Origin of the sequence: Burkholderia sp. AU45274 (assembly GCF_030482505.1) — a bacterium.
Lineage (GTDB): Bacteria > Pseudomonadota > Gammaproteobacteria > Burkholderiales > Burkholderiaceae > Burkholderia.
Map to the genome: position 1 here is coordinate 851,370 of NZ_JAUJQE010000001.1, position 114,429 is coordinate 965,798.

The 114,429-nt window shown below is 67.9% G+C and carries 100 protein-coding genes (2 of these 100 running past the window's edge); 62 read left to right on the top strand and 38 right to left on the bottom strand.

Annotated features, from left to right (window positions below; genetic code table 11):
* Positions 1-280 carry the 5' portion of a sulfatase-like hydrolase/transferase gene (locus tag QZM35_RS03895; protein ID WP_301775424.1) on the bottom strand. Its footprint begins 1,598 nt before the window's first position, so 280 of the gene's 1,878 nt are visible here — the first part of the coding sequence; its start codon is at positions 278-280; its stop codon lies beyond the left edge, outside the window.
* Between the two features lie 134 nt (positions 281-414).
* Between QZM35_RS03895 and QZM35_RS03900 the strand changes: the two genes are divergently transcribed.
* Complete coding sequence (locus tag QZM35_RS03900) at positions 415-1,431, top strand: LysR substrate-binding domain-containing protein (protein ID WP_301775425.1); 1,017 nt, start codon at positions 415-417, stop codon at positions 1,429-1,431.
* A gap of 336 nt (positions 1,432-1,767) precedes the next feature.
* Positions 1,768-4,017, top strand: a complete 2,250-nt coding sequence (locus tag QZM35_RS03905; protein WP_089432459.1) for a bifunctional diguanylate cyclase/phosphodiesterase — start codon at positions 1,768-1,770, stop codon at positions 4,015-4,017.
* Between the two features lie 27 nt (positions 4,018-4,044).
* On the opposite strand, the gene QZM35_RS03910 is transcribed toward QZM35_RS03905, so the two are convergent.
* Together QZM35_RS03910 and QZM35_RS03915 are read right to left on the bottom strand one after the other, a co-directional pair.
* Complete coding sequence (locus tag QZM35_RS03910) at positions 4,045-5,112, bottom strand: diguanylate cyclase (RefSeq protein WP_089427844.1); 1,068 nt, start codon at positions 5,110-5,112, stop codon at positions 4,045-4,047.
* 67 nt (positions 5,113-5,179) lie between these two features.
* Entirely contained in the window at positions 5,180-6,184 is a 1,005-nt protein-coding gene (locus QZM35_RS03915; RefSeq protein ID WP_089427843.1) for a chemotaxis response regulator protein-glutamate methylesterase, read from the bottom strand.
* 48 nt (positions 6,185-6,232) lie between these two features.
* Here QZM35_RS03915 and QZM35_RS03920 point away from each other — a divergent pair, with 48 nt between their 5' ends.
* A complete protein-coding gene (locus QZM35_RS03920) occupies positions 6,233-6,529 on the top strand; it encodes a hypothetical protein (RefSeq protein WP_301775426.1) in 297 nt (98 codons plus the stop codon).
* Positions 6,526-6,954: a hypothetical protein gene (locus QZM35_RS03925; RefSeq protein WP_089427842.1), complete on the top strand. Its 429-nt coding sequence runs from the start codon at positions 6,526-6,528 to the stop codon at positions 6,952-6,954. The genes QZM35_RS03920 and QZM35_RS03925 overlap by 4 nt, the downstream gene beginning before the upstream one ends.
* 48 nt (positions 6,955-7,002) lie before the next feature.
* Here the strand turns inward: QZM35_RS03925 and QZM35_RS03930 are convergent, their stop codons facing one another.
* Positions 7,003-7,227: a hypothetical protein gene (locus QZM35_RS03930; RefSeq protein WP_039357299.1), complete on the bottom strand. Its 225-nt coding sequence runs from the start codon at positions 7,225-7,227 to the stop codon at positions 7,003-7,005.
* Between the two features lie 327 nt (positions 7,228-7,554).
* Between QZM35_RS03930 and QZM35_RS03935 the strand changes: the two genes are divergently transcribed.
* The 4 genes from QZM35_RS03935 (at position 7,555) to QZM35_RS03950 (ending at position 10,663) form a co-directional block, all read left to right on the top strand.
* On the top strand, positions 7,555-8,244 hold the full coding sequence (locus QZM35_RS03935; protein WP_174971847.1) for a DUF969 domain-containing protein: 690 nt from the start codon (positions 7,555-7,557) through the stop codon (positions 8,242-8,244).
* Positions 8,241-9,191 carry a DUF979 domain-containing protein gene (locus QZM35_RS03940; protein WP_089432462.1) on the top strand — a complete coding sequence of 317 codons (951 nt, stop codon included), beginning with the start codon at positions 8,241-8,243 and terminating at the stop codon, positions 9,189-9,191. The genes QZM35_RS03935 and QZM35_RS03940 overlap by 4 nt, the downstream gene beginning before the upstream one ends.
* Before the next feature lie 10 nt (positions 9,192-9,201).
* Positions 9,202-10,224: a DUF2891 domain-containing protein gene (locus QZM35_RS03945; RefSeq protein WP_089427839.1), complete on the top strand. Its 1,023-nt coding sequence runs from the start codon at positions 9,202-9,204 to the stop codon at positions 10,222-10,224.
* A 115-nt stretch (positions 10,225-10,339) separates the two neighbouring features.
* A complete protein-coding gene (locus tag QZM35_RS03950) occupies positions 10,340-10,663 on the top strand; it encodes a hypothetical protein (RefSeq protein WP_301775427.1) in 324 nt (107 codons plus the stop codon).
* A 39-nt stretch (positions 10,664-10,702) separates the two neighbouring features.
* Here QZM35_RS03950 and QZM35_RS03955 read toward each other — a convergent pair whose 3' ends face one another.
* Complete coding sequence (locus QZM35_RS03955; RefSeq protein WP_089432464.1) at positions 10,703-11,527, bottom strand: IclR family transcriptional regulator; 825 nt, start codon at positions 11,525-11,527, stop codon at positions 10,703-10,705.
* A gap of 186 nt (positions 11,528-11,713) precedes the next feature.
* Between QZM35_RS03955 and QZM35_RS03960 the strand changes: the two genes are divergently transcribed.
* The 7 genes from QZM35_RS03960 (at position 11,714) to QZM35_RS03990 (ending at position 23,298) form a co-directional block, all read left to right on the top strand.
* The gene (locus QZM35_RS03960; protein WP_301775428.1) at positions 11,714-13,369 is read left to right on the top strand and encodes a GMC family oxidoreductase; all 1,656 of its coding nucleotides are present in this window, start codon (positions 11,714-11,716) and stop codon (positions 13,367-13,369) included.
* 127 nt (positions 13,370-13,496) lie between these two features.
* The gene (locus tag QZM35_RS03965; protein ID WP_301775429.1) at positions 13,497-14,801 is read left to right on the top strand and encodes an MFS transporter; all 1,305 of its coding nucleotides are present in this window, start codon (positions 13,497-13,499) and stop codon (positions 14,799-14,801) included.
* Positions 14,802-15,339: 538 nt separating this feature from the next.
* Positions 15,340-16,755 (top strand): FAD-binding oxidoreductase, encoded by a 1,416-nt coding sequence (locus QZM35_RS03970; protein ID WP_089427833.1) that lies wholly within the window; start codon positions 15,340-15,342, stop codon positions 16,753-16,755.
* Between the two features lie 180 nt (positions 16,756-16,935).
* Positions 16,936-18,357: an amino acid permease gene (locus QZM35_RS03975; RefSeq protein ID WP_089427832.1), complete on the top strand. Its 1,422-nt coding sequence runs from the start codon at positions 16,936-16,938 to the stop codon at positions 18,355-18,357.
* Positions 18,358-18,609: 252 nt separating this feature from the next.
* Complete coding sequence (locus tag QZM35_RS03980) at positions 18,610-21,546, top strand: molybdopterin oxidoreductase family protein (RefSeq protein WP_301775430.1); 2,937 nt, start codon at positions 18,610-18,612, stop codon at positions 21,544-21,546.
* Between the two features lie 16 nt (positions 21,547-21,562).
* Complete coding sequence (locus QZM35_RS03985; RefSeq protein WP_089432470.1) at positions 21,563-22,309, top strand: 4Fe-4S dicluster domain-containing protein; 747 nt, start codon at positions 21,563-21,565, stop codon at positions 22,307-22,309.
* Between the two features lie 41 nt (positions 22,310-22,350).
* Positions 22,351-23,298: a DmsC/YnfH family molybdoenzyme membrane anchor subunit gene (locus QZM35_RS03990; protein ID WP_301775431.1), complete on the top strand. Its 948-nt coding sequence runs from the start codon at positions 22,351-22,353 to the stop codon at positions 23,296-23,298.
* A gap of 32 nt (positions 23,299-23,330) precedes the next feature.
* Here QZM35_RS03990 and QZM35_RS03995 read toward each other — a convergent pair whose 3' ends face one another.
* The gene (locus QZM35_RS03995) at positions 23,331-24,083 is read right to left on the bottom strand and encodes an IclR family transcriptional regulator (protein WP_301775432.1); all 753 of its coding nucleotides are present in this window, start codon (positions 24,081-24,083) and stop codon (positions 23,331-23,333) included.
* Between the two features lie 196 nt (positions 24,084-24,279).
* On the opposite strand from QZM35_RS03995, the gene QZM35_RS04000 reads away from it, so the two are divergent.
* Together QZM35_RS04000 and QZM35_RS04005 are read left to right on the top strand one after the other, a co-directional pair.
* Positions 24,280-25,269: an AAA family ATPase gene (locus QZM35_RS04000; RefSeq protein WP_301775433.1), complete on the top strand. Its 990-nt coding sequence runs from the start codon at positions 24,280-24,282 to the stop codon at positions 25,267-25,269.
* Positions 25,266-26,987, top strand: a complete 1,722-nt coding sequence (locus QZM35_RS04005) for a cobalt chelatase (protein WP_174971838.1) — start codon at positions 25,266-25,268, stop codon at positions 26,985-26,987. Before QZM35_RS04000 ends, QZM35_RS04005 begins: the two co-directional genes overlap by 4 nt.
* Positions 26,988-27,075: 88 nt before the next feature.
* On the opposite strand, the gene QZM35_RS04010 is transcribed toward QZM35_RS04005, so the two are convergent.
* The 6 genes from QZM35_RS04010 to QZM35_RS04035 all read right to left on the bottom strand — a co-directional run bounded on the left by QZM35_RS04010 (position 27,076) and on the right by QZM35_RS04035 (position 36,649).
* Entirely contained in the window at positions 27,076-27,843 is a 768-nt protein-coding gene (locus tag QZM35_RS04010; RefSeq protein ID WP_089427825.1) for a sulfite exporter TauE/SafE family protein, read from the bottom strand.
* Positions 27,840-28,874 (bottom strand): phosphate acetyltransferase, encoded by a 1,035-nt coding sequence (gene pta / locus QZM35_RS04015; protein ID WP_301775434.1) that lies wholly within the window; start codon positions 28,872-28,874, stop codon positions 27,840-27,842. The genes QZM35_RS04010 and pta overlap by 4 nt, the downstream gene beginning before the upstream one ends.
* A gap of 129 nt (positions 28,875-29,003) precedes the next feature.
* Positions 29,004-30,821: a sulfoacetaldehyde acetyltransferase gene (gene xsc / locus QZM35_RS04020; protein ID WP_089427823.1), complete on the bottom strand. Its 1,818-nt coding sequence runs from the start codon at positions 30,819-30,821 to the stop codon at positions 29,004-29,006.
* A 160-nt stretch (positions 30,822-30,981) separates the two neighbouring features.
* The gene (locus QZM35_RS04025) at positions 30,982-31,380 is read right to left on the bottom strand and encodes a nuclear transport factor 2 family protein (protein WP_047850193.1); all 399 of its coding nucleotides are present in this window, start codon (positions 31,378-31,380) and stop codon (positions 30,982-30,984) included.
* 375 nt (positions 31,381-31,755) lie between these two features.
* The gene (locus tag QZM35_RS04030; RefSeq protein WP_301775435.1) at positions 31,756-34,641 is read right to left on the bottom strand and encodes a GH92 family glycosyl hydrolase; all 2,886 of its coding nucleotides are present in this window, start codon (positions 34,639-34,641) and stop codon (positions 31,756-31,758) included.
* 481 nt (positions 34,642-35,122) lie between these two features.
* A complete protein-coding gene (locus QZM35_RS04035; protein WP_301775436.1) occupies positions 35,123-36,649 on the bottom strand; it encodes a PLP-dependent aminotransferase family protein in 1,527 nt (508 codons plus the stop codon).
* Between the two features lie 271 nt (positions 36,650-36,920).
* On the opposite strand from QZM35_RS04035, the gene QZM35_RS04040 reads away from it, so the two are divergent.
* Together QZM35_RS04040 and phnY are read left to right on the top strand one after the other, a co-directional pair.
* Positions 36,921-37,262, top strand: coding sequence for a GNAT family N-acetyltransferase (locus tag QZM35_RS04040; protein ID WP_089427820.1), 342 nt, complete (start codon positions 36,921-36,923; stop codon positions 37,260-37,262).
* 44 nt (positions 37,263-37,306) lie between these two features.
* Positions 37,307-38,761 carry a phosphonoacetaldehyde dehydrogenase gene (gene phnY, locus QZM35_RS04045; protein ID WP_301775437.1) on the top strand — a complete coding sequence of 485 codons (1,455 nt, stop codon included), beginning with the start codon at positions 37,307-37,309 and terminating at the stop codon, positions 38,759-38,761.
* Between the two features lie 45 nt (positions 38,762-38,806).
* Here the strand turns inward: phnY and QZM35_RS04050 are convergent, their stop codons facing one another.
* Positions 38,807-41,050 (bottom strand): TonB-dependent siderophore receptor, encoded by a 2,244-nt coding sequence (locus QZM35_RS04050; RefSeq protein ID WP_089432479.1) that lies wholly within the window; start codon positions 41,048-41,050, stop codon positions 38,807-38,809.
* A gap of 322 nt (positions 41,051-41,372) precedes the next feature.
* Between QZM35_RS04050 and QZM35_RS04055 the strand changes: the two genes are divergently transcribed.
* Complete coding sequence (locus QZM35_RS04055) at positions 41,373-42,437, top strand: asparaginase (RefSeq protein WP_089427817.1); 1,065 nt, start codon at positions 41,373-41,375, stop codon at positions 42,435-42,437.
* 88 nt (positions 42,438-42,525) lie between these two features.
* On the opposite strand, the gene QZM35_RS04060 is transcribed toward QZM35_RS04055, so the two are convergent.
* Entirely contained in the window at positions 42,526-43,500 is a 975-nt protein-coding gene (locus QZM35_RS04060; protein ID WP_089474592.1) for a LysR family transcriptional regulator, read from the bottom strand.
* Positions 43,501-43,642: 142 nt separating this feature from the next.
* Here QZM35_RS04060 and QZM35_RS04065 point away from each other — a divergent pair, with 142 nt between their 5' ends.
* Entirely contained in the window at positions 43,643-45,049 is a 1,407-nt protein-coding gene (locus tag QZM35_RS04065; RefSeq protein ID WP_089432481.1) for an aspartate ammonia-lyase, read from the top strand.
* Between the two features lie 108 nt (positions 45,050-45,157).
* Complete coding sequence (locus tag QZM35_RS04070; RefSeq protein ID WP_089432482.1) at positions 45,158-46,669, top strand: amino acid permease; 1,512 nt, start codon at positions 45,158-45,160, stop codon at positions 46,667-46,669.
* A 61-nt stretch (positions 46,670-46,730) separates the two neighbouring features.
* On the opposite strand, the gene QZM35_RS04075 is transcribed toward QZM35_RS04070, so the two are convergent.
* Entirely contained in the window at positions 46,731-47,414 is a 684-nt protein-coding gene (locus QZM35_RS04075; RefSeq protein ID WP_301775438.1) for an alpha/beta hydrolase, read from the bottom strand.
* Between the two features lie 214 nt (positions 47,415-47,628).
* Between QZM35_RS04075 and QZM35_RS04080 the strand changes: the two genes are divergently transcribed.
* A complete protein-coding gene (locus tag QZM35_RS04080; protein ID WP_174971821.1) occupies positions 47,629-47,871 on the top strand; it encodes an antitoxin in 243 nt (80 codons plus the stop codon).
* Positions 47,868-48,275, top strand: a complete 408-nt coding sequence (locus QZM35_RS04085; RefSeq protein WP_301775439.1) for a type II toxin-antitoxin system VapC family toxin — start codon at positions 47,868-47,870, stop codon at positions 48,273-48,275. The genes QZM35_RS04080 and QZM35_RS04085 overlap by 4 nt, the downstream gene beginning before the upstream one ends.
* Before the next feature lie 62 nt (positions 48,276-48,337).
* Here the strand turns inward: QZM35_RS04085 and QZM35_RS04090 are convergent, their stop codons facing one another.
* Both QZM35_RS04090 and QZM35_RS04095 read right to left on the bottom strand, forming a co-directional pair.
* Positions 48,338-49,825 carry an aldehyde dehydrogenase gene (locus QZM35_RS04090; RefSeq protein ID WP_301775440.1) on the bottom strand — a complete coding sequence of 496 codons (1,488 nt, stop codon included), beginning with the start codon at positions 49,823-49,825 and terminating at the stop codon, positions 48,338-48,340.
* Positions 49,826-49,853: 28 nt separating this feature from the next.
* Positions 49,854-50,432 (bottom strand): thioesterase family protein, encoded by a 579-nt coding sequence (locus tag QZM35_RS04095; RefSeq protein ID WP_174971814.1) that lies wholly within the window; start codon positions 50,430-50,432, stop codon positions 49,854-49,856.
* 273 nt (positions 50,433-50,705) lie between these two features.
* On the opposite strand from QZM35_RS04095, the gene QZM35_RS04100 reads away from it, so the two are divergent.
* A complete protein-coding gene (locus QZM35_RS04100) occupies positions 50,706-51,836 on the top strand; it encodes a porin (RefSeq protein WP_089427809.1) in 1,131 nt (376 codons plus the stop codon).
* A gap of 200 nt (positions 51,837-52,036) precedes the next feature.
* On the opposite strand, the gene QZM35_RS04105 is transcribed toward QZM35_RS04100, so the two are convergent.
* From QZM35_RS04105 to QZM35_RS04115, 3 genes are read right to left on the bottom strand one after another with little or no spacing between them, the layout of a single operon-like run.
* Positions 52,037-54,172: an acetate--CoA ligase family protein gene (locus QZM35_RS04105; protein ID WP_301775441.1), complete on the bottom strand. Its 2,136-nt coding sequence runs from the start codon at positions 54,170-54,172 to the stop codon at positions 52,037-52,039.
* A gap of 52 nt (positions 54,173-54,224) precedes the next feature.
* Positions 54,225-55,382, bottom strand: a complete 1,158-nt coding sequence (locus tag QZM35_RS04110; protein ID WP_089427807.1) for an acyl-CoA dehydrogenase family protein — start codon at positions 55,380-55,382, stop codon at positions 54,225-54,227.
* Between the two features lie 3 nt (positions 55,383-55,385).
* On the bottom strand, positions 55,386-56,174 hold the full coding sequence (locus tag QZM35_RS04115) for an enoyl-CoA hydratase/isomerase family protein (RefSeq protein ID WP_301775442.1): 789 nt from the start codon (positions 56,172-56,174) through the stop codon (positions 55,386-55,388).
* 145 nt (positions 56,175-56,319) lie between these two features.
* On the opposite strand from QZM35_RS04115, the gene QZM35_RS04120 reads away from it, so the two are divergent.
* The 7 genes from QZM35_RS04120 to QZM35_RS04150 all read left to right on the top strand — a co-directional run bounded on the left by QZM35_RS04120 (position 56,320) and on the right by QZM35_RS04150 (position 63,556).
* Positions 56,320-57,486, top strand: a complete 1,167-nt coding sequence (locus QZM35_RS04120; RefSeq protein WP_301775443.1) for an ABC transporter ATP-binding protein — start codon at positions 56,320-56,322, stop codon at positions 57,484-57,486.
* Positions 57,487-57,600: 114 nt separating this feature from the next.
* A complete protein-coding gene (locus QZM35_RS04125) occupies positions 57,601-58,710 on the top strand; it encodes an ABC transporter substrate-binding protein (protein WP_089427804.1) in 1,110 nt (369 codons plus the stop codon).
* A 25-nt stretch (positions 58,711-58,735) separates the two neighbouring features.
* On the top strand, positions 58,736-59,611 hold the full coding sequence (locus QZM35_RS04130; protein ID WP_301775444.1) for an ABC transporter permease: 876 nt from the start codon (positions 58,736-58,738) through the stop codon (positions 59,609-59,611).
* Positions 59,612-59,631: 20 nt separating this feature from the next.
* Positions 59,632-60,426 (top strand): ABC transporter permease, encoded by a 795-nt coding sequence (locus tag QZM35_RS04135; RefSeq protein WP_089427802.1) that lies wholly within the window; start codon positions 59,632-59,634, stop codon positions 60,424-60,426.
* A 41-nt stretch (positions 60,427-60,467) separates the two neighbouring features.
* A complete protein-coding gene (locus QZM35_RS04140; protein ID WP_089427801.1) occupies positions 60,468-61,196 on the top strand; it encodes an NAD(P)H-dependent oxidoreductase in 729 nt (242 codons plus the stop codon).
* Positions 61,197-61,260: 64 nt separating this feature from the next.
* Positions 61,261-61,899, top strand: a complete 639-nt coding sequence (locus tag QZM35_RS04145; RefSeq protein WP_089427800.1) for a MarC family protein — start codon at positions 61,261-61,263, stop codon at positions 61,897-61,899.
* A 55-nt stretch (positions 61,900-61,954) separates the two neighbouring features.
* Positions 61,955-63,556: a 5-guanidino-2-oxopentanoate decarboxylase gene (locus QZM35_RS04150; protein WP_301775445.1), complete on the top strand. Its 1,602-nt coding sequence runs from the start codon at positions 61,955-61,957 to the stop codon at positions 63,554-63,556.
* An 88-nt stretch (positions 63,557-63,644) separates the two neighbouring features.
* Here the strand turns inward: QZM35_RS04150 and QZM35_RS04155 are convergent, their stop codons facing one another.
* Positions 63,645-64,301 carry a TetR family transcriptional regulator C-terminal domain-containing protein gene (locus QZM35_RS04155; protein WP_244115244.1) on the bottom strand — a complete coding sequence of 219 codons (657 nt, stop codon included), beginning with the start codon at positions 64,299-64,301 and terminating at the stop codon, positions 63,645-63,647.
* 238 nt (positions 64,302-64,539) lie between these two features.
* Here QZM35_RS04155 and QZM35_RS04160 point away from each other — a divergent pair, with 238 nt between their 5' ends.
* The 13 genes from QZM35_RS04160 (at position 64,540) to QZM35_RS04220 (ending at position 77,882) form a co-directional block, all read left to right on the top strand.
* Positions 64,540-65,346 (top strand): ABC transporter ATP-binding protein, encoded by an 807-nt coding sequence (locus QZM35_RS04160; RefSeq protein WP_089427798.1) that lies wholly within the window; start codon positions 64,540-64,542, stop codon positions 65,344-65,346.
* 74 nt (positions 65,347-65,420) lie between these two features.
* Positions 65,421-66,218, top strand: a complete 798-nt coding sequence (locus QZM35_RS04165; protein ID WP_089432492.1) for a transporter substrate-binding domain-containing protein — start codon at positions 65,421-65,423, stop codon at positions 66,216-66,218.
* Positions 66,219-66,258: 40 nt separating this feature from the next.
* Positions 66,259-66,975 carry an ABC transporter permease gene (locus tag QZM35_RS04170; RefSeq protein WP_089427796.1) on the top strand — a complete coding sequence of 239 codons (717 nt, stop codon included), beginning with the start codon at positions 66,259-66,261 and terminating at the stop codon, positions 66,973-66,975.
* Between the two features lie 49 nt (positions 66,976-67,024).
* On the top strand, positions 67,025-67,720 hold the full coding sequence (locus tag QZM35_RS04175; RefSeq protein WP_174930414.1) for an ABC transporter permease: 696 nt from the start codon (positions 67,025-67,027) through the stop codon (positions 67,718-67,720).
* Positions 67,721-67,772: 52 nt separating this feature from the next.
* Positions 67,773-68,966 (top strand): pyridoxal phosphate-dependent aminotransferase, encoded by a 1,194-nt coding sequence (locus tag QZM35_RS04180; protein WP_174971800.1) that lies wholly within the window; start codon positions 67,773-67,775, stop codon positions 68,964-68,966.
* 31 nt (positions 68,967-68,997) lie between these two features.
* Positions 68,998-70,008 (top strand): succinylglutamate desuccinylase/aspartoacylase family protein, encoded by a 1,011-nt coding sequence (locus QZM35_RS04185; RefSeq protein ID WP_301775446.1) that lies wholly within the window; start codon positions 68,998-69,000, stop codon positions 70,006-70,008.
* 272 nt (positions 70,009-70,280) lie between these two features.
* Positions 70,281-70,589, top strand: a complete 309-nt coding sequence (locus QZM35_RS04190) for a DUF485 domain-containing protein (RefSeq protein ID WP_043179330.1) — start codon at positions 70,281-70,283, stop codon at positions 70,587-70,589.
* A complete protein-coding gene (locus QZM35_RS04195; protein ID WP_301775447.1) occupies positions 70,586-72,316 on the top strand; it encodes a cation acetate symporter in 1,731 nt (576 codons plus the stop codon). Before QZM35_RS04190 ends, QZM35_RS04195 begins: the two co-directional genes overlap by 4 nt.
* Before the next feature lie 457 nt (positions 72,317-72,773).
* A complete protein-coding gene (locus tag QZM35_RS04200; protein WP_301775448.1) occupies positions 72,774-75,155 on the top strand; it encodes an MCP four helix bundle domain-containing protein in 2,382 nt (793 codons plus the stop codon).
* A 22-nt stretch (positions 75,156-75,177) separates the two neighbouring features.
* Complete coding sequence (locus QZM35_RS04205) at positions 75,178-75,906, top strand: methyl-accepting chemotaxis protein (RefSeq protein ID WP_301775813.1); 729 nt, start codon at positions 75,178-75,180, stop codon at positions 75,904-75,906.
* Positions 75,903-76,484 carry a hypothetical protein gene (locus QZM35_RS04210; RefSeq protein ID WP_301775449.1) on the top strand — a complete coding sequence of 194 codons (582 nt, stop codon included), beginning with the start codon at positions 75,903-75,905 and terminating at the stop codon, positions 76,482-76,484. The genes QZM35_RS04205 and QZM35_RS04210 overlap by 4 nt, the downstream gene beginning before the upstream one ends.
* Before the next feature lie 32 nt (positions 76,485-76,516).
* Positions 76,517-77,476: a chemotaxis protein CheX gene (locus QZM35_RS04215; protein WP_301775450.1), complete on the top strand. Its 960-nt coding sequence runs from the start codon at positions 76,517-76,519 to the stop codon at positions 77,474-77,476.
* Between the two features lie 40 nt (positions 77,477-77,516).
* Positions 77,517-77,882, top strand: a complete 366-nt coding sequence (locus QZM35_RS04220) for a response regulator (protein ID WP_011355572.1) — start codon at positions 77,517-77,519, stop codon at positions 77,880-77,882.
* A 40-nt stretch (positions 77,883-77,922) separates the two neighbouring features.
* Here QZM35_RS04220 and QZM35_RS04225 read toward each other — a convergent pair whose 3' ends face one another.
* The gene (locus QZM35_RS04225) at positions 77,923-78,453 is read right to left on the bottom strand and encodes a DMT family transporter (RefSeq protein ID WP_089429130.1); all 531 of its coding nucleotides are present in this window, start codon (positions 78,451-78,453) and stop codon (positions 77,923-77,925) included.
* Between the two features lie 90 nt (positions 78,454-78,543).
* Between QZM35_RS04225 and QZM35_RS04230 the strand changes: the two genes are divergently transcribed.
* From QZM35_RS04230 to QZM35_RS04245, 4 genes are all read left to right on the top strand, one after another.
* Positions 78,544-79,449 carry a LysR family transcriptional regulator gene (locus QZM35_RS04230; protein ID WP_174971788.1) on the top strand — a complete coding sequence of 302 codons (906 nt, stop codon included), beginning with the start codon at positions 78,544-78,546 and terminating at the stop codon, positions 79,447-79,449.
* A gap of 144 nt (positions 79,450-79,593) precedes the next feature.
* Positions 79,594-80,181, top strand: a complete 588-nt coding sequence (locus QZM35_RS04235; protein WP_301775451.1) for a hypothetical protein — start codon at positions 79,594-79,596, stop codon at positions 80,179-80,181.
* Between the two features lie 10 nt (positions 80,182-80,191).
* Positions 80,192-80,644: a DUF3592 domain-containing protein gene (locus QZM35_RS04240; protein ID WP_089429129.1), complete on the top strand. Its 453-nt coding sequence runs from the start codon at positions 80,192-80,194 to the stop codon at positions 80,642-80,644.
* A gap of 144 nt (positions 80,645-80,788) precedes the next feature.
* A complete protein-coding gene (locus tag QZM35_RS04245; RefSeq protein ID WP_174971785.1) occupies positions 80,789-81,583 on the top strand; it encodes an enoyl-CoA hydratase in 795 nt (264 codons plus the stop codon).
* Between the two features lie 153 nt (positions 81,584-81,736).
* Here QZM35_RS04245 and alr read toward each other — a convergent pair whose 3' ends face one another.
* Positions 81,737-82,858, bottom strand: a complete 1,122-nt coding sequence (alr, locus tag QZM35_RS04250) for an alanine racemase (protein WP_301775452.1) — start codon at positions 82,856-82,858, stop codon at positions 81,737-81,739.
* 302 nt (positions 82,859-83,160) lie between these two features.
* On the opposite strand from alr, the gene QZM35_RS04255 reads away from it, so the two are divergent.
* A complete protein-coding gene (locus tag QZM35_RS04255; protein ID WP_089427782.1) occupies positions 83,161-83,532 on the top strand; it encodes an MAPEG family protein in 372 nt (123 codons plus the stop codon).
* 27 nt (positions 83,533-83,559) lie between these two features.
* On the opposite strand, the gene QZM35_RS04260 is transcribed toward QZM35_RS04255, so the two are convergent.
* The gene (locus tag QZM35_RS04260; protein ID WP_089427781.1) at positions 83,560-84,528 is read right to left on the bottom strand and encodes a LysR family transcriptional regulator; all 969 of its coding nucleotides are present in this window, start codon (positions 84,526-84,528) and stop codon (positions 83,560-83,562) included.
* A gap of 119 nt (positions 84,529-84,647) precedes the next feature.
* Between QZM35_RS04260 and QZM35_RS04265 the strand changes: the two genes are divergently transcribed.
* The 8 genes from QZM35_RS04265 to QZM35_RS04300 all read left to right on the top strand — a co-directional run bounded on the left by QZM35_RS04265 (position 84,648) and on the right by QZM35_RS04300 (position 94,888).
* Complete coding sequence (locus QZM35_RS04265; protein WP_301775453.1) at positions 84,648-88,187, top strand: ABC transporter ATP-binding protein; 3,540 nt, start codon at positions 84,648-84,650, stop codon at positions 88,185-88,187.
* A gap of 554 nt (positions 88,188-88,741) precedes the next feature.
* On the top strand, positions 88,742-89,494 hold the full coding sequence (glnH, locus tag QZM35_RS04270) for a glutamine ABC transporter substrate-binding protein GlnH (RefSeq protein WP_089427779.1): 753 nt from the start codon (positions 88,742-88,744) through the stop codon (positions 89,492-89,494).
* Between the two features lie 66 nt (positions 89,495-89,560).
* Positions 89,561-90,217: a glutamine ABC transporter permease GlnP gene (gene glnP / locus QZM35_RS04275; RefSeq protein WP_089427778.1), complete on the top strand. Its 657-nt coding sequence runs from the start codon at positions 89,561-89,563 to the stop codon at positions 90,215-90,217.
* On the top strand, positions 90,214-90,942 hold the full coding sequence (gene glnQ, locus QZM35_RS04280; RefSeq protein ID WP_011547980.1) for a glutamine ABC transporter ATP-binding protein GlnQ: 729 nt from the start codon (positions 90,214-90,216) through the stop codon (positions 90,940-90,942). The genes glnP and glnQ overlap by 4 nt, the downstream gene beginning before the upstream one ends.
* Positions 90,943-90,961: 19 nt before the next feature.
* Positions 90,962-92,011, top strand: a complete 1,050-nt coding sequence (locus QZM35_RS04285; RefSeq protein WP_089432507.1) for a C45 family peptidase — start codon at positions 90,962-90,964, stop codon at positions 92,009-92,011.
* Positions 92,012-92,026: 15 nt separating this feature from the next.
* Positions 92,027-93,361: an aspartate aminotransferase family protein gene (locus QZM35_RS04290; protein ID WP_301775454.1), complete on the top strand. Its 1,335-nt coding sequence runs from the start codon at positions 92,027-92,029 to the stop codon at positions 93,359-93,361.
* A 32-nt stretch (positions 93,362-93,393) separates the two neighbouring features.
* Positions 93,394-93,948, top strand: a complete 555-nt coding sequence (locus tag QZM35_RS04295; RefSeq protein WP_089427774.1) for a carboxymuconolactone decarboxylase family protein — start codon at positions 93,394-93,396, stop codon at positions 93,946-93,948.
* A 160-nt stretch (positions 93,949-94,108) separates the two neighbouring features.
* Positions 94,109-94,888: an extensin gene (locus QZM35_RS04300; protein WP_301775455.1), complete on the top strand. Its 780-nt coding sequence runs from the start codon at positions 94,109-94,111 to the stop codon at positions 94,886-94,888.
* 95 nt (positions 94,889-94,983) lie between these two features.
* Here the strand turns inward: QZM35_RS04300 and ahpF are convergent, their stop codons facing one another.
* The 5 genes from ahpF to QZM35_RS04325 form a co-directional block, all read right to left on the bottom strand.
* Positions 94,984-96,582, bottom strand: coding sequence for an alkyl hydroperoxide reductase subunit F (ahpF, locus tag QZM35_RS04305; protein ID WP_301775456.1), 1,599 nt, complete (start codon positions 96,580-96,582; stop codon positions 94,984-94,986).
* A gap of 128 nt (positions 96,583-96,710) precedes the next feature.
* Positions 96,711-97,274: an alkyl hydroperoxide reductase subunit C gene (ahpC, locus tag QZM35_RS04310; RefSeq protein WP_006488685.1), complete on the bottom strand. Its 564-nt coding sequence runs from the start codon at positions 97,272-97,274 to the stop codon at positions 96,711-96,713.
* A gap of 312 nt (positions 97,275-97,586) precedes the next feature.
* Complete coding sequence (locus QZM35_RS04315) at positions 97,587-97,952, bottom strand: type II toxin-antitoxin system VapC family toxin (RefSeq protein WP_174971768.1); 366 nt, start codon at positions 97,950-97,952, stop codon at positions 97,587-97,589.
* Positions 97,946-98,164, bottom strand: coding sequence for a CopG family transcriptional regulator (locus tag QZM35_RS04320; RefSeq protein WP_089427770.1), 219 nt, complete (start codon positions 98,162-98,164; stop codon positions 97,946-97,948). The genes QZM35_RS04315 and QZM35_RS04320 overlap by 7 nt, the downstream gene beginning before the upstream one ends.
* Before the next feature lie 89 nt (positions 98,165-98,253).
* Positions 98,254-99,150 (bottom strand): LysR substrate-binding domain-containing protein, encoded by an 897-nt coding sequence (locus tag QZM35_RS04325; RefSeq protein ID WP_011355549.1) that lies wholly within the window; start codon positions 99,148-99,150, stop codon positions 98,254-98,256.
* 178 nt (positions 99,151-99,328) lie between these two features.
* Between QZM35_RS04325 and QZM35_RS04330 the strand changes: the two genes are divergently transcribed.
* The 3 genes from QZM35_RS04330 to QZM35_RS04340 are packed head-to-tail and all read left to right on the top strand — an operon-like array spanning position 99,329 to position 102,332.
* Positions 99,329-100,495 (top strand): branched-chain amino acid ABC transporter substrate-binding protein, encoded by a 1,167-nt coding sequence (locus tag QZM35_RS04330; protein ID WP_301775457.1) that lies wholly within the window; start codon positions 99,329-99,331, stop codon positions 100,493-100,495.
* Positions 100,496-100,549: 54 nt separating this feature from the next.
* Positions 100,550-101,074: an L-2-amino-thiazoline-4-carboxylic acid hydrolase gene (locus QZM35_RS04335; RefSeq protein ID WP_089474620.1), complete on the top strand. Its 525-nt coding sequence runs from the start codon at positions 100,550-100,552 to the stop codon at positions 101,072-101,074.
* Positions 101,067-102,332: a Zn-dependent hydrolase gene (locus QZM35_RS04340; protein WP_301775458.1), complete on the top strand. Its 1,266-nt coding sequence runs from the start codon at positions 101,067-101,069 to the stop codon at positions 102,330-102,332. Before QZM35_RS04335 ends, QZM35_RS04340 begins: the two co-directional genes overlap by 8 nt.
* 92 nt (positions 102,333-102,424) lie before the next feature.
* Here the strand turns inward: QZM35_RS04340 and QZM35_RS04345 are convergent, their stop codons facing one another.
* The 8 genes from QZM35_RS04345 to pgaA form a co-directional block, all read right to left on the bottom strand.
* Positions 102,425-102,904: a GNAT family N-acetyltransferase gene (locus QZM35_RS04345; RefSeq protein ID WP_301775459.1), complete on the bottom strand. Its 480-nt coding sequence runs from the start codon at positions 102,902-102,904 to the stop codon at positions 102,425-102,427.
* A gap of 34 nt (positions 102,905-102,938) precedes the next feature.
* Positions 102,939-103,772 (bottom strand): cytochrome c, encoded by an 834-nt coding sequence (locus tag QZM35_RS04350; RefSeq protein ID WP_301775460.1) that lies wholly within the window; start codon positions 103,770-103,772, stop codon positions 102,939-102,941.
* 313 nt (positions 103,773-104,085) lie between these two features.
* A complete protein-coding gene (locus QZM35_RS04355; protein WP_301775461.1) occupies positions 104,086-105,354 on the bottom strand; it encodes a hypothetical protein in 1,269 nt (422 codons plus the stop codon).
* Positions 105,351-107,174: a glutamine--fructose-6-phosphate transaminase (isomerizing) gene (glmS, locus tag QZM35_RS04360; RefSeq protein ID WP_089427764.1), complete on the bottom strand. Its 1,824-nt coding sequence runs from the start codon at positions 107,172-107,174 to the stop codon at positions 105,351-105,353. The genes QZM35_RS04355 and glmS overlap by 4 nt, the downstream gene beginning before the upstream one ends.
* Positions 107,175-107,292: 118 nt before the next feature.
* The gene (locus tag QZM35_RS04365) at positions 107,293-107,781 is read right to left on the bottom strand and encodes a Biofilm PGA synthesis auxiliary protein PgaD (RefSeq protein WP_089427763.1); all 489 of its coding nucleotides are present in this window, start codon (positions 107,779-107,781) and stop codon (positions 107,293-107,295) included.
* The gene (gene pgaC, locus QZM35_RS04370; protein WP_089427762.1) at positions 107,759-109,030 is read right to left on the bottom strand and encodes a poly-beta-1,6-N-acetyl-D-glucosamine synthase; all 1,272 of its coding nucleotides are present in this window, start codon (positions 109,028-109,030) and stop codon (positions 107,759-107,761) included. Before pgaC ends, QZM35_RS04365 begins: the two co-directional genes overlap by 23 nt.
* Positions 109,027-111,117: a poly-beta-1,6-N-acetyl-D-glucosamine N-deacetylase PgaB gene (gene pgaB, locus QZM35_RS04375; protein ID WP_089429127.1), complete on the bottom strand. Its 2,091-nt coding sequence runs from the start codon at positions 111,115-111,117 to the stop codon at positions 109,027-109,029. The genes pgaC and pgaB overlap by 4 nt, the downstream gene beginning before the upstream one ends.
* Before the next feature lie 18 nt (positions 111,118-111,135).
* Positions 111,136-113,010: a poly-beta-1,6 N-acetyl-D-glucosamine export porin PgaA gene (pgaA, locus tag QZM35_RS04380; protein ID WP_301775462.1), complete on the bottom strand. Its 1,875-nt coding sequence runs from the start codon at positions 113,008-113,010 to the stop codon at positions 111,136-111,138.
* Between pgaA and QZM35_RS04385 the strand changes: the two genes are divergently transcribed.
* Positions 113,003-113,590: a hypothetical protein gene (locus tag QZM35_RS04385; protein ID WP_301775463.1), complete on the top strand. Its 588-nt coding sequence runs from the start codon at positions 113,003-113,005 to the stop codon at positions 113,588-113,590. The two genes, pgaA and QZM35_RS04385, sit on opposite strands and share 8 nt — an antisense overlap.
* Positions 113,591-113,940: 350 nt before the next feature.
* Here the strand turns inward: QZM35_RS04385 and QZM35_RS04390 are convergent, their stop codons facing one another.
* Positions 113,941-114,429, bottom strand: partial view of a hypothetical protein gene (locus QZM35_RS04390; RefSeq protein ID WP_301775464.1) — the 3' portion only. 315 nt of this gene lie beyond the right edge of the window; only the last 489 of its 804 coding nucleotides appear in the window; its start codon lies beyond the right edge, outside the window; the stop codon is at positions 113,941-113,943.

Sequence of the window (114,429 nt, forward strand, 5' to 3'; positions counted from 1 at the left end):
AGTGGCGCTCCTGGTCGGTCAGGATGAACAGGATGTTGTAGCCGGCGGGCGGCGCGGCGGGCGCGGTCGTCGCGCCGTGGAACGCGGGCGCGGGATCGACGCCCGCGCCGGCGGCGACCGGGGCGACCGGGGCGACCGGGGCGACCTGGGCGGCCGGCGGCGCGCTCGCGGCCAGCGCGTCGGCGCCGAAGCCGGCCGCCGCGACGGCCGCGCCGGCCCGCTTGAGGAACTGGCGCCGCGGGGTGGGTTCGGCGGCGGGGGTGTCCTGATCGTCTTTCACGTCGGCTGTCTCCTGGTCATGCCGGCTCGTGCCGGGGGTTTTCATGCGGACGACTATGCGGCAGGATCATGTATCGATCGATGAAAGATCAGGGTCGATTGATAACCTGACGAATATGAATGACGGAGGCGCCCGTGACCTACGATCCACGCGGCCCGGCCCGCCGCACGCGGCCGGAACCGCTCGCGCCGCCCGGCGCGCCGGCCCACGAGCAGCGCATCGCGCAGGCGCTGCGCCGGCTGCGCGTGCGCGACATGGAAACGCTCGACTCGCTCGGGCGCACACGCAGCTTCGCGCGCACGGCCGAGGCCGCGTCGATCACGCAGCCCGCGTTGTCGAAATGGCTGCGCGAGCTCGAGGACGCGCTCGGCCTGCCGCTGTTCGAACGCACGTCGCGGCGCGTCGCGCCGACCGTCTACGGCGATGCGCTGCTCGAATGCATCGGCCGCGTGCTGACCGACATGCGCGGCGTCGCGCCCGCGTTCGACGCGTTGCGTACCGGCACCGGCCGCCCGGTGTCGATCGGCCTGCTGCCGAACATGGCGCCGCAACTGATTCCGGGCGCGCTGGCGTGGCTGCGGGAAGCCGGCCGCGCGGTGCAGCTCAACGTGCGCGAGGACACGCTCGACCGGATGCTCGCGCAGGCGCAGCGCCACGAGCTCGACCTGCTCGTGTGCCGGCTCGACGCATCGGCGCTGAGCGCGGGGCTCGACGTCGCGCCGCTGTATCGCGACGACATGATCGTCGTGTGCGGGCCGCGCCATCCGCTGCTCAGGCGCGCGCGGATCGGCTGGCGCGACGCGGCCGCGTTCCCGTGGATCGCGCCGCCGCTCGGGTCGCCCGCGCGCACGGCGCTGGACGCCGAGTTCGCGAATGCGGGCTTGCCGCCACCGCCCGTGCTGATGGAATCGGTGTCATGGCAGACCAACCGCATGGTGGCCGGGCAGTCGCCTTGCCTGTTCGTGCAGTCGGCCCGCGCGTTCGAGCTGGCCGTGCGCGCAGGGGAGCGGGTCGGCCGGTTGCCGCTGAAGCTGTCGACGATGCCGGACACGGTCGGCGCGCTGTATTCGGCACCCGCGGGCGTGTCGGTCGCGGCCGCGATCGATGTATTGAAGGCCGTGACTCGCATGGAACCCGGCGCGGTGGCATGAAGGCGAACGGAGCCGGGCGCCGCCACAATCTGACGAACGGTTTGCATGCTCGCCGCGCACCACGCGCGGCGTTGCCCCGGGTTGTCGCGCCGTGCGCAAGTCTTTCGGCGAGCTGACTGCCGGCGGCAACCGCCGTGCCGACCACGCGTAACCCCTGATGCACGTGGATGCGCCGCTTGTCACGGATTGGTGTTAAATGTATTTCGGCGCGTGTTGGCACCGCGCGCAATACGGGGCGCACCGGGCATCGGCGTAAACCCGGAGCGAAATACGGCACGAAGGATCGAAAACGAATCGGGCGCATCAGACCCGATCGGACAGACGGCAGGATTCAATTTGAATACCGAACCGCAAAGTTCTCGTTACAGTCTCGGGCTCGCGGCGGAAGTGCTCGCATCCGAGCAAAGCGTGCTGAGGCTGATCACGCGCAACACACCGCTGCCGGAGCTGCTCGTCGAGGTCTGCCGGCGCGCCGAGGCGTTGCTCGGCGACGGCGCGTCGTGCACGATCCTGCTGCTCGACACCGACGGCGTGCACGTGCACGTCGGTGCCGCGCCATCGCTGCCCGTGCGGTACAGCGCGGCGATCGAAGGCGCGTCGATCGGGCCTGCGGCCGGCTCGTGCGGCACGGCGATGTACCTGCGCCGGATGGTCGTCGTCGAAGACATCGAAACCGATCCCCTGTGGGCCGACTACCGGGCCGTCGCATTGCCGCTGGGCTTGCGCGCGTGCTGGTCGGTGCCGTTCCTCGACGAAGCGGGCGTCGTGCTCGGCGCGTTCGCCGTCTATTACCGCACGCCGCGCCGGCCGGGCGACGAGGAAACCGAACTGTTGCGCGACATCGGCAACAGCGTCGGCCTCGCGGTGCACCAGGACCGGATCGCGCGACAGCTCGCGCGCAGCGAGGAACATCACCGGCTCGTGGTCAACAGCCTGAACGAAGGGATCCTCGTGGTGTCGCGCGACGGCATCGTCATCGCGAGCAACCCGAGTGCGAACCGGATGATGCGCGTGAGGGGCGACCTCGTCGGCCGCCGGCTGTCGACGGTGATCCTGCGCAAGCTGCACGAGGACGGCACGCCGATCGCGCCCGACGACTGGCCGAGCCGGCGCGCGCTCGAAACGGCCACGCCGATGCTCGGCTACACGGTCGGCTTCGGCCTGGCGGACGGCGACATCATCTGGGTGCGCGGCAACGCGGTGCCGATCGTGAGGCCGGGCGAGACGCAGGCCGATTCGGTGCTCGTGTCGTTCAACGACATCGGCCCCGTGCGCGAAGCGCAGCAGCAGTTGCGCTACCTGGCGACGCGCGATGCGCTGACGGGCCTCTACAACCGCCGCTGGCTCGGCGACCGCATGCGCGAGCTGTTCGGCGGACACGATGCGGCGGGCGGGCCCGCACGCGTCGCGATCCTGTTCATCGATCTCGTCGGTTTCAAGAAGGTCAACGACACGGCCGGCCACGACGCCGGCGACGCGCTGCTGCGCAGCGTGGCCGCGCGGCTCGCGGCGTGCGGCGGCGGCCAGTACGCGCTGACGCGGGTCGGCGGCGACGAGTTCGTGATCCTCGTCGACGACTGCGACGATCCCGACCGGCTCGCGGTGCTCGCGCGCGAGGTGATCGACGCGATCGCGAAGCCGTTCGCGATCGCGAACAACGAATACTGGCTCGGCGTGTCGATCGGGATCAGCGTCGCGCCGCGCGACGGCGACGATGCCGTCACGCTGATGCGCAATGCCGATTCGGCGATGTATGACGCGAAGCAGCGCGGCCGCAACCACTTCACGTTCTTCACCGCGCAGCTCAACCTGCGGCTGCAGCGCCGCTTCGCGATCGAGCAGTCGCTGCGGCGTGCGCTGTCGTCGGACATGCTGCGGCTCGCGTATCAGCCCGTCGTCGACGCGCGCAGCGGCCGTACGGTCGGCGCCGAGGCGCTGTTGCGCTGGACGAGCCCCGAGCTCGGGCCGATGTCGCCGGCGGAGTTCATTCCGGTCGCGGAAGATACGGGGCTGATCGTCGCGATCGGCCAGTGGGTGCTCGAAACCGCGTGCCGGCAGGCGGCCGAATGGCGCCGCACGATCGCGCCCGACCTGATGCTGGCCGTCAACCTGTCGCCGCGGCAGTTTCACGAAGGGCTCGTCGAATCGGTCGGTCGCTGCCTCGCGCAGACCCGGCTCGATCCGTCCGCGCTCGAACTCGAGATTACCGAAGGACTGCTGATGAACGACACGGAAACCGTGCTGCCGATGCTCGAGGCGCTCACGGACATGAACGTGCGAATCTCGGTCGACGATTTCGGCACCGGCTATTCATCGCTCGCGTACCTGAAGCGCTTTCCGCTGCACAACCTGAAGGTCGACCGCTCGTTCGTGTCGGGCGTGCCCGATCATCACGACTCGGTGGCGATCACGCAGGCCGTGGTCGCGATGGCGCATTCGCTCGGGATGAAGGTCACGGCCGAAGGGGTCGAGACGCAGGCGCAATCGTGGTTCCTGCAGCAGATCGGCTGCGACATGCAGCAGGGCTATCTGTTCAGCCGGCCGCTGGACCCGAGCGACTACGCGCGCCGGCTCGGCGCCGTGTGAGCGCGACGCGCGTTCGGCGTTCGGCGCTCAGTCGACGGGCGGCCCGCCGAACCCGCCGGGGACCGGCGCCGTCGGCGTCGCATCGATCTCGACGCGGTTCTTGCCTGCGTGCTTCGCGCGATAGAGCGCACGGTCGGCCGCTTCGATCAGCAGCGTCGTCGGCAGGCCGGGCATCGGCACGATGCTCGCGCCGCCGATGCTGATCGTCACGGTGTTGCCCGTCGACGAATGCGCGTGCCGCAGCCGCAGCGCCTCGACCGCGAGGCGGATCTTCTCGCCGAGCAGCCGCGCGGCGCCCGGCGACGTGGCCGGCATCACGACCGCGAATTCCTCGCCGCCGAAACGCGCGGCGAGATCGCCCGACTGGCCGAGGCAGCGCTCGATGGTCGACGCGATCTGCTTGAGCACGCTGTCGCCCGACACGTGGCCGTACGTGTCGTTGTACAGCTTGAAGTTGTCGACGTCGATCATCAGCAGCGACAGTTCGCTGCGCTCGCGCGTGCCGCGCCGCCATTCCGCGGCGAGGTATTCGTCGAGATAGCGCCGGTTCGACAGCCCGGTCAGGCCGTCGGAATGCGTGAGGCGCCGCAGCTCGAGATTGGCTTCGAGCAACTGCTGCTGCGATTGCCGCAGCGCGCGGTAGGCCTCGTCGCGCTGCAGCAGGTTCATGTACGAGCGCGAGTGGTAGCGCACCCGCGCGACGAGCTCGATGCGGTCGGGCAGCTTCACGAGGTAGTCGTTCGCGCCGGCCGCGAACGCGGCGCTCTTGATCACGGGCTCTTCCTGCGTCGACAGCACGATGATCGGCACGTCGCGCGTCGCCGGATTCGCGCGGTACGCCTTCACGAGGCTCAGCCCGTCGGTGCCGGGCATCACGAGGTCCTGCAGGATCACGGTCGGCCGCGTCTCGATCGCGGTGGCCATCGCGTCGTCCGAACGCGGGCAGTAGTGGAAATCGATGCCTTCCTCGTCGACGAGCGCACGCCGCACGGCTTCCGCGACGATCGTCTGGTCATCGACCAGCAGCACCATCGCCGGCACGTCGACGGGCGGCGTATAGGGGCCGCCTGGCGGGCGAGTCAGGTCAATGGTCATGATCGACGCGGGTTGTTGCGGTTGTTGCAGGAGCAGGCATGGGTGTTGCGCGTGTTCATCGTCGGGCTCAGATTTTCGCGAGCGCCGCCAGCTCGCCCGCGATGCGCCCGAGCGGCAGGATCGCGCGCGCCGCGCCGAGTGTCGCGGCCGCTTTCGGCATGCCGTACACGGCGCTCGTCGCCTCGTCCTGCGCGATCGTATGGTAGCCCTTCATCCGCAGCGCCTTCAGGCCGATCGCGCCGTCGCGGCCCATGCCGGTGAGCAGCACGCCGATCACGCGGCCGGGCCAGTGCTCGGTCAGGCTGTTGAAGAACACGTCGACCGACGGGCGATACGGCGTGGCGGCCGGCTCGCGCGTGTATTCGAGCGTGCCGGCACGGGTGATGCGCAGGTGGTCGTCGGTCGCGGCGAGCAGCGCGACGCCCGGCTGCGGGCGGTCGCCTTCGCGCGCGACGCGCACGGCGAGCGGTGTCTGGCCGTCGAGCCATTGCGCCATGCCTTCGGCGAACGCGCGGTCGACGTGCTGGACGATCACGATCGGGGCGCTGAAATCGGCCGGCAGGCCGCCGAGCACCGACGCGAGCGCGCCGGGGCCGCCGGCCGATGCGCCGATCGCGACCAGCGGGCCGCCGCCGGCGCGGGAGGCCGTGCCGGCGACGCGCGTGCCGCCGGGCGCGTCGAGCAGGCGGCCGATCTGGTCGATCTTCGCGAGCAGCAGGCGGGTCGTGTCGCCGGCCGCGCCGTCGCCGAGCCGCGGCGTATCGACCGCGTCGAGCGCGCCGGCGCCCATTGCCTCGAACACGCGCCAGGCATTCGCGCCGATGCAGCTCGTCACGATCAGGATCGCGCACGGTCGTTCGGATCGCATGATCCGCCGCGTCGCTTCGATCCCGTCGAATTTCGGCATGATCAGGTCCATCAGCACGACGTCGGGCGGCTGCGCGGCGCACAGCTCGACGGCTTGTGCGCCGTCGGTCGCGACCCACAGCACGCGGTGCTCGGGCCGGCGCGCGATCGCGCGGCGCATCGCCTCGACGGCAAGCGGGAGGTCGTTGACGATGCCGATGTTCACAAGCGGAATTCTCCGGTCGGTTCGTAGTGTTGGAGGTGGGCCGGGTTCATGGAAGGGGCTGCCTGTTCGGCGCCGCCGGACGGCATCGGCGGCCGGACGGCACGGCATTCTTTTGGGTTGGCGACGCCCGCATGCTGTCATGCGGCGCGGGCGGCGGCAATCGAAAAATTCGCGCATGGTGCCGTTTCAGTGCGTTTCCTCTATGACGACGCGGTGTTTGCCGACAGCAGGGGAGCCGGGTCGGCCCGCGCATGCCGGTCCGGCGGTTTCGGCACGACCGGCCGCGCAAGCCGGCATGTTACCGTGGCGGCTTCGATAAAAATGACGGGGGAGAATGCCGGATGACCGTGCCCGATACCCTGCTGGTCAGCCGCGATCCGTACGCGCCGGTCGTGACCGAGCACGACGGCCGCTTGCTGTACCGGATCCCCATCGAGAGCGGGCATGCGTCGTTCCACCGCGATTTTCCGGTCGATCCGGACGCGGTGCGCGTGCTGCGCGACGACGCCGAGCGCTTTTACTTCCTGTTCGCGGCGCTTCACCATCCGTACCAGCTGCGCGCAACGAACCTGTCCGACGCGGAACGCGAACGCTACTTTCGCACGATCCTGTTTGCCGGCCGCGACGAGGTCGAAGCGTTCATGACGGAACTTGACCGCGCCAGCAACGGCGCGGTCGCGAACCTGCTGAGGATCTTCACGCAGGCCGACTACCGGCAACTGCGCGCGGGCCGGTGGTTCGACATGGGCGCCGGTACGCCGGCCGCGTAGCGCCCGGGGGCTGCCCGTCATCCGTTCCGACGGGCGAGGGCCGCACCGTCAATGGCTGCGCGCGTACCCCTGGATCAGCGCGCGCATCATGCCTTCGACGGTCGCGTCGAGCAGGTCGGCTTCCTGCTCGGACTCCTCGACGAGCGCGGCATACGCGGTCGCGAGCGTCACGCGATCGACCTCATGGCGTTGCTCCATCAGCGTCACCATCCCGTCCTTCGCCAGATGAGCGGAGAACGCGCGGCTGCCGATGGTCTGGAATACGTCAATCATGGCGGCTCTCCCGTCCGTTGCCGATGCTTTCCAGTGTAGTCGGCGCACCGGGGCTCCGCCACGCGCGGCGGGCCGCTGCATGCCGCCGGCCGGGGCGCTGACGCGCGTGCCGCAACCGGCGCGTTCGCGTCCCCCGTTTCCTCCGATGAAACTCCACCGACACCTGGCCCGGGCACGGCGTTCGCACACTTCAACGTTTACCCGGAGCAGTAAATTGTCGACTTTTTGTCGATAAAGTCTCGTGTTAGATTGCGCCGTCAGAGCCCGGTCCAAACCGGGCAGGCGGCGCGTTGCCAAGGCGCCGTGCATTCGACACAAGGAGGAGCAATGCTGGTGCTGATTGGGGTGCCGATCGTCGTGATCGGTTTTGCGCTGCGCTTCAATGCGCTGCTGGTGGTCACGATCGCGGGGCTCGCGACGGGGCTGGCGGGCGGGCTGAATCTCGTCGACATCGTCAGCGCGTTCGGCAAGGCGTTCACCGAAAACCGCTACATGGGGCTCATCTGGCTGACGCTGCCGGTGATCGCGCTGCTCGAGCGCAACGGGCTCAAGGAGCAGGCGAAGCGGATGATCTCGCGCGTGCAGGCGGCCACCACGGGCCGCGTGCTGATGCTGTACTTCGTGCTGCGCCAGGCGACGGCCGCGCTCGGTCTCACGTCGCTCGGCGGCCATGCGCAGATGGTGCGGCCGCTGATCGCGCCGATGGCCGAGGCCGCCGCGGTCAACCGGCATGGCGAGCTGCCCGAATCGGTGCGCCAGCAGATCCGCGCGCATGCATCGGGCGCCGACAACGTCGCCGTGTTCTTCGGCGAGGACATCTTCATCGCGATCCAGTCGATCCTGCTGATCAAGGGCTTTCTCGAACAGAACGGCATCTCCATCGAGCCGCTGCACCTGTCAGTGTGGGCGATCCCGACCGCGATCGCCGCACTCGTGATCCATTGCACGCGCCTTGCGTTGCTCGACCGCCGGCTTACGCGCGGCTTCGGCCTGGTGGGGCAGGAGGGCACGCGATGATCGGCCTCGAATCGCTGTACACGCTCGCGGGGCTGATGTTCGCCGCGTTCGCCTTCTTCAACCTGACCGATCGCACGAACCCGCGCCGCATCGTCAATTTCGCGTTCTGGGCGATCTACGCGCTCACGTTCCTGTTCGGCGCGCTGCTGCCGCATTTCGTGACGGGCTGCCTCGCGATCGCGCTCGCGGTGATCGCCGGTTCGGGCAAGCTCGGGCGCGGCACGTCCGACGAAGCCGGGGAAGCGGCGGCCGTGCGGCGCGAGACGCTCGCGCAGCGTTTCGGCAACAAATTGTTCCTGCCCGCGCTGCTGATTCCGGTCGTCACGCTGATCGGCACGTTCGCGTTGAAGCTCGTGCCGTTCGTCGAGCAGAAGAGCGTGACGCTGATCTCGCTCGTGCTCGGCACGCTCGTCGCGTTCGCCGTCGCGCTCGCGATGCTGCGCGACTCGCCCGTGCATGCGGTGAAGGAGGCACGCCACACGATGGACGCGGTCGGCTGGGCCGCGATCCTGCCGCAGATGCTCGCGGCGCTCGGCGCGCTGTTCGCGGTGGCCGGTGTCGGCGGCGTGGTGTCGGGGCTCGTGAAGGCGTGGGTGCCGATCGATTCGCCGTTCGCGGTGGTCGCGGCCTACACGGTCGGCATGGCGCTGTTCACGATGATCATGGGCAACGGCTTCGCCGCGTTCCCCGTGATGACGGCCGGCATCGGCCTGCCGCTGATCGTCCACCAGTTCCACGGCAACCCGGCGATCGTCGGCGCGATCGGGATGCTGAGCGGCTTCTGCGGTACGCTGATGACGCCGATGGCCGCGAACTTCAACATCGTGCCGGCGGCGCTGCTCGAACTGAAGGACAAGAATGGCGTGATCAAGGTGCAGTGGCCGACGGCCTTGCTGCTGCTCGCCGTGAACACGCTGCTGATGTACGCGTTCGCATTCCGCTTCTGACGAGATCCCCATGACCGACCGACTGACCCCCGAACTCGCCTCGAAATTCGCGTCGCTCGCGCTCGCGCACCTGACCCGCGAATATCCGAACAAGCTCACGCATTCGCTCGAAGGTCCGCACGACGTGCAGGGGCCGCGCGCGCTGCACCCGATCTTCTACGGCAGCTACGACTGGCACTCGTGCGTGCACGGCTACTGGCTCGTGCTGCGCGTGCTCGAACGCTATCCGGCATTGCCGGAGGCCGAACGCATCGTCGCGATCGTCGACGCGCACTTCACCGACGCGAACGTTGCCGGCGAGCGCGCGTATCTCGCGCGGCCGCACAACGCCGGTTTCGAGCGGCCGTACGGCTGGGCGTGGCTGCTCGCGCTGTCCGCGCAACTGGAGCGGCTCGCGCTGAAGGGGGCGATGCCGCAGGCCGCGCGCTGGGCGAAGACGATGGCGCCGCTGACCGACCTGTTCGTGTCGCGCTTCGAGACCTTCCTGCCGAAAGCGACCTATCCGCTGCGCGTCGGCACGCACTTCAACACCGCGTTCGCGCTGGCGCTCACGCTCGACTTCGCGCGCGACACGCAGCGCGACGGGCTCGCGGCGCTGATCGTCGATACCGCGAAGCGCTGGCACCTGAACGATGTCGCATGCCAGGCGTGGGAGCCGTCGGGCGACGAATTCCTGTCGCCCGCGCTGATGGAGGCGGAGCTGATGCGGCGCGTGCTGCCGGCTGCCGAATTCGACGGCTGGTTCGCGCGCTTCCTGCCCGATCTCGCGCGCGGCGAGCCGGCGACGCTGTTCGAGCCGGCGACGGTCAGTGATCGCAGCGACGGCAAGATCGCGCACCTCGACGGGCTGAACCTGAGCCGCGCGTGGTGCCAGCGTGCGCTGGCCGGCGCGCTGCCGGAAGGCGATGCGCGGCGCGCGAAGCTGCTCGACGCGGCCGACCGGCATCTCGCGAGCGCACTCGCGCACGTGGCCGGCGACTACATGGGCGAGCACTGGCTCGCGACGTTCGCGTTGCTGGCGCTGGAGGCGTAGCGCGCGAAACCCCGCCGGCGGCAAGGTCTTCGGCGCGCGGCTATACTCGCCGCTCGGGCCGTATCGCGCAGCATGCGTTGCGTGGTGCGGCCATCTGTTTCCCTGCCGCCTCGCCATGGACAAGCTCATTTCCTACGTTGCCGCGATCCACGGACTCCCGGGCCCGGTGTCGGTCGTGTCGCACACGATGTCGCACGACCGCTGGACCGACGACGATGTCGAAGTCACGCGCGACGAAACCGAATACCGCTTCGACAACGGCGCGATCGTGCGTCGCTCGGTCGAGCAGGACCGCGCGCCGTCCGACCTGCTGTGCGCGGAATGCTGGATCGACTATGACGTGCTCCGCCATCCCGATGCGCAAGCGATCGGCCCGACGCGGATGACGTTCGACAACGCCTGCCGCGAGACTTTCTGGCTGCGCTACCACCTCGCGTGAACGTGTGACGGCATAGCGGTGCGACCGCGCGCGGCCGCATCAACCCGGCGGCGCACCCTCAGCCGCATGCAGCAGCGGCGCGAGCCGCGTAGCCGCCTCCCGCATCTTCGGCACGTTCTCCAGCAGGTCGTTGAGCGTCGCGCGCGCGGTCGGCGCATGCACGGCGAGCGCCGCGAGCACACGGCCGCTTGCTGCCTCCTTCACCGGCACCGCAACCGCCACCATCCCGCGCACGAACTCCTCGTTGTCGATCCCGACGCCGCGCGCGGCGAGCCGGTCGAGCTCGGCCGCAAGCAACTGCGCATCGGTCAGCGTCCGGTAGGTCATCTTCTTCAGCGTGAGCCGCGCGAGCATCGCATTGCGCTCCAGCGCATTCAGCTGCGACAGGAACAGCTTGCCGCTCGCCGTGCAATGCAGCGGCACGCGCATGCCGGGCCGCATCTCGAGCCGTAGCGGCTCGGTCGTCTCGACGCGTTCGACGTACAGCACCGTGTCGCCGTCGAGCGCGGTGAGGTTGCAGGTCTCGCCAAGCACGTCGACGAGCGAGCGCAGCACCGAGCGGCAGCCGCGCGTGAAGGTGTTGTTCGACAGTGCCGCGAGCGCGAACTGCGCGGCGCGCGGGCCGAGCGCGATGCCGCGATCGTGGCCGCGCGAGTCGGGCATGTGGATCACGTAGCCGCGCGTTTCGAGCGATTCGATCAGGCGCAGCAGCGTCGCCTTCGGGATATGCAGCCGCGCGGCGAGTTGCGACAGCGTGTAGGGCTGACCGGCCGACGCGAGCGCTTCGAGCACCGCGAGCGCGCGCAGGACGCGCGCGTCGTCGGCGGGCGCGCCATCGGGCGGCGCGGGGGCGGTTTCGCGCATGTGTCTCCTCCGTCGGGATCGGCGTGCGTCCCGGGATGGTGTGTGCGAGGGAAATGAAACGAATTGAACGGTTTTTGTACCACATTCGCGACGTGGACAATAAATCGGCTTGTATGCGTTCCGTGGGCTCAATAAATTTGGACGAAACATACCGGATTTTTCCAAAACCCCGGAACGGAGACACGAATGACACGCAGCTTCGACTATGTCGTGGTCGGCGCGGGATCGGCCGGTTGCGTCCTCGCCAACCGGCTGTCCGACGGCGGCCGCCATACGGTGTGCCTGCTGGAAGCGGGCCCCGTCGACCGCTACATGTGGATCCACGTGCCGATCGGCTATGGCAAGACGATGTTCCACCCCGTGTACAACTGGGGCTTCCACACCGATCCCGATCCGAACATGCACAACCGCCGCCTGTACTGGCCGCGCGGCCGCACGCTCGGCGGCTGCAGCTCGATCAACGGGCTGATCTACGTGCGCGGGCAGCAGCAGGACTACGACCATTGGGCCGCACTCGGCAATCGCGGCTGGAGCTGGCGCGAGTGCCTGCCGTATTTCCGCAAGCTCGAACACAACACGCTCGGCGAAGGGCCCACGCGCGGCACCGGCGGCCCGCTGTGGGCGTCCGCGATCCGGCAGCGGCACGAACTCGTCGATGCGTTCGTGGCCGCGTCGAACCGGCTCGGCGTGCGCACGGTCGACGATTTCAACACGGGTGACCAGGAAGGCGTCGGCTATTACCAGCTCACCACGCGCAACGGGCTGCGCTGCTCGACGGCGGTGGCGTACCTGAAGCCCGCGCGCGGGCGGCCGAACCTGCATGTCGAAACCGATGCGCAGGCGCTGAAGGTGCTGTTCGACGGCGCGCAGGCGTCCGGCGTGCGGTACGTCCAGCATGGCAAGGTGCATGAGGTGCGCGCGCTGCGCGAGGTGATTCTCGCGGCCGGCGCGCTGCAATCGCCGCAACTGCTGCAGGTGTCGGGCGTCGGGCCGGCCGCGCTCTTGAACCGGCACGGGATTCCGGTCGTCGCCGATCGCGCGGGCGTCGGCGAGAACCTGCAGGATCACCTGCAGATTCGTCTGATCTATGAAGTGACGAAGCCGATCACGACCAATGACGAACTGCACTCGTGGATCGGTCGCGCGAAGATGGGGCTGCAGTGGGCGCTGTTCCGTGGCGGCCCGCTCGCGATCGGCATCAACCAGGGCGGGATGTTCTGCCGTGCGCTGCCGGACGAATCGGCGACGCCGGACATCCAGTTCCATTTCTCGACGCTGTCGGCCGATTCGGCCGGCGGCAGCGTGCATCCGTTTCCCGGCTGCACGTATTCGATCTGCCAACTGCGGCCCGAATCGCGCGGCACCGTGCGCATCCGCACCGACGATACGCGCGACGCGCCGTCGATCCAGCCGAACTATCTCGACACCGAGCGCGACCGCCGCACGACGGTGGCCGGCGTGCGCTTCGCGCGCCGCGTCGCGGCCACCGAGCCGATGGCGCGGCTGATGAAGCGCGAGGTGCGGCCGGGCGCGGACGCGCAGACTGACGACGAGCTGCTCGAGTTCTGCCGGGAATACGGGCAGACGATCTTCCATCCGTCCGGCACCGCGAAAATGGGCGTCGCGAGCGATCCGCTCGCGGTCGTGGACGAGCGGCTGCGCGTGTACGGCACGCGCGGGTTGCGCGTGGTCGACTGCTCGATCATGCCGACCCTCGTATCGGGCAATACCAACGTGCCGATCGTGATGGTCGCCGAGAAGGCGTCCGACATGATCCTCGAGGACGCGCGCGCGGCCGATCGCGGCCACAGCGTCGCGCCGGCCGCCGAGGCGCTCGCGTAGGGCGTCGCCACGCATCACCCGCGTGGCCCGTGCGCCTGCGCCCGGACGGCCGCCGCGCGTTCATCGATGCCCCCGCCGGTACGGCGCCGGGGCGGGTTGCGGCGCATCCTTACCTGGAGAAGCTCGCATGGCAATCGATTCCCGGGTCGTCCGACGCGTGGCCGCGGCCAGCGTGATCGGCGCGACCGTCGAGTGGTACGACTTTTTCCTGTACGGCGTGGTCGCCGGCATCGTGTTCGACAAGCAGTACTTTCCGGCCGGCGACGCGTTCGTGTCGACGATGCTCGCGTATGCGACGTTCGCGGTCGGCTTCATCACGCGCCCGCTCGGCGGCTTGCTGTTCGGCCATCTCGGCGACCGCGTCGGGCGCAAGTCCGCGCTGATCCTGACGATGCTGATCATGGGCGTGTCGACGGCCGGCGTCGCGTTCCTGCCGACTTATGCGCAGATCGGCATGTGGGCGCCGGTGCTGCTGCTGACGCTGCGCGTGCTGCAGGGCATCGGCCTGGGCGGCGAGTGGGGCGGCGCGGTGCTGATGGCCTACGAGTACGCGTCGCCGCACCGGCGCGGGCTGTATGCGAGCCTGCCGCAGATCGGGCTCGCGATCGGGCTGTGCCTCGCGGCCGGCGTGGTCGCGGCGCTGTCGCGTGCGCTGCCGGACGCCGCCTTTCTCGCGTGGGGCTGGCGCGTCGCGTTCGCGGCGTCGCTGCTGCTGGTGGCGGTCGGCTTCTACATCCGCACGCGGGTGGCCGATACGCCCGAGTTCGTCGCGCTCAAGCGCCAGCGGCGCGATACGAAGCTGCCGGTCGTCGAGCTGCTCGCCAACTATCGTCGGGCGATCCTGCTCGGGATGGGCGCGCGTTATATCGACGGCGTGTTCTTCAACGTGTTCGCGGTGTTCTCGATCGGCTACATGACGCGCAACCTGTCGATCTCGCGCGGCGACGCGCTGCTCGGCGTGATGAGCGCGGCCGTCGTGATGTGCGTGTTCATCCCGGTGTTCGGCGGGCTGTCCGACCGGCTCGGCCGTGCGCGCGTGTACCGGTGGGGCGCGACGCTGTGCGGGCTGTCGGTGCTGCCCGCGTTCTGGCTGCTGCAGACGCAGTCGACCCACCTGCTCGCCGTGTGGCTCGCGCTGGTGATCCCGTTCGGGATCTTCTACGCGATGGCGTACGGGCCGGAAGCCGCGCTGTTCGCGGAGCTGTTCGACGCGAACGTGCGTTACACGGGGATTTCGTTCGTCTACCAGGTGTCGGGCATCTTCGCGAGCGGGCTCACGCCGATCGTCGCGACCGCGCTGCTGCGCGTGAACGGCGGGGCGCCGTGGCTCGTCGGGGTTTACGTGATGTTGTCTGCACTTCTGTCGATCGTGTCCGCGCGGGCGATCGAGAAGCGCGGCGGCGTGGACGGCGTCGCGGTGCGGGCGATGTGACAGCGGGTGGGGTGGGGCGCGGGGTCGTATCGGCGGGGCGGTCGTCGGTCGGTGCCGTGCCCACACCTGAGCCGACACCCGAGCCCACGACGACGGCCACGGCTACGCCAACGCCCATGCCCATGCCCACGCCCACGCCAACGCCAACGCCAACGCCGCTGACCGTTGCCGTCAGCGGGTCGTCCGATGCTGCCGGCTGATCGATTTCCCGGTGGTGGCAGGCCCGCGCCGCACCCCTTGCCGATCGCGACCCACCACCGGCTGCCCGCCATTCGGCCGCCCGCGCGCTGGTCCAAGCGAATCCGGTCGACTGGCCCTACCTGCGACAAATCGGCCTGCCTACACTTTCCTCGACAGATCGCCGCATTGAAGCATCTGCACACGATCGACCCGAAGAGAACGATCAGGAGACAGGCATGACCAACAGGCAGTCGGCAGCATTCGCCCGTGCGGCGAGCGTGCGCCCCGCATCAGTCAGTCGAATCGCCTCGCGCGCCCGTTGCGGCGTGGCAGGCCAGCCCGCGTCGGAGGTCTGAGCATGTCGACCCCTTCCATCGAACGCACCGCGAGCGGTTTCAACGGCGGCCGGCCGAACGACACGCGTTACGACCCGACCTACGATCCGCTCGTGTCGCCGGGGCCCGGGTGCGGCCGGCAGTACGCGCCGACCTACTGGGTCGCGACGGCCGGCACCCCGCCGCCCGACGACGGCCCCGTGACGCGCGATCTCGATGTCGACGTCGCGATCATCGGCGCCGGCTACACGGGCCTCGCGACCGCGCTGTGCCTCGCGCGGGACCACGGCATCAAGGCCGTCGTGCTGGAAGCCAACCGCACGAGCTGGGGCTGCAGCAGCCGCAACGGCGGGCAGGGGCAGAACGCATCGGGCCGGCTGTCGCGCTCGCAGTGGATCGAGCGCTGGGGCAAGGACGTCGCGCTGAAGATGCACGACGAGATCCTCGAAGGCTTCGAGAACTTCAAGTCGCTCGTGGCGGAAATCGACTGCGACCCGCAGCCGGGCGGCCATTTCCTGATCGCGCATCGTCCGCGCATCATGGCCAAGCTCGCGGCCGAGGCGAAGGTGTGGAAGGACGTGTTCGGCTATCCGTCCGAACTGCTGAGCGCCGAAACCTTCCGTCGCGAATTCATCAACGACCACGAAGCGGCCGGCGCGCTGCACGAGCCGGAAGGCATCGGCATCCACGCGCTGAAGCTCGCGTTCGGCTACCTGCGCCTCGCGCGCGAAGCCGGCGCGAAGGTGCATACGAGCAGCCCGGTGCTCGGCTTCGAGACGATCGACGGCGTGCACCACCTGCGCACGCCCGGCGGCGTCGTGCGGGCCCGTGCGGTCGGCATCGCGACCGGTGCGTATACCGCGCAGACGCTGCATCCGTCGCTGCGCAGCAAGGTGATGCCGATCCTGTCGAATTCGATGGTGACGCGCCCGCTCACCGACGCGGAGATCGACGCATGCAATTTCCGCACGACGCAGGTGCTGACCGACACGCGTACGCTGCGCTTCTACTACCGTTTCCTGCCGGATCGCCGCTTGCAGATCGGCAGCCGCAGCGCGATCACCGGTGACGATGCGCCGAACCCGCGTCACTTCGAATTGCTGAAGGACGGGATGGCGCGCAAGTTCCCCGCGCTGCGCGGCGTGGAGATCGACTATTCATGGTGGGGCTGGGTCGACGTGAGCCACGACATGATGCCGCGCGTGTGCCAGCCCGACCCGCGGCAGTCGGTGTACTACGCGCTCGGCTACGGCGGCAACGGCGTGTCGTACTCGCAGCAGGCCGGCCGCCGGCTGGCCGAGCAGATCGCGGGGAAGGGCGCACGGCAGACGCTGCCGATCTTCACGTCGCCGCTGCCTGGCCACCCGTTCGCGCCGTTCCGGCGCCTCGGGCAACGGATGCTCTACCTGTCTTACTTCAGGAACGACGAAAAGCCCTGAACGTAGTGCATATCGCCCGGCGTGACACAACGCGCGCCGGGCTGTCGAACACAATAAAAGCAATAGAAATCCGTGCGGCCGGGGCTGCAGGCGCCCCTGCACGCGCCGTCGCCGGCGGCGCCCGCGCTCACCCGATGGTGGTGTGCGGGCGGCGTCCGGACAACTGGATATGGAGAAGACATGCAACCCTCGAATCAGAGTGACCTGAAGTGTGGGCTCAAGCAGCGCCACATGACGATGATCGCGCTTGGCGGCGTGATCGGTGCCGGGCTGTTCGTCGGCAGCGGCGTGGTGATTCAGCAGACCGGGCCGGCCGCGATCCTGTCGTTCCTGATCACGGGCGGGCTCGTCGTGCTCGTGATGCGGATGCTCGGCGAGATGGCATGCGCGATGCCGGCCGTCGGTTCGTTCTACGAGTACGCGCGGCTCGCGTTCGGCAACTGGCGCGGGCCCGGCAAGATGGCGGGCTTCCTGACCGGCTGGATGTACTGGTATTTCTGGGTGATCGTCGTCGCGCTCGAAGCGGTGGCCGGCGCCAAGCTGATCCAGTTCTGGCTACCGGATACGCCCGCATGGATCATCAGCCTCGCGCTGCTGGTCGTGCTGACGCTCACGAACCTGATCTCGGTCGGCAGCTACGGCGAGTTCGAGTTCTGGTTCTCGTCGATCAAGGTCGGCGCGATCATGGTGTTCCTGTTCCTCGGCGGCCTCTACGTGCTCGGCCTGTGGCCCGCGTCGATGCACACGACGTCGGTGCTGCCGACGCTGCTCGGCCACGGCGGCTTCATGCCGCTCGGCATCGGGCCGGTAATGAGCGGGGCGGTCGCGGCGACCGGCTTCTACTTCGGCGCCGAGATCGTCACGATCGCGGCGGCCGAGGCGAAGGAACCGGCGAAAGCGGTTGCGAAGGCCACCAATTCGGTGATCACGCGCGTGCTGGTGTTCTACGTCGGCTCGGTCGCGCTCGTCGTGGCGCTGGTGCCGTGGAACTCGCATCAGATGGCCACGCCGTACGTGAGCGCACTCGAAGTGATGGGCCTGCCGGCTGCCGCCAACGTGATGAACGCGATCGTGCTGACGGCCGTGCTGTCCGCGCTCAACTCGGGCCTCTATGCGGCGTCGCGGATGCTGTTCGCGCTGACCCGCCACGGCGACGCGCCGGCCGCGCTCGCGAAGGTCAACAAGCGCGGCGTGCCGGTGCGCGCGATCCTGCTCGGCACGGTGTTCGGTTACGTGTCGGTGGTGATGTCGTACGTGTCGCCCGATACCGTGTTCGCGTTCCTCGTCAATTCGTACGGCACCGTCGCGCTGTTCGTGTACGTGTTGATCGCGTTCTCGCAACTGCGCCTGCGCAAGCGCCTCGACCCGGTGGCCGCCAGCAAGCTGCGCGTCAAGATGTGGGCGTATCCGTACCTCACCTGGGTCGCGATCATCGGGATGGTCGGCATCCTCGTCGCGATGGCGTTCATCCCCGACCAGCGCAAGCCGCTGTGGCTCGGTGTCGCCAGCCTCGGCGTACTGGTCGTCGCCTACGGGCTCACGCGCCGCAGCCGCCGCGAGCATCTCGACGACAGCGAACTGCTCGCCTATCCGCCGCGTTGATGCCGGGTAATGCGCGCTAACGCCTGACGCCGAAGGCCCGGCCCGCGTGCCGGGCCTTCGTGCATGCGGCTTCAGGCCCGAGCCGATGGATGACCGGGGCAACTATCGGCGCAACTATCGGGCCGACCGATAGCACCGATCAGAGGATGCGACTTTATGTCGGCCGCGTGCCGGCATAGCATGGATGAACCGATTCACGGGTGCGCCCGCCGGGCGCGCCCTCATCCGCGAATCCGCGAACGAGGACAGACGATGGAACATCGGGCACGCGAGCGGGACGAGCAGGCCGAGATCAAGACGACGACGTGCTACATGTGCGCGTGCCGCTGCGGCATCCGCGTGCACCTGCGCGACGGCGAGGTGCGCTATATCGACGGCAATCCCGCGCATCCGCTGAACCAGGGCGTCATCTGCGCGAAAGGTTCGTCCGGAATCATGAAGCAGTATTCGCCCGCGCGGCTCACGCAGCCGCTGATGCGCAAGCCGGGCGCCGAGCGCGGCGACGCGCAGTTCGAGCCGGTGTCGTGGGAGGTCGCGTTCGACGTGCTCGAAAAGCGTCTCGCGCACCTGCGCGCCACCGACCCGAAGCGCTTTGCGCTGTTCACCGGCCGCGACCAGATGCAGGCGCTCACCGGCCTGTTCGCGAAACAGTTCGGTACGCCGAACTATGCGGCGCATGGCGGATTCTGCTCGGCGAACATGGCGGCCGGGATGATCTATACGATCGGCGGCTCGTTCTGGGAATTCGGCGGGCCTGATCTCGACAACGCGAAGCTGTTCTTCATGATCGGCACCGCGGAGGACCACCATTCGAATCCGCTGAAGATCGCGCTCGGCAAGTTCAAGCGGGCGGGCGGCCGCTTCATCGCGATCAATCCGGTGCGCACCGGCTACGCGGCGATCGCCGACGAATGGATTCCGATTCGCCCCGGCACCGATGGCGCGCTGTTCATGGCGCTGATGCACGAGCTGATCGCGCGCGACGCGTTCGACCTCGAATTCGTGTCGCGCTTCACGAACGCGGCGGAGCTGATCGACCAGCGCGACGGCGCCGACACGTTCGGGCTGTTCGTGCGCGACGCCGGCGCGCCGGAGGTCAACGCGCTGTATCCGCAGAACCGGATGTGGTGGGACACGAAGACGAACCGCGCGGTGCTGCATCACACGGAAGGCGCCGAGCCTGCACTCGACGGCCGCTATACGCTCGACGACGGCACGCCCGTCGCGCCGTCGTTCACGCTGCTGCGTGAGCAGGTGGCCGAATGCACGCCCGAATGGGCGGCCGACATCACCGGCATCGCGGCCGACACGATCCGCCGCCTGGCGCGCGAGATGGAGACGGTCGCGCGCGACCACGCGATCGCGCTGCCGGTGCGCTGGACGGATTCATGGGGCAAGGAACACGATTCGGTGAAGGGCGTGCCGATCGCGTTCCATGCGATGCGCGGGCTCGCCGCGCATTCGAACGGCTTCCAGACGATCCGCGCGCTTGCCGTGCTGATGTCGCTGCTCGGCACGATCGACCGGCCGGGCGGCTTCCGGCACAAGGCGCCGTATCCGCGCGCGGTGCCGCCGTCGGCGAAACCGCCGAACGACCCGGCGCAGATCAGGCCGAACACGCCGCTCGCCACCGGCCCGCTCGGCTGGCCCGCGGGCCCCGAGGATCTGTTCGTCCATCCGGACGGCACGCCCGCGCGGCTCGACAAGGCGTTTTCGTGGGAATACCCGCTCGCGGTGCACGGGCTCATGCATTCGGTGATCACCAATGCGTGGCGCGGCGATCCCTATCCGATCGACACGCTGCTGATCTTCATGGCCAACATGGCGTGGAATTCGTCGATGAATACGACGGAAGTGCGCAAGATGCTGGTCGACAAGCGCGACGACGGCGAATACCGGATCCCGTTCCTCGTCGTGTGCGATGCGTTCGCGTCGGAGATGACGGCGTTCGCCGACCTGATCCTGCCCGACACGACTTACCTCGAGCGGCACGACGTGATGTCGGTGCTCGACCGGCCGATCTCCGAATTCGACGGGCCGGTCGACTCGGTGCGCGTGCCGGTCGTGCCGCCGACCGGCGAATGCAAGCCGTTCCAGGAAGTGCTGATCGAACTCGCGAGCCGGCTGAAGTTTCCGGCCTTCACGACCGCGGACGGGCAACGCAAGTTTCGCGACTATCCGGATTTCGTCATCAATTTCCAGACCGCGCCCGATTCCGGCACCGGCTTCCTGATCGGCTGGCGCGGCAAGGACGGCGACAAGGCGGTCGTCGGCGAACCGAACCCCGACCAGTGGAAGCGCTACGCGGAGAACAACTGCGTGTACCACCACCGGCTGCCGGAGCCGCTGCAGTACATGCGCAACTGCAACGGCCCGTACATGCAGTGGGCGGTCGACAACGGGATGCGCAAGTTCGGCGTGCCGATCGTGATCCAGCTCTACTCGGACGTGATGCAGAAATTCCGGCTCGCCGCGCAAGGCCGCACGTCGGGCCGCCAGCCGCCGGACCATCTGCGCGAGCGCATCGCGCGCTATTTCGATCCGCTGCCGTTCTGGCATCGGTCGCTCGAAAGCGGGCTGACCGATGCGGGCCGCTATCCGCTCGCGGCGATCACGCAGCGGCCGATGGCGATGTACCACTCGTGGGATTCTCAGAACGCGTGGCTGCGGCAGATCCACGGCGAGAACCACCTGTTCGTGAACCCGGTGACGGCCGCCGCGCAGCAGATCGAAGACGGCGCGTGGATCTACGTCGAATCGCCATGGGGCAAGGTGCGTTGCCGCGCGCGCTACAGCGAGGCGGTCGAGCCCGGCACCGTATGGACGTGGAACGCGATCGGCAAGGCGGCCGGCGCGTGGAACCTCGGGCCGCAGGCGGGCGAGTCGCAGCGCGGCTTCCTGTTGAACCACGTGATCACCGACGAGCTGCCGGATGCGGCGCGCGGCGGTGCGCGGATGTCGAACTCCGATCCGATCACGGGGCAGGCCGGCTGGTACGACGTGCAGGTGCGGATCTATCCGGCCGAAGCCGATGCGGCGACGACCTTGCCGCAGTTCGCGCCGATGCCGGCGCTGCCGGGCACGCCGCGCGTGCTGCAGCGCGTGCAGGCGTATTTCGCGGGAACCGGCGCATTCGCCGCGCGGCTGCGGCGCGCGGCGTCCGCCGGCCCGAAGTCTGAAGATCGCTGATCGAAGGAGCACCACCATGACCCAGATGGCCCTCGTCATCGACCTGAACGTATGCGTCGGCTGCCATGCCTGCGTGACGAGCTGCAAGGAGTGGAACACGTCGGGCGAAGCCGGCAGTCTCGCGGACATGCGCCCGTACGACGACGATCCGTCCGGCACGTTCTTCAACCGCGTGCAGACCTACGAAGCGGGCGTGTTCCCGATGACCGACACGATTCACTTTCCGAAGTCGTGCCTGCATTGCGAGGATCCGCCGTGCGTGCCGGTATGCCCGACCGGCGCGAGCTACAAGCGCAAGTCGGACGGGATCGTGCTGGTCGACTACGACAAGTGCATCGGCTGCAAGTACTGCGCGTGGGCATGCCCGTACGGCGCGCGCGAGCTCGACGAAGGCCGCAAGGAGATGACGAAGTGCACGCTGTGCGCGGACCGCATCGACAACCAGGCGCTGCCCGAACGCGACCGCAAGCCGGCCTGTGTGCTCGCGTGCCCGACGTCGGCGCGACTGTTCGGCGACGTGCACGATCCGGAGTCGGACGTGTCGCGCGCGATCCGCGAACGCGGCGGCTATCAGCTGATGCCCGAATGGGGCACGCGGCCATCGAACCATTACCTGCCGCGCGTGAAGACCGAAGCATCGTGCGGGTGCGGAAGTAGCGGCGGGTGCGGCAGTGCATCGAACGGCATCGGCGAAGACGATTCATTCGAGGCCCGCGCGGCACGCGGCGACATCGATCTCGTGTCGCTCGCGACTCAGCGCTGAACGCGCAGCCCCTTACTCATAGTCGAAAAAACGGAGTCCCCATGCGCCCAGCTTTTTCGGTCGTTTTCCTCACCACGCTGTGCGGTGCCGCGCAGGGTCTGTTGCTGACGCTCGTGATCGTCGAGGCACTGGCGCGCGCGGCAGGCGTCGATATTGCCGCGTCGTTCTACGTGACCGGCGCCGCGCTGTCGGTCTCGCTCGGCGCACTCGGCCTGCTGGCGTCGTTCTTCCATCTCGGCCACCCCGAACGCGCGTGGCGTGCGATCGCGATGTGGCGCACGTCGTGGCTGTCACGCGAATGCATCGCGCTGCCGCTGTTTCTCGCGTGTGCGTTCGCATATGGCGCGGCGCACCTGTTCGGCTGGCCGGGCACGTTGCTGATCGGCGCGGTGGGCGCGCTCGCGAGCGTCGCGCTGTTCGTGTGCACCGCGATGATCTACGCGTGCCTGCGCTTCCTGCAGGAATGGGCAAGCCCGCTGACGCTCGTGAACTTCGTGCTGCTCGGCTGCGCGTCCGGCTGCACGCTGGCGACGGCGTGCGCAGCGTGGCTCGCGCCGGCGCTGGTCGGCCGGCTTGCGGTGGCTGCCTGCGTGCTGACGCTCGCAGGCGGCGTGGCACGGCTCGCGTCGCTCGCACGCAATGCGCGGCTGCGGCCGAAGTCGACCGTGCAGAGCGCGACCGGGATCCGCAGCGACAAGGTCGAGCAGAAGTCGCGCGGCTTCACGGCCAGCGCGTTCAATACGCGGGAATTCTTTCACGGGCAGGGCAACGGCACGCTGCGCGCGGTGAAGGCCGGCTTCCTGATCGGCGCATTCGCGGTGCCGTTCGTGCTGACCGGCGCGGGCGCGCTCGCGCCGACGTCGGTCGCGGCCGCCGTCGCGCTTGGCGCGGCGTTCGTGATCCAGTATGCGGGGCTGGTCGCGGAACGCTGGTTCTTCTTCGCGGATGCGCGGCATCCGCAGAACCTCTACTACCAGCGCGCGTCATGACGTTGCGCGTGCGCCGCCACGCCGTGAGGGAACTAGAACGTGTCCGCGAGCGCGCGGGCCGCTTCCTGCAAACGCGGCACGTGGTCGAGCAGCCGCGACAGCGGTGCGCGCGACACAGGTGCATGCACGGCGACCGCGGCGATGCACGCGCCGTCGGCGCCGACGATCGGCGCCGCGATGCACACGATGCCCGCGACGAATTCCTCGTTGTCGATCGCGACGCCCTTGTGCGCGGTGCGGTCGAGTTCGGCCTCGAGCAGCTCGGGGTCCGAGATCGTGTTCGGCGTGTAGCGCGGCAGCGCGAGTGCGCGCACCAGCGCGGCGCGTTCGTCGCGCGGCAGCAGCGCCAGCAGCAGCTTGCCGCTGGCGCTGCAATGCGCGGGCACGCGCGAGCCGGGCTTCAGGTCGAGCCGCAGCGGCCAGTCGGCTTCGACGCGGTCGAGATAGACGACTTCCGTGTCGTGCAGCGCGGTGAGGTTGCAGGTTTCGCCGAGATCGGCGACGAGCCGTTCGAGGATCGCGTGGCGCAGCCGGCGCGCGCCCGCATGCAGCATCACGCCGGTGCCGAGCCGCGCGAGCCGCGGGCCGATCGCATACGCGTTCTTGCGGCCCGGCTCGCGGATCACGAGGCCGCCGGCTTCGAGCGACGCGAGCATCCGGTGCAGCGACGCCTTCGGGATATCGACTTCACGCACGAGATCGGCGAGCGACACGGCGTCGCCGGCCTGGACGAGATGTTCGAGCAGCGCGAAGGCGCGCAGCGTGGGCGTATCCGCGGGCAGCATGGCAGGCATTCCGGAAACTGGATGGCGGCCATTGTACCGAACGGCCCGGCAGGCCGGCCGCGTGGGGCGGTGGGCGCGGCAACCCGGCACGCATTTTCAGCGATGGAACGAATCGTTCCATAAACGCGACCGGCGCGGGCGCGAAGATCGATGCCCGCGCGGCCAGCAACGACAGCAACGACAGGAGCGCAACGCAATGGATGGGGTGGCGAACAAGCCGGACTGCATGGTGTCGGTCCGCGAACGGTTCGGGTTCGATTCGGACCTGATGGTGCCCGCGTTCAGTACGCGCGACGATCACGTACCCGATATCGACGATGCATACCGTTTCAACCCGGACGTCACGCTCGCGATCCTCGCGGGCTTCGCACGCAACCGCCGCGTGCTCGTGCAGGGGATGCACGGCACCGGCAAGTCGACGCATATCGAACAGGTCGCGGCACGGCTGAACTGGCCGTGCGTGCGCGTGAACCTCGACGGCCACATCAGCCGGCTCGACCTCGTCGGCAAGGATGCGATCGTCGTGCGCGACGACGTGCAGGTGACCGAATTCCAGGAAGGAATCGTGCCGTGGGCATTGCAGCGCCCGGTTGCGCTGATTTTCGACGAATACGACGCGGGGCGGCCCGACGTGATGTTCGTGATCCAGCGGATTCTGGAGCGCGACGGCAAGTTCACGCTGCTCGACCAGAACCGCGTGATTCACCCGCATCCGTCGTTCCGGCTGTTCGCGACCGCGAACACGGTCGGGCTCGGCAACCTGAACGGGCTTTACCACGGCACGCAGATGCTCAACCACGCGCAGATGGACCGCTGGAACGTGGTCGCGACGCTCGACTACCTGCCGCGCGACGAGGAGATCGGCATCGTGCGGGCGCGCGTGCCGGAACTCGCGGACGAAGCCGGCCGCCCGCTGCTCGAATCGATGGTGAGCCTCGCGGAACTGACGCGCAACGGCTTCGCGACCGGCGACCTGTCGACGCTGATGTCGCCGCGCACGGTGATCAACTGGGCCGAGAACTGCCAGATCTTCCGCGATCCGGCGCTCGCGTTCCGGCTCACGTTCCTGAACAAGTGCGACGACGCGGAGCGGCCGGTCGTCGCCGAGTATTACCAGCGCTGTTTCGGCGAGGAGCTGGCGGTTGCGTCGCGGGCCGGCGGCGGCGAGTCGGGGGCAGGGCGGTGAGCGCCGATCGCGACGCCGCGCGCCGCGCGTCGGCGCGCGAAGCGCTGGGTGCGTCGACGGTACGCGCGCTGACGCGTGACGCGGCGCTGCATTACCGCGCGGGCCGCGTGTGCCGCGACTTGCGGCCGTTGCCGTTCCATGCGCCGCACTTGCGCGCGCAGGCCGCCGACGACGATCTCGCGTCATGGCGCGGCGCGGCCGACGGTGCCGCGCTGCGCATCCTGCATTCCGATGCGGACCTGCATCGCGCGCTGTCCGGAGACGATCCGGTCGAACGCGTGCTGTTCGAGATGCTCGAGCAACTGCGCTGCGAGTCGCTCGCGCCGCCTGCCATGCGCGGTGTCGTGCAGAACCTGCGTCATCGCTTCGAGACCTGGTCACGCGCGTTTCACCGGTCGGGGCAGGCCGATACGCATGTCGGGATTCTCGTGTACACGGTCGCGCAGATCGCATGGTCGCGGCTGACGGGCTGGCCCGTGCTCGAAGAGACGGAAGACCTGATCGAAGCATCGCGCGCGGCGATCGTGCCCGAGATCGGCGTGCAGCTTGCCGGGCTCAAGCGGTGCCGGCACGATCAGCGCGCCTTTGCGGAACATGCACTCGCGCTCGCGAAGTGCATTGCGGCGATGATCCGCGATGCGCGTGCAGCCGTCGTGGAAACGGAGACGGAAGACGCACGCGAGCAGGACGATGCACTGACGAATTTCTCGCTCTGGGTCGATTTCGACGAGACGGGCATCGATATGCCGGCACTCGTGGAGACGGGCGACAGCGTCGTGCTGCAAGGCGGCGACGCCGTCTACCGTGCATACACGACGCGCTACGATCGCGAGCTTCGACCGGCCGCGCAGATCCGCGCGGCACTGCTGCGCGAGTATCGCGACCGGCTCGACGCCCAGGTCGCCGCGCAGCGGATCAACGTCACGCGGCTCGCGCGTGTGCTGCGCGCGGCGCTCGTCGTGCCGCAAGCCGACGGCTGGTCGTTCGGCGAGGAGCATGGCCGCCTCGACGGCCGCCGGCTCGCGCAACTCGTCAGCTCGCCGGCCGAACGGCGGTTGTTCCGGCTCGAACGCGTGCGGCCGCATGCCGACTGCGCGCTCGCGTTCCTGATCGACTGCTCGGGGTCGATGAAGACGTGGATCGACGGCGTCGCGCTGATGGTCGACACGCTGGCCCGCGCGGGCGACGCCGCCGGTCTCGCAACCGAAGTGCTCGGCTTCACGACGCTCGCCTGGAACGGCGGCCGTGCGCGGCAGGACTGGCTCGCGCGCGGCAAGCCGCGCCATCCGGGCCGGCTCAACGAAACCGGCCACCTGGTGTTCAAGGACGCGGATACCCGCTGGCGGCATGCGCGCACGGGCATTGCCGCGCTGTTCAAGGCTGATCTGTTCCGCGAAGGTGTGGACGGCGAAGCGGTCGAATGGGCGTGCGCGCGGCTCGCGGCGCGGCCGGAGGCACGCAAGATCCTCGTCGTGATCTCGGACGGCAGCCCGATGGACGGCGCGACGGCGCTCGCGAACGATCCGTTCTACCTCGACAACCACCTGAAGCAGGTGGTTGCGCGCCAGGAGTCGGCGGGCCGCGTCGAAGTGCTCGGGTTGGGTGTCGGGCTCGATCTCGGCCCGTATTACCGGCACCGGCTGGCGATCGATCTTGCGTCGGCGCCGGACATGAAGCGGCTCGTTGAAATCGCCGGATGGATCGGCGCGCGGCGGTGACGCGGGTGACCGCATTCGACGCGGATGCGTCGAGTCCGAATCGATCGCCGGAACCAAGGCGGTTCGACGCGGCGCGTGCCGCGCGACATCAAGCGCGATGCAGCAGCGGCGGCAGCGACGTCGCGATCAGCCCGATACCGATCGCCATCAGCACGCCGAACGCAAGCCGGCGCAGCGCGACCGGCGACAGCGGCGGCGGGTACTGGCGGGCGGCCACCGTCGTCAGCATCACGACCGGCGTCGCGATCGCGGCCAGCAGCCAGATGTCGCGATCGAGCTGGCCTTCGCATGCGCTGTACAGCACGCGCGTGGCCGAGGTCGTCGTGAACAGCACGATCAGCGCGCAGCGGATCTGCACGAGCGTCAGCGGCTGCCGGTAGAACTGGAAGATCAGCGGCGGCCCCGACACGCCGAACATCCCGCTCAGCAAGCCGCCGAACAGGCCGCTGACGAAGAAGCTGCGGTTGTCCGAGCGCTCGGTGAGCGGCGTCGGCCGCAGCGCCGCGCTCAGTCCGCCATACAGCACGACCGCGCCGAGGATCAGTTGCAGCAGGTCAGCCGCCGATCGGCTCAGGCATTCGAGCAGCAGCACGCCCGCGACGACCGACGGCAGGATGCCGAGCGTCGCCGCGCCGACCGCGCGCCAGTCGATGTGATGCAGCCGGCCGGGCAGTGCGGTCGCGCCGTTCGCGAGCGACACGACGCTCATCAGCGTGGCGACGGTGGCAAGCGGCGCGAGCCCGAAGCCGCTCGTCGCGCCCATCACGATCATCCCGAGCCCGAACCCGGTGACGGTCTGGAAATAGCTGCCGGCGCCGATCACCGCGATCAGGATCGCCAGTTTGTCGGCGGTCATGCGTGTGCGGCCTCGCCGGTTGCGGCGCGCTGCGCGGCCGCCTGCGCCTGCACGGTGGTCGCCGCGATCACGTGATACACGTCGTCGGCGCTGCAGCCGCGCGACAGGTCGTTCGCGGGGCGGCGCAGCCCTTGCAGCAGCGGGCCGACGGCCTTCGCGCGGCCGATCCGTTCGGCGAGTTTGTAGCCGATGTTGCCGGCTTCGAGGCTCGGGAACACGAGCACGTTCGCGTGGCCGCCCACCTGCGAATGCGCGATCTTGCGCTCGGCGATTTCCGCGACGATCGCCGCGTCGAGCTGCACGTCGCCGTCGATCGCGAGGGTGGGGCGGAGTTCGCGCACGTGCGCGGTCGCGGCCGTCACCTTGTCGACCGCCGCGTGATGCGCGCTGCCGCTCGTCGAGAACGACAGCATCGCCACGCGCGGCGCTTCGCCGAGCAACGCTTGCGCGCTGTCGGCGGCGGCCATCGCGATCTCGGCGAGCTGACTGGCGTCCGGATCGACGACCAGCGCGCAGTCGGAGAAGATCAGTCCGCCCTTGATCGTGTGAAATGGCTCGCACAGCATCATCAGGAAGAAGCTCGACACGATCCGGAACGCCGGATCGACGCCGATCAGCTGGATTGCCGCGCGCACGACGTCGGCCGTCGCATGCACGGCGCCCGCGACCGAGCCGTCCGCATCGCCGAGCCGCACCATCAGGTTCGCGTGGCAGAGCGGGTCGAGCACCGCGTCGCGCGCGGCATCGGCCGTCATGCCCTTGCTCTTGCGCAGCGCGTGCAGCGTGTCGGCATAGGCGTCGCGTTGCGTGGCGGTGGCCGGATCGACGAGCGTCATGCCGTCGAGATCGATCGCGTCGCGCGCGGCCGCCGCGTGAATGGCCGCACGGTTGCCGACCAGCACGATGCGGGCGATGCCGTCGCGCGTCGCGCGCGCGGCGGCCTGCAGCACGCGCGGATCGTCGGCTTCGCACAGTGCGATGCGCATCGGCTGGCGGCGCGCGGCGTCGAGAATGCGGTCGAGGGCTTTCATCGTTCGCTCGGGTAAGAAAAGAAAAAACGGCCGGATGCGGCGGCCCGCACGGGGCACGGCGTCCGGCCGGAGGGCCGGCCGCGCGAGAGGGGCGCGCGGCCGGCAACGGGGTGCGTCGGCGACGCGGCGTTACACGTAGTCCTTGTACTTGTCGAGCATGCGCACCGGCTTCGACAGCGCATCGCGACGGAACGGGTCGCCGAGTTCGCGCGTGCACATGATCTCGATGATCGTCGTCTTGCCTTCGTTCATCTGCATGTCGATCGCGCGCTTGAGCGCCGGGCCGACATCCTCGAGGCGGTCGACCGTGATCCCTTCCGCACCCATCGCCCGCGCGATTGCCGCGAAGCTCTGGTTGTCGAGCTCACCGGCGACGAAGCGGCGGTTGTAGAAGTCGACCTGGTTCTTCTTCTCCGCGCCCCATTGACGGTTGTGGAACACGACGGCCGTGACCGGGATGTTGTGGCGCACGCAGGTCATCGTTTCCATCAGGCTCATGCCCCACGCGCCGTCGCCCGCATACGACACGGCCGGGCGGTGCGGCGCGGCGACCTTCGCGCCGATGATCGTCGGGAACGCATAGCCGCAGTTGCCCCAGCTCATCGCCGCGAAGAAGCTGCGCGGCTTGTTGAAGCGCAGGTAGCTGTTCGCGACCGAGTTGATGTTGCCGATGTCGGTCGACACCATCACGTCCTCGGGCATCGCCTTCTCGAGCTCGCGCAGCACCTGGCGCGGATGCAGGTACTGGCCGCCGCTGAACGGCTTCTCGTGCTTCTGCTCCTCGATCATGTCGAGGCTGTACGCGTCGCGCTCGTGCGTCCAGTCGTCGAGTTCCTTTTCCCACGCGGCCTTCTCGGTCGCGATCTGGTCGGCGCGCTCGCCGCGCGAGCCGTCGCACGCGAGCGTGCGACCTTCGAGGCGTTGCGTGAGCGCGACCGCCGCGGCCTTCGCGTCGCCGCAGATGCCGACCGAGATCTTCTTCACGAGGCCGAGCATCTTGTGATCGGCGTCGATCTGGATGATCTTCGCGTCCTTCGGCCAGTAGTCCATCCCGTGCTGCGGCAGCGTGCCGAACGGCCCGAGGCGCGAGCCGAGCGCGATCACGACGTCCGCGCGCGACAGCAGCTTCATCGCCGCTTTCGAGCCCTGGTAGCCGAGCGGGCCGCACCACAGCGGATGGTTCGCCGGGAACGAGTCGTTGTGCAGGTAGCTGTTGACGACCGGCGCACCGAGCCGTTCGGCGAGCGCCTTGCATTCCTCGATCGCGTCGGCCATCACGACGCCGCCGCCCGAGATGATCACCGGGAATTTCGCCTGCGCGATCAGTGCGGCTGCGTCGTCGAGGCTCTGTTCGCCGCCGGCGCCCCGATCGAGCCGGCGCGGTTGCGGAATCTCGACCTTGACCTTGCCGTAGAAATAGTCGCGCGGGATGTTCAGCTGGGTCGGGCCCATCTCGGCCTGCGCGCGGTCGAAGCAGCGCGCGGTGAATTCGGCCATCCGCGCCGGGTGCGTGACGTGGCCCTGGTATTTCGTGAATTCCTGGAACATCGGCAGCTGGTTCGCTTCCTGGAAACCGCCGAGGCCGATGCCCATCGTGCCGGCTTCCGGCGTGACGATCACGACCGGGCTATGCGCCCAGTACGCGGCCGCGATCGCCGTCACGCAGTTGCTGATGCCGGGGCCGTTCTGGCCGATCACGACGCCGTGGCGGCCCGATACGCGCGCATAGCCGTCGGCCATGTGGCCCGCGCCCTGTTCGTGCACGACAGGAATCAGGCGGATGCCGGCCGGCGCGAAGATGTCCATCGCATCCATGAACGCGGAGCCCATGATGCCGAACATGTCGGTCACGCCGTTGGCCGCGAGGGTCTCGACGAAGGCTTCGGACGGCGTCATGTCCTGCGGACCGTTAGCCGATGCACGCAGGGAAGTGGATTGTTCGCTCATGGGTTGTCTCCGATTGTTCAATTAACGGAACGTCTTGTTCCAGATGCTATTTGCTGGGGAAGGCCGGTCAAGTAATTCCGCCCGCTGCCGGGAAATGTGGAATGAAATGAATCGATTCGTTTCAAAATGCGCGCCGGGCACGGTGGCCCGGGCGGTGCGCTCAGGCCGGCTGCTTCGGCCGTTCCTTGCGGAAGGCACGCTTGACGGCGATCAATCCGTCGCGGAATTCGAACAGGTCGCAGCCTTCGGCCTCGATGCGCCAGCCTTCGGCGTGCGTGCCCGTGAACACCCATTCGGAGACGCCGCGCTCGCCGGCGACGGTGTGGCGGCCGTGGCCCCAGTGCGCGTCGGGGAAGGTCTTGAACACGGCTTCGAACGCGGCGCGTACCGCGTCACGGCCGACGAAGCGCGTGCCGTGGATGTCGGGGCCGCCGGCCGCGTCGAACACGCAGTCCTCGGTCATGAAGCCCATCAACGCATTGGCGTCGTGCCGGTTGAAGGCGTCGGAAAATGCCGCGAGCGTGGCGGCCGTGACGGGGCCGGTGAGCGTATCTGCCATAACGTGTCTCCTGTCGAATGGTGGGCGGTGCGCAAGGCGCTGGCGCGCATGCGGCACGCGGTATCGACACGTTAGTGAGCGCTTGTTATTGGCGGTAGCGCCAGTGGGGGGGATTCGCTTGGGCCAGCGGGAGAAGCCGGGCCGGTGCGCCCGGCTACCGGCGCCCGGTGGCTGCCCGACGGCGGGTTCGTTGACGCGCATCGACAGAAATCACCGGTGCGGATCAATGGGCAAAAAGATCAGCCGCAGGGGAGTGTCGCGAATCCGTCGCTGTTGCACGATGAGTCACGGCGGGCGGAAACCGCACGGCAGCAGCGCCGGCCGACGAGGGGATACATCGGAGTGCCCGATGCATCCCCGCCGGTCATGCGGACATCAAGACGCCGTCATCCCGATCCCGAACACATGCATCTTGCCGGCGCTAACCTGCCGCGGCAGCACGATGCTCGTCACCACCTTGCCGAGCGGCACCGGAATCTTCTGCGCGAAGATATAGGTCTTGACGTTGTCCTGCTGGCCGCTGCCCGAATTGCGGTACGCCATCGTGACGGCGATCGCCGCGCTGGCATGCGCGCTGCCGCCATTCAGCGTCCAGTCGTCGAAAGCCAGCGTCACAGCCTGACTCGATCCATCCGCAAAATTCAGCTGCGCCGTGCCGCTGCTCGGGCCATTGTTGGCCGAGCCGAGCACCACCACGCCGGTGCCGGCCGATCCCGGCGGCAGCATCACGGTCTGGCCGACGGTCACGGTGTTGTCGAGCGAGAGCGGCCCACCCGCCACCGCGACGCTGGCGCCGGCCACCGCGAACGGCTTGCCGGGCTGCACGCCCGCCGCTGCCAGCGCATTCAGCGAGTAGCTGAACAGGCTGCCGTCGAAGTCCGCGCCCTGGCCGTCGGCATTGGTCGCGCCGTCCGCGCTGAAGCCGCGATTGTTGTAGCTGTCGATCGCGTTGACCGCCACCGGCACGCCGAACGACGGCGGCTGCTTCCGGCTGCCCCATTGCGACGGCGCGCTGCCCATCGCGAAGTGCAGCGTCGCGCCGTTCGCGATGTCGTCGTAGGCGACCCACGGCACATCGTGCGCGCGACCGTTGATCGACAGCGACTGCACATAGCTGGACGCGGGTGCACCTTCGGCACGAATCCGCCACGTGCGACCGTTGCCGAGCCGGACGTCGATCTGCGGGAACTGCGGACTGCCGATCGCCAGGCCCGCCACGCCGGGGATCTGCGGATACAGGCCCAGCGCGCCCCACACATACCAGCCCGACACGGCGCCGAGGTCGTCGTTGCCCGGCAAGCCGTCGGGGCCGGTGCCGAACGCGCTGGCGAGGATCTGCTGCACCACGCGCTGCGTGCCCGACGGCTGCCCGGCCCAGTTGTAGAGCCAGGGCACCTCGAAGGTCGGCTCGTTGCCCATGTAGAAGTTGGGCAGGCTCAGGCCCGCATTGAGCACCGTGAAGAACTGGTCGAGCCGCGACGTCACCGCCGCATTGCCGCCCAGCTGCGCGAACAGGCCGGCGCCGTTGTACGGCACCATCCACGTGTACTGCTCGGCATTGCCTTCCACGTAGTTGTCGCCGCTGCTCGGCGTCTCGGGAATCCACGCGCCGTTCGACTGGCGCGCCGCGATCAGCGGCGGCGTCAGCGTGGTGTCGAGCAGGTTCTGCCAGTAGGCCGAGCGGCTCAGCAGCATGCGCTGCGTGGCGGTATCGCCGAGCGCCCCGGCGAAGCGCGAGATCGCGAAATCGCTGCTCGTGTATTCGAGCGTGGACGAAGCCTGCCCCCACTCGCCGTTGGTGATGTAGCCGGTCTGCAGGTAGCTCGCGCGGCCGCCGTTGGTGGTCACGTTGTTGCAGGCCGTGCCGGGGATGTTCGCCATCTTCACCATGTGCTGCAGCGCGGACCGCGTATCGAAGCGCCGCGCGCCGAACGCATAGGCGTTCGAGACGATCAGCGAACCGGCGTCGCCCGGCATCACGCCGTCCTCGACGTTGTCGTTGACCCAGTGTGGAATCGCGCCGCATTGATCCGCGTCGTTGATCAGCGACTGGATCATGTCGCTGGTCTCGGACGGATTGAGGATCGACTTCAGCTGGATCAGCGAGCGGTAGATGTCCCAGCCCGAGAACGACGAATACTGGGCCTGCTGGCCCTTGGCGACCTGATGCACGGTGTTGTCGAAGCCGATGTACTGGCCGTTCACGTCACTGAAGATGCTGGGTGCCCACAGCGCGTGATACAGCGCCGTGTAGAACTTCTTCTTCGCGTCGAGCGTGCCGCCCGCTACGCGGATGCTGTTGAGGCGGTCATTCCAGATACGGTCGGCCTGCGTGCGGACACCTGCGAAGTCCCAGCCGCGATTTTCCGCGTCGAGGTTGGCTTTCGCGTTGGCGACGCTGACGTAGGACAGGCCGATCTTCATCCTGACCGTCTGGCCCGGGCGGAAACCCAGTTGGGCCACGCCGTGCGTAATCGACGCCGACGTAAAAGCCTGGTCGAAGGCGGCGTAGAAGTAGACGGGTACCGGAACCGAGTTGCCGCAGAAGCCGCCGCCGATCGTGCTGCCGGAAATGGCGCTGTCGGAAACCTGCGTGATGGCGCCGGTGGTCGAGGTCTTGGTGTTGGTGCGGGTCGCGTCGAGTACCAGCAGCGCGGGTTTGCCGGCCGGGTACGCGAACTGGCCGAAGCCGGTGCGCAGGGTGGCGGTCAGTTCCACCTTGATCTGCGAGTCGAGCAGTACGGAATAGTAGCCGGGCCTGGCCGTTTCATTCGCATGACTGAAGGTTGGCGAGAGCTGCGTCGGGTCGGTGGTCGGCATGACCGGAAATTCGCCGTTGTTGCCGCTGCAGCCGGCGCCCGGCATGTGCGTCAGGCTGAAGCCCTGGATCGAGTGGATGTCGTAGTAGTAGCCGGCGGGCGAGTTCGGCTCCTGGCTGTTGCTCGGCGCCGGCGTGGTGTTGGTGTCGGGCGCCCACTGCACCATGCCCGACGGCAGGCCGGCGGCCGGTTCGACGCTGCCGGCCTGTCCCGCCGGTACCGGGTTCGGCGAATTGCTCGCGAGCGTGCCGATCAGCGGATCGACGTACTGTGTCAACGACAGGTTGCGGTTGTCATCGAGATTGGTCGTATCGGCCACGGCGTCCGACGGGCGTGCCGCCAATGCCGACGCCGCGGTTCCGTCGCTGCCGTCACCGCCTCCGCACCCGCTCAACGCGCACGCCGCGGCCAGGATTGCCGCGAGCGTCGTGAATCGAATCATGATCGCCCCCTCCGGTTATCCATGCATTTTTTCATCGGCAGTCCAATCGATCGAACCGTCGGTTCGTCGTGGATTGTTGCCGTCTTTCAGCGTCGTAACACTAGGATTTGGATGAATCCGTTGTCAATCGGATTTGGAGAGTTGTAATGTTTTTATTGGATTTACTAAACGAATCGAAACGAAAACAATCCAGGCGATCGTGTGTTGAAGCCGCACTGTAGCGGTGTGCAAGCGTGAGCGATGCACGCGGTGTCCGATGAAGCAGCGGATATGGCCTGCCGGTCGAATCGATGCATCTTGCGTTCACGTCTGCGATTCATCGATACCTGACAACGCGGTCGGCAATCATGCGGCCGTGAGTCACGTTGCAGGATGACTCACGGCCGATCGTTGAAACGGGTTTCGCCAGCCGCCGCACACGCAACGTTCGTGCTTCCGGGTCACTGCGCAGCGCCGGCGCACGATGCCTGTTCACGTGCGGTCAGTCCACCGGACGTTGCGTGCGCACGCATTGCGCGAGCGCCCGCACGCCCGGCTCGATCCGTTCGAGCGGGATCGCGGAAAACCCCATCCGGAAGCAGCGCCGCGCGTCGCCTTCATCGTTCATGAAGAACACGCTGCCCGGCTCGATCAGGATGCCGGCTTCCTGTGCATCGGCGGCGAGGCGCGTCGCATCCAGCCACGGCGGGCCCTCGACCCAGCACGACGCGCCGCCCGACACCGGCACGTAGCGCGCTTCCGGCAAGTGCGCATCGAGCGCGGCCATCAGTGCCTGCGAGCGCTCGCTGTACGCATGCGCGAGCCGACGCAGCAATGCGTCGTGATGACCGAGCGCGAGAAAGGTCGCGAACGCGCGCTGGATATACGCAACCGGGTGGCGCACCATCAGCCGCCGCAGCGCGCGCAGTTCGCGGATCAGCTCGCGCGGCCCGACCACGTAGCCGAGCCGCAGCCCCGGCGCGAATGTCTTCGACAGGCTGCCGACGTAGATCACGCGGTCGGCCGTGTCGAGGCTCTTCAGCGCCGGATGCGGCGTGCCGGAGAACGTGTTCTCGCTCTCGTAGTCGTCCTCGATGATCACGAAGTCATGCTGCTGCGCGCAATCGAGCAGCGCGCGGCGGCGTTCGACCGGCATCGTCGCGGTGGTCGGGCACTGGTGGCTCGGCGTCACGTACACGTAGTCGCAGCGCGAGAGCGTTGCGCCGAGCGCGTCGGGTGCGATCCCGTGGCCGTCGACGGGCAGCGGCAAGAGCCGTGCGTTGCGGTTCTCGAAGATGTTGCGCGCGTCCGGATAGCCGGGGTTCTCGAAGCCGACCGTCGAGTGCTTGCCGCACAGCAGGTCCGCGATCAGGTACAGCGCCTGCTGGCAGCCGTTCGTGACGACGATCTCGTCGGGCATCGCGAACACGCCGCGCCGCGGCAGCACGCGCGTGCGGATCTGCTGGATCAGCGATTCGTCGTCGCGCTCGATCAGGTCGGGCGCCCAGTTGCGGATCTCCATCACCGACAGCGCCTTCAGGCAGCATTCGCGCCAGTCGTTGGTCGGAAACAGCGACTGGTCGAACTGCCCGTAGATGAACGGATATTCGTAATGCTGCCAGTTCGCGGGCTTCACGATGTTGCGCTGCCTCGACGGCGGATGTGCGATGCGCTTGTCCCATGCGGGGCGGCCCGGCGTGTCGTCGCCGCCGCCGGGCTGCGCGGCGGGCTTGGCGGCCGCGAAGCCGGGCACGCCCTCGAGCATCTTCGGGTTCACGAAGTGCCCGCTGCGTTCGCGCGAGATCAGGTAGCCCTCTTCGACGAGCATCTGGTACGCGAGCACGACGGTGTTGCGCGCGACGCCGAGCTGGTCGGCGAGCTCGCGGCTCGACGGCAGCGCGGCATCGGGCGCGAGCTGGCCGTCGAGGATCGCGGCCACGAGCATCCGCCGGATCTGGTCCTGCAGGCTCGACGCCGACGACCGCCGGAACTGCTGGGCCCATAAGGCGGTCGGGGTACGACTCGGCATGCTTCCTCCTGTGATCGGTACGGGAAACGCGAGGCGGTGCGCGTGGCGTGCGTGCGGCCCGCGAGGGGCGCGATGTCGCGAGAATACGCGCGCCGCGCCGCGGATGTGGACTCAATGAAAGGTGCCGTCTGGCACTACTGCGCGCCGACGTGGCAAGACGATACTCAAACCGTCGCCGCTGGACGATCCGGATTAGTCCCCGGTTCGCGGGCGCAGGGAGGCGTGCGCGCATCGCGTTCGCCTGCAACGTGTTGCCAAGGAGAGGCGCGCCATGCACGTCGTCGTGTTCAGGGATCGCTGCGAGCGCGTGATCCGCATCGTGTTCGACGACGCACGCGCGACGGCGGTCGCGTATCGCGACGACGAGGCGATCGGCGAACTCGATATCGACGACCACAGTGGCGGTGCCGTGCGATCGCCGTCGCTCACGCGGCTGTACGTCGAACCCGCGTATCGGCGCAGCGGCATCGCGCACACGCTGCTGGCGTGCGCGTCGCGCGAATTCGGGCGGCCGATCCGCATCGATGCCCGCGCGCGTGAATGGCCCGATACGCCGGCCTGGGCGACGCTGTGCCGCTGCCTCGAATACGAAGGGCTGGTGGTGGTGCGCTAACCGACAGCGTGACCAAGATCACGCTGCACCAAGACGGAGACGACATGAGCACGGTCCTGAAGCCGATTCCCGCATCCGACGTGCGGCACGAAGCGCTGCGCATCGACGGGCAGCGCGTGTGGCGCGACGCGGTCATCGACGTGCGCAACCCGTACGACGGCACGCTGGTCGGCACCGTGCCGAAGGCGACGCTGGACGACGTGCGGCGTGCCTTCGCGGTCGCACGCGCTTACCGGCCGACGCTCACACGTTACGATCGAGCGGCGATCCTGCGCCGCGCGGCCGACATCGTGCGTTCGCGCACCGCCGAGATTGCAGCGCTGATCACGGCCGAGTCTGGTCTGTGCATCAAGGATTCCACATACGAAGCCGGCCGCGTGGCCGACGTGCTGACGTTCGGCGCGGGTGAAGTGCTGAAGGACGACGGGCAGATCTTCTCGTGCGACCTGACCCCGCACGGCAAGAAGCGCCGCGTGTACACGCAGCGCGATCCGCTGCTCGGCGTGATTTCCGCGATCACGCCGTTCAACCATCCGATGAACCAGGTCGCGCACAAGATCGTGCCGTCGGTGGGCACCAACAACCGGATCGTGGTGAAGCCGTCGGAGAAGGTGCCGCTGTCGTGCTACCTGTTCGCGGACATCCTGTATGAAGCCGGGTTGCCGCCGCAGATGCTGCAAGTGCTCACCGGCGACCCGAAGGAGATTGCCGACGAGCTGATCACGAACCCGGCGATCGACCTCATTACGTTCACGGGCGGTGTGTCGATCGGCAAATCGATCGCGTCGCGGATGGGCTACCGCCGCGCGGTACTCGAACTCGGCGGCAACGATCCGATCATCGTGATGGAAGACGCCGATCTCGACGAAGCGAGCACGCTCGCGGTGTCGGGTTCGTATAAAAACTCGGGGCAGCGCTGCACGGCGATCAAGCGGATGCTCGTGCACGAGTCGGTGGCCGATCGCTTCACGGAGCTGGTGGTCGAGAAAACCAGGGCGTGGTCGTACGGCAACCCGGCCGATCCGTCGGTGGACATGGGCACGGTGATCGACGAGGCGGCCGCGAAGTTCTGCGAGCAGCAGGTGAATGACGCAATCGCACGCGGGGCGCGGCTGCTGGTCGGCAACGTCCGCAACGGCGCGCTGTATTCGCCGACGGTGATCGATCGCATGACGCCCGACATGCCGCTCGTGAAGTACGAAACCTTCGGCCCCGTGTCGCCGATCATGCGCTTTCGCGACATCGACGACGCGATCCGGATGTCGAACAGCACCGACTATGCGCTGTCGTCGTCGGTCTGCACGAACCGCTTCGACCACATCACGCGCTTCATCACCGAGCTGGAAGTCGGCAGCGTGAACGTGCGTGACGTGCCGGGCTACCGGCTCGAAGTGACGCCGTTCGGTGGCCTGAAGGATTCGGGGCTGGGCTACAAGGAAGGCGTGCAGGAAGCGATGAAGAGCTTCACGAACGTGAAGACGTATTCGCTGCCGTGGTGAGCGCGGCGGGGAAGGGCGCATCGCGCCCGCCCGCCGCCAACCGCGTTACTGATAGAAGTTGAGCGTGACCATCGCCGAACGGCCCGGCGCCCACGTCGCGTAGATCGGATACGCGCTCGCGTAATACTTCTTGTCGAACAGGTTCTGCACGTTGAGCTGCACGTCCATCGTCTTGTTCACGCGCCACGTCGCAGCCGCGTCGAAGCGTGCGTAGCCGGGCGTCCATTTCTTCGTCGTCGCCGATACCGACGCATAGGTCTGGCTCATCACCGTCGCACCCGCGCCGAGCGTGAGCTTCGGCATCACGTCGTAGCTCGTCCACAGCGTGAAGTTGTGCTTCGGCACCATCACCATCGGCAGGCCCGATGCGCCCGGGCTGCCGGGGCCGGCATCGGTCGTGATCGCGTTCAGGTACGAGTAGCCGCCGAACACGTGCCACTTCGGCGTCAAGTTGCCCGCGAAGCCGAATTCCGCGCCGCGAACACGCTGTTTGCCGGCATTAACCTGGCGACCGAGCCCATCGGGGACTTGAGCGTTGTTTTTCTCGGTGTCAAAGAGTGCAGAGGTCAACGAAAGTTGCTCATCCAGCACGTCCCACTTCGCTCCGATTTCGATGTTTCGCGTGCGTTCCGGCGACAGGTTCAGCGTGTTTGCCGTGAGCTGATCAGTTCCGCCGCCAAGGCCACCGTTCGAACCGGGTGGGTTCGACGACGTGCCATAGGATGCGTAGAGGCTGACATTGCGGACGGGTTTGTACACGAGACCAAACTGGTAACTGAACAGATTTGACGTGTTTGACAGGTCGGCGACGCCGGCCTGTTTGGCCGTCGTATCGTAGCGGTCGAAGCGCAAACCTGCATTGAACAACCATTGTTCGGTCAGTTTCACCGTGTCGAAGATGTACGCTGACGCGGTGGTCGTACGGGTGTTCGTCGTCGCGCCGGGGAAGCCCTTGTCTCCATTCAGCACGATATTGCCGGTCCACGGCATGTTTGGATTCCATCCGCCAGAGATTGGTGCACAGAACGCTGGCGATGTGACGCAGATGTCTCCCGAGCGGAGGTTCGTGCCTGAAGCGTCCGAGACGAGATACCCCTCGTAGCGGTTCTGCTCCTGACTGAACTCCACACCAGCGGTCATCGTGTGCTGCATGCCGAACAGATTTGCTCGGCCGGTAATCTCGGTCTGGTTGGCGACACCGTTGGTCGCGTACTTGCCGCTCTTTGCCTGCATGCCGAGTCGGTCGGGGTACTTGGTTGAGATCTGCGGGTTCGTCGCCACGTAATCGAGCGTCGAGCGGCCGAACATCGTCGTGTTCTTCAGCTTCCAGTCGTCGTTGAGCTTGTGCTCGACGCGCACCTGGGCGGTGTCGGTCTGCCCGTAGCGGTAGTCGCGCGTGTTCAGCCCGAAGAACTGCCCGCGATCGGTCGGCACCGGCGTGCCGCCCGACGCGCGGAACGGCACGCTGAAGTCCGGCATGTCGTACGAGTTCATGTGGTAGTAGCTGACCGTGACCGTGGTCGGCGTATTCAGCCCGAACACGATCGACGGCGCGACGCCCCAGCGCTTGTTGTACACGTCGTTGCGGCCGGCCTGGTTCGCGTCGTGACCCATCACGTTCAGGCGCACGGCCGTCGTGTCGTTGATCTTGTGGTTCGCGTCGACCGTCGCGCGCTTGTAGCCGTCTGTGCCGAAGCCGATGCTGCTGTTGATGAAGTTGTCGTTCTTCGGCGTCTTCGTGACGATGTCGATGCTGCCGCCCACCGAGCCGCGGCCCGCGTAGACCGAATCCGGGCCCTTGATCACGCTGATCTGCTCGACCGCGAACGTTTCGCGGTTCTGCAACCCCGAGTCGCGCATCCCGTCGACGAAGATCGAGTTGCGCGATTCGAAGCCGCGGATCACCGGGCGATCGGCCGACGGGTTCGCGGCCGCATCGCCGCCGAGGAACGTGATGCCCGGCACCGAGCGCAGCGCGTCCGCGAACGACGTGACGTTCTTTTCCTTGATGAGTTGCTCGGGGATCACCGTGACCGAGCGCGGCGTGTCGAGCAGCGGCGCGGTGAACTTGTACGACGGCGAACGTTTCACCTGCATGTCCGACGGCGCGGTCGACTGAACATTGATCGTCGGCAGCGTCGCCCGCACGTCGGCGGACGGGGCCGGCTGGCCGGCGGCGGGTGCGGGAGCAGGGGCGGTTTCGGCGGAAGCGAGCAGCGGGGTCAGGAACACGGAGCAGGTCAGCGCCGACACGAGGGCGCGAGGCCTCGTCTTGAACTGGGCGGGCATATCGAGAGGCAGCAGAAGGTTCGGTGAGCAGGTGCGTCTTCTCGATGCCGGGCGGGCCGCACGGAACATCGGAAAACGTCAATGTAAATGCGTATGATTCGCGTTTGCGGTCGCAATTGTACGGATTGGTACTAATTCTGTAAACGATCGAATGGTTTTTGTACTAATTTGGTCAGGCTTTCGTGGGGGACGGCGTGCCTTTGCGTGGCGTGCAACACCACTTTCCATCCCCCGGCCGTGCGCGGCGGCGACGACTCGATACACTGCCGTACCGGTTGGACGGGCCCCGGCAAGCTGGCCCCGAGCATGGAGACAACACAAGATGGACACCCAACGCGCAGCAGTCGTCACGTACCGAGGCGATGCGATCGAGAACACGCACGTCGCCCATGTGGCGGTGGTCGATGCACGCGGCCGGCTGCTGGCCCGGTTCGGCGATCCGTTCCGGATGACGCTCGCGCGCTCGGCGGCCAAGCCGGCGCAGGCGCTGTCGGTGCTCGAGACGGGCGCGCCCGAGCGCTTCGGCTTCGACGATGCGGACATCGCGCTGATGTGCGCATCGCACAGCAGCGAGGACCGGCACATCGAACGCACGCGCGCGATGCTCGCCAAGGTCGCCGCGCACGAATCGGACTTGCGTTGCGGCGGCCATCCGCCGTTGTCGGACGCGGTGTACCGCGCGTGGATCAAGCGCGACTACACGCCGACCGGCGTGTGCAGCAACTGCTCGGGCAAGCACGTCGGGATGCTGGCCGGCGCGCAGGCGATCGGCGCCGCGATCGCCGATTACCATCTCCCCGAGCATCCGATGCAGGTGCGCGTGAAGCACGTGGTGGCCGATGCGTGCGGGCTGCGCGACGACGAGGTCGAGTGGGGCATCGACGGGTGCAACCTGCCGACACCGGCGTTTTCGCTGGACCGGCTCGCGCGGCTTTACGCATCGCTGGCCGACGGGGCGGATACGGTGGAAGCGGGCGGTGACGCCATCTCCGATCGCGTCCGCGCGCTGGCGCGCATTCATCATGCGATGACCGCGTATCCGGAGCTGGTTGCCGGCGAAGGGCGCTATTGCACGGTGCTGATGAACGCGTTCGGCGGGCAGGTGGTCGGCAAGCTCGGCGCCGATGCGTGCTACGGGATCGGCGTGCGGGCGTCCGAGCGCACGCGGGCGCTGGGCGCCGATGGCGCGCTCGGCATCTCGGTGAAGATCGAGGACGGCAATCTCGACGTGCTCTACATGGTCGTCAGCGAACTGCTCGAGCGGCTGCAGATCGGCACGGCCGAGCAGCGCGCGCCGCTGGCCGGCTTTCATCGGCCGCGGATGCTCAACACGCAGGGTGTCGAGATCGGGCACGCCACGTTCCCGTTCGAATTGCAGGCGGCTTGATCGGCCTGAACGGCGCGGATGCGCTGCTGCCGGTGGTCCGCGACGCGGGCCGTGCGCAGCGGCGCGAACCCGACCCAGGGCGCGTGCGCTACACGCTCGCGCCGCGAATCTTCGTCAGCTCCAGCGCCGACAACTCGCCGATATGCGCGAGGTGTTCCGCGAGAAAGTCCTTCAGCACGCGCAGCTTCGCCGAGCTGCGCCGGTTCGCCAGATACGCGATGTAGATGTATTCGCCGGTCAGCCGGTTCTGCAGCCGGTAGCGCGGCAGCACGGCTTCGAGCCGCCCGCTCGCGAGCAGGTCGCGCACCAGCCAGATCTCGAACTCCGCGATGCCGAGCCCCGCGCAGGTCGCTTCGAGCAGCAGCTCCGAATGGTCGGTGACGAGGTTGCCGGCCGGCAGCACGCTGTGATGCGCGTCGCCGTTCACGAGATCCCAGCGCGGATCGCCTTCCGGATGCACGTAGCGCAGGCAGTTGTGTTGCTTGAGGTCGTCGGGCGTGACCGGGCGCCCGCAGCGGTCGAGATAGCCGGGCGTCGCGCACAGGATGCTGTCGTTGCGCGACAGGCGGTGGACGACGAGGTTGTCCAGGTAGTTCTCGCCTTCGTGAATGTCGAGATCGAAGCCGCCGGCCACCAGGTCGTTGTGGTTGTCGGTGAGCCGCACGTCGAGCTGGATCGTCGGGTAGCGCGCGAGGAACGGGGCGACCAGCGGCGCGAGATGGCGGCGGCCGAACGCCACCGGCGCGGTGAGCTTCAGCGGGCCGCTCGGCTGCGCATTCAGCTCGGCGACCACGCGCAAGGTGTCGTCGAGATCGGCGATCAGCGTGACGGCGCGTTCCAGGTAGATGTGGCCGGCTTCGGTGAGCGTCACGCTATGCGTGGAGCGGTGCAGCAGCGCGACGCCGAGCGCCTCCTCGATGGCCGTGACCTTGCGTGCGACGGTGGACGTCGACACGTGCATCTCCTTGGCGACCGCCGAAAAACTCCCCGTTTCGACCACCCTGACGAACGCGCGCATCGCGCCCATGTGATCGATGCCGGTTTCCCTCGCGCCTTTTTTCATCCGATTCTCATTGTTGCGTGCCACGCAAAACCGCTTTCGATAATACAGAAGTGAGCTTGTTTTTGCAAAGGCATAGAATGCGAACCCGTCGCGTCGGGAAGCGGCGCACGACGAGCGGCACGAGACATCCAGGAGGGGCACGATGACACAAAACGGCTTCCGCGTCGAAGCGGATCTTTTAGGTAAGCGAAGCATCCCGAACGAGGCCTACTACGGCGTCCATACGCTGCGCGCGAAGGAGAATTTCGACATTTCGGGCCGCACCATCGCGTCGCTGCCTTACTTCGTGATGGCGCTCGCCGCGGTGAAGGAGGCCGCGGCCGACGCGAACTGCGAGCTCGGGCTGCTGCCGCGGCCGTACCGCGATGCGATCGCCGCCGCGTGCGTCGAGATCCGCGAAGGGCGCCTGCACGACCAGTTCGTCGTCGACATCATCCAGGGCGGGGCCGGCACGTCGACCAACATGAACGCGAACGAGGTGATCTGCAACCGCGCGCTCGAAATCATGGGCTACGCGCGCGGGCAGTACGAATACCTGCATCCGAACGAGCACGTGAACCTCGCGCAGAGCACCAACGACGTCTATCCGACCGCGATTCGCGTGGCGACCTGCTTCGCGGTCGAGCACCTGCTCGAAGCGATGGCGCGCCTGCGCGATGCGTTCGCGGAGCGGGCCGACGCGTTCGCCGGCTTGCTGAAGCTCGGCCGCACGCAGCTGCAGGACGCGGTGCCGATGACGCTCGGCCAGGAATTCTCGACCTACGCGGTGATGCTGACGGAAGACATCGCGCGCCTGCAGGAAGCCGGCTGGCTGATTCGCGAGATCAACCTCGGCGCGACCGCGATCGGCACGGGGATCACCGCGCATCCGCAGTACGCGGAGAAGGCGCTCGCGGCGCTGCGGCGCATTACCGGGCTCGACCTGAGCACCGCGCCGAACCTGATCGAAGCGACCCAGGATTGCGGCGCGTTCGTGCAGGTGTCGGGCGTGCTCAAGCGGATCGCCGTGAAGCTGTCGAAGATCTGCAACGACCTGCGGCTGCTGTCGAGCGGCCCGCGCGCGGGGTTCGGCGAGATCAACCTGCCGCCCGTGCAGGCCGGCTCGTCGATCATGCCCGGCAAGGTCAATCCGGTGATCCCGGAAGTCGTCAACCAGGTTGCCTTCGAGGTGTTCGGCAACGACCTGACCGTGACCTTCGCGGCCGAGGCCGGACAGCTTCAGTTGAACGCGTTCGAGCCGGTGATCGCCAGCGCGCTGTTCCGCAGCTTCAGCCACCTGACGGCCGCCTGCACGACGCTCGCGCAGCGGTGCGTGAGCGGGATCACCGCGAACCCCGAACGGCTGCGCGAAACGATGGAGCGCTCGGTCGCGCTCGCGACCGCGCTGAACCCGTACATCGGCTACAAGCGCGCGACCGCCGTGGCGGCCGAAGCGCACGCGACCGGCAAGTCGATCCGCGAGGTCGTGCTGGAGCGCGAGTGGATGACCGCTGCGCAGGTCGAGGAAGCGCTGCAACCCGAAGCACTGATCCGGCCGCGCGTGCTTTGACGCCGGCTGCGCAGGCCGTCGGTGCGTGACGCCGGCGGCTTGCATGCGACTGCATCCGACGCGCCCCCGCGCGGGGCGCGACACATCAAGAAACAACGGAGACTCACGATGACCCACAGCAGCGAGCGCCCGGCCGATCCGGCCGGCGGCGCGGATTCCCGACATGCCGACCCGGATGCGATGTTCGCGTCGCACGAAGCCGGCTATGCGAAGCAGTTGAAGCCCCGGCACGTGCAGATGATCGCGATGGGCGGCGCGATCGGCACCGGCCTCTTTCTCGGTGCGGGCGGGCGCCTGCAGCACGCGGGGCCGGCGCTCGCGCTCGTCTACCTCGTCTGCGGCGTGTTCGCGTTCCTGATCATGCGCGCGCTCGGCGAGCTCGTGATGCACCGGCCGACCAGCGGCAGCTTCGTGTCGTATGCACGGGAGTTCATGGGCGAACGCGCCTCGTTCGTCGCGGGCTGGATGTACTACCTGAACTGGGCGACCACCGGCATCGTTGACATCACCGCGGTCGCGATCTACATGAAGTACTGGGCCGTGTTCACGGACGTGCCGCAGTGGGTGTTCGCGCTCGGCGCGCTCGGAATCGTGTCGGTGATGAACATGATCGGCGTGAAGGTGTTCGGCGAGATGGAGTTCTGGTTCTCGCTCGTCAAGGTGGGGACGCTCGCGGTGTTCCTCGCGGTCGGCGCCGTGTTTCTCGCGAGCGGCCATCCGGTCGCCGGGCAGATGCCGGGGCTTCACCTGGTCGCGGATCACGGCGGGATCTTCCCGCACGGCATCCTGCCGGCCGTGCTGATCGTGCAGGGCGTCGTGTTTGCCTACGCGAGCATCGAGCTCGTCGGCGTCGCGGCGGGCGAGACGGCCGATGCGCGCAAGGTCTTGCCGAAAGCCATCAACAGCGTGATGTGGCGCATCGCGCTGTTCTACGTCGGCTCGGTCGTGCTGTTGACGATGCTGCTGCCGTGGACGGCGTACAGCGCGCACGAAAGCCCGTTCGTGACGTTCTTCAGCAAGCTCGGCGTGCCGTACGTCGGCACCGTGATGAACGTCGTGGTGCTGACCGCCGCGCTGTCGAGCCTGAACTCCGGCCTCTATTCGACCGGGCGCGTGCTGCGCTCGCTCGCGATGGGCGGATCGGCGCCGCGCTTCGTGTCGCGGATGAACGCACGCGGCGTGCCGTACGGTGGGATCCTGATCACGGTCGCGATCAATGCGATCGGTGTGCCGCTGAACTACATCGTGCCGGCGCAGGCATTCGAGATCGTGCTGAACATGGCGTCGCTCGGGATCATCACGACGTGGGGCTTCATCGTCATGTGCCAGATCCTGTTCCGTCGTGCGGTCGATCGCGGCGAGCTGAAGGCGGTGTCGTTCCGGATGCCCGGCGCGCCGTTCACGTCGTGGCTCACGCTGGCCTTCCTCGTCGGCGTGCTGGTGCTGATGGCCTTCGACTATCCGGGCGGCACGTGGACCATCGCGACGATTCCGGTTGTCGTGCTCGCCCTGGTGATCGGCTGGAAGCTCGCGAAGCGTGGCGCGGCGCGGGAGCAGGCGGCGGATGCGCTTGCATCTTCGGCCACGCGCGCCGTTGCCGATCCGGTGCGGGGCGCCTGAAGACGGTATGCGCCGGGCGCGCCGGGTCGTTCGCGGCCGGCGCCCCGGCGCCTCGTGACGGTCAGTTCAATCCGGTGCGTTCGCCGACCCAGCGGCCGAAATCGCCGGCCATCTCCGCGGTCAGCTCGTGGCCGGCCGCGTACAGCCGCGTTTCGTGCGCGACGCCGAGGGCCGTGAGTTTTGCGTCGGCGGTGTCGGCCCACGCGACGGGCAGCTTGTCGTCGGCGCGGCCGTGCACGATCAGCGCATGGAGCGGGCGAAGGGCATCGCGCGGCGCGATCAGCGGATCGATTTCGGGCAGGATGCGCCCGCACAGCACTGCAAATGCGGTGACGTCCTGCGGCGACGTGAGGCCGACGCTCGCGCTCATGATGCCGCCCTGGCTGAAGCCGGCAATCACCGTCGGCAACGCGGTGCCTGCGTCATCGTTGCCACGGAAGCCGCGGAGCAGCGTGATCAGCTTGAGTCGGCTCGCGTCCGCACGGGCCGCGTCGATTTCGGGGCCGTTCGGGCCGAAGCGCACCGGGAACCACGCGTGCTGGTCGGGCCCGAACGCGAGCGGGGCGCGCAAGAAGGCGATCTCGACGCGCGGATCGATGACGTCGGCCAGGTTCAGCAGGTTGGTTTCGTTGCCGCCGACGCCATGCAGCAGCAACAGGCGGGCAGCGGGGCGGCCGGTGGCCGGGCGCAGCCGGTACTGGAGGCTCGACTCGGGATCGGTGGTCAGCGGCAGGACGTCGGTCATGGCGTGGGGTTCGGAAAGGGGAGCGATGCGACAGTCTAGGGCGTGCGGGCGGCGACGTGAATCGCCGGCGTGCGATTGATTGTTTCCTGACAGGAGTGAATCGGGTGTTCCGCGACGCCACGTTGCTCGTTGTTCATATACCGATCGGGTGACTCGTCATCAGCGCGCGGAATGGTTAAAGTAGATACATTTCGTAGATACGCGAGGGGCGAGGATGGATACTGCCAAGATTTTCAAGCATGGCGGATCGCAGGCTGTCCGTCTGCCGAAGGATTTCCGCTTCGACACGACCGAGGTCCGGATTCGTCGCCACGGTTCGTCCGTGATTCTCGAGCCGGTGCCGCAAGACTGGGCATGGCTCACGCCGCTGATCGGCCCGGTCGACGCCGATTTCGAAGCCGCCGCCACGACCGAGCCTGCCGCTCAGGAACGCCCGGATCCGGACGTATTTGAATGAAATTTCTGCTGGATACCCATGCCGTAATCGCCATCCTGAAAGGCGAGCCGGCCATGCTGGCCCGGCTGCGCACGTATCAGCCAGCAGATTTCGGCATCCCGGCGATCGTCGCGCATGAACTCTATTACGGCGCCTACAAGAGCCAGAGAGCGGCTGCGAACGTGGCACGTGTCGAGGCACTTCAGTTCGAGGTGGTGTCGTTCGATGTCGAAGATGCTCAGCACGCCGGCGAGATTCGTGCGCATCTGACTGCGGCGGGCACCCCGATCGGTCCGTACGATGCGTTGATCGCAGGGCAGGCACGCGCTCGGCGTCTGGTGCTCGTCACCCATAACGTGCGCGAGTTTGCGCGAGTCCCGGGGTTACAGGTCGAGGATTGGCTCGCCGAGGCGCGTGAAAACTGATCGCATGACGGTCATGCCGCAACGGGAGCGGATTCGTCCCGCGGGCGCGCGCCGCCCGGACCTCACCGCAACCGAATCACCGTCGATTTCAACTCCGTATATTTCTCCAGCGCGTGCAGCGAGTTGTCGCGCCCGTTGCCCGATTCCTTGAAGCCGCCGAACGGGAAGTTCATGTCGTCGGTTTCCTCGTAGCCGTTCACCCACACCGTGCCGGCCCGCAGCCGGCGCGCGGTTTCGTGCGCGGTCGTCAGGTTGGCCGTCCATACCGATGCCGCCAGCCCGTAGCGCGTGTCGTTCGCGTGCGCGATGGCCGTATCGAGGTCGTCGAACGCCGTGACCGCCAGCACCGGCCCGAAAATCTCCTCGCGCACGATCCGCGCGTCGGCACGCGGGCAGTCGAACACGGTCGGTTCGACGTACTGGCCGCCGCTCCCGGCGCGCGCACGCTTGCCGCCCGCGAGCAACGTCGCCTCGTCGCGGCCCGCGTCGACGTAGCCGAGCACGCGTTCGACCTGCGCGGCATCGATCAGGCTGCCCATGCGCGTAGCGGGCGACAGCGGATCGCCGGGCGCGTACTCGGGGGCGATCGCGAGCACGCGCGCAACGAGTTCGTCACGAATCGCGCGATGGACGAGCAAACGGGAACCCGCCGTACACATCTGCCCGGTGTTGTAGAACACCGCATGCGCGACGGTGCGCGCCGCGCGTTCGAGGTCCGGACAGTCGGGCAGCACGATCTGCGGCGACTTGCCGCCGAGTTCGAGCCACACGCGCTTCAGGTTCGAATCGGCCGCGCAGCGCATGACCTTGTGGCCGACCGCGGTCGAGCCGGTAAATGCGATGCAGTCGACGTCCGGATGCCGCGCGAGCGCTTCGCCCGCATCGCCGAAGCCCGGCAGCACGTTCAGCACGCCGGCCGGCAGCCCGGCCTGCGCGGCCAGCGCGGCGAGTCGCAGCGCACTGAGCGGCGATTTCTCCGACGGCTTCAGCACGACGCTGTTGCCGGCCGCGAGCGCCGGCGCGCATTTCCACATCGCGATCATCGCGGGGAAATTCCATGGCACGACCGCCGCGACCACGCCGATCGGCTCGCGCGTGACGAGCCCGACGAGATGCGCGTCGGCCGGCGCGACTTCGCCGCCCGTCTTGTCGATCGCTTCGGCGAACCACTCGGCGCAGTAGGCGGTCGACGGGATGTCGATCGTGGTCGTGTCGCCGATCGGCTTGCCGGTGTCGAGCGTTTCGAGCAGCGCGAGATCGTCCGCGTGCTCGCGGATCAGCGCGGCCCAGCGCAGCATCACGCGCTTGCGTTCGCGCGGCGACGCGTCACGCCACGCACCGCTTTCGAATGCGCGCCGCGCGGCCGCGACCGCGAGGTCGGCGTCGGCCTGCCGGCAATGCGCGACCTGTGCGAGCGCACGGCCGTCGATCGGGCTCGTGCAGGCGAAGGTGGCGCCGTCGTGCGCGTCGCGGAACCTACCGTCCACGAATGCGCGGGAATCGATGTCGAGCTGGCTGGCGCGCGTGCGCCAGGTGTCGTTCGTCTGCATGAGAACACTCCGTCGTGGGTCGGGGAGATCAGCGTGAAGCGGGCGTCGGGCGGCGGATCGCGATCGCGCGGCCCGCATGCGGCTCGTGCGGCGCGCGCGCATGTTCGGCGTGAATCGCGTCGAGATGCCGGCGGATCGCGGCCGGGAACGGCGCGGAGCGTTTCGCGCGCATGTCGACGTGGGTCAGCAGTTGCTCGCCGGTCGCGAGTGGCGCGCCCGTCGTCGCATGGTGCATCGAATGAAACACGTGCAGCCGCCGGTCGTCCATGTCGAGCAGCCGCACCGTGAGCCTGAGCGGTTCGCCGAGCATCGCTTCGCGCAGGTGGCGGATATGCGTTTCCGCCGAGTAAATCGAGCAGCCGGCGTCGCGATAGTCGTCGTCGATGCCGAAGTAGCGGAAGAACGCATCGCTGCTGTCGCCGAACACGAGCAGATAGCACGACTCGCTCATGTGGCCGTTGTAATCGACCCACTCGGGCTGCACGGTGCAGCGATGCAGTTCGAGGGGCGTCGCGATCGGTGCGGCGGGGTCGTACGGACGCGCCTTCTGTCCTTCGTAGGCCGAGCGCAGGCGCGGCTCGGCGGCGGGGCTGAGGTGGGTCGTCATCCAGTGCACTCCAGGGTTCGGAACGGGCCCGCACGTCGTCCGCGGGGGCTGCCGGTCGATGTTATGACGGGTTGAACGTTTTTTCAATAAAGAGATCGCCGATGCGTGTAAACACCGGTGCGGATTCATCGCTCAATTAATTGAACAATCATTCAACGGAACCTATACTCGCCAGCGCCGCGATGCCGAAGCGAAGCAGGGCGGGCGGCGCATCTGCACGATACGCACAACGAAAAATCGATCCGCCTCGCGCGGAAACCGGAGACACCGAAAATGAAGAAGCGCTTCCTGCTGGCCGGCATGATGTCGGTGATGGTCCACGGCTACGCACACGCCCAGAGCAGCGTATCGCTGTACGGGATCATCGATGGCGGCATCACCTACGTGAACAATACGGGCGGCGCGCACGCGTACCTGTTCGACGACGGCGTGTCGTACGGCAACCGCGTCGGCCTGATGGGCACGGAGGATCTCGGCGGCGGCAACAAGGCCGTGTTCAAGCTCGAGAACGGGTTCCGGCTCGGCACCGGCAAGCTGAACCAGGGCGGCGCGATGTTCGGGCGGCAGGCGTACGTGGGGCTTGGCAATGACTGGGGCACGCTGACGTTCGGCAACCAGTACGACTTTGCTTTCGATTTCACCGCGAACTACAACGTCAGCGCGTTCGGCAGCGGCTACGGCGTGCACCTGGGCGACTTCGACCGTCAGAGCGGCGACCGGCTGCAGAACGCGGTGAAGTTCGTCAGCAACAGTTTCCACGGGCTCGTGGTCGGTGGCATGTATTCGTTCAGCAACGATGCGGGCAGCTTCCACGACGGCAGTGCGTGGAGCCTGGGCGCGAGCTACACGCACGGCGATTTCTCGGCAGGCGGCAACTATACGCGGCTCAACGCGCCGCGCAGGCTCGCGGCGCTCGATCCGTATGCGCAGATGGGCGTGAGGACGATGCTCGGACAGACGGTCGCGACCGTCGATCCGGCGACGGGCGCCGTCACCGACCTGCACGATTCGACGCCGTTCTCGATCGACTCGCAGTCGATCTTCGGGATCGGCGCGTCGTACACGCTCGGCAAGCTGACGCTCAACGCGGATTTCAGCAACACGACGTTCAAGGGCTACGGGCAATCGTCGACGATGCGCGTGTACGAGGCGGGCGGCCTGTACCAGGCGACCCCGGCGCTGTCGCTCGTCGCGGGCTACCAGTACACGACGTTCGAAGGCCATCACTGGCACGAAGTCGCGCTCGGCACGCATTACGCACTGTCCAAGCGCACCGACGTCTATGCGGGCGTCGACTGGATGCGCGCGTCGAACGGCGTCGATGCGGTGATCGGCTACAGCTTCACGCCGTCGACGAGCCGCACGCAAGCCGCCGCGCGCATCGGCATGCGGCACAACTTCTGATCGTTTTGCCCGCATGGGCTGGGCCGGCCCCGTCGGCCCAGCCCGGGCCTGCGTCGTCGCCGCGCTGCGCGATGCGCCCGGCGACGATTGCGTGAGCATGGACGACACGTTCGGCGAGCGTCGTTGAACGAACTGCGGCGAAGACTCGCGCACGGTTGCCGCCGGCCCGCTCGGGCGATGCATGAGCGGGCCGGCGGGTGTCAGGCGTCGAGCCTCACCAGCGCATCGACGGCCACCGCGCCGCATTCCATCACCAGCAGCGGATTGACGTCGAGTTCGACGAGCGTGTCAGCGTGTGCCTGCGCGAAGCGTGCGATCGCCATCACGTTCGCCACCACCGCATCGAGATCGGCCTTCGGCCGTCCGCGATAGCCGGTCAGCAGCGGGCCGAGCTTCAGCCCGAGCAGGGCGTCGCGCACGTCGCTTTCACGCACCGGCAGCAGGAGTGTCGCGGTGTCGCGGATCAGCTCGACCAGCACGCCGCCGGCGCCGAGCACGAGCGCTAGACCGAAATTCGGCTCGCGCTTCACGCCGACGATCAGTTCGAGCAGCGGCGCGTCGGCCATCTTCTCGACGAGGATGCGCTCGACCCGCACGTCCGGCGCGTAGCGCGCGACCTGTTCGGTCATCCGCTCGACCGCGGCGGCGACGGCTTCGGGCGACGCGAGCTTCAGCGCGACCGCGCCGGCCTCGGTCTTGTGCGGCAGGCGATCGCTGACCACTTTCACGCAGACCGGAAACCCGAGCCGCTGCGCGGCGGCCGGTGCATCGGCGGGCGCGACGCATTCCGCTGACGGTACGTCGAGCCCGTGCGCGGCCAGCATCCGCTTGCTCGCCCATTCGTCGTGCAGCGTCGTGGCGCCGTGACTGCCGCCGCCGTTGCCGGCCCGCAGTACCGGCAGCGCGTTGAGCGCATCGGCGTCGAGCACGCGGCGGCGCGTCTCGCCGTAGGTCATCGCCGCGCCGATTGCGTCGATCCCGTCGGCGAGCCCCTGCAGCGGCGCGATGCCGGCCGCGGCCATGCGTGCGGCGTGATCGGGCGGCGTGAGGTCGGGAAACACCGAGATGACCGCGCCGACCACGCCGTGCTGGCGCGCGGAGGCCGCGAACGCGTTTGCCGCGATGTCGCACAGCGGTCGCTCGCCGGTCGCTTCTTGCGGATAGTCGAGAATCATCGCGGCCGCGCCGGGCCGGTCGGCGAGCAGCGCGTCGCAGCACGCGCGCATCTTGTCCGGATCGCCCCACGGTGTCGTCGTGAAATCGAGCGGGTTCGCGATCGTCGCGTACGCGGGCAGCACGTTGCCGAGCGCGTGGCGCCCGGCGTCGCCGACCGGCGGGAACGCGATGCCCTGCGCGTCGCCGAGATCCGCGACGAGCCCCGCATCGCCGCCGGACGTCGCCAGCGCGGCGAGCGTGCGGCGCTCGGGCACACCGGCGATCGCGAGCAGCTTCAGCGTTTCGACGAGGCCGACCGGGTCCTTCACGCGGATCACGCCGAGCCGCCGGAACAGTGCGTCGTACAGCGCGTCCGAGCCCGCGAGCGAACTCGTGTGGCTGATCGCGAGCTGCGCGCCGAGCGCCGAGGTCCCGCTCTTCAGCGCGATGATCGGCACGCCGCGCGCGAGCGCGCGGGCGGCGGCCTCGCTGAACGCGCGCACGTCCTTCAATCCTTCGAGATGCACGCCGATCGCGCGGATGCGCGGATCGTCGACGAAGGCATCGACGAGGCGCGCGATGTCGACCGACGCCTGGTTGCCGACGCTCGCCAGGTACGCGAACGGCACCGAGCGTGCGCTCATCGACAGGTTGTACGCGAGGTTGCCGCTTTGCGTGATCACCGCGACGCCCGATTCGACGCGCGGCGCGCCGTGCGCGACCGGCCACAGCGCGCTGCCGTTCAGGCCGTTGATCAACCCGTAGCAGTTGGGCCCGAGCACGGCCATGTCGCCGGCGGCGTCGACGAGCGCCTGCTGCAGCGCGGCGCCGTCGGCCCCGGTTTCGGAGAAACCCGACGCGTACACGATCGCGCCGCCGGCGCCGCGTTCGGCGAGCGCGCGCACGACGTCGATCGCCTGCCGCGCGGGGACTGCGACGAACACGGCATCGGGCGCGGCGGGCAGGTCGGCGACGCTGGCATGGCAGGGCACGCCGTCGATCTCGGCATGGTTCGGATTGACGAGCCAGATGTCGCCGGCATAGCCGTAGTGGCGACAGCGCTGCACGGCGCCCGCGATGCCGCGCCCGCCGACGAACGCGATGCTGGCCGGCTCGAGCAGCCGGCGCAGGTTGGCCGCGGCGTCGGCACGGCGATCCCTGACTTCAGGGGAAGAGGTCATGATGGTCCTTTCGGAACGCGCGCCGGCTTGCGCGCCGGCGCGACGATTCGCGTCAGCTGTAGCGTCGGAGGATTTCCTTGGACAGGATGTGGCGCTGGATCTCGGACGTGCCTTCCCAGATGCGCTCGATGCGCGCATCGCGCCAGAAGCGCTCGATCGGCAGTTCGTCCATCAACCCCATGCCGCCGTAGATCTGCACCGCGTGATCGGTCACGCGGCCGAGTGTCTCGGTGGCCAGCAGTTTCGCGAGCGCGGCGTCGCCGTCGGTCATCGTGCCCTGGTCGAGCTTCTGCGCGGTATAGAGCGTGACGAGTTCCGCCGCGCGAATCTCGGTCTGCATGTCGGCGAGCTTGAACGACGTGCCCTGGAAATCGCCGATGCGCTTGCCGAACTGATGGCGCGTCGCGGCCCATTCGGCGGCCATCTCGAACGCGCGCTGCGCGCGGCCGATGTTGTTCGCGGCCACCATCACGCGGCCGGCGGTGAGCCAGTCGTTCGCGAGCTCGAAGCCGCGATGCTCTTCGCCGAGGATCTGCGCGGCGCTCACGCGGCAGTCGGACAGGAAGATCTCCGACTGGTGGTAGCCGCGCAGGCTCGTGCAGTGCGGGCCGCGCCGCACGGTCATGCCCGGCGTGTCCTTGTCGATCAGGAAGCAGGTCACGCGCTTGCGCTTCTGGCCGCGCACTTCCTCCTCGCCGGTGACGGCGAACAGGATCACGAAGTCGGCCGTATCCGCGTGGCTGATGAAGTGCTTGCTGCCGTTGATCACGTAGTCGTCGCCGTCGCGCACCGCGCGCGTGCGGATGCCCATCGCGTCGGAGCCGGCGCCCGGCTCGGTCAGCGCGAAGCAGTCGACGCGCTCGCCGCGCACGGCCGGCTTCAGGTAGCGCTCGATCTGGTCGCCCTTGCAGGCCATCAGGATCTTGCTGGGCCGCGCGACGAACACGTGCAGCGCCCAGCTCGTGCGGCCGAGCTCGCGCTCGACCAGCGCCTGCGTCACGTAGTCGAGGCCCGGGCCGCCGGCGCTCTCGGGCATGTTGAACGCGTAGAAACCAAGCTCGAGCGACTTGCGGCGGATCGAATCGGCGAGTTCGGCCGGCACGTCGTCCGCGCGATCGACGGCGAATTCATGCGGCTGCAGTTCCTTCTCGACGAACTGACGCAGCGACGTCACCAGCATGTCCTGCTCTTGGGTCAGCGAAAAATCCATCAATCATCTCCCGACAAAATGGGGGGCGCGACCTTCGACCGACGCGCGAAGCGCTTCCCGGCCGTCCTCGCTGTGACCGCAAGCGACGCCGGCCGCCAACTCGCCGCGCAGTTGCTCGGCAAGGGTATGCGTGAGCGACTGCGCAAGCAGCGCCTTGGTATGGCCGAACGCGACGCTCGGCCCTTGAGCGAGCCGCGCGGCGAACGCGGCGACATGCTCCGCGAACGCATCGGCGTCGACGACTTCGGAGACCAGTCCGGCCGCGAGCGCATCCTGCGCGTTCCAGCGTTCGTTCAGGAAGACGAAACGGCGTGCGACGTCGGGGCGCGCGAGGCGCGGCAGGAACCAGCTTCCGCCCATGTCGGGGCTGTAGCCCATGCCCGTATACCCGCAGCGCAGCGTCGCGGCCGTGCTCGCGATGCGGAAGTCGCACGCAAAGCCGATGTCGGTGCCCGCGCCGACCGTCGAGCCGTTCAGCGCGGCGATCGTGGGGCGCGGAAACGCGGCGAGCGCCTGCACGAAACGGTGCGCGCGTTCGGTCCACCCGTAGGTGTCGAGTTCGCCGCTGCGCTCGGCCTCGGCCCACTCGTCGACGTCCGCGCCCGCGCAGAATGCGCTGCCGGTGCCGGTCAGCACGACGCAGCGCACCGCCGGATCGTTCGCGAGCGCGTCGAGCGTCTCGCGAAGAAAGTCGAGATGCGGCCGCGCGAGCGAATTGCGCTTCGTCGGGCGGTTCAGTCGAAGGGTCACGACGCCGTCGTGCCGTTCGATTCGGATGTCCTCGATGCTCATGCTGATCACTGTCTCCTGGTTGTTGTGTGTCGGGGTGTGTCAGAGCCGGCAAGGGTCGCCGCTACTTGCGGACCGCATTTCGGCATAGTATAAGTTCTGTTAAATGAACGTTCAACCCAATTGTGAGTCGACCAGGAGACACACGATGAGCGTGGTGATGGAGACGTCGGCGGGTGTGGAGGAGGGAAGAGCCGGGGCGCATGCGGCACGCACCGCGTCGGCGGAGCGCATCGCGAGCGGCGCAGGCCTGCAGATCGATCGCGTGTCGAAGCGCTACGGCAGCGTGCATGCGTTGCGGGAAACGTCGATCGAGATTCCGCGCGGCGAATTCCTGACGATCCTCGGGCCGTCGGGTTCCGGCAAGACGACGTTGCTGACGATCGTCGCGGGCTTCGAGCATCCGACCACCGGCGACCTGCGCGTGGGCGGCCGCAGCATCGTCGCGTTGCCGCCGGAGAAGCGCAACTTCGGGATGGTGTTCCAGGGCTATGCGCTGTTTCCGCACATGACGGTCGAACAGAACGTCGCGTATCCGCTGATGGTGCGCAAGCAGAAGGGGCCCGACGCGGTGAAGCACGTGAAGGCCGCGCTCGATCTCGTGCGGCTCGGCCCTCTCGCGGATCGGCTGCCGCGTCAGTTGTCGGGTGGCCAGCAGCAACGCGTCGCGATCGCGCGCGCGCTGGTGTTCGATCCCGATCTCGTGCTGCTCGACGAACCGCTCGGCGCGCTCGACCGCAAGCTGCGCGGCGAGGTGCAGGTCGAACTGAAGGCACTGCACGAACGGCTCGGGGCAACGTTCCTGTTCGTCACGCACGACCAGGAGGAAGCGCTGTCGATGTCGGACCGGATCGCGATCATGCGCGACGGCCGGCTCGAGCAGATCGGCACGCCGGACGGGCTGTACGAGCAGCCGGCGAACCGCTTCGTCGCGGACTTCCTCGGCAAGAGCAACTTCATCGAAGGCGTCGCAGTCGGCGGCGATGCGGACACCACGCACTATCGCGTCGGCGATACGCGGTTCGTCGCGCCCGCGTGCGGCGCGCGAACCGACGACACGCTGCTGTTCGCGCTACGCCCCGAGAAGGTCGCCGTGTCGGCGACGTCGTGCGGCGGCGCGCACAACGAAGTGGCCGGCCGCATCCGTCATTGGAGCTATTTCGGTTCGTCGTACCGCTTCGAGATCGAGACGTCGGCGCTCGGCTGCATGACGGCGGACGTGCCTGCGTGGCGAGGGCTCGCGTCGCCGCGCACCGGCATGGACGTGTTCGTGCAGTGGGAGCGCGACGCGACCTGCCGGATCGCGGCCGACTGACGCGGCGAACGCTGCATCCCGCGCGACGCGGCGGCTGCCGTCGTCGCCGGCCGATTCCCCGTGCCCGACAACGCCGAGATGCGTGCGGGCGCTGTCCAGCCTGGAGGAGACACCATGACGAAGCGCCATCTGCAGGACCTGCTCGACCAAGCGCGCGACCTTCAACCCGCGACGTCGCAACGCCGTCGCGATTTCCTGCGGCTGTGCGCGGCCGCCGGCATCGCGCCGACGCTGCTGTCGCTCGGCGCGAAAGACGCGCTGGCGTCGAACCCGAAGGAAATCGTGCTCAGCGCATGGGGCGGCGAAGCGCGTTCGGCGTTCCGCTCCGCATACATGGACCCGTTCACGAAGGCGAGCGGGATCAGGATGGGTTACGACTCGTCGCCGGAGGACGGCAAGATCAAGGCAATGGTCGAGAACAGGAACGTGATCTGGGACGTGATGGATCTCGACGGCTTCGCGGCGATCAAGCTCGGCAAGCAGGGCTTCCTGCGGCCGATCGATTATTCGGTCGTGGGCCGCAACACACTGCCGGGGCTCGGGTCGGATTTCGGCGTGCCGTCGTACCTGCTGAGCTACGTGCTCGTCTACGACGCGCGCAAGTTCGGCGCGAATCCGCCGAAGAACTGGGCCGATTTCTGGAACGTCGGCAAGTTTCCGGGCAAGCGCGGGCTGTGGAAATGGATGGGCGGCGCGCTCGAAGCCGCGCTGATGGCCGATGGCGTCGACAAGGACAAGGTCTACCCGATCGACGTGCCGCGCGCGCTGAAAAAACTCAAGGAACTGCGCTCGAACGTGCTGCTGTGGGATTCGGGTGCGGACAGCCTGCAACTGCTGCGCAACGGCGAAGTCAGCATGGCGTGCATCTGGCATACGCGCGCGAACGTGATCCAGCGCGAGAGCAACGGCCGGTTCCGCTATACGTGGGAGCAGGGGCTCGCGTCGTGCGACGTGTGGGGCGTGCCGAAGAACAACCCGTCGGGCGATGCCGTGTGGCAGTTCATCAAGTTCGTGCAGGGTGTCGAGCCGCAGGTGCGCCTGCTGTCGCTGCTCGGCAACGGGCCGGTGACGCCGGCCGCGACGGCCGCGGTGCCGCAGGCGCTGCGCGCCGACAATCCCGGCACGCCCGAGAACTGGGCGAAGCAGTGCAAGGTGAATCCCGAATGGTGGGCGCAGCATTACGAAGCGACGCTCGCGCAGTACACCGACCTGATGTCGTCCTGATCCGCCGCCTCGTGAGCGTGACGCCATGACTACCCTGTCTCCTCCCGCCGCGGGCGCGGTCCCGCTAGGCCGCGCGAAGGCCGACCGCTACTGGCTGCTCGTCGTGCCGCTGCTCGCGGTGCTGATCGTGCTGTACGTGGTTCCGCTCGTGCGCGTGCTGTGGCTCGGCTTCACGGTGCCGGCGCCCGGCCTGACGAACTACGCGCGGCTGCTGGACAACCATGGCGTGCACCGCGTGCTGTGGACGACGCTGCGCGTGTGCGCGGTCACCACGGTGTTTTCGGTCGCGCTCGGCTACGCGATCGCCTATGCGATGGCGCACGTCGGCCCGCGTCAGCGGATGGCGCTGATGTTCGGGCTGCTCGTGCCGTTCTGGGCGTCGGTGCTGGTGCGTGCGTTCTCGTGGCTGTTCCTGCTCGGCGAGCAGGGGCTCGTCAACACGCTGCTGATGCGCGTCGGGCTGATCGACGTGCCGCTGCCGCTGATGCGCAACGAGATCGGCGTCGTGATCGGGATGATCCACTTCATGATTCCGTATGCGGTGCTGCCGCTGTACGCGAACATGAAGGGCATCGACCCGCAGCTCGCGCGGGCGTCGCAGGGGCTCGGCGCGGGCGCGTTCGTCACGTTCCGCAAGGTGTATTTCGCGCAGACGCGGCCGGGCATCGTCGGCGCGGCGATCCTCGTGTTCATCTTCTCGCTCGGCTTCTACGTGACGCCGGTGATTCTCGGCGGCGGCCGCACGGTGATGATCGCCGAGTACATCAGCACGCAGATCCTGCAGCTCGTGAACTGGGGCAGCGGGGCGGCGCTCGCGTCGCTGCTGCTGGCGTCGATCCTGGCCGCGCTCGCGCTGCTCGCGCGTTTCGTCGACCTGCGCGAGCTGTTCGGCGCGCGCTGATTCGAACGGAGGACGAACCGATGAAGAATCGAATGACCGCAGGGCGCGCGCTGGTGGTCGGTGTCGCATGGGCCGCGATCCTGTTCCTGATGCTGCCGCTGCTCGTGTCGGTGCCCGTGTCGCTGACGCCGAGCGACTACCTGTCGATGCCGGACGGCGCGCTGTCGTTGCGGCACTACGGCGTGCTGCTCGACGACGACGGCTGGGTGTCGAGCTTCCTGCAAAGCGGGCTGATCGCGCTGGCGTCGTCGGCGATCTCGGTCACGCTCGGCACGCTGTGCGCGATCGGCCTGTGGAAGGTCGCGTCGCGGCGCGGCGAGTTCGTGCGCGGCGTGATCCTGTTTCCGCTGATCGTGCCGCCGATCGTGTCGGCGCTCGCGTTCTATCGGCTGTGGGGCGAGCTCGGGATGCTCGACAGCCTGCCGGCAGTGATCCTGTCGCACGTCGTGCTGTCGGTGCCTTACGTGGTGGTGGCCGTGTCCGCGTCGCTCGCGACGGTCGGCCTGCGGATCGAACAGGCGTCGCGCAGCCTCGGCGCGAACCTCGCGCAGACGCTGCGCTACGTGATCCTGCCGTCGATCCGGCCGGGCGTGCTGTCGGCGGCGGTGTTCGCATTCATCCTGTCGTGGGACGAGCTGGTCGTCACGCTGTTCATCTCGAGCCGGAGCGTGTACACGCTGCCGCGCCGCATGTGGGACGGGATGCGCGAGAACGTCGACCCGGCGATCGCGTCGGTGTCCACGCTGCTGCTCGTCGCGACCTGCGTCGCGATCGGCCTGTCGCTGCTGCGCAAGCGCGCGGCCGGGGCCGTGTGAGTTCAACCCTTCAACGTTACGTTGCGGAGAAAAATCGCCTCATGAAAGTCCTGATCGTCCACGCCCATCCCGAGCCGCAGTCGTTCACCACGTCGATGCTGCACCGCGCGGTGAGTACGCTCGAAGCGCAGGGGCACACCGTGACGGTGTCCGACCTGTACGCGATGCAGTGGAATCCGGTGGCGAGCGCGGCCGATTTCGGCGTGCGCAAGCACCCCGACTATCTCGTCTACGCGCTCGAGCAGCGCGAGAACGTCGCCGCGCACGCGATCGCGCCGGACATCGCCGCGGAACTCGACAAGCTCGCCGCATGCGACTTGCTGATCCTGAGCTTCCCGCTGTTCTGGTGCTCGGTGCCGGCGATCATGAAGGGCTGGATCGACCGCGTGCTCGTGTCGGGCAAGGTGTACGGCGGTGTGCGCTTCTACGATCGCGGCGGGATGCGCGGCAAGCGCGCGCTGCTCGCCTATACGTGCGGCGGCCGCGACTACATGTTCGGCGCGGATGGTGTGCATGGCGAAATGGACCTGATGCTGCGCCACGTGCTGCGCGGCACGCTCGGCTATGCGGGCTTCGACGTGCTGCCGTCGTTCGTCGGCTATCACGTGCCGTATATCGGCGATGCCGAGCGCGCGGCCGTGCTCGATCGGTACGGCGACTACCTGGCGCGGCTCGACCGGCTCGAACCGATGGCGTTCCCGACGCTCGACGATTTCGACGGCGACATGCGGCGGCGCGAGCGCGCGCCGCAGGAAGCCGCGCAGGACTGATCGCGACACCCGGCCGCGATGCCGATACGCGTCTCAACCATCCGACCGCTTGAGAGTTCGAGCAATGACCCTGACGTCGAGCGACGTGCTGCTGTTCCTGACCGGCCTGCTGACGCTGTTCTGTCCGCCGGTCGCGATCCCGATGTACGCGGCCGTCACCGGGCATTTTCCCGACGTGACGCAGCGGCAGATCGCATTCAGGCTGTTCGCGTGGATCGCGGCGCTGATGGTCGGCGCGGTCTGGGGCGGCCAGTTCCTGCTGCGCATGCTCGGCCTGACGCTCGGTGCGCTGACGCTGACGGGCGGCCTCGTGCTGTGCCTGTGGTCGATTCCGATGATGCGCGGCACGGCCAACGACGAACGCAGCGGCGGGGAGCGGCGGCTCGAATATGCGCAGTGGCGCAGCTACATCGCGGTGCCGCTGATCTTCCCGCTGTCGATCGGCAGCGCGGTGATGTCGCTCGTGATCACGACCGCGACGCGCTTTCATACGCCGTCCGACCTGCTCGCGCTGAGCGCAGCCTGCGTGCTGCATGCGGGCGTGATCGGGCTCACGTATGCGTGCTCGGCGTCGTGGTGCCGGCGGCTCGGCGAGATCGGCAGGACGCTCGTCGAGCGGCTGTCGGGGATCGTGCTGACCGCGATCGCGTTCCAGATGCTCGCGCAAGGCGTACGCGAACTGCTGCCGGGGCTCGCGCACTGATGGCTTCGCCGCCCGGCGAATGATCCAGAAACCTGTCCTGAACGATGGAAGACAAATGAAAACAGTTGGCATGTATCTCGTCGACCTGCTCGCCGCGTACGGCGTCGATACGGTGTTCGGCATTCCCGGCGTGCACACGATCGAGCTGTACCGCGGGCTGGCCGGCAGCACGCTGCGTCACGTGAGCGCGCGCCACGAGCAGGGCCTCGGCTTCATGGCGGACGGCTATGCGCGCGCGACCGGCAAGCCCGGCGTGTGCTTCGTGATCACCGGCCCCGGGATGACGAACATCGCGACGTCGATGGCGCAGGCGTTTGCGGATTCGATTCCGATGCTGGTGATCTCGAGCGTCAACGCGTCCGGCGATATCGGCTCGGGCAACGGCCATCTGCACGAACTGCCCGACCAGCATGCGTTCGCGGAGAATGTCGCCGCGTTCAGCTATACGGTGCCGCGCGCCGACGCACTGCCGCAGGCGATCGCGCGCGCGTTCGCGGTGTTCTCGGGCGGCCGGCCGCGCCCGGTGCATATCCAGATCCCGCTCGACGTGCTCGCGGCGCCGGCCGACACGTTGCCGCCCGTGCCGGCGGCGCCGCCGCGCATCGCACCCGGTCCCGCATCGGCCGACGGCATCGACGCGCTGCGCGCGCAGGCGGCTGCCGCGCGCGCGCCGCTGATCCTGGCGGGCGGCGGCGCGCTCGACGCGTCCGAAGACGTGCGGTGGCTCGCCGAAGCACTCGACGCGCCGGTCGTGATGACGATCAACGGGCGCGGCGTGCTGCCGCCCGCGCATCCGCTCGGCATTGCGTGGTCGGCGTCGAGCGACGCGGTGCGCGCCCTGATGCGCGACAGCGACCTGATCGTCGCGCTCGGCACCGAGCTCGGGCCGACCGATTACGACCTGTATGCGACGCGCAGTTTCTCGATGCCCGCGCCGCTCGTGCGGATCGACATCGATCCCCAGCAGCTGTGCCGCAATGCGGTGCCCGCGCTGCCGTTGCTCGGCGACGTCGGCGAAACCCTGCGCGCGCTGCGGCGCGTGTGGGCCGGCGACGCGGGCGCCCGTGCGGATCGTGGCGGCGTCGAACGCGCGACGAGGTGCCGTGCGGCGGCGCGACAGGAACTGAATGACGAAATGTGCCGCGATCTCGCGCTGCTCGACAGCGTGCGCGACACGCTGCCCGATGCGGCGATCGTCGGGGATTCGACGCGCATCGTCTACGCGGGCAACGTCGGCTTCGCGGCGCGGCGCCCGCGCAGCTGGTTCAACGCGTCGGTCGGGTTCGGCTCGCTCGGCTACGGGCTGCCGGCCGCCGTCGGCGCGAGCCTCGGCGATGCGTCGCGGCCGGTGGTCTGCCTCGCCGGCGATGGCGGATTCCAGTACACGCTTGGGGAGCTCGGCACCGCGGTGCAACACCGTGCGCGCGTGATCGTCGTGCTGCTGAACAACGGTGGATACGGGGAAATCAAGCGCGCGATGGTCGACGGCGGCGTCGAGCCGGTCGGCGTGGATCTGCATACGCCGGATTTCGTCGCGATCGCACGGGCGTACGGATGGGGCGCGCAGCGCGTCGACGAGGGTGCTTCACTGGTCGGGGCGCTCAGCGAGGCGGCGGCGCATGACGCGCCGTATCTGATCGAGATTCGCGCGTGCTGAAAACGCGAACGGCCTCGCGATGCGAGGCCGTCGGGTGCGCCGCCGGGTTGCCGGCGGCGATGATGCGTCAGGTCGCCGGCGCGCCGCGTTACGCGCGCTTGCGGGCCGTCTTCGGCGGCGGCAGGAACGTATCGACGACGCGCAGGCAGCTCGCCAGCGCGTCTGCCGCGGTAAAGGACGTCGGGTCGCGCGCGAGCTCGAGCCAGAACCCGTCGATCACGGCCGTCAGCGTCAGCGCGGCGAGATCGCTGTCGACGGTCCCGCCGCGCACTTCCGCGATCTGGTCGAACAGCTTCTTCAGGGCTTGCCGGTAGCCGGCGTACAGCTCCTTGTGTGCCTTGCGGATCACCGGGTCGCTATGCGCGACACTCCAGAAGCCGAGCCACACCTTCACGTTCTTCGGCGCGAACACCGGCGCGGCGAAACACACCTTGATGATCGCGTCGAGCTTGTCCTCGGGGCCGGTCGCGTTCGCGGCGGCCGCGCGCGACACGTCGAGCAGGTCGGACGCGAGCCGCTTGTAGGTCTGCGCCATCAGCTCGTCTTTCGACTGGAAGTGATGGTTGATCAGCCCGCGCGACACCTTCGCTTCCGCGCAGATGCGGTCGATCGTGGTTTCCGAATAGCTGTAGCGCGCGATACAGCGCATCGTCGCGTCGATGATCGATTGCTGCCGCACCGCGGGCGTTTCGCGGATGCCGCGGCTGCGGGCCTGAACCGGTGCGCTGCCAGGAGTCTTTTTCACGGGGTGACCTTACGGAATCGTCATGGCACCGATTATAGGGGAGTGTCGGACGCTTGTTCAATTACACCATCGAAAGCAGCGTGGAACCCGCGAAAACCCTTGCTCCAGGATGATTGAAATCTGTTGAACCACCGTTCAACAGCGCCTATACTCGACTCCGCATGAGGTTGGTCGGCCATTCAACAAGACGCCGCGGTCCCGCACGGGACGGGCATGAGAATTCGACACAGGAGACAGCATGTTGGCGCGGGTGGAGAGCGTGAAGGCGGCCGTCGACGAGCGCGTGCAGGTGACGGATCTGCACAAGCGGTTCGGCGAGCTGGAGGTGTTGAAGGGCGTGTCGCTGAGCGCGCGCGAAGGCGAAGTGATCTCGCTGATCGGCGCGAGCGGCTCGGGCAAGAGCACGCTGCTTCGCTGCATCAACCTGCTGGAGACGCCGACCCGCGGACGCATCGTGGTCGACGGCGAGGAGATCGGCCTGAAGGTCGACCGCAAGGGCCGCACGGTGCCGACCGATCCGCGCCAGGTCGAGCGCATTCGCACGCGGCTCGGGATGGTGTTCCAGAGCTTCAACCTGTGGGCGCACCGCACGGTGCTCGAGAACGTGATCGAGATGCCCGTGCACGTGCTGCGCGAACCGCGCGCCGAAGCGATCGCGCGCGCCGAGCAGCTGCTCGAACGCGTCGGCCTTGCCGACAAGCGCAACGTCTATCCCGCGTTCCTGTCCGGCGGCCAGCAGCAGCGCGTCGCGATTGCGCGCGCGCTGGCGATGCGGCCCAGGGTGATGCTGTTCGACGAGCCGACGTCCGCGCTCGATCCCGAACGCGTCGGCGAAGTGCTGAAGGTGATTCGCGATCTCGCGTGCGAAGGCCGCACGATGATTCTCGTCACGCACGAAATGGCGTTCGCGCGCGACGTGTCGAACAGGGTGCTGTTCCTGCACGAAGGGCGCGTCGAGGAGAGCGGCACGCCGGCCGAGATCTTCGACGCGCCGCAGAGCGAACGCTGCCGCCAGTTCGTCAACGCGCATCGGCAACGCCACTGAACCGCGGGCGCGGCCCGCGCGTGCCAGTACGGCCGGCTGCCCCGATCCCTATCTTTCCCGCAAGGAGTCCGACCATGAAACGTGTCGTACGCAGTCTGCTGTGCCTGTTGAGTCTCGTCCTCGCGGCGCTCGCGCCGTTCGGTTCCGCGCACGCGTCGTCGGGCGTGCTGCGCTTCGGGGTCGCGGCCGAGCCGTATCCGCCGTTCCTGATGAAGAGCCCGACGGGCCAGTGGAGCGGCTTCGAGGCCGATCTGATCCGCGCGCTGTGCGACCAGATGAAGGCGAAGTGCGAGATCAAGGAAGTCGCGTGGGACGGCATCATCCCGGCGCTGCTCAGCGACAAGATCGACGTGATCTTCAACTCGATGTCGATCACGCCGGAGCGCCAGAAGGTGATCGCGTTCTCGCGGCCGTACTACGAGACGCCGGGCACCTTCGTCGGAGCGAAGAACCAGAAGCTCACGCTGACGCCGGACGGGCTGAAGGGCAAGGTGATCGGCGTGCAGGGTTCGACCGCGAACGCCGAGTTCATCAAGATGGCCTACGGCAAGACCGCGACGGTGCGCCTGTACAACACGCAGGATGACTGCAACGCCGACCTCGTCGCCGGCCGCATCGACACGATGTATCTCGACCAGCTCGGCATTCTCGATTTCCTGAAGTCGAAGGACGGTTCCGCGTTCGAGCTGAAGGGCCCCGGCAGTGTGAAGATGGACCCGGCGGTCTTCGGCTACGGTGTCGGCGCGGGGATGCGCAAGGCCGATGCACCGCTCAAGCAGCAGATGGACCAGGCGCTCGAGCAACTGCATGCATCGGGCAAGTACGCGCAGATCGCGAAGAAGTATTTCCCGATCGACCTCTGGCCGCACTGATCGAGCGCACACGGGCGTCACGCACGGACGAGGAGGCGGCATGGACGGTTGGGGATGGGTGAGCTACCTGGGCATGGACCCGGACGGCTGGGGCGTCGCGCTCTTGCAGGGCGCGGGCGTGACGCTCGAGATTTCGCTCGGCGCGTTCGTCGTCGGCATCGTGCTCGGGCTGCTGGGTGCGGCCGCGAAGCTGTCGGGCGTGCGGGTGCTGGAGCGGCTCGCGCAGGGCTACACGACGCTGTGCCGCGCGGTGCCCGAGCTGTTGCTGATCCTGCTGCTCTATTACGCGGGCACCGACGCGATCAACCTGCTGATGACGGCGATCGGTGCCGGGCCGGTCGCGGTCAACGGCTTCGCGGCGGCCGTGATCGTGCTCGGCATCGTGCAGGGCGCGTATGCGGCCGAGATCATCCGCGGTGCGATCCTCGCGATCCCGTACGGGCAGATCGAGGCGGCGCGCGCGTTCGGCGCGCCGCCGTCGCTCGTGTTCCGCCGTGTGACGCTGCCGGCGATGGCGCCGTATGCGCTGGCCGGCTTCACGAACCTGTGGCTGATCCTCGTGAAAGACAGTGCGCTGATCAGCGTGGTCGGCTACAGCGAGCTGCTCTACACCGCGAAGCAGGCGGCCGGGTCGACGCGCGAGTACATGCACTACTACCTGATGGTCGCGGCCGTGTACTTCGCGATCACGTCGCTGTCCGGCATGCTGTTCCGCGAGATCGAGCGGCGTTTCGGCCGCTGGATGCCGGCATCGTGAGCCGCGCCGTGTCTTCTCACGTATTTTTTGACCGAACCGGATCAACGTCATGGATCTGAGCGTACTGTCTTCCTACGGATCGCTGCTGCTGCTCGGCGTGCTGACCACCGTCAAGCTGCTCGTCATCTCGGCCGTGTTCGGCTTCGCGCTCGCGATCGTCGTCGCGTTCGCGCGGCTGTCGGGCAACCCGGTCATCGCGCGCGTCAGCAAGGCGTTCACCGAAGTGATACGCGGCACGCCGCTGCTCGTGCAGATCTACCTGATCTACTACGGCGTCGGCTCGCTGTTCGCCGGCTGGCCCGCGCTGCGCGACAGCGTGCTGTGGCCGTTCCTGCGCGACGGTTTCTGGTATGTCGCGTTCGCGCTGGTGATCAGCGTCGGCGCGTATGTCGGCGAGGTGCTGCGCGCGGGCCTACGCGGCGTACCGAAGGGCGAGATCGAGGCGGCGCGCGCGATGGGGATGCGCCCGTCGATGATCGCGCGGCGCGTGTGGCTGCCGCGTGCGATCCAGATCCTGCTGCCGACGCTCGCGGGCGAGACGGTGATGCTGCTGAAATCGACCGCGCTCGCGTCGACGGTCGCGGTGATGGACGTGCTCGGCGCCGCGAACTACATTCGCGCGCAGACACTGCGGACCTACGAGCCGCTGCTGGCGATCGCCGTGATCTATGTCGTGCTCGCGTTCGTGATCGAACGCGCGTTTGGCCGGCTCGAGCGGCGTGTGCCGGTACGCATGCCGCGGTGAACGAACCCTTGAAGAAGCGGCGGCCGCTCGGACGCCGCGCGACGGAGAACGCATGAACTATTCGAAGCTGGTCGATCGCCTGCAGGGCAAGCGCACGACTGCATGGGACATTCATTACGCGGCGCAGGCGGCCGTCGCGGCGGGCGAGCCGGCGATCATCCTGAGCGTCGGCGATCCCGACTTTCCGACGCCGGAGATCATCGTCGAGCGCGCGGTCGCCGCGCTGCGCGGCGGCGATACGCACTACAGCGAAGTACGGGGCCGCGCCGAACTGCGCACGGCGATCGCGCGCGAGCATGCGAAGGCGTCCGGGCAGGCGGTCGGTGCCGAGCACGTGATCGTGACGGCCGGCGCGCAGAACGCACTGTTCGCGATGGCGATGTGCCTGTGCGAGGCGGGCGACGAGGTGATCGTGCCGGAGCCGATGTATCTGACGTACGAAGCCAGCGTGCGCGCGTCGGGTGCGACGCTCGTGCCGGTGCCGGTCGATGCGTCGCGCGGCTTTCATCTCGACTTCGACGCGCTCGAAGCGGCCGTGACGCCGCGCACGAAGGCGATCTTCTTCGCGACGCCGTGCAACCCGACCGGCGTCGTGCTGCCGCGCGCCGATCTCGAACGCATCGCGCGGCTCGCCTGCGAGCGCGATCTGTGGGTCGTGTCCGACGAGGTGTATGCGGAACTGACGTTCGAGCGCGACCTGGTCAGCATCGCGTCGCTGCCGGGGATGGCCGAACGCACGGTGACGATCGGCAGCCTGTCGAAATCGCATGCGATGCCCGGCTGGCGGGTCGGCTGGGCGATCGGCCCGGCCGAGCTGATCGAGCACGCGGAGCGGCTCGCGCTGTGCATGCTGTACGGGCTGCCGGGCTTCATCCAGCAGGCGGCCGTCACCGCGCTCGACAACAAGGCCGCGATCGTCGCCGACATGCGCGAGCTGTACCGGCGCCGCCGCGACCTGGCCTACGCGCGCCTGCGCGACGTGCCGGGGCTGCGTTGCCTGCTGCCGGAAGCCGGCATGTTCATGATGGTCGACGTGCGCGGCACCGGGCTCGACGCGCACGCATTCACGTGGGGATTGTTCCGCGCGAAGCAGGTCGCGCTGCTCGACGCGAGCGCGTTCGGCGATACCGCATCCGGCTTCGTGCGCTTCGGCTTCGTCGTCGACGATGCGAAGCTGGCCGACGCATGCGAGCGCATTGCGGCATTCGTCGCGAGCCTTGGCGCGGATTCGCGCGCGGCGTCGTGATGGGCAAGCCGAACCCGAAGGAGGACGGACGATGATCGAGGCGCTGACCTGGCAGGTGCCCGGCGACGGTGGGCAGCCGCTCGCGATCCGCGCGTGGCGGCTGTCGGGCGGCGACGGGCCGCGCGTGCATCTGCAGGCCGGCGTGCATGCGGACGAGATCGCCGGCATGCTCGTGCTGCACCGCTTGCTCCCGCAGCTGTGCGCGGCGCACGATCGCGGCATGCTGCGCGGCACGGTGACGGTGGTGCCGCAGGCGAACCCGCTCGGGCTCGCGCAGTTCCGGCAAGGGCGGCTGCTCGGCCGCTTCCACGATGCGACGCAGCGCAATTTCAACCGGCATTTCCATGAATCGGCCGCGGCGCGCCGGCCCGCGACGACATTCGCCGCCTGGCAGCGCGCGCTGTTCGACGCCGCGTGCGGCGCCGATATCGTGCTCGACCTGCATACCGATTCCGAGGCGCTGCCGTATCTGTACGTGCAGCGCGAAATGTGGCCGGCCAGCCGCGATCTCGCGGCGGCGCTCGGCGTCGACGTCGCGATTCTGTGGGACGAGGACGACGACGGCGCGTTCGAAGGCGCGATCGCCGCGCACTGGGCGCGCAACGGCGACCGGCGCGAACGGCTCGTCGCGACGGTCGAGCTGCGCGGGCAATCCGACGTATCCGATGCGCTCGCCGAGCGCGATGCCGACGGCGTGCTGGCGTTCCTGCGCGGCCGCGGCGTGATCGCGGAGCCTACCGGCGCGCACGACTGGCACGGCGAGGCCGTGCCGATCGCGCACATGGAGACGGTGCTCGCGCCGGTATCGGGCGTGCTCGTGTACGAACGCGAACTCGGTGCGACGGTCGCCGCGGGCGAACGCATCGCGCGGATCGTCGCGCATCCGGGCGTGCCCGGCAGCGAGCACGTGCTGGTCGCGCCGCAGGCCGGACGCATCGTCACGCGCAATCGCGAGCGGCTGGTCGCGCAGGGCGACGTCGCGCTGAAGCTGACGGGTTCGCGTCCGTCGGCGGGATGGTCGGGCGGCGCGCTCGATCCATGAGCGACGCGGCGCGCGACTATCCGCCGGTCGAGAACGATCGAACTATTGCATCCGGGCCAACCCGCGTCGCGGTGCCGAACTGACGTCGACGTGACGGCGCGCCCCGTGCATGGCCGCGTACATCCATCAAGCATTTCGCTTCCGACAGCGGCGCTACGCCCGTTCCGCTAGGGAAAACCATAGTGCACTCGCGAAAGACCGAGTAAGCGCGCAGTCAGCTTCGCTGTTCAGAATCGCCGAACTCATTCAAAAAGCAAACTAGGAGACAGGCGATGCATGATGGGTTGGTGAAAAAAATCGAAGCGCATCCGAAGTATGCGCAGCTCAAGCGACGGCGCAACACGCTCGGTATCTGCCTGACCGTGCTGATGCTGATCGTGTACTACGGCTACATCGCACTGATCGCATTCGACAAGTCGTTCCTCGCGAAGCCGGTGAGCACCGGCGTGACGAGCGTCGGCGTACCGGTCGGCATGGCGGTGATCGTGTTCACCGTCGTCATCACCGGCATCTACGTGCGCCGCGCGAACAACGAATACGATCAACTGACGCAGGACATCCTGCAGGACGTCGCCCAATGAAGAAGACACTTTCGATGACGCTGGTCGCGCTGCTGGCCGTGGGCGCGTGCGGCGCGGCCGTCGCGGGCGGCGGCGATGTCGGGCAGACCGCCAAGCAGGCCACCAACACCACTGCCATCGTCCTGTTCGCACTGTTCGTGGCCGGGACGTTGTGGATCACCAAGTGGGCGGCGTCGCGCACGCGTTCCGCGGCGGATTTCTACACGGCCGGCGGCGGCATTACCGGGTTCCAGAACGGCCTCGCGATCTCGGGCGACTACATGTCGGCGGCATCCTTCCTCGGCATTTCCGCGGCGGTGATGACGTCGGGCTACGACGGCCTGATCTACTCGATCGGCTTCCTGGTCGGCTGGCCGATCATCACGTTCCTGATGGCCGAGCGGCTGCGCAACCTCGGCAAGTTCACCTTCGCCGACGTCGCGGGCTATCGCTTCGAGCAGGGGCCGATTCGCAGCTTCGCCGCGATCGGCACGCTGGTCGTGGTGGCGTTCTACCTGATCGCGCAGATGGTGGGCGCGGGGCAGCTCATCAAGCTGCTGTTCGGTCTCGACTACTGGGTGGCGGTCGTCATCGTCGGCGCGCTGATGATGGTCTACGTGCTGTTCGGCGGCATGACGGCCACCACCTGGGTGCAGATCATCAAGGCGTGCATGCTGCTCGCGGGCGTGACCTTCATGGCGATCATGGTGCTCGCGCAATACGGCTTCAGCCCGGAAGCGCTGTTCGCCCATGCCGTGGAAGTCAAGACCGCGATCGCCGCGAATGCCGGCAAGGCGCCGGACGACGCGACGCGGATCGGGCTGTCGGTGATGTCGCCGGGCGGGTTCATCAAGGATCCGATCTCGGCCATCTCGTTCGGCATGGCGCTGATGTTCGGCACCGCCGGCCTGCCGCACATCCTGATGCGCTTCTTCACGGTGCCGGATGCGAAGGAAGCGCGGAAATCCGTGTTCTGGGCCACCACGTGGATCGGCTACTTCTACGTGCTGATCTTCATCATCGGTTTCGGTGCGATCACGCTGGTGCTGACCAATCCGGAACTGGCCGACGTGGCCAAGGGCGTGATCAAGGGCGGCGCGGGCACGGCCAACATGGCCGCGGTGCTGGTGGCCAAGACGGTGGGCGGCGACGTGTTCTACGGCTTCATCTCGGCCGTGGCGTTCGCGACGATCCTGGCGGTGGTGGCTGGGCTCACGCTGTCGGGCGCGTCCGCGGTGTCGCACGATCTCTACGCGACCGTCTTCAAGAACGGCAAGGCCAACAGTGCCGACGAGCTGAAGGTGTCGCGCATCACGACGCTGGTGCTCGGCGTGATCGCCGTGCTGCTGGGCATCGCGTTCGAGAAGCAGAACGTCGCGTTCATGGTGTCGCTGGCGTTTGCCGTGGCGGCATCGGCCAATTTCCCGGTGCTGTTCCTGTCGATGATGTGGAAGGGCTGCACCACGCGCGGCGCGGTCATCGGCGGCTTCCTCGGGCTGGTCTCGTCGGTGGGGCTGACGATCGTGTCGCCGTCGGTGTGGGAGGCGACGCTCGGTTATCCGAAGGGTTCGGCGTGGTTCCCGTACACGTCGCCCGCGTTGTTCTCGATGACCATCGGCTTCGTCGGCGTGTGGCTGTTCTCGGTGCTCGACACGAGCCTGCGCGCGAAGGCGGAGAAGGGCGCGTTCGCCGCGCAGCAGGTGCGTTCGGAAACGGGGCTGGGGGCGACGCGCGCCAGCAGCCACTGACCGGTCGTTGGTCGCTCACGCCCGCTCCGGGGCCCACGATGCAGTTCATCGCATCGCGGGCCCCGGAGCGGGCGGTATCGTTTTCATCGGTCCGTCGAATGACGGCCCGACAATAAAAAATCGCGAATTCGACTGAATTCGTCGATAATGCGCAAACGTTTTACGAAAGCCCGATTGCGGCTAATTCGTGGATTAAATAAATAAAAATAAAATATCCGAACCTGGAATTCGAAGGCCGCGCAGGATCGCCGATCGAAGCCTTGTGGCATGAGGTTAACGGCAGATCACGGCAAACCTTTAGGGTGCTTTCGTCACAATTATTCATTTCATTTTTATCAATGAATGAATGATTTTCGGTCATCGGAGCGTCATACACCATCCCCGATAATTCGGCGCTCACATTCTTTCAATAGACCAAACGGCGATCGAAGCCGGATCGCTGCGGGGAGCTGTACTCATGACCATCCGTCATCGCATTACGCTGCTAGTCGTCCTGACGTTCTTCGCGCTGTCCGCGATCGGCATCTATGCCGTGTACCAGACCCGCAAGAGCGCGTCCGAGGTACGCCAGGTCACCCAGGGAATCGTGCCGAGCGCGCTCGCGTCCGCGGATCTCGTCGCCGATGTGAAGAACATCCAGATCGCGACGATGACGCTCGTCTATGCGCCCGACGCGAACACCGCCGCGCAGGCGCGCGACGAGCTGAAGGCGAAGCAGGGCGCGCTGCGCGCCGCGCTCGACGTGCAGGCGAAGTCGGCGGTCGGCCAGGCGCAGGTCGGGCTCGTCTCGCAGGCGAAGGAGAGCGCCACGAACTATTTCGCGGCAATCGACGACACCGTGAAGATGAAGGCCGACGGCAAGCCCGAGATGGCGCAGGCGTACCTGTTCGCGAACGTCGCGCAGTATCGCGACGAACTCGAAAGCATCGTCGACACGCTGCGCGTCGAGAAGAACCGCCAGAAGGACGACGCGATCAGCGCGCTGAACGGGATGCTGTCGACCACGGCGACCGCGATCGCGGGCGTCGCCGGCACGGTGATCGTGCTGCTGACCGCACTGGGCCTGCTGCTGTATCGCCAGATCACGCGCCCGCTGATCGGGATGCAGACGGCGATGAGCGAGATCGCGACGAGCCAGGATTTCACGCGCCGCGTGCCGGTGGGCCGGATGGACGAAATCGGCCATTCGATCGTCGCGTTCAACGGGATGATCGAGAAGATCCAGGAGAACTCGGCGCAGCTCAAGCAGAAGACGGCCGACATCCAGGCGATGCTGCAGAATATGCAGCAGGGGATCCTGACCGTCGTCGAAGGCGGCGTCGTGCATGCGGAGTTTTCGGCGTACCTCGAAACCATCTTCGAGACGAGCGACATCGCGGGCCGCGACCTGATGGCGCTCGTGTTCGACGACTCGAACATCGGTTCCGACGCGCGCTCGCAGGTCGATGCGGCCGTGCACGCATGCCTCGGCGAAGACAGCATGAACTTCGCGTTCAACGAGCACCTGCTCGTGAACGAAGTCGCGAAGCGGATGCCGGACGGCCGCGACAAGTGGCTCGACCTGAGCTGGTCGGCGATCACCGACGAGACCGACACGGTCGTGCGCCTGATGCTGTGCGTGCGCGACGTGACCGAGATTCGCGAGCTGACCGCGCAGGCCGGCGAGCAGCAGCGCCGCCTCGAAATGATCGGCGAGATTCTGTCGATCAGCCAGGACAAGTTCCACGACTTCGTGCACAGCGCGAAGGGCTTCCTCAGCGAGAACGAGCGGATGATCCGCCAGCACGAGCGCGCCGATCACTCGATCGTCGCGGCGCTGTTCCGCAACATGCACACGATCAAGGGCAATGCGCGCACGTACAGCCTCCAGCACCTGACCAACATCGTCCACGAGGCGGAGCAGGCGTACGACTCGCTGCGCCGCGCGGACGGCGGCCCGGAATGGAACCGCGACGCGCTGATGGACGACCTGGCCCGCGTGCGCGACGCGGTCGAGCACTACGCGACGATCAACGCGGTCACGCTCGGCCGCAGCGGCGAAGCGGTGCAGGGCGCCGACTTCCTGATGGTCGAACGCGCGCACATCAGCGAGAGCCTGCGCGTGCTCGACGGCGCCGATCCGGCGAACGCGTCCGACTGGCACGCGGCGCGCGACGCCGTGCGCCGCATGTTGAGCCAGCTCGGCACGCAGGGCATCGGCGATGCGCTCGGCGGCGTGATCGAGTCGCTGCCGTCGCTCGCGGCCGAACTCGGCAAGCCGGCGCCGGTCGTGCATATCGACAGCCACGGCCACCGCGTGCGCAGCGAAATCGCCGCGACGCTGAAGAACGTGTTCATGCACCTGCTGCGCAATTCGATGGACCACGGGATCGAATCGTCCGACGAGCGGCGCGCGGCCGGCAAGGCGGCGTCCGGCACGATCGACATCGCGGTCGGCGTGGGCGGCGGCGAGCTGTGGTTCGTGCTGAGCGACGACGGCCGCGGCCTCGCGCTCGACCGGATTCGCGGCATCGCGCGCGAGCGCGGCTGGATCGATGCCGGCCACGACGCGGCGCTGTCCGACGACGAGGTGGCCGAGCTGATCTTCCGGCCGGGTTTCTCGACCGCGAGCACGGTGACCGAAGTGTCGGGGCGCGGCGTCGGCATGGACGCGGTGCGCAACTTCCTGAAGTGCGACGGCGGCGACATCGCGCTGCGCTTCACCGACGATCGCGTCGGCGCGCCGTATCGCGCGTTCGAGACGATCGTGTCGCTGCCGGCCCGCTTCGCGGCGGACGGTGCCGCCCAGGGCGTCGTGCACGAACGTGCGCGCAGCGCGGACATCGGCGCGGCGGAGTGACGACGTGATCGGGCAGGCGTGGATGATCCAGATGGCCGCCGCACTGGCGGGCGGTGTCGTCGTCGCCATCGTGGCGGCGGTGGTGTTTCGCGTGACGCGCACGCGGCTCGTCGCGGCGCACGAGCGCGATGCGGCGCAGTTGCGCGGCGCGCTCGACGCAGCCGACGCGCGCGTCGCCGACGTCGCGTCGGCGCATGCGGAGGCGGCCGACGCATGGGCGCAGCGCGAGGCGCAGCTCGAGGATGCGCTGGCGCGCGAGACGTCCGCCGCCGGCTCGCAGCGCGACGCCGTGCAGGCGCTGTCGGCCGATCGCGCGGCGCTCGCGCAGCACGCGATGAAGATCGCCGATGAAGCCGCGCGCCTGCGCGGGCTCGCCGGCACGTTCGAGCGCTGGCACGAGCAGATGATCTCGCTGACCACGCAGAACCAGGACATGCGCGCGAAGAACCAGGAGCTGTCGGCGATCGTCGCGCACGTGTCGATCGTGTCGCTGAACGCGTCGATCGAGGCCGCGCGCGCCGGCGCGGCCGGGCGCGGCTTCTCGATCGTCGCGAGCGAGGTGCGCGGGCTGGCCGCGCGCTCGCAGCAATTGTCGAACAGCTATCGCGACAGCCTGAACCGCAACGATCTCGTGACGGCCGCGACGTTCCAGGACATCCAGGCCGGCGGCAAGATGATCACGGCCGCGCTCGCGACCGTCGAGACGCTGGCCGGGCAACTGCACGCGCGGATCGAAGGAGGCGCGGCGTGATCAGCGCGCAGGCGAAAGCCGGCTTCGAACGGATCTTTTTCGATGCGGCGCGCACGCGGCTCGCATCCGGCGGCGCGTGCGACATCCGGCCGGCTGCCGGCCACGCACATGATGGGCAGGACCACGCGCCCGCGAGGTCGCGCACGAAGCCGAAGGTGCCCGTGCATGTCGCGGTGCTGACGATCTCGGCGCTGCATTTCCGCCTGCTGCTCGCGCTGCGATTCAGCGACGACGACGCGACGCGCCGCCGTTTCGCCGGCGCGTCGGCGGGCACGAGCGGCCAGCGGCCGTTGCCCGAAGCGTTCATGGAAGTCGCGAACCTGTGCTGCGGCGCGATCAACCAGGCGCTGACCGTGCCGTTTCCCGACCTGGGGATGTCGACGCCTTACCTGCTGAGCGGATCTAGCATCGACTACCTGCCCGCGCTGGCGCCGAATCACGTGGCCGCCTACGACCTGACGCTCGACGGCGACGTGCGGGTCGGCGCGACGTTGTGCGTGTGCGCGAACGCGCCGGTCGATTTCCATGTGCCGGAGACGGCCACGGTGGATACCGGCGGCGAGCTCGAACTGTTCTGACCGACCCTGACAGATCATTAGGAAACCTTGAGATGACCCTGGACAAACCCGTCAGCAAGGTGCTCGTACTCGACGACAGTCGCGTGCACGCCGACGCGATCAAGCGTTTCTGCGACGAGCACAACCTGGTCGGCCTGACCGTGCGGCGTAGCCGGTTGCTGAAGGTGCTGCGCTCGAACATCGACCTCGGCGCGATCCTGCTGGCCGAGGATTACGGCGGTTCGCCGGCCGAGAGCGCGATCATCGCGACGCAGATCGATGCGCTGCGCCCCGAATTGCCGATCATCCTGCGCCGCGAATCGCTCGCGTCGCGCGACGGGTTGCCGGAGGCGCTCGCGCGCGTCGCGTGCGCGGCCTACGTCGCGGACGACATGACGCCGCTCAAGCGCGCGATCGACGAATACCTGTTCGGCCGCGACTACCCGAACGCACTCGTGCGCGGCATCTCGGAGATCACGGAGGCGCGCATCGACAGCCTGTTCCCGGGCATGACGATCGAGCACGAAACGCCGTGCATCGTGCGCGACCAGATCATCTTCGGCGAAGTGTTCAGCCTGATCGCGCTCGAAAGCGCATGGTGCCGCGGCTACATGCTGCTGCAGACGAGCGAGCAGCCGCTGCTCGACATGCTCGGCGGCACGCGCGAGGCCGGCCGCGCGCCGGATTTCCGCGACGTGAACAGCGTGCTCGGCGAGCTGACCAACCTCGTGTGGGGCGCGTTCAAGAACCGCTATCTCGGCGACGCCGAGGCGCTGGCGCGCCATCCGGTGCAGGTGCCGCTCGTCGTCAATCACAAGCAGAAGTTCATCTCGTTCGGCGGCGATTGCCCGCAGCTCTGCTTCAAGTACCGGATGACCGACCCGGCATCGGGGCGCTCCGTGTGCCTCGACCAGCGCTTCGTGTTCAGCCTCAGCTGGTCGCCGGAGGATTTCCGCGAATCGGTGCAGGACGTCGGGCCGATGGTCGAATCGGGCGAACTCGAACTGTTTTGAATATCGAAGTCAGCAACAAGGAAAGGAAGGGGAATACGACATGGCAAAGATTCTGGTGGTCGACGATTCGGGCACGGTGCGCGACGAAGTCGCGGGCTTCCTGCGCAATCACGGGCTCGACGTCGCGACGGCCGTCGACGGCAAGGACGGGCTCGCGAAGCTCAAGGCGACGCCCGGCGTGCGTCTCGTGATCAGCGACGTGAACATGCCGAACATGGACGGCCTGACGATGGTCGAGAAGATCCGCGGCGAGCTGGCGAACTCGACGGTCAACGTCGTGATGCTGACGACCGAAAGCAGCCCGGCGATGAAGGAGCGCGGCAAGGCCGCCGGCGTGAAGGGCTGGATCGTGAAGCCGTTCAAGGGCGACGCGGTGCTCGACGCGCTGAAGAAGCTCGCGGGCTGACGCCCGTCGGGGGGCGGCGCACCCGCGCCCGCCCGCGCGTTCAGCGTTGCGGTTCGGGTTGCGCGGCCGCCGCGTCGCCGGTGGCGGCCGGCACGCGTGGTGCGGGCGTCTGCCATTGCACGACGATCATCCCAGCGAAGATCAGCGCGACGCCCGCGATGCGGCCGGGGGTCGCAAGCCGCTGCGCGAGCCCCATCAGCCCGTAGTGGTCGATCAGCAGCGACGCGAGCATTTGCCCGGCGACGACGCAGACGATGAAGGTCGTCGCGCCGAGCCGCGGCGTCAGGATCAGCGCGAGCGTGATGTAGATCACGCCCGCGAGGCCGCCGAGCCACATCCACAGCGGGCGCTGCAGCGCGTCGCCGACGAGCGGCGCGTTCGCACGCGTCGCCAGCAGCACGGGCAGCACCGCGAGCAGGCTCACCGTCAGCGACGCGACGCTCGCCCACAGCGGGTGGCCGAGCGCGCGCCCGAGCGCAGCATTGCTGCCGCCTTGCAGCGGCACGAGCGCGCCGGCGACGAAGGCCGCGACGGCGAGCGGAAGGGTGGCGAAGGACAGGGAAGTCGTCATCTTGGTCGGTCGTGAAAGGATGTTGAAATGATTGTTGTCCATTAAGATCACGAATGGAAATTCGTTCTTCGGATGCTTCATATTCCTTTCATGAATAATCTGGCCCGCATCGACCTGAACCTGCTCGTGACGCTGCATGTGTTGCTGAGCGAAAAACACATCTCGCGTGCCGCCGTCCGGCTGCACCGCAGCCAGCCGGCCGTGAGCCATGCGCTCGCGCGGCTGCGCGACATCTTCGGCGATCCGTTGCTCGTGCGGCGCGCGGGCCGGCTCGAACTCACCGCACGTGCGAACGAACTGGTCGAGCCGCTGAACGACGTCCTTGGCCGGCTCGGCGCGCTGATCGAGCCGCCGGCGTTCGATCCGTCCGCGGCCACGCGCGTGTTTCGCATCGCGATGTCCGACTACGGCGCGCGGATCGTGCTGCCGGCGCTCGTGAAGACGTTGCGCGCCGACGCGCCGGGCATCGAGCTGATCGTGTCGCAGGCCACCCGCGAGGCGATGCGGATGCAGCTGATGGACGGCGAGGTCGATCTCGCGCTCGGCGTGTTGCCCGCGATGCAGCGCGACCTGCACGCGCAACCGCTGTTCGTCGAGTCGTTCGCGTGCGTGGCCGATGCAAGCCGCCTGCCGCGCCGCGGCGACCTCGCGCTCGATGCGTGGCTCGCGCGGCCGCATGCGCTCGTCGCGATGCGCGACGGGATGGACAACGAAGTCGATCGCGCGCTCGCGCGGCTACGGCGCGAGCGGCACATCGCGGTGATCCTGCCGTTCTGGGGTGTGGCGAACGACCTGATCGCCGACACCGACCTCGTGCTGACCGTCGCGCGGCGCAACCTCGACCGCGTGCGCGACGATGCGCGGTTGCGCGTGTTCGAGCCGCCGTTCCCGATCGATTCGTTCGAGTTCGCGCAGCACTGGCACGCGCGCCGGCACGGCGACGCCGCGCACATCTGGCTGCGGCAGACGATCGCGCGCGTCGCGAGCGGCGGGTAGCCGCGCGGCGTGGCCGGCGCGACGCGCGCGCAATTTACAGCGCGCCGCGATCTCCGTATCCTGCCGGATGCCGAGGGCGGCGTGCCTGCGCGACCTGCGCGGCACGCACGGCATCCACAACAATCAGGAACGGGACACCTTCCCATGACAATCAAGATCGATCGGGCGGCGCTCGTGCGCGGCGCATGCGTAACGCTGATGGCCGCGCTGGCAGGCGGATGCGCGAACACCACCGGGCAGTCGAATGCCCAACAGGCTGCCGTCAGCAGCGGTTCGTCATACACGTGCAACCCCACGCAGGCCGACGGGCTGGTGACGGCCGGGAAGGGCGTCAACGGGTGCTATTTCGTGCTGCACGATCCCGCGACGAAGCAGCCGCTGCCGAACACGCGCTATGCGTTCGCGCTGTACACGAGCGCGGCCCAGGACAACCGGGAACTCGAAGTCGAAGGATCGACCGACGCACAAGGGCGCACGGCCTACATGCGCTCCGCTGCGCCGATCGATGCGGCTCGCATGGTGCTCGTCCGCACGATCGGCGACGGCCCGACGGGGCGCATCCCGGTGCTGGTCCGGCCGCAGGACGGCAAGCGCATTCCGTTCGCGACGTACAAGATCACCGGCTGCAACGGCCCGTACGAAGGTGTGACCGACGAAACGGGGCGCGGGGTGATGTACCGCTGCAAGACGAAGTCGAAGATCGACGTGTCGTTCCAGCAGTCGCGACCTTGAGGTGAGCGCAATGGTGTCCGGATCCGGTCGCACCGACGCGCAGCAGACGGAAACGCTGATCGCGAAGGGCGTCGTCTTTACCATCGTCGGTACGTGCCTGCTGATCGGCGCTGCCCTGTACGCGCAGTCGACGCGCGAATTCCTGCGGACGTCGGTCGTCGTGCCGGGGCGGGTCATCAAGCTGAACGCGGGCCCGCATCATCCGGAGATCGCGTTCACGACGCTCGCGGGCGAGCACGTCGAATATCCGCAAGGCGGCGAGGTCAGCGTGGAGGAGGGCGCAACGGTCGAGGTGCGCTACGCACCCGATGCGCCCCATATGACGGCGCGGATGAATACGTTCGGTGCGATCTGGGGGGGCGTACTGACCTTCGGCGGAATGGGCGCCGTCTTTTTCCTCGTCGGCGCCAGTCAACTGCGCTCGGGCGTGCGCGCGTGGCGCGGCGGGCGCAAGCGGACGTGACCGAGTGAGCCTGCTGCACCCCGACTGGACGTCGCACGGAATGTGGAGGAGCATTTCATCATCACGGTGCCGTGAACGTGCACGCATCATCGCCGCGCGTTCGCGCCGCATCGAATCCTGCCGAACCCCATCGAGCGGAACATCATGAAATCCGATCAAGACACTGCCGAGCCGATCCTGTTGCGCGACGCGCACGACGGCGTCGTCACGCTGCGGCTGAACCGTCCGCAGCAATTCAATGCACTGTCCGAAGCGATGCTGGCGAGCCTGCACGATGCGTTCGAGTCGCTGGCTGCCGATCCGCACGTGCGCTGCGTCGTGCTGGCCGCGGAGGGCAAGGCGTTCTGCGCGGGCCACGACCTGCGGCAGATGCGCAGCAAGCCCGAACTCGATTACTACCGCACGCTGTTCGCGCAGTGCAGCCGCGTGATGCTCGCGATGCGCGCATTACCGGTGCCCGTGATCGCGCGCGTGCACGGCATCGCGACGGCCGCCGGCTGCCAGCTCGTCGCCGCGTGCGACCTGGCGATCGCGGCCGATACCGCGCGCTTCGCGGTATCGGGCATCAACGTCGGGCTGTTCTGTTCGACGCCGGCCGTTGCGTTGAGCCGCAACGTCACGGCGAAGCGCGCGTTCGACATGCTCGTGACCGGGCGCTTCGTCGACGCGGCAACGGCCGCCGCATGGGGCCTCGTCAACGAGGCCGTGCCCGAGGATGCGCTCGACGCGGCCGTTGCACGCAAGGTCGCGGAGATCGTCGCGAAGAGCCCGGCCGCGGTGCGGGTCGGCAAGCAGATGTTCTATCGCCAGCGCGAGTTGCCGCTCGACGAAGCCTATGCGTATGCGGGCGACGTGATGGCGCGCAACATGATGGAAGAGGATGCCGGCGAAGGGATCGACGCGTTCCTCGAGAAGCGCAAGCCGACGTGGCGTTCGTAGTGCGTTATTAACGGAGTGCGGCGAGCGAAGCGGAAGGGCCGTCACGCACGCCATTCGCTCGCACGGAAAAGCAAACGGGCCGCCCGAGGCGACCCGCAACCGAAGCGCACGTCAGGCGACGCAACAGCGCGTGCGCCGCCGCATCCAAGCCGGTCAGCGCCCGTAGCTCCCGGTCCGCAGCGTCGGCTGCTCGCTCGACGCACCCGGCGGCACGATCACGACCGGCACACGGCGCGCGAGCGCGCACATCAGCTCGTAGCCGATCGTGCCGCTGGCTTCCGCCACGTCATCCACCTTCACCTGGTCGCCCCACAGCTCGACACTCGACCCGATGCCCGCGTTCGGGCACGGCGTCAGGTCGACGGTCAGCATGTCCATCGACACGCGGCCGACGACGCGCGTCATCACGCCGTCCACCGCGATCGGCGTGCCGGTCGGTGCGTGGCGCGGATAGCCGTCCGCATAGCCGCACGCGACGACGCCGATCCGCATCGGCCGGTCGGCCGTGAAGCGGCGGCCGTAGCCGACGGTCTCTTCCGGCGACAGCGTCTGCACACCGATGATCTTGCTCGTCAGCGTCATCGCGGCCATCAGCGGCGTGTCGGCGATACCCCGCGCCGCACCCGTCGGCGACGCACCGTACAGGATCGTGCCGGGCCGCACCCAGTCGCGGTGCGCGCGCGGATGCCACAGCACGGCGGCCGAATTCGACGTCGAGCGCTCGCCCGGAATCCCCGCGGTGGTCGCATCGAACTGGTCGAGCTGCCAGTCCACTTCGCCTTCGTCGGCGTTCGCGAAATGCATCATCAGCGTGATCTTGCCGATCGACGGTGCGCTCGCCGCGCGCTCCCACGCGGCCCGGAAAACGGCGGGGCGGTAGCCGAGCCGGTTCATCCCGGAGTTCATCTTGAGCTGGATGTCGATCGGCAGCTGCGGCTTCGCCGCGATCAGCAGGTCGAGCTGCTCGTCGCAGTGCACGGCCACCGTCAGGCGGTGGCGATCGGCCAGCTCGACGTCGGCCGGCTCGAAGATCCCTTCGAGCAGCAGCACGGGCTTGTCCCAGCCGAGTTCGCGCACGCGCACGGCTTCGTCGAGATCGAGCAGCGCGATGCCGTCGGCGGCGGCCAGGCCCGGGTAGATCCGCTCGATGCCGTGACCGTACGCATTGGCCTTGACCACGGCCCACACGCGCGATTGCGCGGCGGTGCGGCGGATGAAGTCGAGGTTGTGGCGGACGGCGTCGGGGCGGATATGGGCGACGATGGGACGGGGCATGGCGATGTCTCGGATCGGATGTCGTTCGGCGCGCGCGGCGGCGCGGGTTCGGCGGCCTGGCGCGACAACGCGCCGGGCCAGTGTTGAACGCTATCTTATTGGTGTTCGACCAGTTTTAATTAACGTTTTTGTCGATGATTTGGTGGAAATTTTGGTGTCGAACCAGGCCGCGTTGCGGCTGCCGGCGGGCCGTGCAGCCGAGTCTCCCGTCTAGAAAACCGGTGCGCGAACAGCACGACGCAATGCTAAGCTCTCGGCGATCTTGTCATTGATCAATGTAATCATAAAGGAGGAGACTTTTGATGACGACGTCCCAGCTGTGCCTGTTCATCGTGGCGCTGTTGCCGTTCTCGATGACGTTTCTCGCGAAGGCCCGCAAGGGCTACGACAACCGCGCGCCGCGCGACTACCTGGCGAAGCTCGAAGGCTGGCGCGCTCGCGCGCAAGCCGCGCACCAGAACGCATGGGAGGCGCTTGCGCTGTTCACGGCCGCGCTGGTGGTGGCATGGCACAACGGCGCGAACGTGCATCGCGTCGACCAGCTTGCGATGGCGTTCGTCGCGATCCGCATTGTCTACATGCTGATGTACCTGCTGAACTGGGCGTCGCTGCGTTCGCTCGTGTGGTTCGGCGGGATGGCGTGCGTGGTGGCGTTGTTCTTCGCTGCGCCGTAAGCGGCGCATGCGGGCGAGGCCGGCGCGTTACTTGCCGGTCGCGCCGCCCGTGCCGCGCACGCGGCTGTCGTTGGATGCGGGCGCAACGATCGGTCCCGCGATCGGCGCTGCGTTCGAGTCTGCTTCCGCTTCGCGGCGCAGGAACGCGATCAGGGGATCGAGCAGCCGGTGCCGCGTCGACGGGTTGCGGCGCAGCACGAAGCGCCACGACGCGGCGCGTTCGAGGCCCGGCCGCAGCGGCACGAGGCGCCCGCTGCGCAGCTCGGGCTCGATCAGCGGCGCGCGGCCGAGCGCGATGCCCGCGCCGCCGACCGCCGCGCCGATGACCTGGCTGAAACTGCTGTAGCGGACGATCTTCGTCTCGAAGTCGCCGGGCAGGCCGAACTCCGTGGACCAGTTGCGCCAGTCGATCTCGGGGCTGTGCTCGTGCATCTCCTGCAGCAGCCGGGAGCGGCACACGTTCACGGACGCATACGGATGCAGTTCGGGGCTGCATACCGGGAACACCGTTTCCTGCAGCAGGATGTCGTCGTCGGCCTGCAGCCGGTGCGCGGGCACGTGCACGATCGCCAGATCGACGCCGCTGCGCGCGAAATCCGGTTCGTCGTCGAGCACGACGGCGTGCAGCGGTGTATCGGGATGAAGCGACGAGAATTCCGCGAGGCGGCGGGCGAGCCACATCGCCGAAAACGGCGCGTTGGCGGATACGGTGAGCCGTTGCGCGGTGCCGCGAATCTCGGCACAGGCGTCGGTCAGCCGCGACAGCGCATCGCTGACGGCCGGCAGCAGGCGTGCGCCGGCCGGCGTGAGGCTGATGCCGCCGAGCCCCGTGCTGCGTTCGAGCAGCCGCGCGCCGAGCGATTCCTCGAGCGCGCGAATCTGGTGACTGACCGCACTCGTCGACACGTTCAGCTCCGCCGCCGCGCGCGCGAACCCGCCGAGGCGGACGGCAGCCTCGAAAGCTCGCAATGCGCTGAGGGGAGGGAGGTGCGACATGCGGGGTATTGTAGTTGACTCAACACCCGTTGAAAAATCATCTTTTGCCGCGCACGGGTGGCGCGGGTAGCCTCGATCCGGTCAAGAAAAAACATCATCGGACACCACCGGAGGGCTTCATGTATTTCGACCGACGACTATGGGCAATGATGGCGGGACTGCGCTGGCGGGTGGCCGCCGCCGTCGCGCTCGGCCTGCTCGCGATGGGTGTCGGGATCCTGCGTTTCGTCTTTCTCGGCCGCGTGCTGGCGCTGGTCTTTTCCGGCGCGCCGGCACGCAGTATCAGCGAAGCCGTCGTTGCCACGGCGGCCTGCGTGCTGCTGCGCGCGTGGCTCGACCATCGCCGCACGGTGCTCGCGCAGCACACGGCCGGGCGCGTGCAGGCCGCGCTGCGCGCGCGGCTGTTCGACCGGATCGCAGCGCTCGGCCCCGCGTGGTTCAGCGGCGAACGCACGGGCGGCGTGATGCTGGCCGTCGTCGATGGCGTCGAGCAACTGCAGACCTTTTTCGGCACCTATTTGCCGCAGCTCGTGATCGCCGCGTGCGCGCCGGTGATGATCTTCGCGGTGCTCGCGTGGTGGGACGTGCCGACGGCCGCGATCCTGCTGGTCGCGGCGCTCGTCACGCTCGCGCTGCCGCAACTCGTGCATCGCGCCGACAAGCGCGCGGCGCTCGCACGCTCGGCCGCCTTCAAGGCGTTCGGCGAGGAGTTTCTCGACGCGGTGCAAGGCCTGCCGACGCTGAAGGCGTTCGGGCAAAGCACGGCATTCGGCGCGAAGCTGGCCGCGAAGGCGCGTGCGCTGTCCGACAGCACGTTCTGGGTGCTCGCGCTCGGCCTGCTGACGCGGCTCTTCACCGATCTCGGCACCGGCCTCGGCGCGGCCGCCGCGATCGCGGTCGGCGCGTGGCGCGTGCGGCACGGCGACATGAGCCTCGAGGCGCTGCTGATCGTGCTGATGGCCGGCAGCGAGATCTTCCGGCCGCTGCGCGACCTGCGTGCCGTGCTGCATCAGGGGATGATCGGCCAGTCGGCGGCGAATGCGATCCACGCGCTGCTCGACGCGGAGCGTCACGCACCGGCCACCGACGCGCCGCGCGTCACGGGCCTGCGGCCGGAGATCGCGTTCGACGCCGTCAGCTTCGCGTATCCGGGGCGCCGCGCGGACGCGCATGCGGCGCTGAGCTTCTCGGTGCGCGAAGGCGAGACGGTGGCGATCGTCGGGCCGAGCGGTGCGGGCAAGTCGACCATCGTGCGCCTGCTGCTGCGCCAGCACGATGCGCAGGGCGGCGCGATCCGCATCGGCGGCCAGGACGTGCGCACGCTCGATGCCGGCCAGGTGCGCGAGATGATCGCGGTCGTCGCGCAGGATGCGACGCTGTTCGACGGCAGCGTGGCCGACAACCTGCGGCTCGGCCGCCCCGACGCGAGCGACGCGGACATGATCGCCGCCGCGCGTGCCGCCAACGCGCACGATTTCATCTCGGCGCTGCCCGACGGCTATGCGACGCGCATCGGCGAACGCGGGCTCATGCTGTCGGGCGGCCAGCGCCAGCGCCTCGCGATTGCCCGCGCGCTGCTGCGCGATGCGCCGATCCTGTTGCTCGACGAGGCGCTGTCGTCGGTCGACGCGGAGAACGAAGCGCTGATCCAGCAGGCGCTCGACCGGCTCACGCGCGGGCGGACCACGCTCGTGCTCGCGCACCGGCTGTCCAGCGTGATCGGCGCCGACCGCATCCTGGTGCTCGACCAGGGGCAGGTGGTCGACGAAGGGACGCACGCGGCGCTGATCGCGCGCGACGGCCCGTATCGCCGGCTGATGGGGCCGCAACTGGAAGCGGTCGCCGAATCGGTCGGCGTGGCGGCAACGGCCGGCGCGACCGCGCGCGCGTCGTCGGGCCCGCAGGTGCGGCCGTTGAACGACGATGCGGCGGAGATCGGCTGGCCGGAAACCCTGCGGACGCTGCTGCGCTTCGTGCGCCCGTGGACGGGCAAGGTCGTGCTGACGGTGCTGTTCGGGATCGGCCGCGTGCTCGCCTTCATCGGCGTCGGCGTGATCGGCGCGCTGGTGGTCGGTGCGGTGCCGGGCGGCCACGTGAGCCCGGCGCTCGTCACCGCGCTGCTCGTGATCGCGCCGGTAGCGGCCGTGCTGCACTGGCTCGAATCGTGGCTCGCGCACGACATGGCGTACCGGCTGCTCGCGGAAATGCGCATCGCGCTGTTCGCGACGCTGGAACGCCTCGCGCCGGCCGGGCTGCTGCGTCGCCGTTCGGGCGACCTCGTGTCGCTTGCGACGCAGGACGTCGAGACCGTCGAGTATTTCTATGCGCACACGCTGGCACCCGCGTTCGTCGCGGTGCTCGTGCCGGCCGCCGTGCTGGTGCTGCTCGCGTCGGTTGCGTGGCCGCTCGCGCTCGCGCTGCTGCCGTTCCTGCTGTGGGCCGGGCTCGCGCCGGTGCTGGCGCGGCGCGACGTCGACCGGCTCGGCACCGGCGCACGTGAAGCGCTCGGCCAGCTCGGCGCGCACCTGACCGAAACGATCCAGGGGCTCGCGGAGCTGACCGCGTTCCAGGCCGTCGCGCGCCGGCGCGCAGCGTTCGTGGCCGAAGTCGATGCGTACCGCAACCAGCGCGCAAAGCTGCTCGACGATTTGTCGGCGCAAAGTGCCGCGCTGGAAATCGCGAGCGGGCTCGGCGGGCTGGTCGTCGCGGCGCTCGGCGCGCTGCTGTGCGCACGCGGCTGGTTTCCGCGCGAGTCGTTGCCGCTGCTGGTGCTGGTCGCCGTGGCCGCGTTCATGCCGGTGGCCGAAATCGGCCAGGTCGCGCGCCAGCTCGCCGATACGATCGCATCGACGCGCCGCTTGCGTGCGCTGGAGAAGGAGCCGGTGCCGGTGACGGACGGCACCCATGCGATGCCTGCCGATCCGGCGGTGCGTTTCGAGGCCACGTCCTTCACGTACCCGGGCCGCAGCGTGCCCGCGATCGATCGCGTGAGCTTCGACGTGCCGCCCGGCAGCACGGTCGCGCTGGTCGGCGCATCGGGCGCCGGCAAGTCGACGGTCGCGAGCCTGCTGCTGCGCTTCTGGGATCCGCAGCAGGGCCGCGTGACGCTCGGCGGCGTCGACCTGCGCGATCTTAGGCTCGACGACCTGCGGCAGCACATCGCGCTGGTTGCGCAGGATACCTACCTGTTCAACGACACGCTCGAAGCGAACATCCGGCTCGCCGCGAGCGACGCGTCCGACGCGGACGTGCAGCGCGCGATCGACCATGCGGCGCTCGGCGACTTCGTCGCGCGGCTGCCGGACGGGCTCGCGACGCGCGTCGGCGAGCGCGGCGTGCAGCTGTCGGGCGGCCAGCGCCAGCGTGTCGCGATTGCGCGCGCGTTCCTGAAGGATGCGCCCGTGCTGATCCTCGACGAAGCGACGTCCCATCTGGACACGATCAGCGAGCAGCAGATCCGTGCGGCGCTGGAAGACCTGATGACGCAGCGCACGTCGATCATCATCGCGCACCGGCTGTCGACCGTGCGCAACGCCGACCTGATCCTCGTGATGGAGCACGGCAGCGTGATCGAGGCCGGACGGCATGCCGACTTGATGGCGCGGCAGGGCGCGTATGCGCGGCTCGTGTCGCATCAGGCGAGCGGGGTGGCGGCGTAAGCGACGCTGCATCGGAGGCGCGCGGCCGGCCGGCAGGGCCGCGCGCTTTCCGCAACATGCGTTGAACCGCGCCGGCGATTGCCGGCGTCGCGGGCGGGCGGCCACTCCGGCGCGGCACGACACAACGCCGCGCCGCGTCGAAGCGTCGACGATCCGCGCAGACAAATGCGCGGCGGCGGCAGTTGTCCGGCGCAGTCGCGCCGTCATGCTGCTCCCGCGCGTGATGTGCCCTTGACGGCAAACCCTCCCGGCCAGTCCACAGCCACCGCGCACTGCTCGTCAGACACCGCCTACGGCCGGCGCAGCACGATCCGGCGCGACCGCTCCCCCCCGCCGGGCCACACGCCCTTTCCTCCGATTTATCCGCCCAGCGCGCCGCGGGTTTGTCTCGATGCATTTCCCCGTTGCGGACTTTTTTGTTGTCGTAGTATCGCAATTGACAACACTTGTTGCACTAAGGTCTAATTCGACATCGCATGTTGCGGTGCGGCTTGATGTCGTCGTTCCGCCGGCCGCCTGGCCGGTCACATCGCTCAACCATGCGGAGAGAAACCATGAGTCGCCGTTCCTTCCTGAAAGCCGTCGCGGTCGTTGCCGCGCTCGGCGCCAGCCTCGCGCACGCGGATACCAAGACGCTCGTCGTCGGCACCGACACGTCGTTCATGCCGTTCGAGTTCAAGCAGGGCGACAAGTACGTCGGCTTCGATCTCGACCTGTGGGCGGAGATCGCGAAGGACCAGGGCTGGAAATACACGATCCAGCCGATGGATTTCGCGGGCCTGATCCCGGCGCTGCAGACGCAGAACATCGACGTCGCGCTGTCGGGCATGACGATCAAGGAGGAGCGCAAGAAGGCGATCGACTTCTCCGCGCCGTACTACGACAGCGGCCTCGCGGCGATGGTGCAAACGGGCAACACGACGATCAAGTCGATCGACGACCTGAACGGCAAGGTGATCGCCGCGAAAACCGGCACCGCGACGATCGACTGGATCAAGGCGCACCTGAAGCCGAAGGAGATCCGCCAGTTCCCGAACATCGACCAGGCGTACCTCGCGCTCGAAGCCGGCCGGGTCGACGCGGCGATGCACGACACGCCGAACGTGCTGTTCTTCGTGAACAACGAAGGCAAGGGCAAGGTGAAGGTCGCGGGCCAGCCGGTCAGCGGCGACAAGTACGGCATGGGTTTCCCGAAGGGCAGCCCGCTCGTGCCGAAGGTCAATGCATCGCTCGTGAAGATCCGGGCCGACGGCCGCTACGCGCAGATCTACAAGAAGTGGTTCGGCGCCGAACCGCCGAAGATGTGAGCGTGACGCCGCAACAGTGCGCGGCCGGACGGCCGCGCCGGTCTTGATTCGAACGGGGAGCGACAAGTGAATTTCGATTGGTCGGCGATCTGGGCGGCGTTGCCGGACCTGATGGACGGGGTCCGGTTGACGGTGTTCATCGCATTTTTCGGGCTGGTGGGCGGCTTCATCGTCGGGATGGTCGCGGGCATGTTCCGCGCATACGGACCGAAGGCGATGAACGTGCTCGCCCAGGTTTATATTGAATTGATCCGCGGCACGCCGATCGTCGTACAGGTGATGTTCCTGTATTTCGCGCTGCCGCTGCTCGCGCATATCCGCATCGACGGCCTGACGGCTGCGATCATCGCGATCACGGTGAATTCCGGCGCGTATCTCGCGGAAGTGGTGCGCGGCGCGCTGCTGTCGATCCCGAAGGGGCTGACGGAAGCGGGGCTCGCGATGGGCTTGTCGATGCCGCGCGTGCTGCTGAAGGTGGTCGGGCCGCTCGCGTTCCGGCGGCTGATTCCGCCGCTCGGCAACCAGTGCATCGTGAGCCTGAAGGACACGTCGCTGTTCATCGTGATCGGCGTCGGCGAGCTGACGCGCAAGGGGCAGGAAATCATCGCGGGCAATTTTCAGGCGGTCGAGATCTGGAGTGCGGTGGCCGTCATCTACCTGTTGCTGACCGGCGCCATGACGCTGACGCTGCGGCTCGTCGAGAAGAGGATGCGTATCCTATGAGCATGATCGAATTCCAGAACGTGTCGAAGAGCTTCGGCCACGTGCCGGTGCTGAAGAACATCGACCTGAAGATCGACGCGGGCGAGGTGGTCGTCGTGGTCGGCCCGTCGGGCTCGGGCAAATCGACGATGCTGCGCTGTATCAACGCGCTCGAGAAAATCACCGGCGGCGAGCTGCTCGTCGACGGGCAGAGCGTGCGCGGCAACGCGACGACGATCCGCAACATCCGGCTCGAAGCCGGCATGGTGTTCCAGCAGTTCAACCTGTTCCCGCAAATGACCGCGCTCGAGAACGTGATGTTCGGGCCGATGCAGGTGCGCGGCGCGTCGCGCGCCGACGCGCGCGACCAGGCGATGGCGCTGCTCGACAAGGTCGGCCTCGAATCGCGCGCAAATCATTATCCGTCGGAGCTGTCGGGCGGCCAGCAGCAGCGTGTCGCGATTGCGCGCGCGCTCGCAATCCGGCCGCGGCTGATGCTGTTCGACGAGCCGACGTCGGCGCTCGATCCGGAATTGCGCCACGAAGTGCTGAAAGTGATGCAGGATCTTGCGACCGAAGGGATGACGATGATCGTCGTCACGCACGAGATCGGCTTCGCGAAGCGGGTCGGCACACGGCTGCTGTTCATGGATCAGGGCGGGATTGCCGAGGACGGCCATCCGGTCGACCTGATCGACCGTCCGCCGACGCCACGCCTGAAGGAATTCCTGAAACACGTGTCCTGAACGAAACCGAAATACCGACATGCCGCTTTCCCTTTCCCCCGTCATCGCCGGCGCGCCGTTCGACATCGGCGTGCGCCTCGGCGAGCTCGCCCGCCCCGTGTTCGACGAATACATGCAGCAGAGCAGCGCGTGGCAGGCCGTGCGCCGCTGGCGCGGCCATCCGTTCGTCGCCGCGCTGCGGCTGGCCGCGCTGGCCGCGTATCCGGATCTCGTTGCGGAACTGGACGGGATCGCGGCCGGTGTCGGCTGGCCGGCCGAGGACATCTTCTTGTGGAACTGCCGCGGCGAGTTGATCCACAACGCGCCGGACGGCTGCACGACGCTTGCCGCGCGCGACGCGGACGGCACGCGCTGGATCGCGCACAACGAGGACGGCGATCCGTACCTGCGCGAGCGCTGCCTGCTCGTCGACGTGCAGCCGGCGGGCAAGCCCGGCTTCATCAGCTTCTATTACCCCGGTTCGCTGCCGGGCCATACCTTTGCGGCGAACCGCGCGGGTATCGCGCAGGCGATCAACAACCTGCGGATCCGCACGCCGGCAGCGGGCGTGCCGCGCATGATCCTCGCGCGCGCCGTGCTCGATGCCACGTCGCTCGACGCGGCGGCCGACGTGCTGCGCGGCCATGCGCGCGCGAGCGGCTTTCATCACACGCTGGGCGCGACCGGCGATGCGCGGCTGCTGAGCATCGAGGCAAGCGTCGCGCGCTGTTCGGTGATCGACGTCGCGCGGCTCGCGGGGCATGCGAACCATCTCGTGCATCCCGGCTGCGACGCGCAAGCGCAGATCGTCACGCAATCGTCGGCCGACCGCCAGCGCCGCGTCGACGCGCTCACGCCCGCCATCGACGCGATCGACGAAGCCGCGCTGCTGCGCGTGCTCGGCGATCGCGCGCCGCAAGGGCTGCCGATCTACCGCGACGATCCGGCCGACCCCGACGACGAGAACACGCTGGCCACCGCCGTGTTCGCGATCGGCGCGGCATCGATCGATTTCACTCTTCACCAACACGGCACGCAGCGTTTCGCGACGCGCATCGTGCCGTCCGGACGCGCGCACGACGCGTCCTGATCCATGAGGCAACGCATGACGACCGTTTTCCATCGCGCTCCGCGCGCCACCTTGCCCGTTGCCGTCGCAGGCGACGGCATCGAGATCATCGACTCGACCGGCAAACGCTATATCGACGCGTGCGGCGGCGCGGCCGTTTCGTGTCTCGGTCACAGCAACCAGCGTGTGATCGACGCGATCAAGCGGCAGGCGCAGCAACTGGCGTACGCGCACACATCGTTCTTCACGACCGACGTGGCCGAGGAACTGGCCGACCGGCTCGTCGACGCCGCGCCGGCCGGCCTCGAACACGTGTATTTCGTGTCGGGCGGCTCTGAGGCGGTCGAGGCCGCGCTGAAGCTCGCACGCCAGTATTTCGTCGAGAAGGGCGAGCCGCAGCGCCGCCATTTCATCGCGCGACGCCAGAGCTATCACGGCAACACGCTTGGCGCGCTCGCGATCGGCGGCAATGCGTGGCGGCGCGAGCCGTTCCTGCCGCTGCTGATCGAGGCGCACCACGTGAGCCCGTGTTATGCGTACCGCGACCAGCAGGCGGGTGAAACCGACGAAGCGTATGCGCAACGCCTGGCGGACGAACTCGAGCAGAAGATCGTCGAACACGGCGCGGCCAACGTCGCGGCGTTCGTCGCGGAGACGGTGGTGGGCGCAACGGCCGGCGCGGTGCCGCCGGTGCGCACGTACCTGAAGAAGATTCGCGCGGTGTGCGACAAGTACGGCGTGCTGCTGATCCTCGACGAGATCATGTCGGGGATGGGCCGCACCGGCTACCTGTACGCGTGCGATGAAGACGGCGTCGCGCCCGACCTGCTGACGATCGCGAAAGGGCTCGGCGCGGGCTACCAGCCGATCGGCGCGACGCTCGTCAGCGACCGCATCTACCGGACGATCGTCGACGGCTCGGGTTTCTTCCAGCACGGGCACACGTACCTGGGCCATGCGACCGCATGCGCGGCCGCGCTCGAAGTGCAGCGCGTGATCGCCGAGGAGAAACTGCTCGACAACGTGAAGGCGCGCGGCGAACAACTGCGCGCGACGTTGCGCGAGCATTACGGCGCGCATCCGCATATCGGCGACGTGCGCGGCCGCGGGCTGTTCGTCGGCGTCGAGCTCGTGCGCGATCGCGACAGCAAGGCGACGTTCGATCCGGCGCTGAAGCTGCATGCGGCGGTCAAGCGTGAAGCGATGCAGCGCGGCCTGATGGTGTATCCGATGGGCGGGACGATCGATGGCGTTCACGGCGACCACATCCTGGTCGCGCCGCCGTTCATTTGCACCGCTCAGCAGATCGATACGATCGTCGAGCGGCTGTCGGGCGCGATCGGCGCGGCGCTCGCGTCGGCCGGCGCGTGACCGCATTTGTCGAATCTTGTCCGGAGTTCGCCATGACCAACAGATTGCCTCCGTTCGATCCCGCATCGGCCACCGATGAACAGAAGGCCGTGCTGGCCGACATTCTCAGCGGCCCGCGCGGCAACCTGAACGGGCCGTTTCTCGGCTGGATCGCGAGCCCCGAGCTGGCGCAACATGCGCAGAAGCTCGGCGCGTTCTGCCGCTATCGCACGGGCCTGCCGCTGCGCCTGTCGGAACTCGCGATTCTCGTGACGGCCGCGCGCTGGCGCTCGCAGGCCGAGTGGCACATCCATTATCCGATCGCACTCGACGCGGGCGTGCCGGCCGCGACGGCCGACGCGATCCGGCGCGGCGTCGCGCCCGCATTCGAGTCGGACGACGATGCGCTGATCCATGCGTTCGCGAGCGAGCTGTACGACACGCGGCGCGTGAGCGACGCGACGTTCGCACGGGCGCAAGCGCGCTTCGGCCACGAGGTCGTCGTCAATCTCGTTGCATTGCTCGGCTACTACGCGCTCGTCGCGATGACGCTGAACACGTTCGGCATGCGCGCGGAAGGGCAGACCGAATTGCCGTTTCCGGAGTGATGCCCGTGCGTTGATCGTGCCGGAGCAGCGCAGGCGATACATCTGACGAACGGTTTGCCGACCTGTTCCGGCACAATGCAACCAAATGTATTCGTGCGGGATCGACGGCCGATCGCCGGGTATGATGGCTTGTTCACGTCGATATGAGCGGTGAGCAAGCATGACGAGTACCCGCAAGACCTTGATGATCGCCGGTGGGCTCCTGGTAGCCGCCGCCGGCACTGCCTACGTGATGCTCCTGCGTGCGGATCACCGCGCGATCGAAGATGCCGGCATCGGCGATTCGGCCGCGCCCGTTGCCGCGGCGCCCGCGGGCAACGATCACGCCGTGCAGGGCACCATCGCGCCGCCGGCCCCGGCCGCCGCGATGGCACCGAAACAGGCGGCTGTCGCGCCGCCGCCCCCCGCACCGGCGCCTGCTGCGCCGGCCGCCACCGCGCGCGTCGACGCAGCGCCAGCCGTGCCGGTTGTCAGCGACAAGCCGCAGCCGGTGACGAAGCCGAGCGCACCGCCGCCGAAGGTCAACGTCGTGACCGTCGATGCGCAGGATTCGACCCCATCGGCACCGCCGCCAGCCGCCAAACCCGTGCAGCAGGCCGCACCGGCACCCGCACCCGCGCAGGTCACGCAACGCGCGTCGCGCAAGCGCGACGGCCTCGAACGCCACGCGGCTGCAGCCCCCTCCGCAACGAAATCCGAAACGCCGGAGACGGCCGCGCTCGTCAGGGAATCGGCGAAACTCGACCCGTCATTGCCGCCGCCGTCGATGTCATCGATGCCGTCGATGTCATCGGGCGGCGGTTCAACCCGGCAGGGCAGTTCGTCATCGGGCGCGAATCCGGTTGCCGCCGCGATGACCGAGCAACTGGTCAGGCAGTCCAGCAGTTTCAAGTCGACGGCGCCTGCGCCAGCGGACGGCAGCCCGACCGCGACCAAGTAACCGCGAACGCCTTCGGCATAAAAAGGACCCCGCATGCCGACTAAAGCATGCGGGGCCAAGAGAGACAAACTGTTGTGCCGACGGGCTGACGCGCGTTACGCGGCGACCGCTTCCTCGGCCTGCGGCTGAGCGGTTGCCACCGGCGCCACGTCCTGCCGGATCAGGTGGTCGAACGCACCGAGCGATGCCTTCGCGCCTTCGCCCACGGCGATCACGATCTGCTTGAACGGCACCGTCGTCACGTCGCCGGCCGCGAACACGCCCGGTATCGACGTCGCGCCGCGCGCATCGACGACGATCTCGCCGTGCTTCGACAGTTCGACCGTACCCTTCAGCCATTCGGTGTTCGGCACGAGGCCGATCTGCACGAACACGCCTTCGAGATCGATGCGCTGCGTGTCGCCCGAGCGCAGATCCTTGTAGACGAGCCCGTTCAGCTTGCTGCCGTCGCCGGTCAGCTCGGTCGTTTGCGCCTGCGTGACGATCGTCACGTTCGGCAGGCTGCGCAGCTTGCGCTGCAGCACTTCGTCCGCACGCAGTTGCGCGCCGTATTCGATCAGCGTGACTTCCTTCACGATGCCGGCGAGGTCGATCGCGGCCTCGACACCCGAGTTGCCGCCGCCGACCACCGCGACGCGCTTGCCCTTGAACAGCGGGCCGTCGCAGTGCGGGCAGTACGCGACACCGCGGTTGCGGTATTCGCGCTCGCCCGGCACGTTGATTTCGCGCCAGCGCGCGCCGGTCGCGAGGATGATCGTCTTCGCCTTCAGCACCGCGCCGTTCGCGAGGCGGATCTGGTGCACGTCGCCCGGAATCAGCGCATCGGCGCGCTGCACGTCCATGATGTCGACGTCGTACTGCTTCACGTGCTGTTCGAGCGCGGTCGCGAACTTCGGCCCTTCGGTTTCCTGCACCGACACGAAGTTCTCGATCGCCATCGTGTCGAGCACCTGGCCGCCGAAACGCTCGGCCACGACACCCGTCGCAATGCCCTTGCGCGCCGAGTAGATCGCGGCCGCCGCGCCTGCCGGGCCGCCGCCGACGATCAGCGTATCGAACACCGGCTTGGTCTCGAGCGACTTCGCGGCCCGTGCGCTGGCGCCCGCATCGAGCTTCGCGAGGATTTCCTTCACGCTGCTGCGGCCCTGGCCGAACGAGGCGCCGTTCAGGAACATCGTCGGCACGGCCATGATCTGGCGCGACTCGACTTCGCCCTGGAACAGCGCACCGTCGATCGCGACGTGACGGATGCGCGGGTTGATCAGCGACATCACGTTCAGCGCCTGCACGACTTCCGGGCAGTTCTGGCACGACAGCGAGAAATACGTCTCGAACGCGTAGTCGCCGTCGAGCGCGCGGATCTGTTCGATCACGTCGTCGTCGAGCTTGATCGGATGGCCGCCCGTCTGCAGCAGCGCGAGCACGAGCGACGTGAATTCATGGCCCATCGGGATGCCGGCGAAGCGGATGCCGGCCGGCTTGCCGGGCTCGCCGATCGAGAACGACGGCTTGCGCTCGGCGTCGTCGCGGCGTTCGGACACGGTCACGCGATCCGTCAGCGACGCAATCTCGTTCAGCAGCGCCAGCAGTTCCTGCGATTTCGCGCTGTCGTCGAGCGAGGCGACGAGTTCGATCGGGCGCGTGATCTTTTCGAGGTACGCTTTGAGTTGGTTCTTGAGATTGGCGTCGAGCATGGCGTTTCGGATTCCGTATTAATGATTCTGGTCGGGCACGTCGTGCCGGAGGAGGGCGCGGGCCGCATGCCGCGGCGGCCCGTCATCGGGAGGCTCGCGCGCCTCGTGCGAGGCGCGCGGCGCGATCGTCAGATCTTGCCGATCAGGTCGAGCGACGGGGTCAGCGTTTCCGCACCCGGCGTCCACTTGGCCGGGCACACTTCACCCGGGTGCGCCGCGATGTATTGCGCCGCCTGCACCTTGCGCAGCAGTTCGCCTGCGTCACGGCCGATGCCGTTGTCGTGGATTTCGCACAGCTTGATCTCGCCTTCCGGGTTGATCACGAACGTGCCGCGCAGGGCCATCCCTTCTTCCTCGATCAGCACGTCGAAGTTGCGCGACAGCGTGAGCGTCGGGTCGCCGATCATCGGGTACTTGATCTTGCCGATCGTGTCCGACGTGTCGTGCCATGCCTTGTGCGTGAAGTGCGTGTCGGTCGACACGCCGTAGATTTCGACACCCAGCTTCTGGAATTCCGCGTAACGGTCGGCGAGGTCGCCCAGCTCGGTCGGGCAGACGAAGGTGAAGTCGGCCGGGTAGAACACGACGACGGACCACTTGCCCTTGAAGTTCTCTTCCGAGACGGGCACGAAGTCGCCGTTGTGGTATGCGGTTGCCTTAAACGGCTTGATTTGGGTGTTGATGATCGGCATCTTGCGAGTTCCTTTGCGGTGGTGTTGATGAAGTGTTCCCAGTATCCGGGTTCACCCTGAGCTTGTGAAATTGCTTGTTTCAATCCGGGGCATCAGGAATTTCTATCTGCTTCCGGCCCTTGATTGAGTGGGGTGTGCGGAGCGGCAATTTTGAAGCGTTGGACGGGCGAGGTCCCCGTCCGATATGGGCGAGAGTGAGGGGCGGTGTGATGTGCCGGCGATTATCCGGTGCCTTCTAGACGGGGGGGGGTATCGTCGAATGCGGTTGGATGGGGCGCGGCGGGGAGAGGGCGCGCAACCGCGCCCATCGATTCAGATCTGGTATGGCACGCGAACGCCGGGTTCGGTGGCTGGGAAGTCTTTTGTGTTGCGCGAAACGAACAACAGTCCGTTCACTTGTGCCGATGCCCAGACGATCGCGTCGGGCAGGCGTATGCGGCGTTCCTGGCGAATGGTCACGGCACGATTGGCAACTGCTTCGTCGAGCGCGATGACATCGAACGACGACAGCCAAGCGCGCATCGCGGCTTCATTATGTGAGGACGTGCCGACCAGAACCTCCATCCACGAGATCGCGCTGATCGCTCGATAGTCATAGCGGCCGAGTTCCGTGCGGGCGGATTCCACGCCGCCCAGATAATCGATCAGGATGTTGGTGTCGAAGAGAGCCTTTACCATTCCGAGCGCAGTTCTTCCTGATAAGCGAGCCCATCGACCGTGCGATCTTTCCAGAGACCGAAGACGTCGTCCGCGAGCGGACGCTTGTGCAGGGCGATGTAGGCATCGATCGCGTCGCGGATGATGGCGGCGCGGGGACGACGCTCAGTCTCGACGATGGCGGCCAACTCGTCGAGTTGGCCGTTCGATAGATCAACCAGAATCCGGCTCATGGCAGCCTCCGATATACGATATGTATATCATATATGTGCCGTTGAGGTCGCGCAAGGCTCGGGTGGGGTGAGGCGGTAAGGCGCTCCGCTCAAATCCCCGCCATCTTCCTCAACCACTCCGCCAGCCGCCTGGCCCCGTCCGGCATGTCCGCGTCCTCACGCGTGCACAGGTAGTAATCGCGCCCGTCGTCGAGCGCGTGATCGAACAGCTTCACGAGCTCGCCATTCGCCAGCTCGCGCTCGACCAGCGGCGCGCGCAGCAAGGCCGCGCCGAGATCCGCGCGTGCGGCGCTCAGCGTGAGCTGGCCGTCCTCGAACATCGGCCCGACCGCATGCGACACGTGCTTGACACCCGCGCCCTGCAGCCAGTTGACCCACGTGCTGCGATCCTCGTCGTGCACGAGCGGGGCACGCGCGAGATCGGCCGGCGTGCGGAACGGCCCGTGGCGCTTCAGGAACGACGGGCTGCACATCGGCACCATCGCGCCCGGCAGCAGCCGCTCGCAGCGGTAGCCGGGCCAGTCGCCGGTGCCGAAGCGGATCGACAGGTCCGATGCGTCGCTGCGGTAGTTGCGGTGATGCGCGTACAACACCGTCACGTCGACGTCCGTGTTATCGGCCAGGAACGCATGCAACCGCGGAATGAACCAGCCGATGCCGAGCAGTGGAATCAGGCTGACGGTGATTTGCCGCAGCGACGAGCGGTCGCGCACGAAGCGCGTCGCGCTGCGCAGCACCGAGAACGCGGCGCTGATCGAGCGGTAGTAGTCGCGGCCTTCGTCGGTGAGCGCGAGCAGCCGACCCTCGCGCACGGTCAGCGGCGTCTGGATGAATGCTTCGAGCAGTTGCAGCTGATGGCTGACCGCCGACGGCGTGATGTCGAGTTCGCCCGCCGCCGCGGTGACCGACCCGAGACGCGCGAAAGCTTCGAACGCACGCACCGCGCGCAGCGGTGGATCGTGCGGCAATTGTTCGATATTTTTCATGTGTCGAATTTTATCGAAAAATCAGGGTAAGCGACAACATGAAAATACCCTGTATTTACAGTGATGTAGGTTAATGTGTCGGGAACGGCATAAGCATCCAACAATTGGGTATTTGGGGTTTGGGTGCCGAATATTTAATATTTTTCATGTTTTGATTCGATTCGCTGATCCCCCACACATGAAAATCGCCTTTCTCCACGCCAGCCTCGCATTCTCGGCGGCCGCCCTGGTCGCCTCCGTTCCCGCGTTCGCACAATCCGCGCCGCAGACCGTCCTGATCGGTCTCGCCGCGCCGCTCACCGGCCCGTCCGCGCGGATCGGCAAGGATCTGCAGAACGGCGCGCAACTCGCGATCGACGACGCGAACGCGAAGCATCCGACCATCGGCGGCAAGCCGGTCGTCTACAAGCTCGTCGCGGCCGATGATCAATCCGATCCGCGCACGGCCGTCGCGGTCGCGCAGCAGCTCGTCGACCAGCACGTGATCGGCGTCGTCGGCCACTGGAACACGGGCTGCAGCGTGCCGGCGTCGCGCGTCTACCGCGATGCGGGCATCCCGCAGATCGCACCGGCGTCCACCGGCCATCAATACACGCAGCAGGGTTACACGACCGCCTTCCGCATCATGGGTCACGACGATGCGGGCGGCAATTTCACCGGCGCGTATGCGGTGAAGACGCTGAAGGCGAAGCGCATCGCGGTGATCGACGATCGCACGTCGTTCGGCTCGGGCCTGGCCGACCAGTTCATCAAGGGCGTGCAGGCGAACGGCGGCACGATCGTCGATCGCCAGTACGTGAACGACAAGACGACCGACTTCAGCGGCGTGCTGACCGCGATCAAGGGCAAGCGCGCGGATCTCGTGTTTTTCGGCGGCCTCGATGCGCAGGCCGCGCCGATCTCGCGCCGGATGCGCCAGCTCGGCGTGAACGCGCCGCTGCTCGGCGCGGGCGGCTTCGTAAGCCAGACCTTCCTGTCGCTGGCCGGCAAGGACGGCGACGGCGTGACCGCGCTTGAACCGGGCCTGCCGCTCGACCGGATGCCGGGCGGCAAGGCGTTCGATACGCAATACCAGGCGCGCTTCCGCGCGCCGATCGAGCTGCATGCGCCGTTCGCGTACGACGCGGCCGCCACGCTGATCGCTGCCGCGCAGAAAGCCGGTACGACGCAGCCGGCGAAACTGGTCGCGGCGGTGCGTACGATCGACCGGCCCGGCGTGACGGGGCGGATCGCGTTCGACAACGAAGGCAACCTGAAGGACCCGGCCTTCACGATCTACCAGGTGCGCGGCGGCAAGTGGAGCGTCGTCGACGTGCTCGGCGGCTCGCGCACCGCGACCAAGTAAACGACCTAGCGCGACCTAGCACGACACAGCGATAAAACAACCAAGACGATCCCCATGACCGAAGCCACCCAGACATCTGCCGCCGCCCCCGAGGACACGCGCCTCGGGATCCTCGCGCGGCGCCGCATCGAAGCGGAAATCATCAAGCCGATCTACGAGATCATGAAGCGCGAGTTCGGCGCCGAGCGCGCGCAGGCCGTGATCGCGGAAGCCGTGCGCGGCGCGGCAGTGGACGCCGGCCGCACGTTCGCCGCACAGGAACCGGATGGCACGAGCGTGAAGTCGTTCATCGCGCTGCAGGTGCTGTGGGAGAAGGACGATGCGCTCGACGTCGAGGTGCGGCGCGCGGACGACGCGCATTACGACTACGACGTGCATCGCTGCAGCTACGCGGAGATGTATCACGCGATGGGGCTCGGCGAGATCGGGCACCTGCTGAGCTGCGCGCGCGACAGCTATTTCATCCAGGGCTATGCGCCGGACATCGCGCTCACGCGGACGAGCACGATCATGCAGGGCGGCAAGCGCTGCGATTTCCGTTACGCGCGGCAAGCGGCGCCGGAGAATGGCGATGCGTGACGACAACACGATTGCCGAAAGCGTGAGCGCGCCGCGCGTCGACGGCGACCGCCTGTGGGCGTCGCTCGACCGGATGGCGCAGATCGGCGCGACGCCGAAGGGCGGCGTCTGCCGACTTGCGCTGACCGATCTCGATCGCGAGTCGCGCGACCTGTTCGTGCAATGGGCGCAAGACGCCGACTGCACGGTGCGCGTGGACCGGATGGGCAACGTGTTCGCGCGCCGCGCGGGGCGCAACCCCGACGCCGCGCCCGTCATGACCGGCTCGCACGCCGATTCGCAGCCGACGGGCGGCCGCTACGACGGCATCTATGGCGTGCTCGGCGGGCTCGAGGTCGTGCGCGCGCTGAACGACGCGGGCATCGAGACCGAGCGCCCGATCGACGTCGTGATCTGGACCAACGAGGAAGGCTCGCGCTTCGCGCCGGCGATGGTGTCGGCCGGCGTGTTCTCGGGCGTCTACACGCTCGAATACGGGCTGTCGCGCACCGATGGCGCAGGCAGGACGATCGGCGAGGAACTGGCGCGGATCGGCTACGCGGGTGCCGAGCCTGTCGGCGGCTATCCGGTGCATGCGGCGTACGAGCTGCATATCGAACAGGGCGCGATTCTCGAACGGGCCGGCAAGACGATCGGCGTCGTCACGGCCGGGCAGGGGCAGCGCTGGTACGAGGTGACGCTCACCGGTGTCGACGCACATGCGGGCACGACGCCGATGGAATTCCGCCGCGATGCGCTGGTCGGCGCCGCGCGGATGATCTCGTTCGTCGAAGTGCTCGGCCGCCGTTACGCGCCGTACGCGCGGGCAACGGTCGGGATGATCGAGGCGCGGCCGAACTCGCGTAATACCGTGCCGGGCGGGTGCTTCTTCACCGTCGAATTCCGTCATCCCGATGACGCGGTGCTCGACGAGCTCGACGCGGCGCTGCGCGCGGAACTTGCACGGGTGGCCGACGAAACGGGCCTCGGTGCGCAGATCGAGCAGATCTTCACGTATGCGCCGATTCCGTTCGCGCCGCGCTGCATCGACACGGTGCGTGAGGCGGCGCAGGCGCTCGGGCTGTCGCACATGGATATCGTGTCCGGCGCCGGTCATGACGCGTGCTATGTCGCGCGCGTCGCGCCGACGGGGATGATCTTCGTGCCGTGCGTCGACGGGCTGAGCCACAACGAAGCCGAAGCGATTACGCCCGAATGGGCGGCGGCGGGCGCCGACGTGCTGTTGCGTGCGGTGCTGCGGAGCGCGCAGGAAGCCTGAATCCGAGTGTGACGGCGACGGTCCGGCGGGAGGGTGCCCTCCAGGCCGGGCCGCGTCGCTTTCCACCTGACCACGCGAACGTGCGGTTCGCGTCAGCCCGCCGGCGATTGCCGATCGATATACCGCCGCATCACATGGAACGCCGTATCGGTGCGCCCCGGCATCGTGATCGTCGCGTCATCGGCCGCGAACCCGAGCTTTTCATAGAACCGGTACGCGGTCTCGCGTGCCGTGCACCACACGAGCGCGGCCCCACGCGCTTGCGCGTGCCTCACGCAAACCTGCACCAGCACGCGCCCGAAGCCCAAGCCGCGCACGGTAGGGTGGACAGCCATCCCGCGCAGCCGCCATGCCGGTCGCGCAGGATCGTCTTCGCGCAGCTCCTCGCAGAGCGATGCAACGGCGACGATGCCCGACGCGTCGCGTACGCCGACGTGCAGCGTCGTCGGCGCAAGATCACCGGCCAGCGCGCTCGCATCCAGATCGCCATTCAGCAGGATCATCGCGCGCAGCGGGTGCGTCTGCGCGGCATCGATCGGTGCGATGGTGAACAGCGTATCGCCTGACGTCATCAACGTTCCTCGAGTCATTCGATTCAGCCGCGCGTTACTGGGCGGCCTTGCGCCGCGCCATATAAGCGAGATACGCGACGATCTGGTCGAGCTCGCGGTCGCTCAGCTGGTCGGGCGGAAACGCCGGCATGCTGCGGCCCGGCCAGTCGCGCACCGACGCCGGGTTGCGGATATAGCGGCGCAGCGCGGCCGGCTGGAAGTAGTCGACCGGGTTCATCGGCGTGTTCAGGTCGGGGCCGGCGTGGCTGCTGCCCGCGCCGTCGAGGCGGTGGCACGCGAGGCATTGCGTGACGAACAGGCGCTGGCCCGCGCGAGCCGGATCGTTCGCGGGTAGCGCGGCATCGACGGCGAGCGACGGCCAGCGCGCGAGCGGCGACGATTCGATCGTGATGCGCACGATCTGGTACGGCCACTGCTCGCCGCGCACCGACGACGCGTCCGGCCCGAGCCAGACCAGGTAGAACGGCCCGGCGCTGACCTGTTTGCCGGGCAGCTTCGGCCATGGATGCGCCGGATCCTCGATCGCGAGCCACGGGATGGCGCCGGCCTGCGGGCGGCGGCGCACGAGATCCAGCGGCAGTTGCGCGGCGAAGCCGTCGGCGGCACGGGTTTCGAGCACGCCGTCGGCCGGCAGCCTGTCGCCGAGCAGCGCGGCGAACGGCACCGCGCGGAACGTCATCGGCCGGCCGTACGCGATGTCGCGCGGCACGTGGATGTCGGCGGCATCGGGGCGCGCGAGCAGCGTCTGCCGGGTGAGGGCGCGGGCCGTGCCGTCGGTCTCGAGTTCAAGCGCGGACTGGGCCGACGCGCGTTGTCCGATCAGGCAAACCGTCAGCAGCAAAAGCGAAAACCACCGGCGCTTCAGCATTCGTTCTCCGGGAAAGGGCGTTCCGGCGGCGACAGGAGGCGGACGCCGCGGCCGATGGAAGGAATCGGGCGACAGTCTATCCGGTACGCGCGGCGCTGGCGACTGCGGCGCGGGAAGGGGGGGCGGTCATGATCGGACCGGCTGGCGGCAGCGCGCCTGGCGGTCGGGTCGTGAGAGGGAAGGATGCGGCATCACGCGGCGTGGATTGAGCCCGAAGGAGCGGAAGGAGCGGAAGAGGCGGGGCGACGGCCCGGCCCGGGGTGAGAGCATGCCGGCCCGCCGCGTCCACGGCGATCGCGCTACAGAGCCACTGTCAATGACTCGAACAAGGCACGGCGCTCTTCGGCATCGGCGTTTCCCGGGCCGGTTCGAAATCGGCTTCGCGCGTGCCCGACGGCGTCAGCGACACGAAATGCATCGCGGTGCCGCTCCCAGGGAAGCCAGCGATACCGGTCAAACCCCACGGAATCGGCGAACGCTGCACGCCGCTCACCGAAATGTCCGCCGGCCCGAGCGACAGTGTCAGCAACCGCCCGTCGCGGATCGGTACGTACGCATGCGTGCCGGACACCCCGATGCCGGATTCGCGCACCGACGCCGGCAGGCAGTCGAGCGTCGCCGTGCGGCGGCCGTCCGGCGCGATCAGCATCGCGACACCGCGATCGTCCGCCGTCGTCGTGACGACGATGAAGCGGTCGATCTCCGGTACGTAAGTCGACGAATACACGTAGTACTGGATCGCGTCGTTCAGCGTCCCCAGCTTGTCCAGCTTCGCCGTGACCGGGTCGAACATCGCGTATTCGAGCGTCGCGTCCGTGCTGCCCTCGATGTATTTCTGCCACACGAGCAGCGCGGTGTGCGGCGAGCCCGCGACGATGGGCCACCACTCGCGGCGGTGCGGCACGACCGCGACATGGTTCAGCACGCGCCCGGCCGCGTCGTAGGTTTTCACGTACACGCCGTTGCCGGTGCCGAGGTTGTCGACGCCGCCGCCGTCGATCCAGTCGGCCGAATAGAACACGACGAAGCGGTCGGCCGCCGTGGCGACATGCCCCGAGTGGCCGCCCGATTCGACGTCGTTCGGATAGGGCTTGATCGGCTTCAGGTCGCGGCGGTAGACGCCGTAGCGCTGGCTGACTTCCTGCGGCGCGTTCCAGCCGTCCTCGAACGTGACGAAGATGTCGCCGTGCGCGTTCTGCGCGATCGACACGGGCTCCTGCGCCTCGGGGCGGCTGATGAACGTGCGGACGTGCAGCAGGTTCGGCTTGCCGGGCAGCCATTCGCCGACGTACACGTCATGCGGCCAGCTGCCGCCGCGCATCGCGCCGCGCGGCACGACACCTGAGCTGCTGAAGAACACCCAGCGCTTGCCGTTGCCGGCGTCGGCCACGCCGATGCCGTGCATGAAGCTGCGCGGATCGACGGCCGGGCGAGATGAAGGGGCGCCCTGCACGGTGACCGTATGCACGACCGGCGTGGCGGCGAAGGCGGGCGGCATCGCCGTGACGATGCCGCATGCGCCGCACAGCGCGGCCGCGACGCACTGCGCGACCGCCTGTGCCGGGCGCGTTCGACCCTTCATTCGACGGTTACCGATTTCGCGAGGTTGCGCGGCTTGTCGACGTCGGCGCCGCGCGCGCAACCGACGTGATAGGCGAGCAGCTGCAGCGGAATCACGTTGACGATCGGCGACAGCACGTCGCCCGATTCGCGCACGCGGATCAGGTGCGTGTCGCGGTCGGCGTCGATCCCGAGCTGGTCGCCGGCCAGCACGTAGAGCCGTCCGCCGCGCGCGCGTACTTCGGCCATGTTGGATTTCAGCTTCTGGAACAGGCGGTCGTCCGGCGCGATCGTGACGACCGGCATCGCGCTCGTGACGAGCGCGAGCGGGCCGTGCTTCAGTTCGCCGGCCGCATAGCCTTCCGCGTGGATGTACGACACCTCCTTGAGCTTCAGCGCCCCTTCCATCGCGATCGGGAAATGAATCCCGCGCCCGAGGAACAGCGCGTTCTCGGTACGTGCGAACTTCGTGGCCCAGCCCATGATCTGCGTTTCGAGCGCGAGTGCGTGGCCGATGCGCTCGGGCAGCGCATGCAGCTGCTTCAGGTGCAGCGCGACCTGCTTCGCGTCGAGCCGGCCGCGCAGCTGCGCGAGCGTCAGCGTCAGCACGAACAGCGCGACGAGCTGCGTCGTGAACGCCTTGGTCGACGCGACGCCGAGCTCGATGCCGGCCCGCGTCAGGAACCGCAGCGGCGCGTTGCGCGCGATCGTGCTGGTCGCCACGTTGCAGATCGCCATCGACAGTTCCTGGCCCATGTCGCGCGCCTGCTCGATCGCGCCGATCGTGTCGGCCGTCTCGCCCGATTGCGAAATGCCGACGACGAGCGTGCGCGGATCGGCCACCGTCTCGCGGTAGCGGAATTCGCTGGCGATCTCGACCTGGGCGGGCACGCCCGCGATGGCCTCCAGCCAGTACTTCGCGGTCAGCCCCGCGTAGTAGCTGGTGCCGCAGCCGAGCAGCAGCACGTTCCTCACTCTCGACAGCAGCGCGCGCGTGCCGTCGGTCGCGTCGAACAACGCCGGCGAAATCGTGTCGATGCCGTCGAGCGTGCTGGCGATCGCCTTCGGCTGCTCGAAGATCTCCTTCTGCATGAAATGCTGGTACGGGCCGAGCGCGGCGTCGCCTTCGCGCGCCTTCACATGGCACAGCGGGCGCTGGGCCTCGTGCCCGCCCGAGTCGACCACGGCAATCCGGTCCGGCGTGATCAGCGCGACGTCGCCGTCTTCCAGGTAGACGAAGCGGTCGGTCAGGTCGCCGAGCGCCGCGCAGTCCGACGCGAGGTAATTCTGTTCGGCGCCGATGCCGATCACGAGCGGCGAGCCGGCGCGCGCGGCGACGAGGCGCTGCGGCTCTTTCGCACTCAGCACCGCGATCGCGTACGCGCCGTGCAGCCGCTTGACGGCGCGCACGACCGCGTCGAACAGGTCGTCGCGATAGAGGCTGTGGATCAGGTGCGCGATCACCTCGGTGTCGGTCTGGCCGCGAAACGTATAGCCGCGCTCCCGCAGTTCCACGCGCAGCGCGTCGTGGTTCTCGATGATGCCGTTGTGCACGACCGCGATCGTGTCGCCCGACATGATCGGATGCGCGTTCATTTCGGATGGTGCGCCGTGGGTTGCCCAGCGCGTATGCGCGATGCAGGTCTGCGCTTCGAGGCCCAGCGTCAGCACGCGGGCCTGCAGGTCGGTCACGCGCCGCAACGTGCGTTCACTGCGCAGCCGGCCTTCGTCCTGTACGGCAATGCCGCACGAATCGTAGCCGCGATACTCGAGCCTGCTCAGCGCATTGACCAGTTGCGGCACTTGATTGTTCAGGCCGCTTGCTCCGACGATTCCGCACATGTTTCACCTCGTCCACAAAGGTTGCCGGGCTGCCGGCAAAGTGCGGCAGCGCGGTATCTGGAGTGACGCCGCGTCGCACGAATGACATCCCCGTGCGCAGCGACGCATCTCCGCTGACCTACTCGCGGGGCTGCGGCCCCGCGTGGGCTACCCATTCGATGTCGGAAATCGAGCCGTTCGCGTCGTGCGACGCGACGAGAATGCGCGTCGTGCGCCGCGCGCCGCGCCGGCGGGCGCTTGCCAGCACGGTCGGCGGCACCGAGCGCACCTTCGCGCTGGCCGAGCGTCGCAGTATCTTCGACACGCGCAGCCGGTAGGCCAGCGGATGCACGACGCGTCCGGCGATCAACCACATGACGATGGTGCCCGCGATGAGCGCGATGCTGGTCGCGTAGAACACCATCTGCTCGATCGGCATCTCGGCCGGATTGAACGGCAGCAGGTAGCGGTACGTGTAGATGCAGATCGATGCCCACACGGCCCCCACCAGCGCCGGCCGCAAGAGCCGGAACCAGACGGTCAGCACGGACCCGATGATGCGACCGCGCTCGGCGATCAGTTCGCGCGGTGCGCGCAGGGAAAGGTCAATAATCGGCGCGTTCTTCATGTTGAATGCCTCGGTCGGGGCTGACCCATACGGCCCGCTTGCCTCGGCCCCGCAGCACGATGGCCGGCAGGGCGACGACGGTGGTGATCATGCTGATCAGCCAGAAGGCGACGGGATACCAGATGGTGTCCAGGAAATACATCAGGAGTTTTTCGTCGTAACGACGATCGATCATGCTGCCGATGATCAGTTGCAGGATGCAGGTGGCGACCAGCAGCATGCCGTGCCAGTGCGGCACGACCGATACGTGCCAGTCTTGCGGCAGCGGGTACACGACATTGATGAGCGCGAGCAGCAGGATGAACGTCATCGAGTACGCCCATGCGATGCCGATCAGGTACTCGGCGAACAGCGGCCACATCATCATTTGCGTCGGCCGCGCGAGCGTGCCCGCGTACTTCATCAGCACCTGGATGCCGCCCTTCGACCAGCGCAGCCGCTGCCGGTACAGGCCCTTCACCGTCTCGGGCATCAGGATCCAGCTCAGTGCGTGCGGCTCGTACACGACGCGCCAGTCGCGGCACTGCAGCTTCCAGCTGATGTCGATGTCCTCGGTCAGCATGTCCGAGCTCCAGTAGCCGACGTCGGCGAGCGCGGTCTTGCGGAACATCGTGATCACGCCGGATACCGTGAAGATGCGGCCGTACACCTGCTGCGTGCGCTTGATCAGCCCGACGATCGACGAGAATTCGCCGACCTGCATGCGGCCGAGCAGTGACGTGCGCGTGCGGATGCGCGGGTTGCCGGTCACGGCGCCGACGCCCGGATCGGTCAGGAAATGCTCGAGCATCCAGCCGATCGCGTCATGCGCGAGCAGCGCATCGCCGTCGATGCACAGCAGGTATTCCGCGTTCGACACGGCCGCCGCGGTCGTGAGCCCGACCGCCTTGCCTTCGTTGCGCGCGTGATGGATCACGAGCAACCGCGGGATCTCGACGGCCAGCTCGTTGAGGATCTCGCCGGTGCGATCCTGGCTGCCGTCGTTGACCGCGATGATGTCGTAGTTCGGATACTGCATCCGGTCCAGGTGGCTGATCACGCTGCGCGCGTTCGCGGCTTCGTTGAAGCAGGGCACGACGATCGAGATCTTCGGAATGCCGCTCGACGCGATCGTTCGCGTGGACAGCTCGCGGCCTTCCTCGAGCAGGAAGTAGTGCACGACGCCGCCGATCATCCACAGGTACGACATGAAGAACGGGTAGTAGAAGACGAAATCCTGCAGGCGCTGGATGATGCTGTGGGTGGTCATGGCGTCTTCGTCCCCTGCGTATGTTGTTGCATCAGCGCGTTGATCGAGGTTGGGTCGAGGCGGGACTTCAGCGACATCACGTCGCGCATCGCGTCGAGTTCCGGCTGCCCGTTCAGGAAGTTGTCCGGGTAGTAGCCGAAATTCACCGCGCCTTCGCTGCGCAGCCGTCGCATCTGCGCGAGCAGCGTGCTGGCCGGCACCGGCTTCTGTGCGTGCCAGTCGTACGACTGCAGTTCGAACACGGTGCGCTGCAGCCCGCGCTGCTTCGCGTGCACGGCTTTCACGAGCTGGTCCAGCCAGCCTTGGGGATCCTTCGCCTGCTCCATGTACGGCATCGCCATCAGCGCGACGTAGTCGTAGGTCGCGAGGAAATCGTCGTAGTTCTGCGCGTACCACGCTTCCGATTCGGGCTTGAGCACCGGCATCGCGAAGATGTTGCGCGCGGTCAGCACGTCGCCCACGTTCTGGTGGGCCAGCACGATCTGTTCCAGCTGCTTGGTCAGGTCGATCAGGTAGCGCGACTTCTGGCGCGTCCAGCGCTTCAGCAGGTCGGGGTTCTCGCGGATCTTGCCGACGTCGGCCGGCAGCCCCCACTGCGAATAGATGCGCAGCGCGTGCCGGCCCGCATCCTCGTAGTCGTCGAGCACCGCGTCGTCGCTGAACAGGATGCCGCTGAACGATGCGTGCTTGCTGAGATCCTCATAGACCTGCTGGATCATCAGCCGCGCATCCGGATCGAACGGGCTCAGCCGGAACGTGCGCGTGCCGTTCTCGCGCGCCGGCGCGCCGCCGTAGGCGCTCACGGCCTCGAGCCCGCGCAGCTTGTCGGCCGGCGGCCGGAACGCGAGCACCGGCATCCAGGCATACACCTGCACGTTGGCGCGCGTGTTGAGCTGCCACGCGGCACGCGAGAACAGGTCGGAGCGCATCGGCAGGTGCCGGTTCGGGAAATACACGGATTCGGCCACGCCGGTGCCTTTCGGGTCCGCATACGCCTGCAGGTACACCGATTTCGGCTGCATCCGGTAGATGCGCTCGATCAGCTTGCCGAGATTCGCTTCCTGCCGCGCGGGGTCCGGATCGTAGACCTGGTCCAGGTCGACCTGCACGATGCGTTCGGGCACGTCGACGTCGCCGCGGTTCGACGCCGGCTCGCGCATCGAGCGCTCGAACCCGCCGATGTCGATGTCGTACATCATCAGGATCCGCCGCAGCCGGTCCAGCGGCACGTCCGGCGTATTCGGGCCGGCATCGAGACTGAACTGGATGTCCATCCCGAGCGACGTCGAGATCTGGCGCACCGGCTGGTTTTCCGCGCCGTATGGCCACACCATCGACCGTGCGACGATGCCCGTGCGTTCGCGGATCTGCCGCACGCAAGTCTGCAGGTCGTCGTGCACGCGTGCGTGGAATTCGGCGTCGGTTTCATAGCGTTTCTGGTCTTGCAGGTAGAGATGCGACGTGGTCGCCGGCAATTCGTTGCCCTGCGGATTCGCGACCGCGCCGTGATGGAGGTTGTGGGTGTGGCAACCGAGCTCGACGAACGGCGACTGGCCGAGCTTCTTCACCTCGTCCCACGACAGGAAATAGTCGCGCGGCACCTGGACCTTGTCGCTGATGCGGATCGGCGTATCCGGCGGGGTGTCGATCCACGCGGTGACGAGGCCCATCACCGCCGGATACTTGAAGCGCTCGAGCAGCGGCAGCACTTTCGTGTAGTGGCTGCGAAAGCCGTCGTCGAACGTGAGCAGCACCGAGCGCGGCGGCAGCGGCTTGCCGCCGTGCCGCGACTCCTCGATCTGCTTGACCGTGATGGTGTGATAGTTGTTGGTCTGCAGCCACGAGAAGATGGCGGTCAGCGTGCCGGTATCGACGGCGAACGCGTCGACCATCGCCGTACCGGAGTTGAACGACGCCATCAGGTTGTCGCGCACGTCATGCATGCAGATCACGCGAAACGTCTTGCCGTCGGCCGGATCGGACGGCGGAAGCAGGTCGATCATCCTGGCATTGGTCACGCCCGGAAACAGCGAACAGGCGGCAAATGCGCCCATGCATCCGCACATGAAGGTCCGTCTGGATTGCAGCATTGCTCGATCTCCTTGCTAGAACGGCAGGTTGACCGACATGAAGCCGGTTTCGGAGCGTTCGCGCTGGCCGTCGTACGCGTGGCTGCTGACCTCCACGCCGTAACTCAGCGTGATGTCGTGCTTGAAGGTCCACGCGTGCTCGAGGCGCGCGCTCCACAGGGCGCTGGTGCCGAAGCCGCGCTCGTTGTACATGCCGCCGGACACCGAGACGCGCTGCTGCAGCCCCATGTCGCCCTTCTTCCACAGCGTCAACTGGTGCATGACGGTCGCCGCGGCCGCGTAGTCGCGGCCCGGGCTGAAGTAGGGCGCGTCCTTGCGCGTGTTGCTGTCGGTGCCGAGATCCAGCGATACGTTGACCTGCTGGGTGGCGGTCGTGTACACGCGCTGCGTGGCGGTCGCCGTGATCTCCTGGTGGAAGTTCGAATCGCTGTAGCGGCTCACGCCGTAGCTCAGCTTGACCTCGCGACGGTCGTTCTGGCGATACACCACCGACACGTTCGCCGAGCGGCCCCAGATGTGCGCGGCGTACGCCTTCCACGGCAGTGAGTTGTCGTTGGAGTCGAGCCCGCCGCTGACCGTCCAGTAGTCGTTCAGCGCGTACGCGATCGATCCGCGGCCGCCCGTGCGTCCGTCCCCGCCGAGCGAGCGCGTGACTTCGCCCAGCACGGTGAGCGGCCCGTGCCGGTAGTCGCCGCCGATGCCCGTGCGCGTGCGGCTGACGCTGCCGCCGTCGGTTTGCGCATGGCCGTAGAACGTGTGCGCGAAGACCCGCCAGTTGTCGCCGAACGGTTGCGAATAGAGGTAGCTGTCCGACGTGAAACTGTTGTCGGCCAGTGCGCTGTTGCCGTGCTCGAAGCTCAGGTCGGTGGTGAACACCGGGCTGCGGTACGCGTTGTAGTCGCGCTTGAAGCCCCGCACGGCGCCGCTGTCCGGGAACGTGTTGTCCAGCGTCTGGTCGACGTACTTCGCGGTCGCGTAGTCGTCTGCCGTGAGCGATGCGCGACCGAGGCCCGCGAGCATCTCGACGCTGTCGGGGTGGTCGGTCAGCGACGCGCGATACATCGCGATCGCCTGGCGCGGATGCGCCTGGCCGGACACCGCGTCGGCATGCGCGGCGCGCACCTCCGCGTTGAACGGCACCTCCTTCTCGAGCTCTTCGAGTGCGGCGATCCCTTCATCGGGGTGACCCGTGAAGATCAGGTATTGCGCACGCAGCCGGTAGTAGCGCAGATAGTCGCTTTCTCCGGGACCGACGTTGGTCACCTGCTTGGCCGGCGGAAGCGTCGCGCCCATGTCGTCGAGCGCCTGCTTTGCGTCCGCCGCGCGTCCCTGGTCGACGTACGACCAGAACAGCCCTTCGCGCAGTTCGATCGGACGCGTGCGCTCGCCGTACTGGAAGCCGCGGGTCGCGCGATCCGTCGGTGACGCGGTCGCCTGCTTCAGTGCGCGCTGGTACACGGCATTCGCCTTGACCGGTTCGCTCAGGTACAGGTAGGCGTCGCCCACGGCTGCCAGCGCGTCGATCGAGATTTCCGCGTTGGACGGAATCGTCTCGAACGTCGCGACGGCCTGCTTCATGTCGCCGCGTGCCGCAAGGGCGATCGTCCGGTCGCCCGCGAGCGCAGTCCTGACCGGCGTGTACTCGGGCGTGGCCGGTATCCGCTTGTCGAGGTCGTCTGCCGCGCGCAGCGCGTTGTCGATCCCGTCGAAGCGGTCGGGGCTCGTCATCGAGCGCGACTTGTCGCGGCCGCCGCGCACCTGCTGGCGAATCGACAGTTCTTCCAGTTGCGCGATGTCGACGGCGGAGAACGCATCGGGGCGGGCCTTCGCTTCGTCGAGCGCCTTGACCGCGCCGCCGCTCGCCGCGAGGCCGAACACGTCGTTGCGCACGGTCTCGACGTCGGCGGTACGCAGATTCGGCGCCTGGGCATTCGGTGTTTCGACGTCCGGGCCCTGCGATCGCTGTGTCGGCTCGCCGGGCAACTGGGCGCCGGGCGTTTGCGAGTTCGGCGCCGGGGACGACGGCGGCGGCGAGCCCGGCATCTGGGGAACGGGCGCGGGCGAATTCGGCATCGGGGTGCCGGAGACCTGCGCGGTTTGCGTCGGCGCAAGCGGCGGCATGGCGGGTGCGGGTCGTTCGATCTTCGGCGGGGTGTCCGAAGGCGGCGCGACCGGCGCCGGCGAAGGGGATGCGGACGCGTCGGACGCCGTCGAGGCGGCAGGCGTCGGTGCTTCGGGCGGGCGGGCGTTCTCGGCCTGCGCAAGCAGCATCGGCGCGGTCGATGTCTGCGCGACCGGTGCCGGCGTATTCACCGTCTCCGGCGAACGTGCACCCGGCGCGGCGGCGCTCGATGGCGGCGCCTCCGGTTCCACCACGACCGTGGTCGGCAGGGTCGGCTGCTGCGGGGTCGATGCCTGCGCGATCTGCATCGACGCATCCGACGCCCGCGCGATCGGCGTCGGCTCATGAGGGGGCGGGGCCACCTCGGCCTGGGCAATCTGGATCGACACGACCATCGGCTGCCCACCGCGCGGCACCGCGTCCGGGGCGCCGTGGGTCCCGGCGAATTCGTTGACGCGGCCCGTTTCCGGATCGCCGTCGGCGGAGAAGCAGGGGCCGGACGCGACGAGCAGCAACACCAGCGGCGCATGCAGGAGGAGCCGTCGGTTGGACGGAGCGACGGTGGTGCATTGTTGTTTCCGATTGTTGTCCACGAGGTGTCCTCCTATTGACACGATCACGTCGGTTGTCCGTGTGACGACGCACGTCGCCGCACGTCGCGCGGCCGGGCTGCGAGTGCCCGGCGATGCGGACCCGACTTACAGCCGGTTGCGGATCGCCTGACCGAGCAATGCACGCGATTCGCTGTTCTTGGGGTCGATCGCGAGTGCCCGGCTCGCGTTTTGTTCCACGCAGTCCCATTCGTCGATCACCGCGCACGAGCGCGCCTTCGCCAGCGCACGCGCGCTTTCCAGCTCCGCGTGCGTGATGCTGGCCGTCTGCATGCGCATGGTGTCGCTGCCGTCCGGCCGGGGCTTGGGCGCGAAGTCCATGCGCCTGCTCGTGCCGGCCAGCGCTTCGGCACGCTGCGCACGGTGCGCGGCGCCGTGCCGCGTGGCGGCGCGACCATAGGCCGATGCCGCATGCGTACCGGCCGCGAGCGTCACGGGCGGCGCATGCGCCGACTGCCGCTGTTTCACGACGGCTTGGGGGGCGGGCTGCCGCGCGGCTTTCGGTTCGACCGCGAGCGAGACGGGCGGCACGGTGGATACCTCGGGCGCGGCTGACGTCGACGCAACCTGCGACGG

What these genes read in the sequence shown, in the direction of transcription:
- QZM35_RS04150 (WP_301775445.1), top strand. Translation starts at nt 61,955, where the DNA reads ATGAAAACAGTTGGCATGTATCTCGTCGACCTGCTCGCCGCGTACGGC.
- ahpF (WP_301775456.1), bottom strand. Translation starts at nt 96,582, where the DNA reads ATGCTCGACGCCAATCTCAAGAACCAACTCAAAGCGTACCTCGAAAAG.
- QZM35_RS03970 (WP_089427833.1), top strand. Translation starts at nt 15,340, where the DNA reads ATGTCGACCCCTTCCATCGAACGCACCGCGAGCGGTTTCAACGGCGGC.
- QZM35_RS04190 (WP_043179330.1), top strand. Translation starts at nt 70,281, where the DNA reads ATGCATGATGGGTTGGTGAAAAAAATCGAAGCGCATCCGAAGTATGCG.
- QZM35_RS04100 (WP_089427809.1), top strand. Translation starts at nt 50,706, where the DNA reads ATGAAGAAGCGCTTCCTGCTGGCCGGCATGATGTCGGTGATGGTCCAC.
- glnH (WP_089427779.1), top strand. Translation starts at nt 88,742, where the DNA reads ATGAGTCGCCGTTCCTTCCTGAAAGCCGTCGCGGTCGTTGCCGCGCTC.
- QZM35_RS04240 (WP_089429129.1), top strand. Translation starts at nt 80,192, where the DNA reads ATGGTGTCCGGATCCGGTCGCACCGACGCGCAGCAGACGGAAACGCTG.
- QZM35_RS04340 (WP_301775458.1), top strand. Translation starts at nt 101,067, where the DNA reads ATGCGTGACGACAACACGATTGCCGAAAGCGTGAGCGCGCCGCGCGTC.
- QZM35_RS04320 (WP_089427770.1), bottom strand. Translation starts at nt 98,164, where the DNA reads ATGAGCCGGATTCTGGTTGATCTATCGAACGGCCAACTCGACGAGTTG.
- QZM35_RS03935 (WP_174971847.1), top strand. Translation starts at nt 7,555, where the DNA reads ATGCTGGTGCTGATTGGGGTGCCGATCGTCGTGATCGGTTTTGCGCTG.
- QZM35_RS03980 (WP_301775430.1), top strand. Translation starts at nt 18,610, where the DNA reads ATGGAACATCGGGCACGCGAGCGGGACGAGCAGGCCGAGATCAAGACG.
- QZM35_RS03990 (WP_301775431.1), top strand. Translation starts at nt 22,351, where the DNA reads ATGCGCCCAGCTTTTTCGGTCGTTTTCCTCACCACGCTGTGCGGTGCC.
- QZM35_RS04165 (WP_089432492.1), top strand. Translation starts at nt 65,421, where the DNA reads ATGAAACGTGTCGTACGCAGTCTGCTGTGCCTGTTGAGTCTCGTCCTC.
- QZM35_RS04195 (WP_301775447.1), top strand. Translation starts at nt 70,586, where the DNA reads ATGAAGAAGACACTTTCGATGACGCTGGTCGCGCTGCTGGCCGTGGGC.
- QZM35_RS04125 (WP_089427804.1), top strand. Translation starts at nt 57,601, where the DNA reads ATGACGAAGCGCCATCTGCAGGACCTGCTCGACCAAGCGCGCGACCTT.
- QZM35_RS04140 (WP_089427801.1), top strand. Translation starts at nt 60,468, where the DNA reads ATGAAAGTCCTGATCGTCCACGCCCATCCCGAGCCGCAGTCGTTCACC.
- QZM35_RS04205 (WP_301775813.1), top strand. Translation starts at nt 75,178, where the DNA reads ATGATCCAGATGGCCGCCGCACTGGCGGGCGGTGTCGTCGTCGCCATC.
- QZM35_RS04085 (WP_301775439.1), top strand. Translation starts at nt 47,868, where the DNA reads ATGAAATTTCTGCTGGATACCCATGCCGTAATCGCCATCCTGAAAGGC.
- QZM35_RS04220 (WP_011355572.1), top strand. Translation starts at nt 77,517, where the DNA reads ATGGCAAAGATTCTGGTGGTCGACGATTCGGGCACGGTGCGCGACGAA.
- QZM35_RS04055 (WP_089427817.1), top strand. Translation starts at nt 41,373, where the DNA reads ATGGACACCCAACGCGCAGCAGTCGTCACGTACCGAGGCGATGCGATC.
- QZM35_RS04130 (WP_301775444.1), top strand. Translation starts at nt 58,736, where the DNA reads ATGACTACCCTGTCTCCTCCCGCCGCGGGCGCGGTCCCGCTAGGCCGC.
- QZM35_RS04060 (WP_089474592.1), bottom strand. Translation starts at nt 43,500, where the DNA reads ATGAAAAAAGGCGCGAGGGAAACCGGCATCGATCACATGGGCGCGATG.
- QZM35_RS04010 (WP_089427825.1), bottom strand. Translation starts at nt 27,843, where the DNA reads ATGACCGCCGACAAACTGGCGATCCTGATCGCGGTGATCGGCGCCGGC.
- QZM35_RS04365 (WP_089427763.1), bottom strand. Translation starts at nt 107,781, where the DNA reads ATGAAGAACGCGCCGATTATTGACCTTTCCCTGCGCGCACCGCGCGAA.
- glmS (WP_089427764.1), bottom strand. Translation starts at nt 107,174, where the DNA reads ATGTGCGGAATCGTCGGAGCAAGCGGCCTGAACAATCAAGTGCCGCAA.
- QZM35_RS03960 (WP_301775428.1), top strand. Translation starts at nt 11,714, where the DNA reads ATGACACGCAGCTTCGACTATGTCGTGGTCGGCGCGGGATCGGCCGGT.
- QZM35_RS04065 (WP_089432481.1), top strand. Translation starts at nt 43,643, where the DNA reads ATGACACAAAACGGCTTCCGCGTCGAAGCGGATCTTTTAGGTAAGCGA.
- QZM35_RS04200 (WP_301775448.1), top strand. Translation starts at nt 72,774, where the DNA reads ATGACCATCCGTCATCGCATTACGCTGCTAGTCGTCCTGACGTTCTTC.
- QZM35_RS04120 (WP_301775443.1), top strand. Translation starts at nt 56,320, where the DNA reads ATGAGCGTGGTGATGGAGACGTCGGCGGGTGTGGAGGAGGGAAGAGCC.
- QZM35_RS04230 (WP_174971788.1), top strand. Translation starts at nt 78,544, where the DNA reads ATGAATAATCTGGCCCGCATCGACCTGAACCTGCTCGTGACGCTGCAT.
- QZM35_RS04235 (WP_301775451.1), top strand. Translation starts at nt 79,594, where the DNA reads ATGACAATCAAGATCGATCGGGCGGCGCTCGTGCGCGGCGCATGCGTA.
- QZM35_RS04345 (WP_301775459.1), bottom strand. Translation starts at nt 102,904, where the DNA reads ATGACGTCAGGCGATACGCTGTTCACCATCGCACCGATCGATGCCGCG.
- alr (WP_301775452.1), bottom strand. Translation starts at nt 82,858, where the DNA reads ATGCCCCGTCCCATCGTCGCCCATATCCGCCCCGACGCCGTCCGCCAC.
- QZM35_RS04295 (WP_089427774.1), top strand. Translation starts at nt 93,394, where the DNA reads ATGACCAACAGATTGCCTCCGTTCGATCCCGCATCGGCCACCGATGAA.
- QZM35_RS03965 (WP_301775429.1), top strand. Translation starts at nt 13,497, where the DNA reads ATGGCAATCGATTCCCGGGTCGTCCGACGCGTGGCCGCGGCCAGCGTG.
- QZM35_RS04160 (WP_089427798.1), top strand. Translation starts at nt 64,540, where the DNA reads ATGTTGGCGCGGGTGGAGAGCGTGAAGGCGGCCGTCGACGAGCGCGTG.
- QZM35_RS04025 (WP_047850193.1), bottom strand. Translation starts at nt 31,380, where the DNA reads ATGGCAGATACGCTCACCGGCCCCGTCACGGCCGCCACGCTCGCGGCA.
- QZM35_RS03945 (WP_089427839.1), top strand. Translation starts at nt 9,202, where the DNA reads ATGACCGACCGACTGACCCCCGAACTCGCCTCGAAATTCGCGTCGCTC.
- QZM35_RS04255 (WP_089427782.1), top strand. Translation starts at nt 83,161, where the DNA reads ATGACGACGTCCCAGCTGTGCCTGTTCATCGTGGCGCTGTTGCCGTTC.
- QZM35_RS04040 (WP_089427820.1), top strand. Translation starts at nt 36,921, where the DNA reads ATGCACGTCGTCGTGTTCAGGGATCGCTGCGAGCGCGTGATCCGCATC.
- QZM35_RS03925 (WP_089427842.1), top strand. Translation starts at nt 6,526, where the DNA reads ATGACCGTGCCCGATACCCTGCTGGTCAGCCGCGATCCGTACGCGCCG.
- QZM35_RS04035 (WP_301775436.1), bottom strand. Translation starts at nt 36,649, where the DNA reads ATGCCGAGTCGTACCCCGACCGCCTTATGGGCCCAGCAGTTCCGGCGG.
- QZM35_RS04145 (WP_089427800.1), top strand. Translation starts at nt 61,261, where the DNA reads ATGACCCTGACGTCGAGCGACGTGCTGCTGTTCCTGACCGGCCTGCTG.
- QZM35_RS03920 (WP_301775426.1), top strand. Translation starts at nt 6,233, where the DNA reads ATGGAAGGGGCTGCCTGTTCGGCGCCGCCGGACGGCATCGGCGGCCGG.
- QZM35_RS04000 (WP_301775433.1), top strand. Translation starts at nt 24,280, where the DNA reads ATGGATGGGGTGGCGAACAAGCCGGACTGCATGGTGTCGGTCCGCGAA.
- QZM35_RS04260 (WP_089427781.1), bottom strand. Translation starts at nt 84,528, where the DNA reads ATGTCGCACCTCCCTCCCCTCAGCGCATTGCGAGCTTTCGAGGCTGCC.
- QZM35_RS04170 (WP_089427796.1), top strand. Translation starts at nt 66,259, where the DNA reads ATGGACGGTTGGGGATGGGTGAGCTACCTGGGCATGGACCCGGACGGC.
- QZM35_RS04330 (WP_301775457.1), top strand. Translation starts at nt 99,329, where the DNA reads ATGAAAATCGCCTTTCTCCACGCCAGCCTCGCATTCTCGGCGGCCGCC.
- QZM35_RS04315 (WP_174971768.1), bottom strand. Translation starts at nt 97,952, where the DNA reads ATGGTAAAGGCTCTCTTCGACACCAACATCCTGATCGATTATCTGGGC.
- QZM35_RS04290 (WP_301775454.1), top strand. Translation starts at nt 92,027, where the DNA reads ATGACGACCGTTTTCCATCGCGCTCCGCGCGCCACCTTGCCCGTTGCC.
- QZM35_RS04335 (WP_089474620.1), top strand. Translation starts at nt 100,550, where the DNA reads ATGACCGAAGCCACCCAGACATCTGCCGCCGCCCCCGAGGACACGCGC.
- pta (WP_301775434.1), bottom strand. Translation starts at nt 28,874, where the DNA reads ATGAAAGCCCTCGACCGCATTCTCGACGCCGCGCGCCGCCAGCCGATG.
- QZM35_RS03930 (WP_039357299.1), bottom strand. Translation starts at nt 7,227, where the DNA reads ATGATTGACGTATTCCAGACCATCGGCAGCCGCGCGTTCTCCGCTCAT.
- QZM35_RS04105 (WP_301775441.1), bottom strand. Translation starts at nt 54,172, where the DNA reads ATGACCTCTTCCCCTGAAGTCAGGGATCGCCGTGCCGACGCCGCGGCC.
- QZM35_RS04115 (WP_301775442.1), bottom strand. Translation starts at nt 56,174, where the DNA reads ATGAGCATCGAGGACATCCGAATCGAACGGCACGACGGCGTCGTGACC.
- QZM35_RS04090 (WP_301775440.1), bottom strand. Translation starts at nt 49,825, where the DNA reads ATGCAGACGAACGACACCTGGCGCACGCGCGCCAGCCAGCTCGACATC.
- QZM35_RS04265 (WP_301775453.1), top strand. Translation starts at nt 84,648, where the DNA reads ATGTATTTCGACCGACGACTATGGGCAATGATGGCGGGACTGCGCTGG.
- QZM35_RS04030 (WP_301775435.1), bottom strand. Translation starts at nt 34,641, where the DNA reads ATGATTCGATTCACGACGCTCGCGGCAATCCTGGCCGCGGCGTGCGCG.
- QZM35_RS04285 (WP_089432507.1), top strand. Translation starts at nt 90,962, where the DNA reads ATGCCGCTTTCCCTTTCCCCCGTCATCGCCGGCGCGCCGTTCGACATC.
- QZM35_RS04245 (WP_174971785.1), top strand. Translation starts at nt 80,789, where the DNA reads ATGAAATCCGATCAAGACACTGCCGAGCCGATCCTGTTGCGCGACGCG.
- QZM35_RS04075 (WP_301775438.1), bottom strand. Translation starts at nt 47,414, where the DNA reads ATGACCGACGTCCTGCCGCTGACCACCGATCCCGAGTCGAGCCTCCAG.
- QZM35_RS04325 (WP_011355549.1), bottom strand. Translation starts at nt 99,150, where the DNA reads ATGAAAAATATCGAACAATTGCCGCACGATCCACCGCTGCGCGCGGTG.
- QZM35_RS04050 (WP_089432479.1), bottom strand. Translation starts at nt 41,050, where the DNA reads ATGCCCGCCCAGTTCAAGACGAGGCCTCGCGCCCTCGTGTCGGCGCTG.
- QZM35_RS04300 (WP_301775455.1), top strand. Translation starts at nt 94,109, where the DNA reads ATGACGAGTACCCGCAAGACCTTGATGATCGCCGGTGGGCTCCTGGTA.
- QZM35_RS04350 (WP_301775460.1), bottom strand. Translation starts at nt 103,772, where the DNA reads ATGCTGAAGCGCCGGTGGTTTTCGCTTTTGCTGCTGACGGTTTGCCTG.
- QZM35_RS04215 (WP_301775450.1), top strand. Translation starts at nt 76,517, where the DNA reads ATGACCCTGGACAAACCCGTCAGCAAGGTGCTCGTACTCGACGACAGT.
- QZM35_RS03940 (WP_089432462.1), top strand. Translation starts at nt 8,241, where the DNA reads ATGATCGGCCTCGAATCGCTGTACACGCTCGCGGGGCTGATGTTCGCC.
- xsc (WP_089427823.1), bottom strand. Translation starts at nt 30,821, where the DNA reads ATGAGCGAACAATCCACTTCCCTGCGTGCATCGGCTAACGGTCCGCAG.
- QZM35_RS03910 (WP_089427844.1), bottom strand. Translation starts at nt 5,112, where the DNA reads ATGACCATTGACCTGACTCGCCCGCCAGGCGGCCCCTATACGCCGCCC.
- QZM35_RS03975 (WP_089427832.1), top strand. Translation starts at nt 16,936, where the DNA reads ATGCAACCCTCGAATCAGAGTGACCTGAAGTGTGGGCTCAAGCAGCGC.
- pgaC (WP_089427762.1), bottom strand. Translation starts at nt 109,030, where the DNA reads ATGACCACCCACAGCATCATCCAGCGCCTGCAGGATTTCGTCTTCTAC.
- QZM35_RS04095 (WP_174971814.1), bottom strand. Translation starts at nt 50,432, where the DNA reads ATGACGACCCACCTCAGCCCCGCCGCCGAGCCGCGCCTGCGCTCGGCC.
- QZM35_RS03995 (WP_301775432.1), bottom strand. Translation starts at nt 24,083, where the DNA reads ATGCTGCCCGCGGATACGCCCACGCTGCGCGCCTTCGCGCTGCTCGAA.
- QZM35_RS04080 (WP_174971821.1), top strand. Translation starts at nt 47,629, where the DNA reads ATGGATACTGCCAAGATTTTCAAGCATGGCGGATCGCAGGCTGTCCGT.
- ahpC (WP_006488685.1), bottom strand. Translation starts at nt 97,274, where the DNA reads ATGCCGATCATCAACACCCAAATCAAGCCGTTTAAGGCAACCGCATAC.
- QZM35_RS04225 (WP_089429130.1), bottom strand. Translation starts at nt 78,453, where the DNA reads ATGACGACTTCCCTGTCCTTCGCCACCCTTCCGCTCGCCGTCGCGGCC.
- QZM35_RS03950 (WP_301775427.1), top strand. Translation starts at nt 10,340, where the DNA reads ATGGACAAGCTCATTTCCTACGTTGCCGCGATCCACGGACTCCCGGGC.
- phnY (WP_301775437.1), top strand. Translation starts at nt 37,307, where the DNA reads ATGAGCACGGTCCTGAAGCCGATTCCCGCATCCGACGTGCGGCACGAA.
- QZM35_RS03985 (WP_089432470.1), top strand. Translation starts at nt 21,563, where the DNA reads ATGACCCAGATGGCCCTCGTCATCGACCTGAACGTATGCGTCGGCTGC.
- QZM35_RS04185 (WP_301775446.1), top strand. Translation starts at nt 68,998, where the DNA reads ATGATCGAGGCGCTGACCTGGCAGGTGCCCGGCGACGGTGGGCAGCCG.
- QZM35_RS04070 (WP_089432482.1), top strand. Translation starts at nt 45,158, where the DNA reads ATGACCCACAGCAGCGAGCGCCCGGCCGATCCGGCCGGCGGCGCGGAT.
- QZM35_RS04110 (WP_089427807.1), bottom strand. Translation starts at nt 55,382, where the DNA reads ATGGATTTTTCGCTGACCCAAGAGCAGGACATGCTGGTGACGTCGCTG.
- QZM35_RS04175 (WP_174930414.1), top strand. Translation starts at nt 67,025, where the DNA reads ATGGATCTGAGCGTACTGTCTTCCTACGGATCGCTGCTGCTGCTCGGC.
- glnQ (WP_011547980.1), top strand. Translation starts at nt 90,214, where the DNA reads ATGAGCATGATCGAATTCCAGAACGTGTCGAAGAGCTTCGGCCACGTG.
- QZM35_RS04180 (WP_174971800.1), top strand. Translation starts at nt 67,773, where the DNA reads ATGAACTATTCGAAGCTGGTCGATCGCCTGCAGGGCAAGCGCACGACT.
- QZM35_RS04135 (WP_089427802.1), top strand. Translation starts at nt 59,632, where the DNA reads ATGAAGAATCGAATGACCGCAGGGCGCGCGCTGGTGGTCGGTGTCGCA.
- QZM35_RS03955 (WP_089432464.1), bottom strand. Translation starts at nt 11,527, where the DNA reads ATGCGCGAAACCGCCCCCGCGCCGCCCGATGGCGCGCCCGCCGACGAC.
- QZM35_RS04355 (WP_301775461.1), bottom strand. Translation starts at nt 105,354, where the DNA reads ATGAAGGGTCGAACGCGCCCGGCACAGGCGGTCGCGCAGTGCGTCGCG.